Annotated in this window: 115 protein-coding genes, 4 tRNA genes, 4 pseudogenes and 1 riboswitch (2 of these 124 running past the window's edge); of the genes and pseudogenes, 78 read left to right on the top strand and 45 right to left on the bottom strand. The window is 65.5% G+C overall.

What is annotated here, in order from left to right; genetic code table 11:
* The 3 genes from QO058_RS04135 to QO058_RS04125 all read right to left on the bottom strand — a co-directional run.
* Positions 1-497 carry the 5' portion of a transglutaminase family protein gene (locus QO058_RS04135; RefSeq protein WP_284170514.1) on the bottom strand. 331 nt of this gene lie to the left of the window's left edge, so 497 of the gene's 828 nt are visible here — the first part of the coding sequence; its start codon is at positions 495-497; its stop codon lies off the left edge, out of view.
* A gap of 38 nt (positions 498-535) precedes the next feature.
* Positions 536-1,477, bottom strand: coding sequence for an alpha-E domain-containing protein (locus QO058_RS04130; protein ID WP_284170512.1), 942 nt, complete (start codon positions 1,475-1,477; stop codon positions 536-538).
* A gap of 85 nt (positions 1,478-1,562) precedes the next feature.
* The gene (locus QO058_RS04125; RefSeq protein WP_284170510.1) at positions 1,563-2,978 is read right to left on the bottom strand and encodes a circularly permuted type 2 ATP-grasp protein; all 1,416 of its coding nucleotides are present in this window, start codon (positions 2,976-2,978) and stop codon (positions 1,563-1,565) included.
* 210 nt (positions 2,979-3,188) lie between these two features.
* Between QO058_RS04125 and QO058_RS04120 the strand changes: the two genes are divergently transcribed.
* Positions 3,189-3,338 (top strand): hypothetical protein, encoded by a 150-nt coding sequence (locus QO058_RS04120; RefSeq protein WP_284170508.1) that lies wholly within the window; start codon positions 3,189-3,191, stop codon positions 3,336-3,338.
* A gap of 226 nt (positions 3,339-3,564) precedes the next feature.
* Here the strand turns inward: QO058_RS04120 and QO058_RS04115 are convergent, their stop codons facing one another.
* Complete coding sequence (locus tag QO058_RS04115) at positions 3,565-4,023, bottom strand: DUF3237 domain-containing protein (protein WP_284170507.1); 459 nt, start codon at positions 4,021-4,023, stop codon at positions 3,565-3,567.
* 91 nt (positions 4,024-4,114) lie between these two features.
* Between QO058_RS04115 and QO058_RS04110 the strand changes: the two genes are divergently transcribed.
* Entirely contained in the window at positions 4,115-5,008 is an 894-nt protein-coding gene (locus QO058_RS04110; RefSeq protein ID WP_284170505.1) for a LysR family transcriptional regulator, read from the top strand.
* A gap of 11 nt (positions 5,009-5,019) precedes the next feature.
* On the opposite strand, the gene radC is transcribed toward QO058_RS04110, so the two are convergent.
* Both radC and map read right to left on the bottom strand, forming a co-directional pair.
* Complete coding sequence (radC, locus tag QO058_RS04105; RefSeq protein ID WP_284170503.1) at positions 5,020-5,748, bottom strand: RadC family protein; 729 nt, start codon at positions 5,746-5,748, stop codon at positions 5,020-5,022.
* Positions 5,745-6,566, bottom strand: a complete 822-nt coding sequence (map, locus tag QO058_RS04100) for a type I methionyl aminopeptidase (RefSeq protein WP_284170502.1) — start codon at positions 6,564-6,566, stop codon at positions 5,745-5,747. Before map ends, radC begins: the two co-directional genes overlap by 4 nt.
* 302 nt (positions 6,567-6,868) lie before the next feature.
* Between map and QO058_RS04095 the strand changes: the two genes are divergently transcribed.
* The 6 genes from QO058_RS04095 to gpt all read left to right on the top strand — a co-directional run bounded on the left by QO058_RS04095 (position 6,869) and on the right by gpt (position 13,368).
* Complete coding sequence (locus tag QO058_RS04095; RefSeq protein WP_284170500.1) at positions 6,869-8,971, top strand: TonB-dependent siderophore receptor; 2,103 nt, start codon at positions 6,869-6,871, stop codon at positions 8,969-8,971.
* The gene (locus QO058_RS04090) at positions 8,965-10,206 is read left to right on the top strand and encodes an MFS transporter (protein ID WP_284172811.1); all 1,242 of its coding nucleotides are present in this window, start codon (positions 8,965-8,967) and stop codon (positions 10,204-10,206) included. Before QO058_RS04095 ends, QO058_RS04090 begins: the two co-directional genes overlap by 7 nt.
* The gene (gene fhuF / locus QO058_RS04085; RefSeq protein ID WP_284170498.1) at positions 10,203-10,946 is read left to right on the top strand and encodes a siderophore-iron reductase FhuF; all 744 of its coding nucleotides are present in this window, start codon (positions 10,203-10,205) and stop codon (positions 10,944-10,946) included. Before QO058_RS04090 ends, fhuF begins: the two co-directional genes overlap by 4 nt.
* A 73-nt stretch (positions 10,947-11,019) precedes the next feature.
* Positions 11,020-11,871 (top strand): FkbM family methyltransferase, encoded by an 852-nt coding sequence (locus tag QO058_RS04080; RefSeq protein ID WP_284170497.1) that lies wholly within the window; start codon positions 11,020-11,022, stop codon positions 11,869-11,871.
* A 127-nt stretch (positions 11,872-11,998) separates the two neighbouring features.
* Positions 11,999-12,763: a competence/damage-inducible protein A gene (locus tag QO058_RS04075; RefSeq protein WP_284170495.1), complete on the top strand. Its 765-nt coding sequence runs from the start codon at positions 11,999-12,001 to the stop codon at positions 12,761-12,763.
* A gap of 95 nt (positions 12,764-12,858) precedes the next feature.
* Positions 12,859-13,368, top strand: coding sequence for a xanthine phosphoribosyltransferase (gene gpt, locus QO058_RS04070; RefSeq protein ID WP_126110372.1), 510 nt, complete (start codon positions 12,859-12,861; stop codon positions 13,366-13,368).
* Between the two features lie 173 nt (positions 13,369-13,541).
* On the opposite strand, the gene QO058_RS04065 is transcribed toward gpt, so the two are convergent.
* From QO058_RS04065 to QO058_RS04035, 7 genes and pseudogenes are all read right to left on the bottom strand, one after another.
* Positions 13,542-14,444, bottom strand: coding sequence for a DMT family transporter (locus QO058_RS04065; protein ID WP_284170493.1), 903 nt, complete (start codon positions 14,442-14,444; stop codon positions 13,542-13,544).
* Between the two features lie 278 nt (positions 14,445-14,722).
* Positions 14,723-15,793: a serine hydrolase domain-containing protein gene (locus tag QO058_RS04060; RefSeq protein WP_284170492.1), complete on the bottom strand. Its 1,071-nt coding sequence runs from the start codon at positions 15,791-15,793 to the stop codon at positions 14,723-14,725.
* Between the two features lie 47 nt (positions 15,794-15,840).
* Positions 15,841-17,367 carry a hypothetical protein gene (locus tag QO058_RS04055; RefSeq protein WP_284170491.1) on the bottom strand — a complete coding sequence of 509 codons (1,527 nt, stop codon included), beginning with the start codon at positions 17,365-17,367 and terminating at the stop codon, positions 15,841-15,843.
* A gap of 265 nt (positions 17,368-17,632) precedes the next feature.
* A pseudogene (locus QO058_RS04050) lies at positions 17,633-18,381 on the bottom strand (AAA family ATPase).
* Between the two features lie 850 nt (positions 18,382-19,231).
* Complete coding sequence (locus QO058_RS04045; protein ID WP_284170490.1) at positions 19,232-20,125, bottom strand: cell wall hydrolase; 894 nt, start codon at positions 20,123-20,125, stop codon at positions 19,232-19,234.
* A 153-nt stretch (positions 20,126-20,278) separates the two neighbouring features.
* A complete protein-coding gene (locus QO058_RS04040) occupies positions 20,279-20,461 on the bottom strand; it encodes a hypothetical protein (RefSeq protein ID WP_284170489.1) in 183 nt (60 codons plus the stop codon).
* Positions 20,458-20,586, bottom strand: a complete 129-nt coding sequence (locus QO058_RS04035; protein WP_284170488.1) for a hypothetical protein — start codon at positions 20,584-20,586, stop codon at positions 20,458-20,460. The genes QO058_RS04040 and QO058_RS04035 overlap by 4 nt, the downstream gene beginning before the upstream one ends.
* A gap of 145 nt (positions 20,587-20,731) precedes the next feature.
* Between QO058_RS04035 and QO058_RS04030 the strand changes: the two genes are divergently transcribed.
* Positions 20,732-21,172 (top strand): SRPBCC family protein, encoded by a 441-nt coding sequence (locus QO058_RS04030; protein WP_284170487.1) that lies wholly within the window; start codon positions 20,732-20,734, stop codon positions 21,170-21,172.
* A gap of 157 nt (positions 21,173-21,329) precedes the next feature.
* Here the strand turns inward: QO058_RS04030 and QO058_RS04025 are convergent, their stop codons facing one another.
* The 3 genes from QO058_RS04025 to QO058_RS04015 form a co-directional block, all read right to left on the bottom strand.
* Entirely contained in the window at positions 21,330-21,557 is a 228-nt protein-coding gene (locus QO058_RS04025) for a DUF4167 domain-containing protein (protein WP_284170486.1), read from the bottom strand.
* A gap of 392 nt (positions 21,558-21,949) precedes the next feature.
* On the bottom strand, positions 21,950-22,228 hold the full coding sequence (locus QO058_RS04020; protein WP_284170485.1) for a hypothetical protein: 279 nt from the start codon (positions 22,226-22,228) through the stop codon (positions 21,950-21,952).
* Positions 22,229-22,315: 87 nt separating this feature from the next.
* Positions 22,316-22,651: a DUF1236 domain-containing protein gene (locus QO058_RS04015; RefSeq protein ID WP_284170484.1), complete on the bottom strand. Its 336-nt coding sequence runs from the start codon at positions 22,649-22,651 to the stop codon at positions 22,316-22,318.
* A gap of 339 nt (positions 22,652-22,990) precedes the next feature.
* On the opposite strand from QO058_RS04015, the gene QO058_RS04010 reads away from it, so the two are divergent.
* Positions 22,991-25,666: a phosphoenolpyruvate carboxylase gene (locus QO058_RS04010; RefSeq protein ID WP_284172810.1), complete on the top strand. Its 2,676-nt coding sequence runs from the start codon at positions 22,991-22,993 to the stop codon at positions 25,664-25,666.
* A gap of 304 nt (positions 25,667-25,970) precedes the next feature.
* On the opposite strand, the gene QO058_RS04005 is transcribed toward QO058_RS04010, so the two are convergent.
* From QO058_RS04005 to QO058_RS03985, 5 genes are all read right to left on the bottom strand, one after another.
* A complete protein-coding gene (locus QO058_RS04005; protein ID WP_284170483.1) occupies positions 25,971-26,261 on the bottom strand; it encodes a hypothetical protein in 291 nt (96 codons plus the stop codon).
* Between the two features lie 160 nt (positions 26,262-26,421).
* The gene (locus QO058_RS04000; protein ID WP_284170482.1) at positions 26,422-26,781 is read right to left on the bottom strand and encodes a hypothetical protein; all 360 of its coding nucleotides are present in this window, start codon (positions 26,779-26,781) and stop codon (positions 26,422-26,424) included.
* Positions 26,782-26,928: 147 nt separating this feature from the next.
* The gene (locus QO058_RS03995) at positions 26,929-27,459 is read right to left on the bottom strand and encodes a hypothetical protein (RefSeq protein ID WP_284170480.1); all 531 of its coding nucleotides are present in this window, start codon (positions 27,457-27,459) and stop codon (positions 26,929-26,931) included.
* A gap of 218 nt (positions 27,460-27,677) precedes the next feature.
* Complete coding sequence (locus QO058_RS03990) at positions 27,678-28,751, bottom strand: SGNH/GDSL hydrolase family protein (RefSeq protein WP_284170479.1); 1,074 nt, start codon at positions 28,749-28,751, stop codon at positions 27,678-27,680.
* Positions 28,732-29,628, bottom strand: a complete 897-nt coding sequence (locus QO058_RS03985) for a hypothetical protein (RefSeq protein WP_284170477.1) — start codon at positions 29,626-29,628, stop codon at positions 28,732-28,734. The genes QO058_RS03990 and QO058_RS03985 overlap by 20 nt, the downstream gene beginning before the upstream one ends.
* Before the next feature lie 134 nt (positions 29,629-29,762).
* Between QO058_RS03985 and QO058_RS03980 the strand changes: the two genes are divergently transcribed.
* The 3 genes from QO058_RS03980 to QO058_RS03970 all read left to right on the top strand — a co-directional run bounded on the left by QO058_RS03980 (position 29,763) and on the right by QO058_RS03970 (position 32,325).
* Complete coding sequence (locus QO058_RS03980; RefSeq protein WP_284170475.1) at positions 29,763-31,343, top strand: AMP-binding protein; 1,581 nt, start codon at positions 29,763-29,765, stop codon at positions 31,341-31,343.
* A 29-nt stretch (positions 31,344-31,372) separates the two neighbouring features.
* Complete coding sequence (locus QO058_RS03975) at positions 31,373-32,020, top strand: DUF1190 domain-containing protein (protein ID WP_284170473.1); 648 nt, start codon at positions 31,373-31,375, stop codon at positions 32,018-32,020.
* Between the two features lie 218 nt (positions 32,021-32,238).
* Positions 32,239-32,325, top strand: a tRNA-Leu gene (locus tag QO058_RS03970).
* Between the two features lie 463 nt (positions 32,326-32,788).
* On the opposite strand, the gene QO058_RS03965 is transcribed toward QO058_RS03970, so the two are convergent.
* From QO058_RS03965 to QO058_RS03920, 10 genes are all read right to left on the bottom strand, one after another.
* The gene (locus QO058_RS03965; RefSeq protein ID WP_284170472.1) at positions 32,789-33,133 is read right to left on the bottom strand and encodes a hypothetical protein; all 345 of its coding nucleotides are present in this window, start codon (positions 33,131-33,133) and stop codon (positions 32,789-32,791) included.
* 134 nt (positions 33,134-33,267) lie between these two features.
* Positions 33,268-33,792 carry a hypothetical protein gene (locus tag QO058_RS03960; protein ID WP_284170470.1) on the bottom strand — a complete coding sequence of 175 codons (525 nt, stop codon included), beginning with the start codon at positions 33,790-33,792 and terminating at the stop codon, positions 33,268-33,270.
* Between the two features lie 753 nt (positions 33,793-34,545).
* Positions 34,546-36,255, bottom strand: a complete 1,710-nt coding sequence (locus QO058_RS03955) for an MFS transporter (RefSeq protein WP_284170468.1) — start codon at positions 36,253-36,255, stop codon at positions 34,546-34,548.
* A 56-nt stretch (positions 36,256-36,311) separates the two neighbouring features.
* Positions 36,312-36,638, bottom strand: a complete 327-nt coding sequence (locus QO058_RS03950; RefSeq protein ID WP_284170466.1) for an NIPSNAP family protein — start codon at positions 36,636-36,638, stop codon at positions 36,312-36,314.
* 107 nt (positions 36,639-36,745) lie between these two features.
* A complete protein-coding gene (locus QO058_RS03945) occupies positions 36,746-37,960 on the bottom strand; it encodes an MFS transporter (protein ID WP_284170464.1) in 1,215 nt (404 codons plus the stop codon).
* Between the two features lie 174 nt (positions 37,961-38,134).
* Positions 38,135-39,094 carry an ABC transporter substrate-binding protein gene (locus tag QO058_RS03940; RefSeq protein WP_284170462.1) on the bottom strand — a complete coding sequence of 320 codons (960 nt, stop codon included), beginning with the start codon at positions 39,092-39,094 and terminating at the stop codon, positions 38,135-38,137.
* Positions 39,095-39,137: 43 nt separating this feature from the next.
* On the bottom strand, positions 39,138-39,881 hold the full coding sequence (locus QO058_RS03935; protein ID WP_284170461.1) for an ABC transporter permease: 744 nt from the start codon (positions 39,879-39,881) through the stop codon (positions 39,138-39,140).
* 95 nt (positions 39,882-39,976) lie between these two features.
* A riboswitch (TPP riboswitch) is annotated at positions 39,977-40,073 on the bottom strand.
* 59 nt (positions 40,074-40,132) lie between these two features.
* A complete protein-coding gene (locus tag QO058_RS03930) occupies positions 40,133-40,777 on the bottom strand; it encodes a TenA family protein (protein ID WP_284170460.1) in 645 nt (214 codons plus the stop codon).
* A 240-nt stretch (positions 40,778-41,017) separates the two neighbouring features.
* A complete protein-coding gene (locus QO058_RS03925) occupies positions 41,018-42,196 on the bottom strand; it encodes a hypothetical protein (RefSeq protein ID WP_284170459.1) in 1,179 nt (392 codons plus the stop codon).
* 104 nt (positions 42,197-42,300) lie between these two features.
* Complete coding sequence (locus QO058_RS03920; protein WP_284170458.1) at positions 42,301-43,566, bottom strand: AraC family transcriptional regulator; 1,266 nt, start codon at positions 43,564-43,566, stop codon at positions 42,301-42,303.
* Between the two features lie 414 nt (positions 43,567-43,980).
* On the opposite strand from QO058_RS03920, the gene QO058_RS03915 reads away from it, so the two are divergent.
* On the top strand, positions 43,981-46,011 hold the full coding sequence (locus QO058_RS03915; RefSeq protein WP_284170457.1) for a methyl-accepting chemotaxis protein: 2,031 nt from the start codon (positions 43,981-43,983) through the stop codon (positions 46,009-46,011).
* Between the two features lie 70 nt (positions 46,012-46,081).
* Here QO058_RS03915 and QO058_RS03910 read toward each other — a convergent pair whose 3' ends face one another.
* Positions 46,082-46,483 (bottom strand): VanZ family protein, encoded by a 402-nt coding sequence (locus QO058_RS03910; protein WP_284170455.1) that lies wholly within the window; start codon positions 46,481-46,483, stop codon positions 46,082-46,084.
* Between the two features lie 88 nt (positions 46,484-46,571).
* Positions 46,572-46,646 (bottom strand) — tRNA-Asn (locus tag QO058_RS03905).
* Positions 46,647-46,836: 190 nt separating this feature from the next.
* Here QO058_RS03905 and QO058_RS03900 point away from each other — a divergent pair.
* Positions 46,837-46,910 (top strand) — tRNA-Cys (locus QO058_RS03900).
* A gap of 74 nt (positions 46,911-46,984) precedes the next feature.
* Here QO058_RS03900 and QO058_RS31000 read toward each other — a convergent pair.
* Positions 46,985-47,182 carry a hypothetical protein gene (locus tag QO058_RS31000; protein WP_347975842.1) on the bottom strand — a complete coding sequence of 66 codons (198 nt, stop codon included), beginning with the start codon at positions 47,180-47,182 and terminating at the stop codon, positions 46,985-46,987.
* A gap of 453 nt (positions 47,183-47,635) precedes the next feature.
* On the opposite strand from QO058_RS31000, the gene QO058_RS03890 reads away from it, so the two are divergent.
* The gene (locus QO058_RS03890; RefSeq protein WP_284170453.1) at positions 47,636-48,763 is read left to right on the top strand and encodes a helix-turn-helix transcriptional regulator; all 1,128 of its coding nucleotides are present in this window, start codon (positions 47,636-47,638) and stop codon (positions 48,761-48,763) included.
* A 17-nt stretch (positions 48,764-48,780) separates the two neighbouring features.
* Here QO058_RS03890 and QO058_RS03885 read toward each other — a convergent pair whose 3' ends face one another.
* Complete coding sequence (locus QO058_RS03885) at positions 48,781-49,770, bottom strand: OmpA family protein (protein ID WP_284170451.1); 990 nt, start codon at positions 49,768-49,770, stop codon at positions 48,781-48,783.
* Positions 49,771-49,980: 210 nt separating this feature from the next.
* Between QO058_RS03885 and QO058_RS03880 the strand changes: the two genes are divergently transcribed.
* The 3 genes from QO058_RS03880 (at position 49,981) to QO058_RS03870 (ending at position 53,006) form a co-directional block, all read left to right on the top strand.
* Entirely contained in the window at positions 49,981-50,622 is a 642-nt protein-coding gene (locus QO058_RS03880; protein ID WP_284170448.1) for a protein-L-isoaspartate O-methyltransferase family protein, read from the top strand.
* A 239-nt stretch (positions 50,623-50,861) separates the two neighbouring features.
* The gene (locus QO058_RS03875; RefSeq protein ID WP_284170446.1) at positions 50,862-52,259 is read left to right on the top strand and encodes a TolC family outer membrane protein; all 1,398 of its coding nucleotides are present in this window, start codon (positions 50,862-50,864) and stop codon (positions 52,257-52,259) included.
* A 162-nt stretch (positions 52,260-52,421) separates the two neighbouring features.
* A complete protein-coding gene (locus QO058_RS03870; RefSeq protein WP_284170445.1) occupies positions 52,422-53,006 on the top strand; it encodes a PopZ family protein in 585 nt (194 codons plus the stop codon).
* A gap of 69 nt (positions 53,007-53,075) precedes the next feature.
* On the opposite strand, the gene QO058_RS03865 is transcribed toward QO058_RS03870, so the two are convergent.
* Positions 53,076-53,291: a hypothetical protein gene (locus QO058_RS03865; RefSeq protein WP_284170443.1), complete on the bottom strand. Its 216-nt coding sequence runs from the start codon at positions 53,289-53,291 to the stop codon at positions 53,076-53,078.
* A 16-nt stretch (positions 53,292-53,307) separates the two neighbouring features.
* Positions 53,308-53,793, bottom strand: a complete 486-nt coding sequence (locus QO058_RS03860) for a pyridoxamine 5'-phosphate oxidase family protein (protein WP_284170442.1) — start codon at positions 53,791-53,793, stop codon at positions 53,308-53,310.
* A 120-nt stretch (positions 53,794-53,913) separates the two neighbouring features.
* Between QO058_RS03860 and dps the strand changes: the two genes are divergently transcribed.
* The 5 genes from dps (at position 53,914) to QO058_RS03835 (ending at position 60,013) form a co-directional block, all read left to right on the top strand.
* Positions 53,914-54,393: a DNA starvation/stationary phase protection protein Dps gene (dps, locus tag QO058_RS03855; RefSeq protein WP_284170441.1), complete on the top strand. Its 480-nt coding sequence runs from the start codon at positions 53,914-53,916 to the stop codon at positions 54,391-54,393.
* A gap of 126 nt (positions 54,394-54,519) precedes the next feature.
* On the top strand, positions 54,520-57,348 hold the full coding sequence (locus QO058_RS03850; protein ID WP_284170440.1) for a valine--tRNA ligase: 2,829 nt from the start codon (positions 54,520-54,522) through the stop codon (positions 57,346-57,348).
* A 165-nt stretch (positions 57,349-57,513) separates the two neighbouring features.
* Positions 57,514-58,095: a YqaA family protein gene (locus QO058_RS03845; protein ID WP_284170438.1), complete on the top strand. Its 582-nt coding sequence runs from the start codon at positions 57,514-57,516 to the stop codon at positions 58,093-58,095.
* Positions 58,096-58,401: 306 nt separating this feature from the next.
* Complete coding sequence (locus QO058_RS03840) at positions 58,402-59,346, top strand: hypothetical protein (protein ID WP_284170437.1); 945 nt, start codon at positions 58,402-58,404, stop codon at positions 59,344-59,346.
* Entirely contained in the window at positions 59,333-60,013 is a 681-nt protein-coding gene (locus QO058_RS03835; protein ID WP_284170435.1) for an SH3 domain-containing protein, read from the top strand. Before QO058_RS03840 ends, QO058_RS03835 begins: the two co-directional genes overlap by 14 nt.
* A gap of 151 nt (positions 60,014-60,164) precedes the next feature.
* Here QO058_RS03835 and QO058_RS03830 read toward each other — a convergent pair whose 3' ends face one another.
* Complete coding sequence (locus QO058_RS03830; RefSeq protein WP_284170433.1) at positions 60,165-60,794, bottom strand: DUF938 domain-containing protein; 630 nt, start codon at positions 60,792-60,794, stop codon at positions 60,165-60,167.
* A gap of 93 nt (positions 60,795-60,887) precedes the next feature.
* Here QO058_RS03830 and QO058_RS03825 point away from each other — a divergent pair, with 93 nt between their 5' ends.
* The 5 genes from QO058_RS03825 (at position 60,888) to QO058_RS03805 (ending at position 65,822) form a co-directional block, all read left to right on the top strand.
* On the top strand, positions 60,888-62,165 hold the full coding sequence (locus QO058_RS03825) for a hemolysin family protein (RefSeq protein WP_284170432.1): 1,278 nt from the start codon (positions 60,888-60,890) through the stop codon (positions 62,163-62,165).
* Positions 62,166-62,212: 47 nt separating this feature from the next.
* Positions 62,213-62,629: a 2'-5' RNA ligase family protein gene (locus tag QO058_RS03820; RefSeq protein ID WP_284170430.1), complete on the top strand. Its 417-nt coding sequence runs from the start codon at positions 62,213-62,215 to the stop codon at positions 62,627-62,629.
* Between the two features lie 238 nt (positions 62,630-62,867).
* On the top strand, positions 62,868-63,686 hold the full coding sequence (locus QO058_RS03815; RefSeq protein WP_284170428.1) for a chromate resistance protein ChrB domain-containing protein: 819 nt from the start codon (positions 62,868-62,870) through the stop codon (positions 63,684-63,686).
* A gap of 9 nt (positions 63,687-63,695) precedes the next feature.
* A complete protein-coding gene (gene chrA, locus QO058_RS03810; RefSeq protein WP_284170426.1) occupies positions 63,696-65,093 on the top strand; it encodes a chromate efflux transporter in 1,398 nt (465 codons plus the stop codon).
* 96 nt (positions 65,094-65,189) lie between these two features.
* Positions 65,190-65,822 (top strand): pyridoxamine 5'-phosphate oxidase family protein, encoded by a 633-nt coding sequence (locus QO058_RS03805; RefSeq protein WP_284170425.1) that lies wholly within the window; start codon positions 65,190-65,192, stop codon positions 65,820-65,822.
* A gap of 3 nt (positions 65,823-65,825) precedes the next feature.
* On the opposite strand, the gene QO058_RS03800 is transcribed toward QO058_RS03805, so the two are convergent.
* From QO058_RS03800 to QO058_RS03785, 4 genes are all read right to left on the bottom strand, one after another.
* A complete protein-coding gene (locus QO058_RS03800) occupies positions 65,826-66,137 on the bottom strand; it encodes a hypothetical protein (RefSeq protein ID WP_284170423.1) in 312 nt (103 codons plus the stop codon).
* 90 nt (positions 66,138-66,227) lie between these two features.
* On the bottom strand, positions 66,228-67,424 hold the full coding sequence (locus tag QO058_RS03795) for an FAD-dependent monooxygenase (RefSeq protein ID WP_284170422.1): 1,197 nt from the start codon (positions 67,422-67,424) through the stop codon (positions 66,228-66,230).
* 36 nt (positions 67,425-67,460) lie between these two features.
* A complete protein-coding gene (locus tag QO058_RS03790) occupies positions 67,461-67,715 on the bottom strand; it encodes a zinc-finger domain-containing protein (RefSeq protein WP_057191132.1) in 255 nt (84 codons plus the stop codon).
* A gap of 122 nt (positions 67,716-67,837) precedes the next feature.
* The gene (locus tag QO058_RS03785) at positions 67,838-68,800 is read right to left on the bottom strand and encodes an acetyltransferase domain-containing protein (RefSeq protein ID WP_284170419.1); all 963 of its coding nucleotides are present in this window, start codon (positions 68,798-68,800) and stop codon (positions 67,838-67,840) included.
* Between the two features lie 274 nt (positions 68,801-69,074).
* On the opposite strand from QO058_RS03785, the gene QO058_RS03780 reads away from it, so the two are divergent.
* Positions 69,075-69,842 (top strand): alpha/beta fold hydrolase, encoded by a 768-nt coding sequence (locus QO058_RS03780; protein WP_284170417.1) that lies wholly within the window; start codon positions 69,075-69,077, stop codon positions 69,840-69,842.
* A 173-nt stretch (positions 69,843-70,015) separates the two neighbouring features.
* The gene (cysE, locus tag QO058_RS03775) at positions 70,016-70,864 is read left to right on the top strand and encodes a serine O-acetyltransferase (protein WP_284170415.1); all 849 of its coding nucleotides are present in this window, start codon (positions 70,016-70,018) and stop codon (positions 70,862-70,864) included.
* A 154-nt stretch (positions 70,865-71,018) separates the two neighbouring features.
* On the opposite strand, the gene QO058_RS03770 is transcribed toward cysE, so the two are convergent.
* Both QO058_RS03770 and QO058_RS03765 read right to left on the bottom strand, forming a co-directional pair.
* Entirely contained in the window at positions 71,019-71,330 is a 312-nt protein-coding gene (locus tag QO058_RS03770) for an Rdx family protein (protein WP_284170413.1), read from the bottom strand.
* Positions 71,331-71,332: 2 nt separating this feature from the next.
* Positions 71,333-71,599: a hypothetical protein gene (locus QO058_RS03765; protein ID WP_284173092.1), complete on the bottom strand. Its 267-nt coding sequence runs from the start codon at positions 71,597-71,599 to the stop codon at positions 71,333-71,335.
* Between QO058_RS03765 and tuf (QO058_RS03760) the strand changes: the two genes are divergently transcribed.
* The 47 genes and pseudogenes from tuf (QO058_RS03760) (at position 71,531) to QO058_RS03530 (ending at position 110,640) form a co-directional block, all read left to right on the top strand.
* Positions 71,531-72,721, top strand: a complete 1,191-nt coding sequence (tuf, locus tag QO058_RS03760; RefSeq protein WP_284170389.1) for an elongation factor Tu — start codon at positions 71,531-71,533, stop codon at positions 72,719-72,721. The two genes, QO058_RS03765 and tuf (QO058_RS03760), sit on opposite strands and share 69 nt — an antisense overlap.
* A 148-nt stretch (positions 72,722-72,869) precedes the next feature.
* On the top strand, positions 72,870-73,706 hold the full coding sequence (locus QO058_RS03755) for an isocitrate lyase/PEP mutase family protein (RefSeq protein ID WP_284170411.1): 837 nt from the start codon (positions 72,870-72,872) through the stop codon (positions 73,704-73,706).
* Positions 73,699-74,376, top strand: coding sequence for a GntR family transcriptional regulator (locus QO058_RS03750; protein WP_284170409.1), 678 nt, complete (start codon positions 73,699-73,701; stop codon positions 74,374-74,376). Before QO058_RS03755 ends, QO058_RS03750 begins: the two co-directional genes overlap by 8 nt.
* A 115-nt stretch (positions 74,377-74,491) precedes the next feature.
* A complete protein-coding gene (locus tag QO058_RS03745; RefSeq protein WP_284170408.1) occupies positions 74,492-75,619 on the top strand; it encodes an ABC transporter substrate-binding protein in 1,128 nt (375 codons plus the stop codon).
* A 225-nt stretch (positions 75,620-75,844) separates the two neighbouring features.
* Positions 75,845-75,920, top strand: a tRNA-Trp gene (locus QO058_RS03740).
* Positions 75,921-75,939: 19 nt separating this feature from the next.
* On the top strand, positions 75,940-76,671 hold the full coding sequence (locus tag QO058_RS03735) for a class I SAM-dependent methyltransferase (RefSeq protein WP_284170405.1): 732 nt from the start codon (positions 75,940-75,942) through the stop codon (positions 76,669-76,671).
* Between the two features lie 156 nt (positions 76,672-76,827).
* Positions 76,828-77,022, top strand: a complete 195-nt coding sequence (gene secE / locus QO058_RS03730) for a preprotein translocase subunit SecE (RefSeq protein ID WP_057189978.1) — start codon at positions 76,828-76,830, stop codon at positions 77,020-77,022.
* A gap of 15 nt (positions 77,023-77,037) precedes the next feature.
* A complete protein-coding gene (gene nusG, locus QO058_RS03725) occupies positions 77,038-77,571 on the top strand; it encodes a transcription termination/antitermination protein NusG (RefSeq protein WP_284170402.1) in 534 nt (177 codons plus the stop codon).
* Between the two features lie 125 nt (positions 77,572-77,696).
* Positions 77,697-79,292: a methyl-accepting chemotaxis protein gene (locus QO058_RS03720; RefSeq protein ID WP_284170401.1), complete on the top strand. Its 1,596-nt coding sequence runs from the start codon at positions 77,697-77,699 to the stop codon at positions 79,290-79,292.
* A complete protein-coding gene (locus QO058_RS03715) occupies positions 79,289-79,825 on the top strand; it encodes a cytochrome b (protein WP_284170400.1) in 537 nt (178 codons plus the stop codon). The genes QO058_RS03720 and QO058_RS03715 overlap by 4 nt, the downstream gene beginning before the upstream one ends.
* Positions 79,826-79,901: 76 nt before the next feature.
* Complete coding sequence (locus QO058_RS03710) at positions 79,902-80,504, top strand: DJ-1/PfpI family protein (protein WP_284170398.1); 603 nt, start codon at positions 79,902-79,904, stop codon at positions 80,502-80,504.
* A gap of 69 nt (positions 80,505-80,573) precedes the next feature.
* Entirely contained in the window at positions 80,574-80,990 is a 417-nt protein-coding gene (locus tag QO058_RS03705; protein WP_284170397.1) for a ribbon-helix-helix domain-containing protein, read from the top strand.
* A 155-nt stretch (positions 80,991-81,145) separates the two neighbouring features.
* Positions 81,146-81,577, top strand: coding sequence for a 50S ribosomal protein L11 (rplK, locus tag QO058_RS03700; protein WP_057189972.1), 432 nt, complete (start codon positions 81,146-81,148; stop codon positions 81,575-81,577).
* A gap of 13 nt (positions 81,578-81,590) precedes the next feature.
* The gene (gene rplA / locus QO058_RS03695) at positions 81,591-82,289 is read left to right on the top strand and encodes a 50S ribosomal protein L1 (protein ID WP_152013672.1); all 699 of its coding nucleotides are present in this window, start codon (positions 81,591-81,593) and stop codon (positions 82,287-82,289) included.
* Positions 82,290-82,793: 504 nt separating this feature from the next.
* The gene (gene rplJ / locus QO058_RS03690; RefSeq protein ID WP_284170395.1) at positions 82,794-83,309 is read left to right on the top strand and encodes a 50S ribosomal protein L10; all 516 of its coding nucleotides are present in this window, start codon (positions 82,794-82,796) and stop codon (positions 83,307-83,309) included.
* A 51-nt stretch (positions 83,310-83,360) separates the two neighbouring features.
* Complete coding sequence (gene rplL / locus QO058_RS03685; RefSeq protein WP_129155100.1) at positions 83,361-83,741, top strand: 50S ribosomal protein L7/L12; 381 nt, start codon at positions 83,361-83,363, stop codon at positions 83,739-83,741.
* 246 nt (positions 83,742-83,987) lie between these two features.
* A pseudogene (gene rpoB / locus QO058_RS03680) lies at positions 83,988-88,135 on the top strand (DNA-directed RNA polymerase subunit beta).
* Positions 88,136-88,264: 129 nt separating this feature from the next.
* Positions 88,265-92,449, top strand: a complete 4,185-nt coding sequence (gene rpoC / locus QO058_RS03675; RefSeq protein ID WP_284170393.1) for a DNA-directed RNA polymerase subunit beta' — start codon at positions 88,265-88,267, stop codon at positions 92,447-92,449.
* Between the two features lie 373 nt (positions 92,450-92,822).
* Entirely contained in the window at positions 92,823-93,911 is a 1,089-nt protein-coding gene (locus QO058_RS03670) for a helix-turn-helix transcriptional regulator (protein ID WP_284170392.1), read from the top strand.
* Between the two features lie 348 nt (positions 93,912-94,259).
* Positions 94,260-94,631 (top strand): 30S ribosomal protein S12, encoded by a 372-nt coding sequence (rpsL, locus tag QO058_RS03665; protein WP_057189964.1) that lies wholly within the window; start codon positions 94,260-94,262, stop codon positions 94,629-94,631.
* Between the two features lie 74 nt (positions 94,632-94,705).
* A complete protein-coding gene (gene rpsG, locus QO058_RS03660; protein ID WP_284170391.1) occupies positions 94,706-95,176 on the top strand; it encodes a 30S ribosomal protein S7 in 471 nt (156 codons plus the stop codon).
* Positions 95,177-95,212: 36 nt separating this feature from the next.
* Positions 95,213-97,289, top strand: a pseudogene (gene fusA, locus QO058_RS03655) (elongation factor G).
* 50 nt (positions 97,290-97,339) lie between these two features.
* Positions 97,340-98,530, top strand: coding sequence for an elongation factor Tu (tuf, locus tag QO058_RS03650; protein WP_284170389.1), 1,191 nt, complete (start codon positions 97,340-97,342; stop codon positions 98,528-98,530).
* Positions 98,531-98,595: 65 nt separating this feature from the next.
* The gene (gene rpsJ, locus QO058_RS03645; RefSeq protein WP_043237115.1) at positions 98,596-98,904 is read left to right on the top strand and encodes a 30S ribosomal protein S10; all 309 of its coding nucleotides are present in this window, start codon (positions 98,596-98,598) and stop codon (positions 98,902-98,904) included.
* A gap of 67 nt (positions 98,905-98,971) precedes the next feature.
* Positions 98,972-99,706 (top strand): 50S ribosomal protein L3, encoded by a 735-nt coding sequence (rplC, locus tag QO058_RS03640; RefSeq protein WP_284170381.1) that lies wholly within the window; start codon positions 98,972-98,974, stop codon positions 99,704-99,706.
* Complete coding sequence (rplD, locus tag QO058_RS03635; protein WP_110489251.1) at positions 99,706-100,326, top strand: 50S ribosomal protein L4; 621 nt, start codon at positions 99,706-99,708, stop codon at positions 100,324-100,326. The genes rplC and rplD overlap by 1 nt, the downstream gene beginning before the upstream one ends.
* Positions 100,323-100,631: a 50S ribosomal protein L23 gene (locus QO058_RS03630; RefSeq protein WP_114827649.1), complete on the top strand. Its 309-nt coding sequence runs from the start codon at positions 100,323-100,325 to the stop codon at positions 100,629-100,631. The genes rplD and QO058_RS03630 overlap by 4 nt, the downstream gene beginning before the upstream one ends.
* Before the next feature lie 16 nt (positions 100,632-100,647).
* On the top strand, positions 100,648-101,490 hold the full coding sequence (rplB, locus tag QO058_RS03625) for a 50S ribosomal protein L2 (protein WP_110489253.1): 843 nt from the start codon (positions 100,648-100,650) through the stop codon (positions 101,488-101,490).
* Positions 101,491-101,498: 8 nt separating this feature from the next.
* Positions 101,499-101,777 carry a 30S ribosomal protein S19 gene (gene rpsS / locus QO058_RS03620; RefSeq protein ID WP_091842265.1) on the top strand — a complete coding sequence of 93 codons (279 nt, stop codon included), beginning with the start codon at positions 101,499-101,501 and terminating at the stop codon, positions 101,775-101,777.
* A 3-nt stretch (positions 101,778-101,780) separates the two neighbouring features.
* Positions 101,781-102,163, top strand: a pseudogene (rplV, locus tag QO058_RS03615) (50S ribosomal protein L22).
* A 10-nt stretch (positions 102,164-102,173) separates the two neighbouring features.
* On the top strand, positions 102,174-102,890 hold the full coding sequence (rpsC, locus tag QO058_RS03610; RefSeq protein WP_284170376.1) for a 30S ribosomal protein S3: 717 nt from the start codon (positions 102,174-102,176) through the stop codon (positions 102,888-102,890).
* 18 nt (positions 102,891-102,908) lie between these two features.
* Complete coding sequence (gene rplP / locus QO058_RS03605; protein ID WP_057193262.1) at positions 102,909-103,322, top strand: 50S ribosomal protein L16; 414 nt, start codon at positions 102,909-102,911, stop codon at positions 103,320-103,322.
* Positions 103,323-103,332: 10 nt separating this feature from the next.
* Complete coding sequence (rpmC, locus tag QO058_RS03600) at positions 103,333-103,545, top strand: 50S ribosomal protein L29 (protein ID WP_284170374.1); 213 nt, start codon at positions 103,333-103,335, stop codon at positions 103,543-103,545.
* Positions 103,546-103,556: 11 nt separating this feature from the next.
* Positions 103,557-103,799: a 30S ribosomal protein S17 gene (gene rpsQ / locus QO058_RS03595; protein ID WP_091842255.1), complete on the top strand. Its 243-nt coding sequence runs from the start codon at positions 103,557-103,559 to the stop codon at positions 103,797-103,799.
* A gap of 113 nt (positions 103,800-103,912) precedes the next feature.
* Positions 103,913-104,281: a 50S ribosomal protein L14 gene (gene rplN / locus QO058_RS03590; protein WP_091842252.1), complete on the top strand. Its 369-nt coding sequence runs from the start codon at positions 103,913-103,915 to the stop codon at positions 104,279-104,281.
* Positions 104,281-104,598 carry a 50S ribosomal protein L24 gene (gene rplX, locus QO058_RS03585; RefSeq protein WP_057193254.1) on the top strand — a complete coding sequence of 106 codons (318 nt, stop codon included), beginning with the start codon at positions 104,281-104,283 and terminating at the stop codon, positions 104,596-104,598. Before rplN ends, rplX begins: the two co-directional genes overlap by 1 nt.
* Positions 104,591-105,157 (top strand): 50S ribosomal protein L5, encoded by a 567-nt coding sequence (gene rplE / locus QO058_RS03580; RefSeq protein WP_110489256.1) that lies wholly within the window; start codon positions 104,591-104,593, stop codon positions 105,155-105,157. Before rplX ends, rplE begins: the two co-directional genes overlap by 8 nt.
* Before the next feature lie 36 nt (positions 105,158-105,193).
* Positions 105,194-105,499 (top strand): 30S ribosomal protein S14, encoded by a 306-nt coding sequence (rpsN, locus tag QO058_RS03575; RefSeq protein ID WP_284170369.1) that lies wholly within the window; start codon positions 105,194-105,196, stop codon positions 105,497-105,499.
* 12 nt (positions 105,500-105,511) lie between these two features.
* Complete coding sequence (gene rpsH, locus QO058_RS03570) at positions 105,512-105,910, top strand: 30S ribosomal protein S8 (RefSeq protein ID WP_284170367.1); 399 nt, start codon at positions 105,512-105,514, stop codon at positions 105,908-105,910.
* Between the two features lie 29 nt (positions 105,911-105,939).
* Positions 105,940-106,473, top strand: coding sequence for a 50S ribosomal protein L6 (rplF, locus tag QO058_RS03565; protein ID WP_284170365.1), 534 nt, complete (start codon positions 105,940-105,942; stop codon positions 106,471-106,473).
* A gap of 11 nt (positions 106,474-106,484) precedes the next feature.
* The gene (gene rplR / locus QO058_RS03560) at positions 106,485-106,847 is read left to right on the top strand and encodes a 50S ribosomal protein L18 (RefSeq protein WP_284170364.1); all 363 of its coding nucleotides are present in this window, start codon (positions 106,485-106,487) and stop codon (positions 106,845-106,847) included.
* A 134-nt stretch (positions 106,848-106,981) separates the two neighbouring features.
* Positions 106,982-107,545 carry a 30S ribosomal protein S5 gene (rpsE, locus tag QO058_RS03555; RefSeq protein WP_284170363.1) on the top strand — a complete coding sequence of 188 codons (564 nt, stop codon included), beginning with the start codon at positions 106,982-106,984 and terminating at the stop codon, positions 107,543-107,545.
* A 10-nt stretch (positions 107,546-107,555) separates the two neighbouring features.
* Positions 107,556-107,753 carry a 50S ribosomal protein L30 gene (gene rpmD / locus QO058_RS03550; protein ID WP_057193241.1) on the top strand — a complete coding sequence of 66 codons (198 nt, stop codon included), beginning with the start codon at positions 107,556-107,558 and terminating at the stop codon, positions 107,751-107,753.
* Positions 107,754-107,765: 12 nt separating this feature from the next.
* Positions 107,766-108,245 carry a 50S ribosomal protein L15 gene (rplO, locus tag QO058_RS03545; protein ID WP_284170361.1) on the top strand — a complete coding sequence of 160 codons (480 nt, stop codon included), beginning with the start codon at positions 107,766-107,768 and terminating at the stop codon, positions 108,243-108,245.
* A gap of 92 nt (positions 108,246-108,337) precedes the next feature.
* Positions 108,338-109,675: a preprotein translocase subunit SecY gene (secY, locus tag QO058_RS03540; protein WP_284170360.1), complete on the top strand. Its 1,338-nt coding sequence runs from the start codon at positions 108,338-108,340 to the stop codon at positions 109,673-109,675.
* Complete coding sequence (locus QO058_RS03535; RefSeq protein WP_129155110.1) at positions 109,675-110,256, top strand: adenylate kinase; 582 nt, start codon at positions 109,675-109,677, stop codon at positions 110,254-110,256. Before secY ends, QO058_RS03535 begins: the two co-directional genes overlap by 1 nt.
* 75 nt (positions 110,257-110,331) lie before the next feature.
* The gene (locus tag QO058_RS03530; RefSeq protein WP_284170357.1) at positions 110,332-110,640 is read left to right on the top strand and encodes an alkylphosphonate utilization protein; all 309 of its coding nucleotides are present in this window, start codon (positions 110,332-110,334) and stop codon (positions 110,638-110,640) included.
* Between the two features lie 28 nt (positions 110,641-110,668).
* Here the strand turns inward: QO058_RS03530 and QO058_RS03525 are convergent, their stop codons facing one another.
* On the bottom strand, positions 110,669-110,876 hold the 3' portion of the coding sequence (locus tag QO058_RS03525; protein WP_284170355.1) for a type II toxin-antitoxin system VapC family toxin. It continues 194 nt past the right edge of the window; only the last 208 of its 402 coding nucleotides appear in the window; its start codon lies beyond the right edge, outside the window; it ends in the stop codon at positions 110,669-110,671.

The following is a 110,876-nucleotide window of genomic DNA, read 5'->3' as shown; positions in this document are numbered from 1 at the left end:
ATCCCTTCGCCGGCCTCTGCGCAGGCCGCGGCGCCGATGCCGAGATGGTCGGCCGTCGGCACGCAGCGGATCTCGGCGTGGATCGTCTCCAGCAGCGCGTGCAGCTTGCTCAGGTCGCTGCCGTCCCGGCCGGCGGCCTTGTCGGCAAGCGTGCGAAGCGGCTCGCTGCCTTGCGTCAGGCGGGTGTCGCGCATGAACACGTCCGGCGGAGCCTTCTCGGTCACGCCGCGGACCACGCCGGCGAGATCAACGGTCTCGACCAGTCCGTTGATCTCGATCGTGTAGCTCTCGATCGGTCCATCGGCGGTGAAGTCATGGACGATGTTGCCGAACGGGTCCTGCCCGGCATGCAGCCGCCCGTCGATGCTGGGCGCGACGCGCCACGACATGACGTGCTGGCCGTCATGGTCGCGCGGCGTCAGCCGCAGCACCTGCCGGAGCTGGCGTACCGGCTCGGCATAGGAATAGGCGATGCTGTGGGAAATCCGGATCCGCATGCGGCAAGCAATCCAAATTCGGGAGCGGAAGCGACGCCCTATTGCAGGTATTGTTCGACGATGACGTGTCCGAGACGGTTGTTCTCGGTGATGAAGTCCTCGATGAACTCGTGCAATCCGCGCTGGAACACCGCCTCGATCGGCGTATTGGCGAGATTGGTCAGGGTCTTGCGGGCCTGGCGTTGCGCTGGTCCGTGCCGATTGTAGGCGTCGCCGATCTGGTCCAGAAAGCGCGAGATGTTCTCGTAGCAGCTGGCCAGCGAGCGCGGCATGCGCCGGTTGAGGATCAGCAGGTCGGCGATCAGCACCGGCTTCACGGCCTGGCGATAGACCCAGTGATAGGCGGTCAGCGCCGAGACCTCGCGCAGCATCGTGGTCCACTGGAAGTAGTCGAGCGAGCCGCCGACCTGCTCGGTCTCGGGCAGCAGGACATGGTACTTCACGTCGAGGATGCGGGCGGTATTGTCGGCCCGCTCGACGTTCACGCCGAGCCGCGAGAACCAGTAGCCGTCGTCGCGCAGCATCGTCCGGTAGGCCGAGCCGTCGAAGGCCAGTGAGACGCTCTTCACCCAGTCGAGGAAACGCGCGAACTCCTCACGGTCCATGCGCTTGCGCTCGAAACGCTGCAGTTCGAGCCAGGCGCCGTTGAGCGCGTCCCACATCTCCGAGGTCAGCGCGGTGCGGACCGCGCGGGCGTTCGAGCGGGCGAGCGCGAAGCAGTTGCGGATCGAGGTGGGGTTGTCCGGATTGAAGCTGAGGAAATCGCAGACATTGCGCTCGTTCGCTTCGCCATAGGCCTTGGCGAAGGTTTCTTCGCAGCCGGCGGTGGCGACCGCGCTCTGCCATTCGGTGCCGGCTCCGCCATAGGCTGAGGGCAGGTTGGTCAGGCGCGTCGTGGCGTCGAGGATGCGGGCGAGATACTCGGCCCGCTCCACATAGCGCGAGACCCAATAGAGGCTGTCGGCGGTACGGGAAAGCATGATCAGGTCCGGTCTTCTGGCAAGATGCGGTTCGCGCTGGTGCTCGGACTGCGCACGGGGCTGGGTCGAAGGCGTTCCCGCAGGTTCATGCATCGAGCACCCAGGTGTCCTTGGTCCCCCCGCCCTGGCTGGAGTTGACCACCAGCGAGCCTTCCTTGAGCGCGACACGGGTCAGCCCGCCCGGCACGCAGGAGATGCCGTTGGCGCCGGAGAGCACATAGGGCCGCAGGTCGACATGGCGGGGTGCGACGCCGGAGGCGACGAAAGTCGGGCAGGTCGAGAGCGCCAGCGTCGGCTGGGCGATGAAGCCCTCGGGCTGCGCTTTCAACTTCTTGCGGAACGTGTCGATCTGCTGCTTGCTCGAGTGCGGGCCGACCAGCATGCCGTAGCCGCCGGAGCCGTTGACCTCCTTGACGACGAGCTTTTCGAGATTGTCGAGTACATAGGCGTTGGCCTCGCGCTCGCGGCAGCGATAGGTCGGCACGTTCTTCAGGATCGGCTCCTCGCCGGTGAAGAACTTCACGATCTCCGGCATGTAGCTGTAGACCGCCTTGTCGTCGGAGACGCCGGTGCCGACCGCGTTGGCCAGCGTGACATTGCCGGCCTTGTAGGCGCCGATGATGCCGGGCACGCCGAGCACGGAATCGCTCCGGAACACCAGCGGATCGATGAAATCGTCGTCGATACGTCGGTAGATCACGTCGACGCGCTTCGGCCCCTGCGTCGTGCGCATGTAGACGACGTCGTCCTTGACCAAGAGGTCCGAGCCTTCGACCAGCTCGACGCCGAGCTTGTCGGCGAGGAACGAGTGCTCGTAGAAGGCCGAGTTATACTGGCCGGGGGTCAGCAGGCAGATCGTCGGGTCGGAGGAGGCGGTGCGCGGCGCGACCGAGCGCAGCGTCGCCAGCAACTGGTCGGGATAGTTGTCGACCGGCGCGACGCGGTGGGTGGCGAAGAGCTCGGGGAAGAGCCGCAGCATCACCTCGCGGTTCTCCATCATGTAGGAGACGCCGGAGGGCGTGCGGGCATTGTCTTCCAGCACGTAGAAGGTGTCGGCGTCGACACGGACGATATCGATGCCGGCGATATGGCAGTAGATGCCGTGCGGCACCTGGAAATCGACCATCTGCATCTGGTAGCAGGCGTTGCGATAGACCAGGTCGGGCGGGATGATGCCGGCCTTGAGGCACTCCTTCGGCCCGTAGACATCGGCAAGGAACATGTTGAGCGCCGTGACGCGCTGGCGCAGCCCCTTCTCCAGCTTGGTCCATTCCGGTTTGGTCAGCACCCGCGGGATGATATCGAAGGGGATCAACCGCTCGGTCGATTCCTCGTCGCCATAGACAGCGAAGGTGATGCCGATGCGGCGGAAGAACAGCTCGGCCTGGCTGCGCCGCAGCGCCAGCATCTCGGGCGGCGCCTCCTTCAGCCAGCGGTCCAGTTCACCATAGGCCGCCCGCAGGCCGCCTTCCCCACCCGTCATCTCATCGAATGCGACCATGCAGGCGTCTTCCCCTATTTCAGGTAGCCTATGCGCATTCGCTCGCCTTCGGAAAGAGGTCTGTTGCCAAGCACTTTGGCTAGGCTTGCCTGTTTCTTGGGCAGGGTCAGCTCGCCGCCGTCGAGATCGGAGCGCGGATCGTCGCCGTGACCAGCGTCGCCAGCGTCGCCGCGGCCCGCCCTTCGTCGATATGGCCGCGCAATAATTCGCGTGCGGCGCGCGCCTTGCCAGCTCCATCCCGAGCTGCCGCTGGTGATCGCCGGTCGCGACACCGCCAAGGCTGAAGCCCTGGCTGCCGAACTGGGCCATGGCAGCCCGGCCTGCACCTGCCGGAGACGCTGGTCGACACCGGCCACCTGATGCGGCGGCTGGGGGAGTTCGGCATCGCGCTGCGGGAGGTGTGATCAAGCGCGTCATTCACGGGCGGCGCATTGCGCCGACCCGAGAATCTCGGGACGAGAAGGCCATCCGGAGCCTCCTCCGGCCTGAGATGGTCGGCTCAAGGCCGACCATGACGTCCGTGACGCCCTTGCGCCAGGGCGTCAGATCAGACCAGCTCGCAAGGCTCACGCGCGTGGTCGCCGTATTAGAGAATCTCAAAAACTTCGTATTCGACGCCGCCCGGACAGCGGCCTCCCTTGGCGACGGCGATGATGCCGTTGAGCCAGGCATGCGTCGGTGCGGAGGTTTCGAAAGAGGGCGTCGTGCGAAGATAGTACTCGGAGCTATCGACTGGCTCTCCACGGGCCAGACGCTCGTCAACGTCCCGCGAGGCTCGCCTGACGCCGCGATAGGTCATCAGGATCAAGCCCCCGTCGTCGGCGACAAGAAGAAGTCTGACGTCCTGTTGAAATGTCCCGTCGGCGCGGGCGAGCAGGAGATCGGAGCCGATCAGCGGCGACACCGTTCCCTTCAGGCGCTCTCCTTCGAAGTGGCCGCCAGACACAGCAAAAATACGTCGACCGCCGGCTGGCGTCTGCCCCAGATCCAGCGTTGGATGCAGCGAGAGCAAAAGTGTGAACAATGGGCGCGATTGCAGGGACAATACCTGTCTCCTCTGTGTCAGGCGACCGTAAGCAGGCGCGCTTTCGCCTCAAAACGCGCTTTGCTTGTCGTCATCACAAGAGAAACTGATCATGAGACCGTCGCTGGAATCTCTGCGCGTACTGGAAGCATGCGTCTCGGCTGGTAGTTTCGCTCGCGCTGCCGAACGCTTGTTCCTGACGCCCGCGGCGGTCAGCCTGCGCATTCGCACGCTGGAGGCCGAACTTGATCAGGCACTCTTCGTGCGCGCCGGTCGGCGGGTGGTCCCCACGGCGGCCGCATCGGTTCTGGCCGGCCGGATTCGCGAAGCGTTGGCGGGGATCGCGGCGGCGGTCGATGAGTTTCGATCCGCCGTCCCTCCGCTCAGACTCACGGCTCCCCCAACATTTGCATCGCGCTGGCTTGCGCCGCGGCTGGCGCGATACCCTGCGCCTGGCGCTGGCCAGGTCGAACTCGACGTTTCGTCGGAGATACGCGATCCGCACGCATTCGATGTTGCCATAAGGACAGGCCGCGGCGGGTGGGGCGGGCTTGAAGAATTTCCGCTCGTTCCCGTTGAAGTAACGCCGATGCTGGCGCCTTCGCTGCTTGGCGGGCGACTGCTGTCGGAGCCCGGAGAACTGGCGGATTTCGAACTTTTGCCCCACCCTGACTGGAAGCGCTGGTTTGCGGAAACTCAATGCGGAGCTTTGGAGCGTCTACGCTTTGCCGCAGTCGACTATCCAACACATGAGTTGGATGCCAATGCCGCATTGGCAGGTGCGGGTGTGGCGCTGTTATCACCTTCGTTGTTTCAACCGCTTCTGACCGAAGGCCGGCTGATCGCGCCGTTCTCATGCGTCCTGAGCGGGCCGGCATGGCACTTTGCACTGGTGCGCGCCGATGACTCTCGCCAGGCGCCGCGACATCTCTGCGCATGGCTTTGCGAGCAGGCACGCGCAAGCTCGGCATTGCCGGCGAGCGTCGGCGCGCTGCATTCCCGATAACGGCGCGTCGGTCAGATCAGCCCCAGCCCCTTGAAGCTGGCATGGCCATCGCGGCCGACGATGATGTGGTCGTGGATGGCGATGCCGAGGGGCTTGGCGATATCGACCAGCTCGCGGGTCATGCGCATGTCGGCGCCTGACGGCGTCGGGTCGCCCGATGGGTGGTTGTGGACCAGGATCAGCGCTGTGGCCGAGAGCTCCAGAGCCCGGCGCATCACCTCGCGCGGGTAGACCGGGGTGTGGTCGACCGTGCCGGTCTGCTGCACCTCGTCGGCGATCAGCGCATTCTTCTTGTCGAGGAAGAGAATGCGGAACTGCTCGCGCTCGGCGAAGGCCATGGCGAGGCGGCAATAGTCGATCACCGAGGACCAGGAGGAGAGCACGGGCTTCTTAGCGACCTGGCCCTTCATCGTGCGCTTCAGCGCCGCCTCGACGATCTTGAGGTCGAGCGCAACGCTCTCGCCGATGCCCTTGACCTCGGTCAGGCGCGAGACAGGCGCGCCGATCACCTCGGCAAAGGAGCCGAAATGCTGGATCAATTGCTTGGCGAGCGGCTTGACGTCGCGCTGCGGGATCGAGCGGAAGAGCAGGAGCTCGAGCAGTTCATAATCGGGCAGGGCGGCGTCGCCGCCGTCGAGGAAGCGCTGACGCAAACGGTCGCGATGGCCGAGATGGTGCGGCGGAGCATCGGCAGGGGCAGCGGCGATCGGGGCTGACTTGCCGTTGCCGCTGTTTTTCATGCGCGGGCGAGCGGGTTGTCGAGGCCGGCCGGGGAGAGCGTGAAGATCTCGCAGCCCGTGTCGGTCACGCCGATCGTGTGCTCGAACTGGGCCGAGAGCGAGCGGTCGCGCGTCACCGCCGTCCAGCCATCGGAGAGCACCTTCACGCTCGCCTTGCCGAGATTGATCATCGGCTCGATCGTGAAGAGCATGCCGGGCTTGAGCTCGACGCCTTCGCCGGGGCTACCATAGTGCAGGATGTTGGGCGCGTCGTGGAAGACCTGGCCGAGGCCGTGGCCGCAGAAATCGCGCACCACCGAGCAGCGCTCGCCCTCGGCATAGCGCTGGATGGCAAAGCCGATATCGCCGGTGGTCGCGCCGGGCCGCACGGCGCGGATGCCGCGCAGCAGGCTCTCATAGGTGATCTCGACCAGCCGCTCGGCCTTGCGCGGAATGTCGCCGACACCGAACATCCGGCTGGAATCGCCATGCCAGCCGTCGACGATCAGCGTGTAGTCGATATTGACGATGTCGCCCTCGCGCATCGGCTTGTCGTCGGGGATGCCATGGCAGACGACATGGTTGATCGAGGTGCAGATCGACTTGGTGTAGCCGCGATAGAACAGCGTTGCCGGATAGGCTGAATTGTCCATGGCGAACTGGAAGGCGAGATCGTCGAGGCGCTGGGTGGTCACGCCGGGCTTGACCTCGCCGGCGAGCATGTCGAGGCCGCGCGCCGTGAGCTGGCCGGCCTTGCGCATCGCCGCGAAGGCCTCGGGCCCATGCAGCTTGATGGCGGGGTCGCGGCGAGCGCGCGAGATCGATTCGTTCAGGGTCATTCCGGAGGCCGCTCCTTGATCTCCTTATTTATTGGGTTTGGGTTGCGGTGCAAGGCAGATGCGCAGAGCAGCGCAGGCATGGTCGTCCCGGTGGGAATCTGGACGGTCGCGCTGGAGGCCGTCGCAATTTGCCCGTGGCCAGAGCGGTGGGCAATAATGATACCGCGTCAAAATGTATTGCTCGATATCTGAAGTATAAATTCGATATGTTTATCTGTAATAATTCAAAACTATAATGTATTGACCTGAATAATCCTGATTGCTAGGCCGCGATCGTCGTTTTTCGTCGAGAGTCGTGTGCCGTGAATATTCGTTCTGCCCTGCTGGGCTCGTCCGCGCTGCTGTTTGCTCCCATCGCCGCTTTGGCGCAGGGGGCCGAAGGCCGGCAGATCCAGCTCGACACCATCGTGGTCGAAGGGCAGGGCAGCGGCGAGAAGGGTGTCTTCAGCGCCAACGGCTATGTCGCCACATCCGGCCGCAGCGCCAGCAAGACGGACACACCGCTGCTCGAGACGCCGATGTCGATCTCGACGGTGACGCAGACGCAGCTCGAGCAGCGCAAGCCGCAGAACCTGCTGGAGGCCCTAGCTTACACGCCTGGCGCGCGCATCGGCACCTATGGCTTCGATCCGCGCTACGACGCTTTCACCATCCGCGGCATCGACGTCACCCACAACGCCGTCTTCCGCGACGGCCTGCGCCAGATCGGCAGCCCGAACGGGCTGATGCGGCTCGAACCCTACGGGTTGGAAGGGATCAGCGTGCTGCGCGGCCCGGCTTCGGCGATCTACGGCGCCAGCACCAGCGCCGGCATCGTCGACCTGATCTCGAAGCGGCCGACCGAGACGCCGTTCCGCGAGATCGAGATCCAGGGCGGCTCCTTCGGCCGCAAGCAGTTCGCCTTCGACCTGTCCGGCCCGGCCAATCCGGAAGGGACGCTGCTCTACCGGCTGACCGGCGTCATCCGCGACGCCAAGAGCGACATCAGCGCGATCAAGGACGACCGCATCTTCATCGCGCCGGCGCTGACCTGGAAGCCGAACGAGGCGACCAAGCTCACCGTGCTCGGCGAGTACATGGATTCGACCACGGGTGGCACGGCGGCCTATCTCAACCAGTACGGCCCTTATGTCGATCGCCAGGGCAATGTGCTGTCCAAGACCCTGGGCGCGACCAAGCTCTATGTCGGCGACAAGCGCTACAATGATTTCCGCCAGCAGCAGGCCCGCATCGGCTACGAGTTCGAGCACAAGTTCGACGAGGTCTTCACGCTGCGCCAGCGGGCGCGGTACCAGCAGCTCGGCAACAACCAGCAATATGTCTATTTCGACCCCGGCCTGACGCGCGAGAACACCGCAGGCTTCTCGGTCGACACCTCGCTCGAGGCGAAGGTCCGGACCGGGGCGGTCGACCACACCCTGCTCGCCGGCGTCGATGTCAGCCGGCTGCACTACAAGAGCAAGGAAGCCTTCGGCGGCGTGCTGCTCGGCTACAATCCCGCCTTCCTGTGGCGGACCGAGCAGACGCTGACCACGACCGGCGTCTATCTGCAGGACCAGGTCAAATGGGGGAACTGGCGCCTCTCGGCCGGTGTTCGCCAGGACTGGGTCGACAGCAAGTTCGAGGCGGGCGCTGCCGGCGCCGTCCCAACCGAGAGCAAGCGCAATGACGGCAAGTTCACCGGCCGCGCCGCGCTGTCTTACGTCACCGATTTCGGGCTCGCGCCCTATGTCAGCTACGGCACCTCCTTCGTCCCCAATCCGGGCACGGTGCTGAATGGCGGCATCGCCCAACCGACGAGCGGCAAGCAGGCCGAGCTCGGCGTGAAATACGACCTGCCGGGCTACAACGCCTCGCTGCGCGCGGCTGTTTTCAGTATCCGCCAGGAGAACGGGGTGGTCTACGAGGTCGTCGACGGCCTCAACCGCCAGGTCCAGCTCGATCTGCGCTCGAGCGGCTTCGAGATCGAGGGCGTCGCCTCGCTGGCGAACGGGCTCAGCCTGCAGGCCTCTTATTCCTACAATGACGCGCGCATCAAGAAGCTGACCGCGGAGACGGTCGGCAACCCGCTGTCCAGCGTGCCCTACCACATGGCTTCGCTCTGGCTCGACTATACGGTCCAAAGCGGGCCGGTGCGCGGGCTCGGGATCGGCGGCGGCGTGCGCTATGTCGGCTCAAGCCTTGGCGACAATCTCGGCCGGCCGGTGATCGACAACAAGGCGCGCACCTTCGTCGACGGCTCGATCCGCTACGATCTCGAGAACCTCAGCCCTCAGCTCAAGGGCATGCGGCTGCAGGTCAACGCCACCAACCTGCTGAACGAGGTCAACCAGACCTGCACCGCCGGCTATTGCTATTTCGACGAGGGACGCAAGGTCATCGCCAGCCTGCGCTATCGCTGGTGAGGGCGCTGCTGCTGTCGCCGGCGGCGATCGTCCTCGCGATTGGCGGGCTCTATGTCGGCCAGAGCATCATCGGTGGGCTGACCTTCATCGCCCTGCCGAGCGTGCTGCGCGAGCGCGGGCTGCCGCTCGACCAGATCGGCCTGACCTATCTTGCCGTGCTGCCCTGGGCGCTGAAGTTTTTGTGGGCGCCGGCGATCGAGCGCTACCGGTTGCCCGATACCGGTCCGGCCCGCTCGCGGACGATCGTGCTGGCGACGACGCTGGTCTCGGCCGCGGGGCTGGTCGCCGTCGGCCTGATCGGCCCGATCGCCTTCGTCCCGTTGATCGCCGTCTTCGTGCTGATCGCGTTCTCCGCCTCGACCGGTGACATCGCCTGCGACGGGCATGCGGTCGAGACGCTGGCGCAGGCCCATCACGGCTGGGGCAATGCGGCCCAGGTCGGCGGGGCCTATCTCGGCTCGGCGCTCGGCTCCGGCCTGTTCCTCGTCCTCGTCGCACGGCTCGACTGGCAGCTCGCCACCTTCGCCATGGCTGGGCTGCTTCTGTTGCTGGCATTACCCTTTTTGCTCTCTCCGGCACCCGCCGCACCGGCACGGCGCACGCACCAGCCTTCGCTGAAGGAGGCGCTGCGGCGGCCGGAGATGCGCGCCGGCCTGCTGCTCGCCGCCATCTATGTGCCGGCGCAGAAATGGGGTGTTGCGATGCTCGGGCCCTATCTCGTCGACAGCGGGCTCGATCTCGCTTCGCTCGGCATCGTCAACGGCATTGGCGGCCTCGCGGTAGGCTTCGCCTGCGCGTTGCTTGGCGGCGCGCTAGTGCGGGGTCTCGGTGCGCGCAGTGTGCTGGTCCTGGCGCTGCTGCTGCAGGCGGCTTCGCTTGCGGGCCTCGCCTTCGCCGCCTGGCGCGGTCTGCCGCAGCCGGCCGTGCTTGCGCTGGCGCTGGCGAGCTCGTCCGGCATCATGGCGCTCGGCTTCGTCGCACTCTATGCCCGCTTCATGGCGCTGTCCGATCCGCGCCAGGCCGGCGTCGACTTCACCCTGCTGCAATGCATGGACGGGCTGGTCAGCATGGCCGGCGGCATCGGCGCCGGCTGGGTCGCGGAGCGCTGGGGCTATGGCATCTGCTTTGCCCTGGCGGCCGGGGCTGCCCTGGTCGCGGCACCGCTGATAGCCCTGCTGGGCCGGACGGCGACCGCGGTGCGGCCGGAGCTGCGGGAGCAGACGGCTCCCGGATGAACGAAGCGGCGCTGCCATCCTTCACCGCCAGCTTTCCGGAGGCGCTGGCCTGGTACAGGGACAAGCTCGTGCTGCCCGGCGGCGCCCGCGAAGCGATCTCGGGACCCAACCTGCTGACGGGCGCCGCCGACCGGCTGATGGCGCGTTTCGCCACGCTCTATCCGGACAGCGACCGACGCGCGCTCGTCTCGATGTGGACGCAATGGCATTTCGGCGCACTGCTCATCCCGGCGACGGCGGCAATCCTGCTGTGCAATCGCGATCTGCCATTGGAGCTAAACCGGATCGCGGTCGTGCCTCAGGAGGCCGGGCTGACGAGCGCAATCGTCATCCCCGACGAAGGCGGCCGACGCGTTGACGGCAGCGATCCCTTCGCGCGCCTGTTTGACGGCCATGTCGCGCCGCTGATCAGCCATTTTGCGGCGCAGTTCCGGGTGTCGCCGCGGCTGCTCTGGGCCAATGCGGCGGCGATCTTCGAATGGACGCTGCAGCAGCTGCCGGCCGAGCTCGCCGATACGGATGGGCTGGCCGCGGCGCGCCAGCGGCTGGAGCGCCGTCTCAAACCCTCCGGACAGCGCAACCCGATGTTCGAGGCGGTGCGTTACCCCGTCGAGCAGGGGGAGCCGGTTCGGCGCCGCAAGCTCTGCTGCCTGCGCTACCTGCTGGCCGGCGTCGCCGATTGCGGCAGCCTCTGTCCGCTGCACGCCGGCTGTGTTTCGGTGGTGACCGATGCGGCCTGACATTGCCTTGGCTCCGCGCCGGCGTCGATCAAGCCGCTGGCGCAGGCTGCGCCGGGGGTGTATCAGCCCGCCGATGGCATTCAACGAGATCAGATCGGCCGAGGATCAGCCTTTCGGCACCTTCGCCCCCCAGGGCGGCATCGCGCGCCTCATCGGCTGGACGCGCTGCGCCTCGGATTCCTTCCTCGGGCGCAAATTCGCCTATGCGCTGCGCCGCCTCGGGCTCAACCGGCTCAAAGGCCAGCCCGTCGACATCGAGGCGCTCGGCGCGCAGATGCGGCTCTACCCCCAAGGCAATGTCTGCGAGAAGCGGGTGCTGTTCACGCCGCAGTACTTCGACGCGCGGGAGCGCGAGCTTTTGGCCTCGCGCATCCGGGACGGCTTCTGCTTCATCGATATCGGCGCGAATATCGGCGCCTATTCGCTCTTCGTCGCGGCCCGCGCCGGCCGCGGCGCGCGTATCCTTGCAGTCGAGCCGCAGCCGGACATTTTCGCGCGGCTGACCTACAACATTGCCCAGAACCCGTTCGGCACGGTCAAAGCGGTGGCCTGCGCGCTCGCCGACAAGCCGGGCGAGCTGACGCTGTTCCTCGACCCTACGAACAAGGGCGAATCGAGCGTGCGCATCCTGCGTTCCAGCAATGCGAACTCGGTGCGCGTCCCGGCGACGACGCTGCTCGCGCTGATGCAGGGCGAGGGCTATGAGCGGCTCGACGCGGTCAAGCTCGATGTCGAGGGCGCCGAGGATCTGATCCTCGAGCCCTTCCTGCGCGATGCTCCGGAGGCGTTGTGGCCGGGCTTCATCATCGTCGAGGATTCGCGCGGGCGCTGGCAGAGCGACCTTCCGGCGCTGCTGGAGAGCAAGGGCTACAAGCTCATCGCCCAGACCCGGCTCAACCTCGTCTACGAGCGCACGACCTCGTGATGCGCCGCGCCGCGCGCGCATAGCGGCCCCGACTGGCGCGCCGCTTGAGAAACCGCGCGCAAGTGGCTTAGCTTGCTTGCAGTTCGGGCACGCATGCGGCGTTTTTTCGAACAGCAGGATCATGCCCATGACGGCAGCGCCATCGCCCGCCTTTCCGCCCGTCATCACCGCCGCGATCCTGGTGATCGGCGACGAGATCCTGTCCGGCCGGACCAAGGACAAGAATATCGGCTATATCGCCGAATACCTGACCAATATCGGTATCGAGCTGCGCGAGGTCCGGGTGGTGCCGGACCTGACCGACGAGATCGTCTCGGCGCTGAACGCGCTGCGTGCGCGCTACACCTATGTCTTCACCACCGGTGGCATCGGCCCAACCCATGACGACATCACGGCGGATGCGGTCGCGGCCGCCTTCGGGGTGCCGATCGACCATGATCCGCGTGCCGTCGCCATGCTGCTGGAGCGTTTCCCGCAGGATCAGCTCAACGAAGCGCGGATGCGGATGGCACGTATCCCGGCCGGCGCCGACCTCATCGCCAATTCGGTGTCGAAGGCACCGGGCTTCCGCATCGGCAACGTCCATGTCATGGCCGGCGTCCCGGCGATCATGCAGGCCATGCTCGACGTCGTGGCGCCGACGCTGAAGACCGGCGCCAAGATCCTGTCAGAGACGGTGAGGGCGGGCCTGAAGGAAGGTGATATCGGCACGCCGCTCGCCGAGATCGCCAAGGCCCATCCCGACTGCTCGATCGGCTCCTACCCGTTCTGGTCCGAGACCGGGCCGGACACCAATATCGTTATCCGCTCGCGCGACCCGGAGAAGCTGATGATGGCGACGTCGGCTGTGCAGGCGATGGTCGAGGTGGAGCGCAAGAAGCTCGCTGGGTGATCCCGAGCGGGGATTGTGGCCGTCAGGCTCTTGCCAGCCTGCGCCGAATGCGCTTTGCGGAAAGGCTCTTTCTTAAGTCTGCCGCAGGACCAGCCATGGCCGAACCGAGCGCCAACAAGGCCTTCCCCGTTTCCTGGGACCAGTTTCATCGCGACGCCCGGGCGCTCGCCTGGCGCCTGGCCGATGCCGGACCGTTCGAGGCGATGGTCTGCATCACCCGCGGCGGGCTGGTGCCGGCGGCGATCATCTGCCGCGAGCTCGGCCTGCGCATGATCGAGACGGTCTGCGTCGCGAGCTATCACGACTACAAGAACCAGACCGAGCTCAAGGTGATGAAGGAAATCGCCCCCTCGATCCGCGCCATCGGCGACGGCAAGGGCAAGGGCGTGCTCGTCGTCGACGACCTGACCGACACCGGCAAGACCGCCCGCGTCGTACGCGAGATGCTGCCGAACGCCCATTTCGCCACGGTCTATGCCAAGCCGGCCGGCGTGCCGGTGGTCGACACCTTTGTCACCGAGGTCAGCCAGGACACCTGGATCTATTTCCCCTGGGACATGGGGCTGTCCTATGTCGAGCCGATCGCCAAGGACCACAAGGGCTGAGCGGCCTCGTCTTTCCGGGGCTTCGCGAAGCGAAGAGCCCGGAACCCAGAACCGTTGCCGCTTATCGGCAAGGCGCTGCCGTGGCCGCGCGCTTCTTACAATCTCTCATCGGTTCTGGGTTCCGGGCTCAGGCCTGGCGGCCTGCCCCGGAATGACGGCGAGGCAAAGACAGCTCAGGCGTGGCTCGGCGCCTTCAGCGCCACCACCATGCCGAGGATGGCGAGCGCCATGCCGGCGATCTCCAGCGCCGAGGCGCGCTCGCCCAGAAGGGCGGCGCCCGACAGCGCCGTCACCACCGGCACCAGCGGCAGGAACAGCGCGGCGCGGCCGGCGCCCAGAATCGCGACGGCCTGGGTGTAGAGGAAGAGCGCGACCGCGCCGACGATGACGCCCTGGTAGAGCGCCTGCAGCACGATCGCCGAGAACGGCACCTGCAGCAGGTTGACCGGCTGCACCAGCGCGAGCAGCGGCAGCAGCGGCACCGAGAGCAGGCAGGTCGCCATGGTGACCTCGACCGCATCCGCGCCCCAGCGCCGCGCCAGCAGGCCGAACACCGACCAGAGCACGGCGATCAGGACGAAGAGCAGGTCGCCGATCCAGGCGCCTTCGCGCGTCGGCGTGTTCGCCATCGCCTCGAAGGAAAAGACCACGATCCCGGCGACGATGATTGACAGCCCGATCACCCTGAGCGGACTGATGCGCTCGCCGAGCACGAGGACGGCGAGCAGCGCGGTCGCGACCGGGATCAGCCCGGGCGAGATCACCGAGGAGTGCAAAGCCGGGGCGAAATGTGCCCCGCCGACCAGGATCAGGCTGTAGCTCGGGCCGACGATGGCGGTGAGGATCAGCGCCTTCTTCCAGCCGAGCCGGCCGACCGGGAACGGCTTCAGCCGCTTGAGCGCGAAGGGCAGCAGCACCAGCGAGGCGGCGAGGAAGCGCAGGATCGTGACGTCGCCGGCCGAGAGCCCGTCCGCCACCGATTGCCGCGAAATCACCGACTGCACGCCCCAGATCACGGCCGACAGGATGCCGCAGGCAAAGCCGATGGCGAGGCGAGGGGGAGCGGGTGGGGACACTGGCGAGGCCTTGCAGGAGCAGGGCGGCTTATGGGCTGAGGGAGAGGTGGCGGCAAGGGTGGCGGGCGAGGGTGGTTCTACGCGGAGCGCATGGGCGAGGACACGCGGGGAACCCTCTCCTGTAAGGAGAGGGGGCAGGGTGAGGTGTAGGCCGTTGGACCAGCTCCGTGAGCGCTCACGGCGCCGTCGGGTTCAGGCTAACGATCTCTCTCCCGAACACCTCACCCCTACCCCTCTCCTTACAGGAGAGGGGTTCTGCGTTGAGGTTCCCGCGCCCTTCACTCCACCGCCACGACCAGCCGCTCCAGGAAGCCGTCGATCGCAGCCTTGTCGATCCAGCGCAGCACCGCGACGAGCTCGTGCTCGGGGTCGATCCAGATCAGGTTGTTGCCGGCGCCCTGCGCGCTGAAGGCGCTCGCGGGGAGCTTGGGATTGGCGGCGGGGCCGCGGTTCAGCCACCAGAGGAAGCCGTAATTCGGCAGGGTCGGCGAGGGCACCAGCGATTGCGCGATCCAGGCCGAGGGCACCAGCTCGCGTCCCTCCCAGATGCCCTTCTGCGCGATCAATTGGCCGAAGCGGGCATGGTCGCGGGCGCTGATGAAGAGGCCGCCGCCCCAATGGCCGCCGCCGGGGACCGACTGCATGCGCTCACCGTCGATCTCGAGCCAGGAGGTCTCGTAGCCCTCCCAGCGCCAGCCCTGCGAGGCACCGACCTTGTCCATGATGCGCTCGCGCAGGACCTCGGGCAGCGGCCGGCGGAAGCGCCGCAGCAGCGCATAGCCGAGCGCGTTCACCCGGACGTCGTTGTATTCGTAGAGGCTGCCGGGCTCGCTGAGCTCGCGGCGCTGGCCTTTGCGGCTGTTGTCGGCGCCGATGCCGATCTGCCTGAAATGGTCGACCTGGTCGGACTTGCCGAAGATCTCGCCCTGCCATTCGCTGTTCATCTGCAGCAGATGCCGCCAGGTGATCTTCGCGTTGTGCGGGCTGGAGAAATGCGGGCCGTCGACGCTCCGTCCCACAGGCTCGTCGATATCGGCGATCAGGCCGTCGGCGACGGCAAGGCCCGCCAGCACCGAGAGATAGCTCTTGGCGATCGAGAAGGTCATGTCCGCCCGCTCGACATCGCCCCACTCTGCGACGACCTTGCCGCCCTGCAGCACGATCCCGGCCGGCCCGCCGCGCGGCTCGACCGGCCCGACGATCTCGGTCCAGGGACCTTTCTCGTCCCATTCGCGATTCCCGACATAGGCGCCGTCCGGATAGAACATGCTGCGCGGCCAGGGGGAATCATGCGCCTGCGCGAACGCGACGGCGGCCTGGAGGCGGGCGGGGGAGAGGGGGCTGGGCATATGAAAATCTACCGACTTCGGAGGTAACTATTTTCTAAGGAGAATCATCAGTCCAATCTACTTTGGTTTTGGCACTCTAGCAAAAACTTATGAATATTGCCTATGCCTATCGAATTTGCGATTCGCTCAGGGCTTTCCATATAATGTTTATAATCAAATTCTATTATTTGATTTTCGTCTTTGACGTACTTTATCGCATAACTTTCTAAATATATCTTATTTCTTGATGTTATTTGGCGTTTCCCGTCATTCAAGATCACATCTTCATCAACGAGATTTTCTACCAGTGCGCAAAAAGACACGTCGCCTGTGACCATGTTTGTCCAATATATTATCGAGGTGAGTGGTGAGGCGGGTGTCTCTGGCTGCGGCATAAACTCCAACCTTAATGAAGGTGCTTGTAACACTTCCGCTAGAGTCTTTAGCCCTGGTGTTGCGCATATATCGCTGAGGCTTAATTCTATATTGGGTGTGCCTGCGATTGTACGAAGAAGGTGCAATGCCGATGCGAGGGGTTTCCATTCCCATTCTGTTGTCAGGAGAAGGTTATTTAGTTCGTCGCTAACCGCCCGCTTGCCTTTGAACCAGATCTGTAAATCAACTGGGCCTTTTTCGCACCAATTCATCAAGGTTATAAAGGTTTCAATTGTCGCGATTTCATATTTTTTTGTAACACTTATATTTGCTCGAAAATCGGACCTGATTCCGTCACTCCAAATAAGATCAATAAAACTTGCAGAAAATCGCAGCAATTTCGTCCCAGGAGGTCCGGGGTATGCCTTGCCCTGCAGAATTATAGGCTGGTCATTTCCCGCATTTCGTAGACGAATTTCGATCTCGCCAAGAGAGTCTGGTTGAATATGGACGGTGCCAGACGACACTTCAATGGAAGGCTGTGATGCGGGAATTCCGAAGCGGCTTGGGGTAAAAACAAATTTGCTAATATGTAAGCCTTCGCCAAGTCCAAGAAAATTCTCTAATATCTCCTCTTCACTTTTTGCTTCCAGCGACATGAGGGCTTGGCCATAACCACCCTCATACCCGAGGGTTTTATTGGTATTGATTTTCTTTATTTCGTAACTATCCCCGACCTCTACAATAGTAGAGTGCATCCATTCTATTAATGTGTCGTTTTTTTCATCGTTTGGCCCAAATGTGAATGTTAACATGCTTTTATGCAGGGGCATTTTGTCAATTTCAGATTGGCGTGCGGCTTTCAAAATTCGCTCGATAAGAGGGCCCCACACATGAAGGGCGTATAATTTTGGATTTTTTCCTATTGAATCTGTTGTCAGGAGTAAAATAAACCATGGTTGCGATGATTGAGCTGCTCTGAGGGCGTTTGAGAGTTTCAGCTGGCATTTAAATTTACGATTTCTCGCTGATTTAACTTGTACATAAGCAACTGAGCGCGGTGGGCGCATATCTATTGCGCCGAGAAAGTTCATTTCTGGGAACTCGATTAGGCGATCCCAGCCGCTTTCATCCTCATCTACAGAGTGACAAAGTGCGCCACCTTCCGCACAAAGCCTTTGCAACTCAATCTCGGCATAGCGTGGCAACCGCTTAATCATGGCCGCGTTTGATTCTCACTAATCTCTATATCTTACTCATCGCACGCCCAAATTCGCCGGTCGATAGGAGCTTAAGACAGGGTTGGCGACGTCATCAGGTTTTGCCCATCGATCTGCCGCCCCTTACCGTCTGATCAACATCTCCTACCACCAACAGCACGATGCCGATCAGCAGGGGCAGACCGGCGCTGCCTTGAGCGAGCAGCCGATACGGCGACGGAAGCGCTCACTGCTAGGTAATGAGCAGGGGCGCGGCACTGGGCGCTCACTCCTCCATCATCGTCTCCACAAACGTTGCCGGATCGAGGCAGAACTCGCGGATGAGCCGGAAATGCTGGGTCTGCTCGATCGTCACCGGATCGAGTCCGTATTTGGTCAGGCCGAGCAGGCGGGCGCCGGGATAGGCCATCAGGATCGGGGCGTGGGTCGCCATGATCACCTGGCACTGGCCGAGCCGGTCCATGCGGGGCTTGAGGAACTCGATCTGGCGGGCTGGCGACAGCGCCGATTCCGGCTCGTCGAAGATGAAGGGGCGCTGGCAGCGCTCCTCGAAGAAGCGCAAAAAGCCCTCGCCATGCGAATGGGAGAGGAAGTCGGGCGGCCTGTAGCCGCCGTCCCGGGCGGCCTTGTCGAGATAGCGCGCCACCGAGAAGAAGCTCTCGGCCCGGAAGAACCAGCCATCGGTGACCTTTGGCAGCCAGCTCGCCTTGAGCGCGCTGGCGAGCTGGCCGCCCATGCCTCGACGGCCTCAGCATGGTCGACCGGGCGGTAGCCCTTGCCGCCGCCGGCCTCGTCATAGCCGGCGAGCGCGGCGATGCCTTCGAGCAGCGTCGATTTTCCCGTGCCGTTCTCGCCGACGATGATGGTGATCGACTTGTCGAAGGTGAGCTCGAATGTGTCGCGCAGGAAGGGCAGGCACCAGGGATAGGCCTCCGGGTCCGGCACCGCCGCGCGGTCGAGCCAGATGCGCCTGAGATAGGGCGCCGGCAGGCGGGTCGGGCTGCTTCGTCTCATGGCAGGCTCGCGGCAGTGAGGGGAAGCTAGAGTGTGCTTCCGCCGATGGGAACCACCGCCGTCTTTCCGGGGCAGGCCGCAGGCCTGAGCCCGGAATCCAGAGCCGATGCGATTTCCGGAACACACTCCGGTCGCAGCGCCATTGTGACGAACGGCATCGGTTCTGGGTTCCGGGCCCTTCGCTATCGCGAAGTCCCGGAAAGACGGCGTGGTTGCAGACAGCAGGATGCGCTCGCCGGCTTCCGCCGCGAGGTTCTAAGGGAAACGCCATCCGAGGGAGGCGCGGGGCTCAGGCGGCGTCGCAGTCGACGGCTGCGTGCCGAATGTCGATGTCGAATATCGAAGCAGCGCCACTGGCCACTGCCCGAACCCCGCGCGCGGTTTTCTTTTGAGCTTTCGCCGTGTGTTGCGTCCGGCTGGACCGGGGTGCCTGCCCCGAACGACGAAACCCCTCCGTGGTGGAAGGAGCCAACCGGTCGCAAAGTGGATCGCACTCTGCGCGGCCGAACTCGTTCGGGCTTGCGAAGCTCTTTCGCCACGGACACCGCTCTCCCGCCCGGCCTCTCGACGCCTCGCGAAGCCCCCTCGGTTCGGGCGGGACGGAGAGAAGCATACGTGAGGTTTTTGCAGCGGGGATTGATTGGGGAGTTGTCCCCGCTTGAGGCCGCTGCGCATGAAGCAAGGGCGCGGGGAACCCTCTCCTGGAAGGAGAGGGCAGGGTGAGTGTGGGAGATCGGACCAGTGCCGCGAGCGCTCACCGCGCGGTTGGGTTCAGGCGAACGTTTTCCGTCCGAATACCTCACCCCTGCCCCTCTCCTTCCAGGAGAGGGGTTCTGCGGCGTGGTTCCGCTCAGTTCTGCTGTAGGCTGCCGCGCAGGGGGCGGGAGGGCGGCATCAGCGCGGCGAGGCGGGCGTCGCTCTTCGGCGGCGCGATGAAGGCCTGGGCGGTCTTCCTGGACATGCCGAGATCATAAGGGCGGCTCGGCGGCAGCGTGGCATTGGCGACGAGCTGCAAGGCCGGGTTTGCCGGCGCGGCGGCGGCCGGGGTCTCGGGCGCGAAGGCGAGCGGCGCGCTGGCGAAGGAGGTCGATCGGGTCGAGGTGGTGGTGGCGAGCGGCGCCGGGGCGGTCACCGCGGCGAGCTGATAGCTCGGCTCCTCGATGCGGCGGCGCTCGGGGCGCTCGCCCTTGACGTAGAAGGCGTTGCCGCCGGCCACCGTCACGTAATGCATGTTGGCGTAGGAGAAGCGCAGGCCCGCCATGTGGAAGTGCTTGGCGTTTCCGACGGCCTCGTTGCGCTTGCCGGCGAGAATGGCTTCGGCGGCGGCTTCGGCCTTGGGCAGGTCGCGTGCGACCATCTGGCGGGTGAGGACGCCCGGCGCGAACTGACGCGGCGCACCGACGACGCCGCAGATCGTCTCAGGATAGCGCGGCGCTCCGACCCGGTTCATCACGACCGTGCCGACGCCGAGCAGCCCTGCATCGCTCGAGCGGTTCGATTCGAAATACATCGCGCGGACGAGGCATTCCTTCTCGCGCGGGTCGGCCTTGGCCAGCTCGATGGCGCGCTTGCGGGCCTCGTGCGGCTCCTTGGTGGCGGGCGCGGCCGTCGAGGCGGTCTGGATCGGCGAGACGCTGCAGGCGCCTAAAGCCGGCGCAGCCAGAGCAACCAGAAGCGGGATCGTCTTGCGGGGGCCCTTGCCGGTGAAACGGACGGCGTTCGCAGCGATCATGGTCCGCTTCATGCGGTCATCTCCTGATTACGGGGTCGGGCCTGCCCTGGGTGGCAGGCCGTCATCACCGGAAAGGAATCCCGAAGCTCTTACCAGAAAGTTAATTTCAAATGAAAGAGGCAAAGCTGCCTGACGGCCGATTGGCTCTCAGGCCGGCGAGGCTGGTCACCAGAAGCCGTAGCGGGACAGGAACGCGAACAGCGTGAGCGCCATCGCGGCTCCCGCCAGCAGGATCACGGCGCTGATCGCGAGAAGGCGCATGCGCAGCGCCGCTCCGGCCAGGGAGGCGGCGGCAAGGTAGGACACCAGGTTGAGAGCGTAGCCCGGGGTCTCGATCGCGAAGCTCAATCGCAGAGCGAGTGCACGGCAAGGCCGACGAGCATGCCTTTCCAGAACCGCGTTCCGGCGGCTTTTGCAGCAATCGCGCCGCCGAGCATGGCGGCGATGTATTCGGGAATGGCGAGGGGTTCCATCACGCGATAGCTGGCAGGGGATCAGGCTCGCTTGCAAGCAGCAGGGCGGCGCCACGGCTCGAGACGGCAGAGATCGGGTGTCGGCAGTGCGCCGTTCTGGCGCACTGTTGGCGTCGACAAAGCCCTCGAACGACAGGAGATCGCGGTGGCAAAAGCCTTTTTCAGCACTGTGATCGATCACTCCGCCGATGCGGTCTGGTCGGTCATCCGGCCATTCGGTCATTATGCATGGGCGGGAGTCCGGAGCGAAACCATCATCGAGGAGGGACGGGCGGGCGACCAGGTCGGCAGTGTCCGGCGCGTCGGCACGGGAGGCACCGCGCTGCGGCAGATCCTGCTCGCGCATTCCGACATGGACCGCTGCTACAGCTATGCCTTTGCCAGCCCTCCGCCGTTTCCGGTCGAGAATTACCTGGCCACGATCCGTGTGACACCGGTCGTGGAAACCGGGCAGGCCTTCATCGAGTGGTGGGCGACCTTCGACTGCTCAGGCGAGGACCGCGAGCGGATGACGGATCATTTCGAAAGGAAGGGGTTTGCGGTCTGGCTGGCTGCCCTTCGCGCGTTCATGGCAAAGTCCAGCTAGCTAGGGAGGCGGCCCTTGCCGGGGTGGCCTCAGCCTGCGGAGGAGGTAGCGCTCCGTTCCAGAAGCGCCATGATGCGCGCCGCTTGACCCGACCCAATGGAGGGATTGAGACAGGAATACCGCGGTGCGTTACCGGCGCCGCCTGCAAAGGACCCTGTCAGGCGGCCGTGCCGTTGATCAAGCGGTGATAGTGTTCGGCGTATTGATAATTGCGCTCGGCCTCGATCCTGTCGCCGGCGAGGGCCTGGGCTTTGGCCAGAGCGAGGTAGCGCTCATAGCTCGCCTGCGGGGTTGCCCCCCGCCTTGTCTGCGCAGCGTCGGCGCGTGGCCCCGATCGGGTCAAGCGATTGTCGAAAGCTGTGGTTCTGGATGGGTGTATGTTCATGTCAGCCTCCTCATCCCAGCATTTTCTTGACGATGCGACGCAGTTCCTGGCGGCTGAGGCCGCATGGTTGCGGCTTCCAATCGGGTGCGGATCTTGGCGGCATGGCGTTGGCGATCGCATCGGCGACGCGCTGGCTATCGGGTGACTTCAGTTGTGTTGATTCTTGCATTTATGTCCGTTTGCCGCCCGGCTTAAGGCCGCGCGGTCTTGTGAAGACATCGCGGGCACAAAGAGTGCGGCGATGGTGCTGCCATTGGCAGCAATCGGTTTTCGATGGGTAGGGTGGGAGGCTCGCCGCCGGTTCCTATGTCAAGGAACCAGCCGATCATTCTTCGCCTGCCTGCTATTTCTATCGAGGCAATGTGGCCAAATGAAGTTGTAGACGAGCTCTGCTATGTCGTGACTGCCGATATTCTAGGAGAATGACTTTCCGAAACAGTTACCGCGCGATGACGGCATGGTCCGTTGAGGTTTTTCTCGATGGCCGTCATGGCTGCATCCACCGACGGGAACGGCCCCTTTCGGATGTCGCTCAGGCGCGCGACCTGCTCCTGCGAGAGGATGATCCAGTAACTGCCGTGAAGATCGCGCGTGATCGAACAGATCGGACGCTCGAGCAGGTCGCAGACGCCCCAACCGCCGGCGAGGTTACGGCGCACGGTCGTGTCCATGGCTTCCTCCGGGTCTACCCCGATATGGCCATGGACACGGTAATTGTAAGGGCCGGACGCTGCGGCCGACCCCATCAGTTGGTCCGATCAGTTGATGACCTGGACGATGCGGCGGGTGCCGGGCTCGACCAGCACGGGCCGGTTGTTGACGACAGTGTAGCGGTAGTTGCTGCCGGCGCCGTATTCCTGCGGGACCGCATAATAGGTCACGCCGGTCGTGGGCAGGATGGCGCCGACGACGACGGGCTGGTCATAGCTGTAGGACATCTGGCGCTGGTCGACGACGTAGCGCTGGAAGCGCGGCGCCATCTCGCTGCTGATACCGGGGGGTTCCGGCAGGCCGTTGGGCTGGCCCTGATTCTGCGCCATCGCGGCGGTCGAGGCCAGGACAAGGCCGGCAGTCAATATCGCATGTTTGAGCATGGTCTGCTCCCGTCTGCTGTTCGGGGTGAGTGGACAGTGTCAGGCCAACACGGGGCGCACGCCGATGTTCCCCGGCCGGACCTTCATTTCGGGCGCTGCGCTCGCTGTTGCGCTGCCGCATCTCATTTCGCAGTTGCAGCAGAGTCGGAATCTTGCTCACCTGCGCCGAGCCATAAAACGATTGAAAAGCGGGAGAGCGGCGTGGCGGGTGTGGAGGAGTTGTCGCCGTCGGCGCTGGCGAGCGAATTGTCGGCGGCGATCGTGCAGGCGCGTTCGGATGCGCGCGAGGACCCGTTCGGCAATCCGGTGCTGCGCGCCACGCTCTGGCTGACCCGCAAGATGGATCGTGGCGACGTCACGCTCGAGGATGCGGCCGCGCTGATCCGCCAGTTCGGCCGCGCCGCGCTCGCCGACCGGGGGGCGCGCGTCGCGGCCTATGTCGGTCTGGAGTGTGACGAAGCCGAGGCCTATGCGGCGCTGGCGCGGCGTGTCGCCGAGGAGGCGAGTGGCGCGGTGCAGCCTTTCGAGGCCTATGGCGCGGCGCTCGGGCGCACGCGCTTTGCCGCGGTGTTCACCGCGCATCCGACCTTCGGCATGAGCCGGGTGGTGGCGCATGCGCTGGCGGAGCTCGCCTCGAACGAAGGCGAGGCCGCGGCGCTGAGGGCGGCCGACCTCTCCTTCCGGCCGGATACGACGATCACTCTTCAGGACGAGTTCGAGCAGGCGCGCTTTTCGGTGCGCAATGCCCGCGACGCGATCGACCGGCTGAACGGCGCCTTCCTGGTCGAGGCGCGGGCGCGCTGGCCGCAGCGCTGGCGCGAGCTCAGGCCGCGTGCGCTGCTGCTCGCCTCCTGGGTCGGCAGCGATACTGACGGGCGCACCGATATCGGCTGGTGGGACACGCTGCGCTACCGGCTGGAATCGAAGCGCGGCCAGTTCTTCCGCCTGCTGGAGAAGCTGCCGGACGCGCCGGCGACCGCCGAGGTGAGGGCGCTGATCGAAGGGGCGTTCGCCGCGGCCGAGCGGCAGCTTTCGCTCTGCCCGCCTCTGAACAGCAAGCCGGAGATCGGGGCGCTGCAGGCGTTTTCGCTGGCACTCGTCGGCGAGCGCGAGGCGGCCCTGCCGGAAGCATCGCGGCTGTTGGCCGCGCTCGACAAGGCGATCATGCTGGCAGGGGACGACGAGACCGCGAGCGCGCTGATCCTGGCGCGGGCCGGCGTGATCGCGCACGGCGTCTCGATCGCGCTGCCGCATTTCCGGCTCAACGCCTCGCAGCTCCACAATGCGATGCGCGGCGTGATCCCGCTCGACGAGGAGCCGGCCCAGCCGGCGCAGCGGCGCGCCTTCCTCGCGGCGGCGAACCAGGCCTTGGCCAAGGTCAGGCCGACCCCGGTCGATTTCGGCGCGCTCGCGGTCGAGCGTGCCTCGGCGGCCCGGATGATGATGATGGTCGCGCAGATCGTGAAGCATGTCGACGGCTCGCGGCCGGTGCGCTTCCTGATCGCCGAGACCGAGACGGGCTATACGCTGCTGTCGGCGCTCTACCTCGCCAGGCGCTTCGGTATCGCCGACCTGGTCGAGATCTCGCCGCTGTTCGAGACATCGGACGCGCTCGAACAGGGGCCGCGCATCATCGACGAGGCGCTGCGCAGCCCGCATTGGCGCGACTATCTCAAGCGCCATGGCCGGCTCTGCGTCCAGTTCGGCTATTCCGATTCCGGCCGCTATATCGGCCAGGTTGCGGCGACCTTCTGGGTCGAGCGGCTGAGGAGCCGCATCCTCGAACTGCTGCAACGCTATGGGCTGACCGAGATCGAGCTCGTGATCTTCGACACCCATGGCGAGTCGGCCGGACGCGGCGCCCATCCCGACAGCCTCGCCGACCGGTTGGCCTATCTCGATCCGGAATGGCCGCGACGCGCCTTCGCCAAGGCCGGCGTCAAGGTCACGCGCGAGACGAGCTTCCAGGGCAGCGACGGCTATCTGCTGTTCGGGACCAAGGGGCTGGCCGGCGCGACGGTGGCGCGCATCGCCGAGAGCGTCTTTGCCGATCCGGCCGCCGGCGCGGATGATCCGATCTATGCCGAACCGGACTTCTCGACCGAGTTCTTCCAGACCGTACGCGAGGAGATGACGCATCTCGTCGACGATCCCGGTTATGCGGCGCTGATCGGCACCTTTGGTCCGTCCCTGCTCGACAAGACCGGTTCGCGCCCGGCGGCGCGGCAGAGCGATGCCGGCGGGCCGACCGTGATCCGCCATCCGCGCGAGCTGCGCGCCATTCCGAACAACGCGATCCTGCAGCAGCTCGGCTGGCTGGCGAACAGCGTCCACGGCATTGGCCATGCAGCGGCGCGCGCGCCCGAACTGTTCATGAGCATGCGCGAGAGCTCGGAGCGCTTCGGCCGCGCCTACCGGCTCGCAGCTCATGCGATGGCGAACAGCGATCTCGACGTGCTGCGCGCCTATCTCGACACGCTCGACGCCGGCAGCTGGTTCGACCGGGCGCGGCGCACCGAGAAGGAGGGGCGGCGCGACGAACTGCTCGCGGTTGCAGAAGCGCTGGCGCAGCTCGATCTTGCGCCGGCGCTGCGGCGGCTGTTCTGGCGCTTCGCTTCGGACCGGCTCAAGCTGAAGGAGGCAGCAGGTGAGCCACCGGCGATGCCGGTCAGGTTGGTGGCGCTGCATACGCTGCGCCTCGCCTTGCTGCACCGGATCTGGCTGTCGGCGACCCATATCCCCGATTTCCGGCCGCATGCCGGGGTGACGCGCGAATTGCTGCTCGAGCGCATCCTGCGGCTCGACATGACCGGGGCGCTTGCCTTGCTCAGTGAGATCTTCCCGATCAATCCCGATCCGGCGCTGGGGCTCGATTTCGGCGAGCCTGCCGGTCCCCGCGAAGGCGGCGCCTATGCCGGCCTGCATCGCGACGTGATCGAGCCGATGCGAGCGTGCTTTGCGCTGCTGCGCGAGATTTCAGGCGCTATCCAGCACGAGATCGGCGCGTTCGGCTGAGGCTCGCCATTGGTCGTTGTGCTCGGGGAACCCTTCTCCCAGCCGGATTCCTCTGCGAAAAGCCGATCGCTTGGCTCCTCCCTTCCCCCTTGTGGGGAAGGGTATGGGGATGGGGGCGAACGACGGGATGATCGGTGGATTGTAGAGGCGAGTCGGCTCGATTTCCGCGGAATTCGCTTCGACTTTGCGCCCCCCACCCCTGCCCCTCCCCACAAGGGGGAGGGGGCCCCCGCGCCTCATCCGGTTCGCAGAGGAATCCAGCCGGGAGAGGGGAGAATCCGCATATATGAGCGATCTCTGCGCCCTACGCCGCCTTGTCGAGCGCGACCACGATGTCGGTGTACTCGGGCTCGTGCGGCGAGAGATTCTTTCGGCTCTCGTCGCTCCAGCGCGCGAGCTTGACCACACGCCCCATGCTCTCGGCTGCTCCATCGGTTTTCACCGGCTCGATGATGGCGAGCCCGCTGGTGTCGAGGAAGAAGGTGTGCTCGCCGAACAGCTCGCCGAGCTGGACCGTGGCGGGGTGGTTCTCCGGTATCGCCTGCGCCTCGAGCTGGTGGACAGCGCTGTCGATGCCTGCTTCGGTCAGTTTCATGATCAGTCCTTTCTTGCGAGTGAGAGACGGATTCACCGATCAGATTGTGCCAATCCGATCGGATCCGGCTCTCGCGGCGCTGCGCGGGAACGGGCAGGAGCGCCGAACTGCCCATGAAGCCTTCCGGCATTTCGGCCGGAATCTTGGGGCGACTGGCTTCTCAGATCGTCTCCTGCGCGATCAGAGTCAGATCGCCGTCCTCGTCGAAGCCCACCGCGATGATCGCGGCCGAGTTCATACTCTTGGCCTGGAGTGCCTTGGTGGCAGCCGGAATGGTGTCGATTGATTGCCTGAGTTGCTTCAGGTCGTCGGGGCTGGCTTGGGCCACAGCGCTGTCGACCTGCACCCGCAGTTGCGGCGGCAGCGAGCTGCGCTCGACCACGGTCGCATTGCGAACGGCACCGGGATTCTGGAGTCCGGGTTTATCCGGGATGGGGAGGGATGGACCCTGGGCCTGTGCCGCGGCGGCGCCGGCGAGCAATGCTAGGGAGAGGCTAGCGGTCCTGGCAAAATTACGCATCTCTGGCTCCTTTCCATCGCTGGAGGAGGGGCAAGCGCCCGATGCGAAGCGACCCTGGATGCGAAATCTGGTCAGCCTCTGTCGCTGGTCTGACCGTTCGAAGGTATCAATGCGATTGAAATGGGACGGCGCGGGCGAGACTGGGCCTCAGCGCGTGCGCTCCGAGAGCTCGGCCGAGGCGGCAACGTTGCGATCGCCGATCGCCTGGACGGGCTCCCAGACCGTGTAATTGTCCCGAGGCGTCGAGATCAGGTATTTGAGCTGGCTCTTGGCCTTGCTTGAGAGCAGCTTGCTGGTCTGGAAGCTGGCGAAGTTGGCATAGGCGCGCGCGCCGCCATCGAAGACGACGACGCGATCCCTCAGGACGATGATGTCGCCCTTCTTCAGTGTCTCGTCCTTGAGGTACCAGAACGGGTCGTTGGCGTATTCCATCGGCTTGACGAGCGGGGTCTTCGGCCCGTCCTTGACGTCCTTGGTAGCGCCGTCGAGCTTCGCCTTCTTGCGCGAGGGCCGAACAGTCATGTGCAGCGGATTGTCCGGCATGGGCGCGATGGCCGGCCGCTGCGGGACACCGAACAACGTCTCCCAGAAGCCCGCGGCGCTCGCGGGCGTGGCGATGACGGCGCAAGCCACTGCCAGCGCAGCGGCGGCTATCGGTTTTCTCGAAAAAGACGGCACGACTGCAATCCCCAGCTCCGCAACCGGAGATAGTGATAAGTATGCCCGATCTCAATGACGACAGCACGACGTGATGAACGGCTTCTTCGTCAAATTTCAGCGATTGGACCGCCGCCGTTTCGCGATCGTTGAACCCGAGCCGATTCCAGGGCGATTTTCGTTGCAATGCAACACACAAGTAGCCCACCGCGCATCCCGGCCATGCGCCGGCAAAGGGATCAAGGCTGTGGAAGCTTGAGCACCTCGCGCAGCACCGGAATGGTGGCGTCGGCGATCGCAGCATGGCCGCTGGCGTTGGGATGGAAGGAACCGCCGAGCGTCGCGGCGAAGAGCGGCTGCTCCGGGCTGAGCGGATCGGTGGTATCGGAGCCTTCGAGCCTGCCGACACGCATGTAATGCCCCGTCAGGAACGAGTCGTTGGGCGTGACGAACCAGCGTTGCCGCGGGCGATAGGCGCGCCAGGCGCTCGGGGCAAACGGCTCCCAGCGGCGCTGCGCGAAGTTCCAGCTCGGAAACTGCATCGCGCCGGAAACCGCGCGGTTCGGCGCATCGGCCGGGGCGCCGGCAGTGCACAGCGCATGGCCGGCAAAGCGCTCGGCATGGGCATCGACGAAGCGCCAGCGTCCTGCTTCGGGAAGGGCGGCGATGGCAGCTGCAATGCCGCGGTTGAGATAGGGAACGAAGGCCGCGCCCTCCCGGCCGGTGCTCTCCTTGCTGATCGCCAGGATGCGATGAACGTCCATGCCGGCGTCGCCCACCGCACAAGGGGTGCCGCCTTCACTGCGCATCATCTGCGGATAGGCGGTCTGGACGATGGCCGAGGCCGGGACATCGAGATGCTTCTCGAACGCGGTCGACAGTTCGCGGATGCGTGCCGGGATCACATTGTCGACGGCGGTCCGTGCCTCGGCGAAGGTCTTGGTCTCGATCTGGCTGAGCCAGAGCTTGTAGAGCAGCCCGACACGCAGTCCGAAGCGGCCGCGGCCGATCACCTCCTCGGCGATGACGTTCGAGAAGCCGATATCGTTGCCGCCGATGCTGAGTAGGACCGCGTCGGGCTTCATCGCGCGAGGCTGGCTGCAGCGTGGGAGATCACGCCGCCAATCGAAGCCGGCGCCCTCGTCGTCGAAGCGGTTGTAGCCGGTGAAATTGCGGCAATAGTCGCGCCAGTAGCGCATCAATTGGGGCGAGGCGTCGTAGACGGCATCGCCGACATCGTCGCGCGCTGCGTAGTAGCCGAGGAGCCCGGCGGTCACCTCCGCCCCGGTGCAGCTATAGGGCGTCAGCGTCACCGCGACATCGCGATGGGCAAGCGCCAGGGTGAGCGCCGCCCGAACATGCTGCGAATAGAGCGAGCGGTGGCATTGCGCGTTGAGCCAGATCGCCGCGGCTGCGCCGCCGAGCGCCCCGTCGGTCGCGCCGCGCCGGCGCGGATAGTTGCGATAACGAGGCGGGAAGCCGGGAAGAGGGGAGGATCTTTTTGTAAGTGTCGATGTTGTCATCGACCAGTTCGGCCGGCCGGTCGGGATTGCCTTCGCCGGACGAGAAGGAATCGCCGAAGCCGGCGATGGCGATATGGCGCAGCTTTACCGCCTTGGCTTCGGCAACCGGGGCACCGTCGACGCTGACCGCGATGTCGAATGGCTCTTCGAAGGCGCGGCGCGCCAGCCTGGCCTCCCCGGAGCAGGGCGCGACCACCGCAAGCTCGCCCGCCGTCCAGCGGCAGGTCTTTCCGGCGAGCGCCGGTGGCAGCTCGGCGATCCGGGCGACGACGTCGGCGACGCGGGGCTCCATGAACTGGTCGCCGGTGTCGAGCAGGCACTGCCAGTGGCCGCGATTGCCGTTCTGGAAGCAGGTCTTGCGTGTAACCGCCGAGGTCCAGCCCCAGCGGTCGACGCTCGCCGGATCGCCGAAGGCCGGCCCGAGCGTGCGCGCGGCTGCGGCGCGCTGCATCGCGTCCTCGAAGGCGAAGGCGGGCCGATCGCGCCGATCCGATACGGGTAGGGCGGCATAGATCTCCGCCAGCTTGCGGAATTGCGCCTCGTCGCGGAACAGACGGAAGCGGTTGGCGATTTCCCATTCGATGCGTGGCTGGGCGAGCGCGCCGCCAGCGGCGAGTTCGGCTGTCACAAAGAGCAGCAATGACAGGAGCAGGCGCAGCCGAGGCATGGCGGAAGCCTCCATTGGCGGCACAACCCTAGCGCGCTGGATGACGCTGGGGAAGTTGCCGCCGGCACATTGTATCGCCGCCCATTCGCCTTAGGTTGCGAGGCAAGAGGAACGACAAGGGGAGCACGAGCCGAATGGCCGCGATCGAACTGCCGGCACAGCCCTTCGACGTCGAAGGTGCGCGGACAACGCTGTTCCAGGCGCTGCTGGCGGCCGCCGGCAAGCACGGCAAGAGCCGCATCGCGCTGGAGGATCCGGAGCGCAAGCCGCTCAGCTATGGCAGTCTGGTGCTGGGCGCGCTCGTGCTCGGCCGCAAGCTTTCGGCGCTGACGAAGCCCGGCGAGACGGTCGGGCTGATGCTGCCGAACGTCCAGGGCATGGCGGTGACGCTGTTCGGGCTGTCAGCCTATGGCCGCGTGCCGGCCCTGCTCAATTTCACCGCGGGCCTGAAGAACCTCACCGCCGCCTGCGAGATCGGGCCGGTCTCGACCATCATTACCTCGCGCCGGTTCATCGACCAGGCCAAGCTCGACGACATCATCGAGGCGCTCGCGCCGGGGCGGCGGGTGATCTATCTCGAAGATGTCCGCAAGGAATTGACCAGCCTCGACAAGGCGATCGGCGCGCTGGCCTCGCTGGTGCCGGGAATGGTGCATGCGCGCCATCAGGCCAAGCCCGACGATCCGGCCGTCGTGCTCTTCACCTCCGGCACCGAGGGCAAGCCGAAGGGCGTGGTGCTGAGCCACGCCAATCTCGTCTCGAATGCCCGCCAGATCTTCGAGCTCGCCGCTGGCTTCCTCTCCGAGCGCGACGTGGTCATGAACCCGCTGCCGGCCTTTCATTCCTTCGGGCTCACGGCGGCGCTGCTGATGCCGTTGATCCATGGCATGAAGGTCGTGCTCTATCCGAGCCCGCTGCATTACAAGCAGGTGCCGAAGCTGATCGGCGAGACCGGCGCGACCTTCCTGTTCGCCACCGACACATTTTTGCAAGGTTACGCCCGCGCTGCCGACGAGGGCGACCTCAAGAGCGTGCGCTATGTCGTCGCCGGGGCCGAGCGGGTGAAGCCGGAGACGCGCCGGATGTGGGAGCCTTATGGCACCACCATCCTCGAAGGCTATGGCTGCACCGAATGCTCGCCGGTGCTGGCCTGCAACACGCCGGTCGCGACGAAGGATGGCAGCGTCGGGCGGCTGCTGCCCGGCATCACGGCGAAGCTCGAGCCGGTCGAGGGCATCAGCGAGGGCGGGCGGCTCTGCGTCAAGGGGCCGAATGTGATGCTCGGCTATCTCAACGCCGACCGGCCGGGCGCGATCGTACCGCCGGAGGGCGGCTGGCACGACTCCGGCGACATCGTTGCGATCGACGATGGCTTCATCACGATCAAGGGCAGGGCGCGGCGCTTCGCCAAGCTCGGCGGCGAGATGGTCTCGCTTGCGGCGGTCGAATCGATGATCTCGGGCCTGTGGCCCGGTCACAATCACGTGGTCGTGGCGCTGCCCGACGTTCGCAAGGGCGAGCAGCTCGTCCTCGTCACCGAAAAGCCCAACGCCGAGAAGAAGGCGCTGCAGGACGAGGCCAAGGCGCAGGGTTTCCCGGAATTGTGGCTGCCCAAGGCGATCCTGGTGACCGGCTCGATTCCGGTGCTCGGCAACGGCAAGATCGATTATGGTGGCACGCGCGAACTCGCCATCACGATGAGGCCGCTGCTGTGACGCCACAATCGCATGGTCAGGGAGGGCGCATGATCACGCTTCTTCCCCTCGTCTTCGTCCGCGCGGCGGCCTTCGCCGTCGCTGGCATAGCCCTGACGCCCGCGGACCTTGCCGCCCAGGCGGCCGGCCAGACCTATGTCCGCCGCGATGAATGCATCGAGGCCGGCAAGCTCTCGGCCGAGCAATGCGAGCACGCCTATCGCAACGCCCGCGCCGAATTCGAGCAGAAGGCGCCGCGCTACGGCTCGCGGGTAGCCTGCGAGCGCGCCCACAAGCGCTGCGGTGCGCAGGTCTCGACCACCGGTGGCTGGGACGCGCTGGCGCGTGGCGGCGGCGGGCAGTCTTACGTGCCGCGCTTCGTCGGCATCCGGGTGACCGGCGAGGGCTCCTCCAGCAAGGCCTTTCCGATCGTCGAGGGCACGGCGAAGGTCGCCTTCTCGGCCCGCCAGGTCGCGGCGCTCGACGACAAGGTCGCCGGCCGCCGGGCGGTGATGGGCGGCGGCAGTGGCGGCGGCCAGCACAGCCAGCAGGCAAGCGGCCCCTATATCCGCCGCGGCGACCGCGACGACACGGTGCGCGTGCCGATGCAGGAGAAGAAGATCGGCTCCGACGTCGCGCCGGGGCTCTATGTCGATCCGGACGGGGTCGAGTGGTACAAGCCGGCGCATAGGCGCTGAGAGGCTGACGGACATCTCCTGAGCCTCATCCTGAGGAGCCGCGAAGCGGCGTCTCGAAGGATGTTTCAGGAGTCTCAGGAACCAGCTGGAGCATCCTTCGAGACGGCCCTTTCGGGCCTTCTCAGGATGAGGGCTGTGAATTCCCGGGCGGGCGCTGAGCCATCACGCGCAACCGGCGCTTGTCGGAAAGGCTTTCCGTCGCTAACCAGTTTCGCGGCGCGGACGTGGCGAAACTGGTAGACGCAAGGCACTTAAAATGCCTCGCCGGAAACGGTATGCGGGTTCGACCCCCGCCGTCCGCACCAAGCCTGTGTTGAAGTTTGATACCGGCAGATGGAGTGGCCACTGAGAGCTCGAAGCAGACCTTACCGCTGCTTTAGAACCTCGCAGACAGCATTCCCGGGTGTGCCGCCATCTGCCGTCTATTCGCACACCGGCCATCAAGGGCGGCAACTCGCGGTTCTCTGTAAACCCGAGCTTGCGGCATGCCGCCAAGCACGCAGCGAGCTCTCGCTTCGCACTCTCCTCATCTGCAGTCGGAAACAGGTTTGGGGGCGAAAATGGCCCTACCGTGCAATCAGCCCGCGCGCCGTCTGATAATCGAGACATCGGCACATACGGTACCCGCTCTCCGCATCCAGAAAGCAGCACTGCGAGCGCTACTGCCGAAGTCAGGCGCATGGCGTGCGTCCTCAATGGATCAATTCGCTGCGTGGCAATTGCTCACAAGCCAAGGGTTGGCAATATCCGCTGCAAGCGGGGAGCTGCCTATGATGAGCGGCGCAGGCGATGCCTTCGCGTGGCGCGCGCCCGTCGCTTCAGTTCATCCATGATGTCCTTGATCTCGCAATCCAGAACATAAAGGTCGCCCAAAGAGCGTCCATTCAAAGGGCCACCGTACATGAGACCCATGACCCGATAAAAAATGCGGGCGTGCAAGGGACCTCTGCCGAAGGGCATCGCGGCGCCGGTCTTGTACAGCCATCGATTTGCACCATAGCCAGCGTGCGATCCAAGTCCTTCGCGGTCGGCGATGCATTTCTCTAAATACGAGGCTAACTCTTCATTGCTGAGCTTAGCGAGATCGCCGCGAAGATTGATGCCTAGCCTCACAGATTTACCCGCTGCGACATGTCCGTTCAGGGATCGGCCGATATCTTCGATATGCTAATTCCCGCTATGGTAGAAGTGGACCTCACGATATGAACGAAGCGGTTGCTGCGTGCGACCTTCCGGCCGCGGTCCACTTAACTTGAGAGGTCGCAAACCAGTTCGGTGGCTTCGCCGCGTCTGACAATCTCCGCACTTCCCCACGACATTGGCGTTGCACGCGCGAGGTCGGCGCCGAGAACGCCTTCTACTTCTGGCTTCGAAGCATCAAACAAAATCGAGACGATGCTTATGCCGTTCTCGATGCCCATGTCGAAGGCAATTCGTTGGGTGCGTAGGCCGCGATATGTTCCTGTGAGCGGGACAGTTATGCGTCGATAGCCCGCGCTGTCGCGGTTTTCTATTTTTGCCTTACCGAACGCCGTGGCGAAACGTGCTGGAAGGTTCACTTTGGCTAAGGGCTTCTGGTTCGGATAGGGCACGTACCGAAGCCGCAACTCCTTCCAAAGAGCCGACACGGCCTCAGAAGTTTTGCACGCATATTCGCCATCGGCCTTCTCGATTCCACCAATGAAATCATCGAGATTGACGAGGCTTGTTTCCGCTGTCGCGTAACCAGCATACATGCACATGGCAAAGGTTGCTGCGAGCGCGTTCGTCATCAAAATTCGCCTTTCTGTTTGGATCCGGCAGAACTTATTGCGTGGCCATCATGTACGGTGGTCTACCATGCTAGGCATTGTCAGCAACGGGTGTACTGCTGCCGCTGGCGTGTAATGTAAGATGCATGGTCCAGACGGAGGTTGGCCTTGGACCCGATTTCAGATGTCGAACGAGACGAAGCCGGTTGTCCTACAGATGCAGCTCTCAGAGGCGCCTACCATCTGCTTTGGGTTTGGGTTCAGTATGGAAGCTCTTTTCGAGACGACGCTGGCATTCTTCATCTTGAGCACTGCTGTTCGAGTGCCGGCGAGGCCGCGACGGCCCATCTCGCTTCGCTTGGCTTGGGTGCAGACCAAGGATGGACCTGCGTACTCTCAAGGCGCGGCCCCGCCCTAATGGGTTTATCCGGCCCAGCCAGCAGCAGGTTACACGGAGGCCCGTTGCGCGGCTGGGAAGAGGCTCATGCGAGCCCTAGAGAGGCTGGGCACGGAGTGTCACGGCGGCCTTAGAAGCAAACTCGATAGCCCAGTGAGGGCGCACTCCATAATATCCGCAAAGAGCCGAGAGCAGGCGCTTGGTTCTGGCGGGAAAACGTCCGCGGCCTTACGCTCCCCGATCTCGGCAGCAGCCTCTACCCCCGCCGACACTCCACCTTCGGCAGGAACCAGGCCACCAGCCCGATTGCCGGCAGGACGGCGCAGAGGCGGTAGACCGCCCCGATGCCGACCCAGCTCGCCGGGGATCGCCACCGCTCAGGGCGACGCCTGCGCCCGCTGGGTCGCGCGCAGCAGCTCGCGCGGCAGCGCGCCGGTCTGACGCTCGACCATGCGGTGCACGACCGGCGGCTCGGGCCCGATATGCAGATCCCTGACCCGGTCGCCGATTTCGGCGTCGGCCTGGGTGACGCGCTGGGCCTGGCGGACATATTCGACCCAGGTCGGGCTGTCGTAGCGCTCGATCCAAAGCTCGGCATCGGTGAGGTCGCGCAGCAGCGACCAGTGGCGGGCGCCGTCGCGGCGGCGGATGCGCCGGCGTTCCTCCATCGCCTTCAGGAACTCGACCACATCCTCCTGCCTGATCCGCCATTCGATGGTGACGAAGACCGGGCCGCTGCGCGGCTCGATATCGACCGCGACCTCGGGCTTTCGCCAGCGGCCGAGCGGATCGAGATTGAGCGCCTCGAGCGGGGGCAACGGATACCGCAGCCCGAGGGCTGCGCCGAAGACGAGGGCGACCGCCGCTGCGGTGAGGCCGCCGGTCGGGCCGGCATGGAGGGTGACCCAGCCCCAGGCCCAGCTACCCGCGGCCATGCCGCCGAAGGCCGCCATCTGGTAGAGCGCAAGCGCGCGCCCCACCACCCAGCGCGGCGCCGACAGCTGCACCGTCGAATTGAAGGTCGAGAGCGCCAGCACCCAGCAGGCGCCGCCGACTGCAAGCGCCGGCATGGTGAGCCATAGGGTCGGGCTCAGTCCCACCACCAGGGCCGCGGCCGCATAGGCCAGGAAGGTCAGGCGCACGAGCGTCTCGGTGCTGAAGCGACGACGCAGCCGGGCGCTGACGAAGGCTCCGGCGACCGCGCCGGCGCCGAAGGCTCCCAGCAGGATGCCGAATGTCAGCGGGCCGCCGCGCACCAAATCGCGTGCGACCAGGGGCATCAAAGCGAGACCGACGATGCCACCGAAGCCGAAGAGGAAGGCGCGCAGGATGACGGCGCGGATATTGGGCGACATCGCGACATAGCGGAGGCCGGCGCTCATCGCGATCAGGAAGGTCTCGCGCGGCAGCAGGCGCTCGACGCGCGGCGGCTGCCAGCGAGCCAGCACCACGAGCAGGCCGATATAGCTGAAGGCATTGACGATGAAGGCCGCGACCGCGCCGAAGGCGGCGACGATGGCGCCGCCGATCGCCGGGCCGACGCTGCGAGCGATGTTGAAGGCGACGCTGTTCAGCGTCACCGCCGCCGGCACTTCGGCTCGCGGCACCATGTCGCCGACCGAGGACTGCCAGGCCGGGTTGTTGAGCGCGTTGCCGCAACCGAGCAGGAAGGTGAAGGTCAGGAGCAGCCAGGGCGAGAGCAGCCCATACCAGGCGAAGACCGCCAGCATGACCGAAACGGCGAGCATGAAGCCCTGCGCCGTCAGCAGGATGCGGCGACGGTCGTAATTGTCCGCGATCGCGCCGGCGGCGAGCGAGAACAGCATCACCGGCAGCGCGGTCGATGCCTGGACGAGCGCGACCATGTCCGGCGAATCGGAGAGCGAGGTCATCAGCCAGGCAGCGCCGACCATCTGGACGAGGCCGCCGAAGTTCGAGGCAAGGCTAGCGATCCAGACCGCACGGAAGATCGGCTGGCGCAGCGGCGCAAAAGCCGAATAGCGCCCGTCATCAGGCTTCAGGCCCTCGGCGGCGAGGTCGGCTTCGGCGGTCTCGGCCGTGGTCTGCGTGGCGGGCTCATGCGGCATGTCTCAGTTAGAGCATGCCGGCGGGCGATGGGAAGCCGCGCTGCGTCGAAGGGCGGTTACTTTACCGCCGAGAAGGTCGTCGGCGCCAAAATCTGGCTCTCGATGTTGCCAACAATCTGGCCGTCCGCTTCACTCTTGGTGCGCGCCTCGGTCCACTCCGGATCGGTCGCAAACGCCGTCCATTTCTTCTCGCGCTCGGCGAGCGACTCCCAGGCCAGGAAATAGGTCAGGTCCTGACTGGACTCCCCGATCAGCGTGGTGAAGAACCCGGCTTGCCGGATGCCGTGCTTGTCCCACAGTTTCAGTGTGGCCTTGTCAAAGCGGTCGAGCAAAGCCGGAAGCCGGCCAGGCAAGCAGCGATACACGCGCATTTCGTAGATCATTGAAACTCACGTCCTGTTGTTGTTCTTGCGGCAAGCAATGTGCCGCAACGATGGCCTGTCCCGATTGAGTGATCCGATCTCGGTTCCGCCGGCGGCGGTAGCGCTGTCTACCCCCGCCGGTGCTCCACCTTCGGCAGGAACCAGGCGAGCAGGCCGATTGCCGGCAGGAAGGCGCAGATGCGATAGACCGCCTCGATGCCGATCCAGTCGGCGACTTCGCCGAGGATCGCCGCTGCGAGCCCGCCGAGGCCGAAGGACAGGCCGTAGAACAATCCGCCGATCAGGCCGATCCGGCCCGGCATCAGCTCCATCGCGTAGATCAGGATCGCGGCGAAGGAACTTGCCATGATCAGGTTGATCACCACCGTCAGCACGCCGGTCCAGAACAGGTCGGCGAAGGGCAGCATCAGCGAGAAGGGTAGGGCGCCGAGGATCGAGAACCAGAGGATGCGGTTGCGGCCGACCCTGTCGCCGATGATGCCGCCGGCGAGCGCCCCGACGGCCGCGGCCGCGAGGAACAGGAACAGCATCAGCTGCGACGCCTGCACCGAGACGCCGAATTTCCCGATCAGATAGAAGGTGTAATACGAGCTGAAGCTCGACGAGTAGGCGTTCTTCGAGAACAGCAGGATCACCAGGATGGTGATCGCGAAGGCGATCTGGCCCTTCGAGTGCGCGGGGGCAGGCGCGGCGGTCGCGATCTTCGTGGGCTTCGGAGCGGCGGCGGCAGCCTTACTCAGGGCGGCATAGCGGCGCGCCGTCCAGACCATCAGGATCATGGCGAGCAGGGCCGCGGCGGAGAACCAGGCGACGCTGGTCTGGCCGCGCGGCACGATGATGAAAGCGGCGAGCAGCGGGCCGAGCGCGCCGCCGCTCTGGCCGCCAACCTGGAAGATTCCTTGCGCCAATCCCTGCTGGCCGCCCGAGGCATTGCGGGCCATGCGGGTCGCCTCGGGGTGGAAGATCGAGGAGCCGAGACCGACGCAGGCGGCAGCCAGCAGCAGTAGCGGATAGCTGCCGGCATAGGCGAGGCCGATCAGCCCGGTCAGCGTGCAGCCCATGCCGACGACCATCGAATAGGGCATCGGGTTCTTGTCGGTGTAGTGGCCGACGACCGGTTGCAGCAGCGAGGCGGTGATCTGGAAGGTCAACGTGATCAGGCCGATCTGGCCGAAATCCAAAGCGTAAGCCGTCTTGATGATCGGGTAGATCGCCGGGATCAGCGACTGGATCATGTCGTTGAGCAGATGCGTCGCGCTGAGCGCGAACAGCACCGGCAGGTCGGCGCGGCGGGTGGAGGCGATCGGCTTACTGACGTTCATAGGATGACTTCGCCGGGCGCAGCTGCAAAAGCGGGCGAGGGCCCGCCGGATGGCCGCGAAGCCGGCTCATAGCATCGCGATCGGCTGGAAACCCAGAGCCACCAGCACAGGTCCGCTCTGATGTGAACGCGGGATGGGGAGGCGGCAGGTGGGCCTGCTGCCGCGTTCCGTTCGCTATTTCACCTCGCCCGCGATCTCGGCGAGCGCCGGGGCCTTCTGGATCAGGCCGCGCTCGACGAGGAAGGCGCCGAAGCGCTCGTAGCGGCGGGTATCGAGAGCGCGCGGGCGCTTTGCGAAGCGGGGCAGGGTGTCGATCCAGGCCTGGCGGTTGAGGGCGTCGTCGAGATCGGGATGGGCGGCGATGAAGAGCTTCCAGGCTTCCTGCGGATGGTTGGTCAAATAGAGCGCTGCCTTCTCGATCGCGTCGAGGAAGCGCGGCAGACGGCTGTCGGCGAGGGCGTCGCGGCGGGTGATCAGGATCAGCTCGTCATAGGCGGGAACGCCGTGCTCCTCGGGATAGAAGGCCATGCCGGGATGGCCTTCGAGCTTCAGCTGCGTCAGCTCGAAATTGCGGTAGCCGCCGATGGTGGCGTCGACCTTGCCGCCGATCAGGGCGGCCGAGAGCGCGAAGTTGACGTTGACCAGCTTGACGTCGTCGAGCTTGAGGCCGGCCTTGGCCAGCATCTGGCCGAGCAGGGTGGTCTCGGTGCCCGAGACGGCGTAGCCGATGGTCTTGCCCTTGAGGTCGGCGAGGCTCTTGATCGGCCCGTCGGCCTTGACGATGACGCTGTTGAGCGGGGTCTCGACCAGCGTGCCGAAGCGGACGATCGGGATGCCGGCGGCGTGGTCGAGATAGAGATTGGGCTGGTAGTGGATGCCGATATCGGCCTGGCCGGCGGCGACGAGGCGCGGCACGGCGGACGGGTCGGAGGGCGGCACCATCGTGACCTCGAGCCCGGCCTCTTTGAACAGGCCGAGCTGCTGCGCGACGACCAGGGGCGCATGGTCCGGATTGACGAACCATTCGAGCATCACGGTCAGCTTGTCGGCGGCGCGCGCCGGGCTGGCGAGGCCGGCGGCCAGGACCAGCCCGGTAGCGAGGAGAGCGCGTCGGGTGAGGGCGCATAGGGTCATAAGGCGAAGTCCTTCTGCGTGATCGGCTTGAAGCGGGGCGGCGTCATTGCTCGCTCGCCCAGGGAATGAGGCGCGGGCCGAGTGCGTCGACGAGATGGCGCAGGACGAGGCTGAGCACGGCGAGCACCGTCATCGCGGCGAAGACCGTGTCGGTCTGCATGCGAGCATTGGCCTGGACCATGACGAAGCCGAGCCCGGCGGAGGAGCCGACCCATTCGCCGATCACGGCGCCGAGCGGCGCGAGCGGAGCCGCGACCCGCAGACCCGTGAGGAGGCTCGGCATGGCCAAAGGCAGGCGGACATGGCGGAGCGTCTGCCAATGCGTCGCTGAGGTCAGCGCGGTGGCGTCGATCAATTCGGGATCGGTCCGGCGCAGGCCGTCGGTAAAGGCGGAGGCGACGGGGAAGAAGATGATGATCGTCGCCATGATCACCTTCGAGCCCATGCCGAAGCCGAACCAGACGACCAAGAGCGGTGCGATGACGAAGACCGGGAAGGATTGAAGCACGAGCAGCACCGGCCAGAGCAGGCGTCCGAGCCGCGGCAGCGCCACGATCGCGAGCGCCGTCAGCGCGCCGAAAGCTGAGCCGAGCACGAAGCCGAGCACGATCTCGGCCATGGTGGTCAGGCTGTGGCCGAAGAGGAAGCCGGGCTGGCGCTGGAAGGCGGCGGCGACGTCGAGCGGCGAGGGCAGGATGTAGCGCGGGGGCGCAAACAGCCAGATTGCGGCCTGCCAGGCCAGGAGCAGGACGAGAATCGTGCGCAGCGCAGCAGCGAGCGGGGCCATCATAGGCCTCGCGGAAGCCGAAATCCGCTCTGTCGCGTCCTGCGTCGTCAAGGCTCGCCTTTCCGGTGGAAGGCGGGCACGGGGAAACGCTGGCGAGGCTGCCCCGAGCGACTCCCTCCGCCAGCATGATCTGGTTCAGGTTCGAAGGGTGCTTCTCAGCTCGCCTTGCGGCGAACGCCCCCGTCTCTCGATTGTGCTTGTGGCAGAAAGGCTTGCGCCTGTCACGCCTGCCTCAGGCCACGGCGCGCGGCTCAGGCTTCGTCATAGGCCGAGTCGAAGAAGGCCTTCTCCAGCGCGACGGTACGCAGGAAGAAGTCCCGGCTGGTCTCGGCTTCGCCCGGGCCGACGCGGTCGAGTTCCGACCGCAGGAAGCCGACGAAGTCGCGGAAATCGGGGTTGTCGTGCAGGGTGACCCATTCGGCGTGGACGAAGTTCGCCGGCAGAGGCTGCGACGCGGTCTGCGCCCAGTCGAGATAGAGCCACTCGGCCACGACCAGCACGGAAAGGGCGGCGGCATAGGAGCGCGTCGCGGCCGCTTCGCGCATGATCGCCTTGAAGCCGGCGGTGGCCTTCGTGTCGGGCTGCTCGGCGCGCTCCTGCTCGCTGACGCCGAGGGCGGCGAAGGAGCGCAGGAAATAGGTGTTCTCCTCACCGCTGACCATGCCGATGAAGCGGCCGAAGCGGATGCGGGCCTCGAAGCTGTCGGCGCCGGCGAGCGCAGCGCCCAGCAAGGTCAGGAAGCTGTCAAGGAAGCGATGGTCCTGAATCAGGTAGCGGGCCATGACCGCGTCTGACACTGTGCCGCCCAGCAATTCGTGGACGAAGCGGTGGCCGACGGATTGCGACCAGCCGGGCTGGCTGGCCTGCCGGAGAGTCTCGGTAAAGCGCGCGGTCATGAGGTCGAGGCCTTTCGCTGATCGGCCTCTCCCTAGCAGGATCACTCCGCAAAAACAGGCTCATACGCGCGAACCCCTCCCCCTTGGGTGGAGGGGCAGGGGTGGGGGTCGCAAAGCCGGAGCGATCGGCAAGAGCATGATGGCGCTGTCGCTGCTGCCAAGCCCGTTTTGGAGACGATCGCCAAGCGGCACCACCCCCATCCCCAACCCTTCCCCACAAGGGGGAAGGGAGGCGCCTCACTATTTCAGCCGCGCCGCCACAATCTTCGCCAACTCGCCGACGCGCGCCTTCGCCTGATCGTGCAAGACCTGGTCGCGCTCGCCGCCGGAGACGCGGACGTCGACCGTCGTCAGGGCCTTGCGGATATGGATGCGGTTCATGATGTCGAGCGCCGCCTCGTCGCCGAGGCCTTCGACCGGCGTCTTGGCTTCGGAGACCTTGATCGCGCTCTGGAACCAGCGCTTCGACAGATCCTCGGTGGCGGCGACGTTGCGGACGCTGACCTGGATCTGGTTGAGTTCGACGGTGCGCTTGCCGTCCTTCTCGATCGTGCGCTTGGCGTCGAACTGGCAGCCGATCGGGTTCGGCAGGGCCTCGACCCGGTTCTCGCGGCTCTCATGGGTGATCTTGCCCATCAGCTTGCGCGGCTCACTCACAGTCATGTCGGGGAAGGCGGCCTTGACCTCGGCCGGCGTCAGCAGGGTGCAGGCGTCGGGCCATTGCGCGGCCGGCGCGACGGAGGAGGTGCGGGTGTCCTGCGGAACGGTCACGGCGCTGTTCGTCGCCAGCTGCGCCGGCGCATCGACCATGCCGGTTCCGCCCTGCCAGCGTGCAGCCGCTTGCTTCGCCAGAGCGAGCGCGTTCAGCGTGGTCTGCTCGGAATAGAGATCGAGCGAGACGGAGTAGATCAGGTCGTCCTTGCGGGCGCGGACCACGACGCTCGACGAATTGGTCTCCTGGAAGGCCTCGTCGCCGATGCCGGAGAGCGCTTCGAGCTTGAGCGCGAGCTTGGGATCGCTCGCAACCTTCTCCCGTGTCGTCTTGATCGAGGCGAAGGCCTGGCTGGGTGTCTCGCGGCCCTTGGCGATGCCGTCCCAGCGGATCACCGTGACCGAGGCGAAGCGGGCATGGTCCATCTTCGAGGTCGGGCTCGGCAGTTTCACCGAGTACATGCAGCTCTCGGCATATTGCGGGCCGCGGCTGATCGGGCTCAGCGTCGGGCCCTTGGCCGCGATCGGGCGCCCGGGGAAGAGCGCCTCAAGGTCGGCCTGCGGCAGCAGCCGGCAGGCGTCGGGCAACTTGCTTGCCGCAGTTGGCTCCGAGGCTACCGGAGCAGCCGTGGTCGTTGCGGTCTGGGCAAGGGCAGGGCCGGCAAGAATCAGCAGCAACGGCATTACGGGCGCGGAACGGGCTAGCATGCATTGGTCTCCAGCTACGGGCGCGTGTCGCGGCGCCGTTCGGGGACGGGTCAAGCTAGGCGCGATAGTGGCGTGATCGTGGCCCTGGGACAGGTCACGACAGGTCACGACAGAGAGTGCTGACAGAAGCTGTCAGCGAAAGCGCACCGCTGGCGGAGATGCCTAGATCTGGCAGCGACGCAACGTCGTTTGCGGCGATTCGCCGAAACGGGCGCGATAGCGCATGGCGAACCGGCCGAGATGGTAACGCCGCAGTCGAGCGCGATCCGGGTGACGCTGTCGCCCGGAGCGGCCGAGAGCAACCGGGCATGGGCTGCGTCGAGGCGGATCTCCTCGAGGATCTGGCGTGGCCCGGTCCCGCGATACTGGCGGAAGGCGAGCTGCAGCGATCGGGTGCTGACGCCGACCCTGGCGGCGAGCGCCGTGATCGAGAGCGCGTCGCTCGATCTTGCGCGCATGATCTCTTCGGCGAGCCGGACCTGGAGCATGCCGGCCGACCGAACGTGGGGTTCCGTGCCCGCCACCGCCGCCTGCCAGGCGGCGCCGAGCAGTTCGGTCAGCATCGCCGCCGCAGCATTGGCGGTGCCCCGTGCGGGGAGCAACGTGTCGGACTGGTCGAGCTCGGAAGCGAGATGGCGCAGATAGCGCCCGAGCGCCGCGCCTTCGCCGGCCGTGATACTCATCAACCCCGGCGCCTGGCCGTCCGGGCGCCAGCGGTCGTCCGGATTCAGCGCGGCCGCGCTGCGCAGCCGCGTCAGCGGGAGCTGGACCACCAGGCCGAGATAGCCCGCTTCGCAGACGGTCGTGCGCGGTCCCGGCGTCGGTACCAGCATCGAATCGGTGCGGGCCTCGATCTGGCGGCCGATGTCGTCGGTCCGGATCGTTCCGGTCCAGGGCAGCAGCAGGGTGACGTTCTCATCCTCGACCAGGCGGACACGATGGCCGCTGGTCTTCACGGCGCTGATCCGAACATCGTCGAGGAGAACGGAATTGATCGACATGCGAAAGGGTTCGTCCCGATCGAGCGGCTCCAGAAAATCCTGGCGCTCGAACAGGAAAGTCTGCCGGCAAGCGGCGACTGCATTGTCGGTTTCGAACAGATTATGACGCGCCAGCAAGTCATTGTGCTCGTCGTCGCCTTGGTAGTGCCCGCCCGCCCGCTGCGTCATGCAACCTTCACTGCTTCCATGCCGTACGGCGTGTACGGGCCAAATGTCGGGGCGAACGACTTTAGGCGTATCAGGGGTCGAACATGGCGATATCGGGGCGAGCGGAGATTTTAGCTGGTCATCGGCCGACCAAGAGAAATTTATTCTCTTTATAGAGCTGGGCAGCCGCGCTCTCAGTGGGATTTCGTTACGTTGCGGCACGCTGTCGGGACTTTTGGCCGTGGCAGAAGCCGAATCACATGATGCATTGGCGGCGGGCCGCGCTCTTATTGACGCGCCGCGACTGAAAAGGCGGACCGGCGCCCTCGTCGCAATCTTTCGCTTCGGCTTACCGCTCGTTTCGAGCCGCTATCAATGTAGCTTTCCCGCCATGACACGGCGGCCCCGATATAGAAAAAGATATCGGGTTTCGCTTTCCGGATATCGCAGCCGCACGCTTTCCACGATTCTTAATTCGGTAATCTGGAGCTACGCCCCTCTACGGCGTGGGCGACGCACGAGACGGGTGTGGCTCCAGATTACCAGCGAAGTACCTTATGTTTGACTGGCGCCCCGTCCCTCCCGCTGATCGCCAGTCATTCTGGTTTGTGAAGTGGTTGTTTGTAAGTTTTCGCTGTGACAGCAGCGAAGCTTCATAAGCTCATATCGATCCCGCCACGGATAACACTGCATGCATGGCGGGATTTTATATTAAATTTTGACAATTTTATTTTTGTTTACTTTGTGATGACTACGATTCAGCCATCATTCATGGGGCTGACAGTCATGGTGTTCTCCTCGTTCAGTTTGAGCAATACCCGAATCGGCGCGAAGATCGCCGGGGCCGTCACCCTCGTCGGCCTGATCGGCCTGGCGGCCTCATTCTTCATCAACCGGGAACTCGCCCGCGCCGAAGCGCTCTACAGCGAGATGCTCGATACGGCGCCGCCCGCGCTGTTCGAGACCGGCCGGGCGGCCCGGCGAGTCAACGATATGCTGGCGCAAGCCTATAAAGTCATCGCCTACCCCGCTGGTTCGAAGGGGCAGGAGGACGGCGTTTCCCAGATGAACGGCTCCTATCAGCGAGCGACGGCGCAATTGGCAGCGGCCGCCGCCAAGGAGCCGCATCTCAAGGCAGACTTCGACCGGCTGCTCGCCGGCGTGCAGGAGATCAAGAGTTCGCTCGACGAGGCGATTGCTCTGGGAGCTCGCGACGAGAACGCCAAGGCACTGGCGATCATGGACAGGGCCGATGCCAAGACCGCCGAGTTGGCGGAGGCAGTGGTGACAGTCAGCGGCGCCGTACTGAAAGAGGTCGACACCCAGTCCAGCATGATGAGGAGCGAGATCGCCTTCATCACCAAATTGATGCTGGGTCTAAGCCTCGCCGGCATCCTGCTCGGTATCGGGCTCGCGCTGCTGATGTCGGCGAAGACCATTACCGGCCCGCTGGCGCGCCTGCGCGGCGCCATGGACAAGCTCGCAGGCGGCGATTTCGATGCCGCTGTCGAGGGCAGCCGGCGCGGGGACGAGGTCGGGCTGATGGCCAAGACCGTGCTCGTCTTCAAGGAGAACGGGCTCGAGATGAAGCGCCTCGAGGCACAGGCGAGCGAGCAGGAGCGTATGACCGCCGCCGAGCGCGAGAAGAACGAAACGGAACGGCGCCGCGCCGAGATCGAGCGCGAAAAACTCGCGAAGGAGCAGCAGCAGGTCGTCACTTTGCTCGCCAACGGGCTCGACCTGCTGGCGCAGGGCGACCTGACCTATCGCATCGGCGATCAGGTCGCGGCCGATTACCAGAAGCTGCGCGACGACTTCAACCGCGCCGTCAACCGCCTGGCCGAGACGGTCAGGACAATCCAGACCACGGCTTCGGAGGTCGGTACCTCGGCGCGCGAGATCAATATGGGCGCCGACGACCTGTCGAAGCGCACCGAAGAGCAGGCTTCCTCGCTCGAGGAGACGGCGGCGACGACCGAGGAGCTGGCAGCCTCGGTCAAGGCGTCGGCGAATTCCTCGCGCCAGGCTGCGGCGCTCGCCAGCGAAGCGACGCAGATCGCGGTGCAGGGCGGCACGATCGTCGGCAGCGCGATCGAGGCGATGACGCAGATCGAGCAGGCCTCGCGCAAGATCTCCGACATCACCTCGGTCATCGACGAGATCGCCTTCCAGACCAATCTGCTGGCGCTCAACGCGGCGGTGGAGGCGGCCCGGGCCGGCGATGCCGGCAAGGGCTTCGCGGTCGTCGCCTCCGAAGTGCGCTCGCTCGCCCAGCGCTCCAGCGTGGCCGCCAAGGATATCACCGCCCTGATCGGCGAATCGGGTGCCAAGGTCGATCAGGGCGTCAGCCTGGTCCGAGAGGCCGGTGCAGTGCTCGATCGAATCGTCGAGGCGTCGAAGCGGGTCTCGGCGACGGTCTCCGACATCTCGACGGCCTCGGCCGAGCAGGCCAACGGCATCGACGAGATGAGCCAGACCGTCGCCCATATGGACGAAATGACCCAGCAGAACGCGGCCCTCGCCGAGGAAAGCGCCGCTTCGGCGACGTCGCTCTCGGATCAGATCAAGCGCCTCAACGGCCTGGTCTCGACCTTCAGGATCGGCGGCGAGCAGGGCTCCGCGCGCCTGAGCGTCGTGCGCCCCGAGCCGATGAGCCGCAGCGCCTGAACAGGGGCGGCTTCGTCGGCGTGCAGCCAACTGGTGGCATAGCGCGGCAGAACGGGAAGCGGCCGGTCGCTCAATCCGGCCGCTTGGCAAGCGCAAGGCCGGCGATTCGCTTCAACCAGAGGCGCTCGCACAGGGCTACGACTGCGAGACCGGTCAGGCCGCCCAGGATCTTGACGAGCGCATCCAAGGCACGGGCATGCCTGCTCGCCTCGAAATGCTGGGCGAGCTCGAGCCCGGCGGCGCCGGCGACGATGCACAGGAGAATCACGCCCTTGCGCGCCGGGTAGGCGGTGGCGAGAGCCGCGGCGGCGACCAGATAGGCGGCGAAACGCTCGATCTGCGGTCCCAAATGGGCAAGGTGGGGACGAGCACCGATCGGGGATAGCGTGGCGAACACGACGACGGCGACGGCGCCCCAGCCGATCAGGGCGGCGCAGCGGCGCAGGGAAAGCTCAAGCCCGAAGAGCCGCATCGCTGTCTGTCGCGCCTCCCGCTGCGCCAATCTGTATCCGGAAAGCAAAAAGGGCCCAAGCGGCCGCCGCTCAAGCCCTCGAAAATGCTGGCTCCCGGAGCAGGATTCGAACCTGCGACCAATCGATTAACAGTCGATTGCTCTACCGCTGAGCTATCCGGGATCGGTGGGCGGCGTATAGCGGCGGCGCCCACCGGGTGCAAGCCCTTTGCTGGCATCGAGCCCGAGAAAATCGTGAGCGCCGGGTCTGCCCCAGCGTCAATTCACATTGCCGAGAGAGTTTCGGTTGCGGCGCGCTGCGGCATGTGGTTAGACGCCCGCCGAGGAGCGCGCTTCGAGCGGCGCTCCGGGATGGCCTCGTGGCGGAGTGGTTACGCAGAGGACTGCAAATCCTTGCACCCCGGTTCGATTCCGGGCGAGGCCTCCAAATTCTTCCTGCACTGATATCTGGCGCTTCTCGGGATTACCCCGCAGTTTGACGTCCTCGCGAAGGCCCAGCGTTCAATCCGAGCGTCGACGCCTGAAGCGTTCAAGCAAACCAAGGCACCAGGTCGCGAAGCGCGCCATCGGCCGCCGCAGCGGCGGCACGTCGGCTGCCAGCAGCATCAGGCCCAGCGGAAGCATCCAGACACCGAGGATCGGCAGGAACGAGAACACGCCGCCGATGATGAGGGCGAGCCCCGCCGGGATTCTGATCAAACGCGAATCGCGATGCCGAAGCCAGCGCATCGCTCGGGCGAAGCGGGGTGGGAGCTCAGCTTCGATCCGCCTGAAGGCGGCCCTCAGCTCCTGTCTTCCTGATGGAAAGCGCATTTCGCCTCAACCGTTGCGATCCCGGTGAAACGCGCAGCTTGCCGGATCGTTCTCGCGCAGCGGAAATATCGTCGCGAGGATTGGCGGTGTCCGGCTCGACAAGGTCGACGACCGAGCGCCGCTTCGAGGCGACTGAAGCGAAGATTGCTAAGCTTTGACGGGTGACGCTGGGGAAAGATTCCGGGCAGTAAGGCGTCTTTTCAGGCTTTGCGTCACCGGATCATGAGGTTAGCCTGATTCTCCGGCTTGCATTCGCGGTCGGTGCCGACGCGGATGATGCCAGGCCGAGGGGGAAGGTCCGGTTGCGCTCGGCGGATGGACTGGCCGTTGAGGGGTGAGATGGCGCGGGCGAATCTTGACGGGCTCACGGGCACCATCGATGGCCTGTTGGATGCGGCACTGGATTTCGGGCGGATGCCCGGCGCGGTCGAGCAGATCCGCCAGTTGTTCAATGGCTCGAAATCCTGCCTTGCGTATTGCGAGCCCCACGGAGGTCTCAGCAACGCCATCACTACTAGCCGTGACCCCGATCTCGACGCGTTCTGTGCCGAGAACTTTCCCACCGAACTCGGCTTGTTCGTCTCCAAGGTCGCCAAGATTCCGATCGGCGAAGTCTACCAGGACCATGTCCTGTTCGGCTGGGAGCGGCTGAGAGGGAGCGACATCTGGCGTGAATGGATGGCGCCGCAGGACATGTATGGCGGCCTGGGCTGCCGTCTCCTGGATACCGGCTCGTCGTACTGGCTTTGCGATGTGCAGCGCGGGCGCCGGCAGGATCCGTTCGACGCCGCCGAGCTCGCGCTGTTCGAGCGGCTGATGCCGGTGATGCGGCGCGTGACACTGCTGCGCCAGCAGCTCGGTGGCCTCAGCATCGAGCGCGAGATGACGCGGCGGGCCCTCGACGAGCTTTCGCTCGCGATCATCATCGTCGACAGCGCGATGCAGCTCACCTATGCGAACGCCGCAGCCGATGAGCTGCTGGCTGTTCCCCAAGGCCTTCTCGCTGTGCGCGGCGGCAAGCTTTACGCCCACGCCTCCCGCGAACAGAACGGCCTGAAGGACCTCGTCGCAGGCGCGAGCGATCTTGCCGGTGCGCGGGGCCAGATGCTGCTGCGGGCGCGCAGTCCCGAGGCGGATGACGTTTCGGTCTGCGTGACGCCGCTTTCGGCGAGCTATGCCCTGTCCGGACGTTCGAGCGATGTGATGATCGTGGCGCGGGTGATCGCGCCCGCCAGAGGTCAGCTCGCCGCTGCACAGCAGCTCTTCGATCTGACCGAGGCCGAGGCGAGGCTGGCCGTGGGCCTGGCTTCCGGCCTGTCGCTGGCCGAGCTGGCGCAGCGCCAGGGCATCAAGATCACGACCGCGCGCACCCATCTGGCGCGCATCTTCTGGAAGACGGGGACACGCCAGCAGAGCCAGGTCGCGGCCTTGCTGCGCGCGGCGGAACTGCCGATGCGGAGCCGGTAGCGCGCCGCGCCGGCTCATCAGCGCCGGACCAGCTCGACGCGGCGGTTGCGCGCCCGGCCGGCCTCGTCGCCATTCGATGCGACCGGCTGTTCGAGGCCCTTGCCGAGCGCGTTGAGCCGGCTGCGTTCGATGCCGTAGCGGGTCGCCAGCTCGGCGACGACCGAGAAGGCGCGCATATCGGAGAGCTTGAGGTTGTAGGCGGCGCTGCCCTGGTTGTCGGTGTGCCCGACCACGTCCAGCCGCAAGGCCGGACTCTTGCTCAAAAGCTCGGCGATCGCCTTGAGCTGAGGCTGCGATTCCGGCCTGATGTCGGCCTTGTCGTAGTCGAACAGGATGCCATAGAGGTTGGCGCGGCCGTGCTGGTCGATCTCCCGGCCGAGCTGGCTGGCCTCGACCACCTGGATCTGGCCGGTCTGCATCGCACCCGCCTCGATGACACGCGCGATCACCGTCCGGCCCCGGCTTTCATCCTCGGAGAAGGCGAGGCTGACATGGACTGTGCCCGCCGGCCGGTTCAGCCTTGCGTAGAGATAGCGGCCATTGCCGTTGCCGAAGAAGTTGCGGACGAGATCGCCGAGCTGCAGTTTCGGCAGATCGGTCGTTCCGTCGAGCGCCAGGCCGAGGAACAGGCCGGGATATTTGCGCCCGTCGCTGAAGCAGCTTCCCGCCTCGGTCGAGCAAATGAAGGGAACCTCGAAGCCGGCGCCGGTCAGGCTCGCCTGGTAGTTGCGCAACGCCTCGAGGCCGGTGCGCCCGGGCGGCAGCTTGTAGTAGAGCGTGAAGACCTTGCCCTCGACGCTCTGCCAGCCGGCGCCGCTCTGCTCGCGCGAGCTGCGCTCGTCGATCGGGCCGGTGATGATGCGGGCCTCGTCGAAAGCCGCTTCCTTGAAGCCGACCTGCTGCGAGCCCTGAAAGCGGCCCAGCAGCGGATGGTCCTGGGCCAGGCCCGGCAGGCTGAGATGACATGCCAGCATCAGTGCCGACCAGAAGAGGGGCTTTGCTGTCATGGCTCATCACCCGCGGTGAAGGAAAATGGCACGCGGCGCCTATGCGCCGGCGTCGACGGCCGAACATTGCGGCGATGCCGGCTCGGCGGCGTCCTCCATTCGAACGAGCCCGCGCCATCTCCCGGCCTTGCCTTTTGCCGCAGCCTCGCCCAAAACCCGCGGGCAGGGGTCGAGGCGCCCGCCGGGGCGTCTTCCTTTGGAGATTTGAGCATGAGCAGCTTCGCCGAACTGCGGCGCGTGATGGTCGATTGCCAGTTGCGCACCTATGACGTAACCGATCGCGCCGTGCTCGCCGCGGCCGACGCGGTGCCGCGCGAGGCGTTCCTGCCGGGTGAATTGTCCCATCTGGCTTATCTCGACCGCCAGGAGCCGCTGCCAGGCACGAGCCGGGCGCTGCCTGAGCCGATGGTGTGTGCGCGCATGATCCAGATGCTGGATCTGCAGCCGGGCGAAGAGGTTCTCGAATATGGCGGCGGTTCGGGCTATGGCGCGGCTCTGATGGCGGCGATGGGCGCCAGGACGACGCTGCTCGAGCCGGACGAGGCTGCCCTGGCGCTGGCGCGTGCCGCTTTCGCCCAGCCGGGAGTTGCGGCTGCCGAGCTGGTCGCGAGCCTGCCGGAGCACCGACAGTTCGATGCCGTGCTGGTCAGCGGCGCTTGTGAGATTCAACCCGAGCCGTTGTTCCGCCATGTCCGCCAGGGCGGGCGCCTGATCGCGGTCGAGGGGCTGGGCCGTTCGGCGCGCGTCGTGCTCTATCGCAAGGCGGGCGAATCGTTTTCGGGGCGGCCGGTCTTCAATGCGGCGGCGCCTGCGCTACGTGAGTTCCGCAAGGCGGAGGTGTTCGCCCTGTGAGACGGGCCGCTCTCCGGGGCGGTTTTCCCCAGAATGGGTAGTCCGTCGGTACTAATCGCCGGCGGGAGTGTCGCATTTTTGCGGCAGTGCAGAAATGAAAGCCGGCCAGTTCCCCTCGCGACATTGGCGAGGCGAGCTGCGAAGCTTATGCTTTTAGACCGAGTGCCGAGGCTGGGGCGATGCCTGGGCGTGACTAGAGTCCGCACAAGAGGCGTCCAGTGATTATAACGCGACCGACTTTGAAGAAGACCGCGAGCCGTCTGGCGATCGTCGGCATGCTGGGAGCCCTGGCGGGCTCGCCGGTGCTGGCGCAGACGATGGACGCGGCGCTGGCGCGCGCCTATTCAGCCAATCCGACGCTGAATGCGCAGCGCGCCGCGGTGCGCGCCACGAACGAGAACGTACCGCAGGCGCTGTCCGGCTATCGCCCGCGCGTCACGGCCTCCGCCGATATCGGCGCCAGCATCACCGACGGCGACACTCCGTTCAATGCGCAAGGCACGGGCAGTCCGCATAACCGCAGCACCACGCGCCTCAATCCGCGCGGCGCCGGCGTCCAGGTCGATCAGAACATCTTCGACGGTGGCAAGACCCGCAGCTCCGTCAGCCAGGCCGAGTCGCAGGTGCTCGGCGCCCGCGCGACCCTGCAGAATACCGAGCAGAACGTCCTGCTCGACGCCGCCACCTCCTATATGAACGTGCTGCGCGATACGGCGATCCTCAATCTCAACCGCAACAACGTCGAGGTGCTGGAGGAGCAGCTGCGTCAGACAAAGGATCGATTTCAAGTCGGCGAGGTGACCCGCACCGACGTCGCGCAGGCCGAGGCGCGTCTCTCGCAGGCACAGTCGCAGGCGATCCTGGCCGAATCCAACCTGAAGACCTCGATCGCCCGCTTCCGCCAGAACATCGGCACCGAGCCGAAGCAGCTCGCGCCTGGCCGGCCGGTCGAGAACCTGCTGCCGAGATCCCTGCCGGCAGCGCTCAACGCCGCGTTGACAGCGCATCCGGCGATCATCGCGGCGCTGCACGGCGTCGATGCCGCGGAGCTGCAGGTCAAGGTCACCGAGGCGGATCTCTATCCGGTGCTCGGTGTGCGCGGCACCGTCCAGCAGCGCTACGACAACCAGTTCTTCGGCGACAACCGCACCTCGGCCAGCGCGGTCGCGACCCTGACGATCCCGCTCTATGAGGGCGGGCAAGTCTACTCGCGCACGCGACAGGCCAAGGAGACGGCGGGGCAGCGCCGGATCGAGGTCGACACCTCGCGCGACACGGTGCGCGCGGCGGTGGTGTCCGCCTGGGGCGGGCACGAGGCCGCCAAGGCTCAGATCACTGCGGCGCAGGCCCAGGTCCAGGCCGCCGAGACGGCTCTAGCTGGCGTTCGCGAGGAGGCCAAGGTCGGCCAGCGCACGACCCTTGACGTGCTCAATGCCCAGCAGGAACTGGTGATCGCCCGTTCGACGCTGGTGACGGCGCAGCGCGACCGCGTCGTCGCGTCCTATGCGGTGCTGTCGGCGACGGGGCGGCTTTCGTCCGACACGCTGAAGCTCAAAGCCGAGCGCTACGACTCCCGGAAGCACTATGATCAGGTCAAGGGCCTGCTCTGGGGCACACAGACGCCGGACGGGCGCTGAACAGGCACCCTGGCCGGCGCGTAGACGCGCCGGCGCAACACTCCGGATTTCTCCTGTGGGCGGCCCCGGCACGAGCTTGCCTGCTGGTTTCTCGGTGAAATACTCATGAGTGGGGCGCGCTGATTCCATGGGCGTCCCTTGAGTCGAGTGACCGGAATCAGCATGAGCGCGCAGCCCAAGGCCAGCGAACCCTCGATGGAGGAGATTCTCGCCTCCATCCGGCGGATCATCGCCGATGACGAGAAGCCTGCCGAGCCGCAACCGGAGCCTGCACCGGAACCGGCCGCGCTCGCTCCGCAGCCTGAACCGGAACCCGAGGCGGAACCGATCGAAGACGACGTGCTCGATCTCGGCGCCGAGGCCGAACGCATCGAGGAGGAGCCGACTGCGCCCGTCGAAGCATCAGCTGATGATGTCGACTTCATCGAGCCGCAAGCTTCGGTGCAACCGGCCCCCGAACCAGAGCCGCCGCAGCCTGTAGCCTTCGTGCCGCCTCCGGTTCAGCCGCAACCGGCGCCGATGGACATGGCGGCGCTGATTTCCGATCAGGCCGGCGCCGCTGTGCACAGCGCTTTCGGCGCGCTCGCCAACACCGTGCTCAGCAACAATGCGCGCACGCTCGAAGACCTGGTCAAGGACATGCTGAAGCCGATGCTCAAGACCTGGCTCGACGACAATTTGCCGGCCATGGTCGAGCGGCTGGTCCGGGCCGAGATCGAGCGCGTCGCCCGCGGCGGGCGACGCTGAATCCGTCTCTCACTTTTTGACGGAGCCGTTTTTCCGATCAGCTTGCGTACAAGCTGATCGGAGCGAACTCTAGCGGCGCCGCGACCGAGGCCGGGCTCGTAGCGAGTCGAAGGCTCCGCCTTCGTTCAGGCTCTGGATGGCATAGCCGGCGAGCGCCATCAGTGCGGTCTGTGGCCCGAGCCGAGAAACCAGGAGCTGCATGCCGAGCGACAAGGGGCGAGGATAGCGGCCGGAAGCGGCTTCCGAGGCGACCCAGGCGCCGACGAGGTGGACAAGAAGTCTCATCGTTTTACTCCCGATTTCAGAGCAGGACCTTGCGATTGCTGCCGAGCTCCGGCCGCGAGCCGGTGACGGCGGCGGCAGCCATCTTGACCGACGTCACGATCTTGCCGGGGCTGTCCCAGAATTCCGCCAGCGTGGGGCGCACCTTCAGGATGCGGATGTTCGGATCGTCCTTGCTGTCCCAGAAGGCACGCGCTGCCGTTGACCAGAGTTCGGCAACGCGGTTGCGATCATCGAGCAGGTTGGCCGTGCCGGTGACCGAAACATATTTATACGAGCCGTTGTCGCTAAAGCAGAGGCAGACGTTCTCGTTGATCTCGATCTCGTCGTCCTTGTGATTGCGTAGGTCGGTCAGGAAGTAGATCGCATCCTCGTCACGGCGGGGGTGGGCGCTCATCGGGCGGGCACGCAACTGGTCTTCATTGCCGTCATGGCTGACGAGCATGCACAGCCCGATCTCCTCGATCAGCTCCCAGGTCCTGTCCTGGTCGGTCTTGTGGGTCATCGCTCGGCTCCTTTGTGATCTCCACCCAACCGCCGAAGCGCGGTCGAGGTTCCGTTTCCGCCGGTCGTCGAATTGCCTGCTTTGCTGGTATGGTCGCCTTCCACGAGGCGCGAGGTTCCCATGGCCAAGCTCAAGTCCCGCAACGACCTGAAATCCAACACCAAGACGGCAATGATCGAATTGCTCAACGCCCGGCTGGCCGACGGCATCGATCTCGCGCTCATCACCAAGCAGGCGCACTGGAATCTGAAGGGGCCCGGCTTCATCGGCATCCACGAAATGCTCGACGGGTTCCGTGGCGAGCTCGACACCCATGTCGATACGGTGGCGGAGCGGGCGGTGCAGCTCGGCGGCATCGCGTTGGGGACGACGCAGATCGTCAACGGCGCGAGCAAGATCAAAGCCTATCCGACCGACATCATCGCGGTGAAGGACCATCTCGCCGAGCTGATCGAACGTTACGCTGAGGCTGCGAAGTCGGTTCGGGCGGCAATCGATGCGGCGGACGAGGCGGGCGATGCCGATACGGCCGACATCTTCACCGCCTATTCGCGGGCGCTCGACAAGGCGCTTTGGTTCCTTGAATCGAGTGCAGCTTGAATCGCCTGCCGTGACGAGCCCGTTGACGCGGGGCCGTCGCATGCGCTCTTAAGACCGCAGACCTTTTGGCTTTCGTTTTTCGCGGCCGGGGCAGGCTCCCCGGCCGTTTGGCGTTCGAGCAGAGCGATGATGGACAAGACATTCGAGCCGGCCTCCGTCGAGGCGCGCATCAACAAGGCCTGGGAGGAGGCGGATGCCTTCAAGGCGGGGCGTGGAGCCGCGCCCGGGGCCGAGCCCTATTGCATCGTGATTCCGCCGCCGAACGTCACCGGCTCGCTGCATATGGGCCATGCGCTCAACAACACGCTGCAGGACCTGCTCTGCCGCTTCGAGCGCTTGCGCGGCAAGGACGTGCTCTGGCAGCCCGGCACCGACCATGCCGGCATCGCGACGCAGATGGTGGTCGAGCGCAAGCTCGCTGCCGAGAACAAGACCGATCGCCGGACGATGGGCCGCGAGGCCTTCCTGGCCGAGGTCTGGAAGTGGAAGGAAGAGTCCGGCGGGACGATCGTCAACCAGCTCAAGCGTCTCGGCGCCTCCTGCGACTGGTCGCGCGAGCGCTTCACCATGGACGAGGGCCTCTCGGCCGCGGTGCTCAAGGTCTTTGTCGGCCTGCACAAGCAGGGGCTGATCTACCGCGCCAAGCGGTTGGTGAACTGGGATCCGAAGTTCCAGACCGCGATCTCCGACATCGAGGTGCTGCAGATCGAGAAGACCGGCTCGTTCAAATGGCATGGTGGCGGCGAGGAGGCGTTCGACGCCGGCAAGCTGGAGAAGGCGCTGGCCAAGGACCCGAACGGGCATCTCTATTATTTCGACTACCCGATCGAGGGCGTCGCCTACGATCCGGAGGACGCCGCGACCTACATCACCGTCGCGACGACCCGGCCGGAGACGATGCTGGGCGACACCGGCGTCGCGGTGCATCCCGAGAACGACAAACTCAAGGAGCTGATCGGCAAAAGCGCCGTCCTGCCGCTGGTCAACCGCGTCATCCCGATCTTCGGCGACGACTATGCCGATCCGGAGAAGGGCACCGGCGCGGTCAAGATCACCCCGGCGCACGACTTCAACGACTTCGACGTCGGCAAGCGCAATTCACTGAGAGTCGTCAACATCCTGGACGGTGAAGCTCGCATCCTGATTCAGGACAATGCCGATTTCCTGGAAGGCGCTGCGCCCGAGCGCGAGACGCTGGCGCTGCACGGCCTCGACCGGTTCGCGGCGCGCAAGGCCGTGGTCGGCCTGATGGCGGGGCGCGGTCTCCTGCGCAAGGTCGAGCCGAACACCCACACCGTGCCGCATGGCGACCGCTCGGACGTGGTGATCGAGCCCTGGTTGACCGACCAATGGTATGTCGACGTCCAACCGCTGGCGCAGCGCGCGCTCGCGGCGGTCAAGGACGGCAAGACCAGGATCACGCCGGAAAGGTGGACCAAGACCTATAATGACTGGCTCGAGAACATCGAGCCCTGGTGCGTCTCGCGCCAGCTTTGGTGGGGTCACCAGATCCCTGCCTGGTACGGGCCGGATGGCGAATGCTTCGTCGCCGAGTCGGAAGCCGGCGCGCAGGCGCTGGCGCTCGGCCATTATGGCGGGCCGGTCGAGCTCAGGCGCGACGAGGACGTGCTCGACACCTGGTTCTCGTCCGCCCTGTGGCCGTTCTCGACGCTGGGCTGGCCGGAAGAGACGGCCGAGCTCAAGCGCTACTATCCGACCGCGACGCTGGTCACCGGCTTCGACATCATCTTCTTCTGGGTCGCCCGAATGATGATGATGGGCCTCAACTTCATGGACGAGGTGCCGTTCCGCGACGTCTATCTCCACGCGATGGTTCGCGACGAGAAGGGCGCGAAGATGTCGAAGTCGAAAGGCAACGTCATCGACCCGCTGGTGCTCATCGACACCTATGGGGCGGACGCGCTGCGCTTCACCTTCGCGGCGATGGCGGCGCAGGGGCGCGACATCAAGCTCGCGACCTCGCGCGTCGAGGGTTACCGCAACTTCGCGACCAAGATCTGGAACGCGGCGCGTTTCGCCGAGATCAATGGCTGCCTGCGGGCCGAGGGCTTCGATCCGGCTGCGGTCAAGCTGCCGCTCAACCGCTGGATTCTAAGCGAGGCGGCGCGCACGGCCGATGCCGTCACTGCCGGCATCGAGAGCTTCAAGTTCAACGAGGCGGCGGATTCAGCCTATCGCTTCGTCTGGGGCCAGTTCTGCGACTGGTATCTGGAACTGTCGAAGCCGGTGCTGCAGGCCGAGGAACTCGACGCTGCCGGTACCGCGGCGCGGGCGGAGACGCAGGCGACGGTGGCCCATGTCATCGACCTGATCTGCCAGTTGCTGCATCCGTTCATGCCGTTCCTGACCGAGGAGCTCTGGGCGCAGAAAGCCAATGCCGGCGCGGCCCGCATGGTGCCGGCCGGGGAGGCGGGTCTCGTCTGCCTGACGCGCTGGCCGGAGCTGTCGGCGCTTGTCGACGAGGCGGCCGAGGCCGAGATCGGCTTCGTCGTCGATCTCATCTCCGACATCCGCTCGATCCGCTCGGAGACCAATGTGCCGGGCGGAACGCAGGTGCCGCTGGTGCTGGTCAAGGCGAGCGCGGCGACGAAGGCCGCAGTCGAGGCCTGGGCGCCGATGATCGAACGGCTGGCGCGGCTCTCCGCGATCGAGTTCGCCGGGGAGGCGCCCGGCCAGTCGGCGCAGATCATCGTGCGCGGCGAGGTCGCGGCGCTGCCGCTCGCCGGCATCATCGATCTCGACGCCGAGCGCGCGCGCCTCAACAAGGAGCTCGCCAAGCTCGACCAGGACATCGTCGCGGTCGAGCGCAAGCTCGGCAATCCCGACTTCATGGTGCGCGCGCCGGAGGAGATCGTCGAGGAGAATCGCGAGCGCAAGGCAGCCGCCGAAGCCCGCAAGCTCAAGATCGCCGAGGCGCTGGAGCGGCTCGCATGAGCTGCTCCCGCAATCTCGTCACGAAAGCGTCGCGCTGTTGACGCCCATTTGCGCAATTGACTCTAGCCCAAGAGATAACTGGCCTGACCGCGCCAGATAGATTAATGCATGGGACGCAGGGCAGCCCTGCAACCGGCGCGAGAACCCAGGAACGGTTTCCCCTTCATGCTCAAGCGTGCTTACGACTGGTGCGTTTCCTATGCGTCGCATCCCGGAGCCCCCTGGCTGCTCTTCGCCATCACCTTCGTCGAAAGCTCCATCAGCCCGCTGCCGCCGATCCCGCTGCTGATTCCGATGTGCATCGCGCGGCCTGACCGGGCTTGGTTCTATGCCGGCGTCTGCTCGCTCGGCGCCGTCACCGGCGGCTATCTCGGCTATGCGATCGGCGCGCTCCTCTATGAATCGGTCGGCGCCTGGCTGATCGGCATCTACGGCCTGCAGGAGAAAGCGGCGCATCTGATCCACACCTCGCAGGACTACTGGTTCTGGGTGCTGCTGACCAAGGGGCTGACGCCGATCCCGTTCAAGATCGTCACGATCATGTCCGGCTTCCTGCATTTCGACATCTGGAAGTTCACGCTCGGCATGGTGATCTCGCGCGTCACCTTCTTCGCGATGATCGCGGTGGCGCTGCGCTATTATGGCGACGACATCCGCATCTTCATCGAGAAGCACCTGCCGATGACGGCACTGGCGCTGGCGGTGGTCGTCATCGGCGGCTTCTTCGTGCTGCCGATGGTGCTCTGAGAGCTTTTCTGAGGCTTCCCTCAGCCCTCATCCTGAGGAGCCGCGTTAGCGGCGTCTCGAAGGATGCTCCAGATGGTTCCAGAGCCTCCTGGTCCATCCTTCGAGACGCGCCTGCGGCGCTCCTCAGGATGAGGGCTGTAAGTTTTTGAACCGGTTCTGAGCAGGCGAAAAGCCCTCAGACCTTCGCAAGCTGCTGACGGACCGGTTGCTCGCCGCCTGACCTTTGGGCGGCGTTGCCTTATGGTCGCCCGAGGATGCAGCGGCGGAGAGTTCGATGCGCTCACTCCAACGATCGCGTGGCGGCAGATGAGCGGCCGTCGCCCCGATCTCGCCGACCTCGATTTCGGCAATTTCGCCCGGCAGTTCGACCGCTGCCTGCGCCAGGATCGCGTCATCGCCTTCTCGCGCTGGCGTGACATCGTCGCGGCGGTGCCGCCCGGCCTGCAGGACTTCTTCTGGCGCGTCGTCGAGGTCAACCTCAGTCCCGCTGCCGAGACGCGGCTGCGCGCCTTGCGGGAATGGAGCGCCTTCTACGGCGAAATCCTCGACGCCCGCTTCCGCCGCCCCTCAGCCGACCGGCCGCAGTTTCGCACGACGAAGCAGGCCTTCGATTCCTATTCGGCGATCTTCTGGCGTTTCGGTTCGACCGATGCGCGCTTCGACCTCCGATTCGGGCGCCTCGTCCTGCTGGCGCTGCGCAAGGAAAGCAGCACGATCGCCAATCACGGCAAGGGCTCCTATGACGATCTCGTCGTGGTGATGCGCCGCACAGGCCGGTTTCGCGAGCTTTCGAGCTTCCCGATCTGCACCGAGCCGGGCGCGCAGTATTCGCAACGCGCCGGCAGCGGCGATAAGCGCTACAAGGGCGTCGGGTTCAAGAAGGCCGACGGCGTCGACATCAACAAGGACGGTATCAAGGACGCCGGCCGCCTGACCGAGGGCACCTATCAGTATTTCGAGAAGAAGGGCGGTTTCCTCGGTGACCGCGCTTTCCAGGTGAAGACCACGCAGATCGCCGAGCGCGACACCGATGGCGACGGTCGCTTCACTCAGGATGACAAGAGCCGGATCGACCCGAAAGGGGCGGGAACCAGCATGTACATCCACCGCGGCGGGGCGGACAATGTGCTGGAACCCAACACTTGGTCGGCCGGCTGCCAGACCGTTCCGAAGAACCGCTACCCGATCTTCCTCAAGGCGGTCGGGACCCCGGGCGCCTTCTACTATGTGCTGGTCAATGCCGCGTCCTGAAGCCCTTGCCACTGGGCTAGTGGTGGCTCTGCTGCTGGCTGCTCCGGTAGCCCGCGCGCAGTCTGAAGCCGTCGCGCCTGTGCCGGCCGGGCAGGTCGCCTGCTCCTTCGGCGCCTTCGTCAGCGAGACCGATCCGGAGGGGCTGAACGTCCGCGCCGGCCCGGGCACCAGCAACAAGGTGGTCGGGACGCTGCCGCCGGTGAAGCTCAGCAGCGACGATCCGCCGGTGCGCGCCATGGTCGAGGTCGAGGTCAGCGCAGGCGCCAATGGCTGGTTCCGCATCGCCAAAGCCCGTGACAACGAGGCGCTGACGGATGCTGCGCCGCGGCCGATGTTCAAGGGCTCGGGTTGGGTGAGCGGGCGCAAGCTGACGGTGAAGTCGCAAGCCAATGCCGGCCGTCAGCGACCCGATGCGAAGGCGCCGACCGTGCTGACCGGCCAGGACGGGGCGGGCTTCGACGGCGACGCCTTCGTCCAGAACGGACGCCTCGTCGGCTGCAGCGGCAAATGGGTGTTGGTCGAGTACGGCCCGTTCCCGGACGGCAGCGAGGCCCTCTCAGGTGTCGAGATCAAGCCGGCCGCCAAAGCGGGGGCGGAGGCCGGCCGCGTCCGCGCCTGGGTCGACCGCATCTGCGCGACGCAGGAAACCAGCTGCGACGGGGGATAGGGCGATTGTTCTAGCCCTCATCCTGAGGAGTCATTCCAACAGGGATGGCGTCTCGAAGGATGCTCCAGTAGGCTCCTGAACCATCTGGAGCATCCTTCGAGACGCGCCTGCGGCGCTCCTCAGGATGAGGGCTGTGAGTTGAGACGGGAGCTCAGCCAGAATTTTTACGGAAGACCACGCTGAGATTATTCGCCGGCATCGCCGTCACCTGCGGCTCGGCGAAGCCGGCGTCCCTGGCTAGCTCGGCGACGGCGTCGAGTTCGCGCAGGCCCCATTTCGGGTTGCGCCGGCGCAGGCTGTCGTCGAACACGGCATTGCTTGGCGCCAGGGGCACGTCGCTCTGGCGATAGGGGCCATAGAGATAGAGCGGCCCGCTTGCCGGGAGGATCTGCGCCGCCTGCCGGATCAGCCCTTCAGTCGCCGCCCAGGGCGAGATGTGGATCATGTTGATGCACAGGATCGCGTCGGCTTGTGTGATGGGCCAGCGCGGCGCGCTTGCATCGAGACGAATGGCCGGGAGCAGATTGGGCAGGGCGCTCTCGCCTGCCCAGGCGTCGATGCTGGCGAGCGCGGCCGGATCGGGATCGCTCGGCTGGAAAACCAGGCTCTGAAAGGCGGCGGCGAAATGGACGGCGTGCTCGCCGGAGCCACTGGCGACCTCGAGCACGCGACCCCGCGCCGGCAGAACCTCGCGCAGCACGGCGAGGATCGGTTCGCGATTGCGCTGCGTCGCCGGAGCGAGCTGGCGAGGATCGTCTTGATGGAGATCGTCCTGGGGCATCGTCTTCTCCCATCGCGTTCGGCCGTCAATGCGTTATAAGCGGCTCAGAAGCAGACCGATACAGAGCGCGGCCCTGCAGTTCCCGAGCCGGTTTTGTTAACCGAGATATTGATCGTCGTCGTCCTCACCGTCATCAACGGTGTGCTCGCCATGTCGGAACTCGCGGTCGTCTCATCCCGGCCGGCACGGCTCAAAGTCCTCAGCGATCAAGGCAGCAAAGGCGCCGCGAAGGCGATCAAGCTCGCTGAGAATCCGGGCCGCTTCCTCTCGACCGTACAGATCGGCATCACGCTGGTTGGCGTGCTCTCCGGCGCCTTCTCGGGCGCGACGCTCGGTGCGCGCCTGTCGGAATGGCTCTCCGGGCAAGGGCTGTCGAATGCCGCCGCCGACGCGCTCGGCGTCGGTACCGTCGTCGTCCTCATCACCTATCTCTCGCTGATCATCGGCGAACTGGTGCCCAAGCAGATCGCGCTGCGCGATGCCGAGCGCGTCGCCGCGCGCGTTGCCCCGGCCATGGTAGTGCTGGCCAAGGTCGCTTCGCCGCTGGTCTGGCTGCTCGACGCTTCGGGTAAGCTCGTGCTGGCGCTGCTCGGCCAGAAGGGCGAGCCGGAGGAGACGGTCACCGAGGAAGAAGTCCGCACCATCATCGCTGAGGCCGAGAACGCCGGCGTGCTGGAGCGCGACGAGCGCGAGATGATCTCCGGGGTGATGCGCTTCGCCGACCGCTCGGCGAGGGCGCTGATGACGCCGCGGCGCGAGGTCGAGGTCATCGATCTCACCGACTTGACCGAAGAGATCAAGATGCAGGTCCGCGCCACCAAGCGCTCGCGCCTGCCGGTGCAGGACGGCGAGGCCGACGCCATCATCGGCGTGGTCACCGTCAAGGACATGTTCGACGCGCTCTCGGACGGCGACGGCAGAGACCTGCGCAGCCTCGTGCACGAGGCCCCTGTGGTGCTCGACACGAGCGGGGCGCTCGACGTGCTGCGCGCCATCCGCGCTTCCAACGTCCATCTCGCGCTGGTCTTCGACGAGTACGGTCATTTCGAGGGCATCATCACCTCGAGCGACGTGCTCGAGGCGATCACCGGCGCCTTCCAGGAGGACGAGGCCGACGAGCCGCCGATCGTGACGCGTGCCGACGGCTCCTTCCTGGTCGCCGGCTGGATGCAGGTCGACGAGTTCTCGCACGAACTCGGCATCCATGTGCCGCGCGATGCCGACTACCAGACCGTGGCGGGCTTCATCCTGGCCGAGATGAACCGGCTGCCCAATGTCGGCGAGAGCTTCGTGAAGGGCCATTGGCGCTTCGAGGTGGTCGATCTCGACGGCCGGCGAATCGACAAGATCCTGGTCAGCCGGCTCGATTGAGTCAGGCTGCCGCCGTCCGACTGGAAGGCTGATGCGAGGGGAGTGCCATGCTGGGCATCACCTTGAGTACGAGCTCTGCTGCCCAGCTCTTCTGGGAGCATGTCGATGAGGCTGCTGCCTTGGAAGACGTGCCGTCGATCCGAGCGCTCGGCTATCGGCCCCATCTCACGCCAACGCGATGTGCCGCGATCGAGCCCTCCAGGCTCCAGAGAGCCATGGAGGTGTTCCACGGTGAAGCCGCGATCTCGCTCTCCTTCGAGCGGGTGGATTTCTTCGATACCGACCCGCTCGTGCTCTGGCTGGCGCCACGGCACGATCAGCGCCTACTCGATTTGCATGGCAAGCTGCATGCGGCTCTGGACGCGGCGTCCTCGTCTTGTGATGCCAACTATGGTCCCGGGGGTGGCGACCTCATCTCACCATTGCGCTGGCGATCGATGCCGCGCGCCGGACCAGCGTTCTGAACTATGTTTCGCGATCGTTCGAGGCGTTCGAGCTGACATTCGACAGCGTGGATTGCGTCTCCTGGCCGCCTGTGCAGGTCCTGAACAGGCTGACATTGGCCGGAAGGGACGCCGAGCCGGCCGTTGACGGCGCCAATCCTCGGTGATCTAAACTCTTAGCAGGGGCTTATCGCGACCGCCCCGTGAGGCGTCAGCCCAAGGATCGCGTCCACTCTCCTTAGCTCAAGGATGGACGCTCATGTCTTCCAACATCCAGATCACGCCTGCGCAATTGTCCCGGCTCGTCGGCCTGCCCGATGTGCCTGTCCTGATCGATGTCCGGATCGACGACGATGTCGCCGCCGATCCGCGCCTGCTGCCGGCCTCGGAACGCCGCAGCCATCGCGACGTCGCCGGTTGGGCCGGCGCCTATGCCGGCCGCAAGGTCGTCGTCATCTGCCAGAGGGGGCAGAAACTCAGCGAGGGCACCGCCGCCTGGCTGCGGCATGAAGGTGTCGAGGCGGAAAACCTCACCGGCGGCTTCGAGGCCTGGCGTGAGGCCGGCGGGCTCCTGATCGAGACGGGCAAGCTGCCGAAGCGCGATGCCGCCGGGCGCACGCTCTGGGTGACGCGGGCGCGGCCCAAGGTCGATCGCATCGCCTGTCCCTGGCTGATCCGCCGCTTTGTCGACCCAAATGCCGTCTTCCTCTTCGTCTCGGCCTCGGAGGTGGCTGATGTCGCCGACCGCTTCGGGGCGACGCCGTTCGACATCGACGGCGTGTTCTGGAGCCATCGCGGCGAGCGCTGCAGCTTCGACACGATGATCGAGGAATTCGGGCTGTCGTCGCCGGCGCTCGACCAGCTTGCGACTATCGTCAGGGCGGCCGATACGTCGCGGCTCGACCTCGTGCCGCAGGCGGCCGGCTTCCTTGCCGCCTCGCTCGGCCTGTCACGGATGTATCGCGAGGACCTGGCACAGCTCGAAGCCGGCATGCTGCTCTACGACGCCTTCTATCGCTGGTGCCGGGACGCGACCGAGGAAACCCATAACTGGCCGTCCGTGCCGGTGAAGAGCTGAGGACGGGCGATGACGACCGTGACGAATGAAGGGGCGGCGATGGCCGCCCCCGCCACGCCGACCCTCGCCGAGGCGACGCGGGTTTGGCTGAAGATCGGCCTGCTCTCCTTTGGCGGGCCGGCCGGGCAGATCGCGCTGATGCACAAGGAGCTGGTCGACGAGCGCCGCTGGATTGGCGAGCGCCGTTTCCTGCATGCGCTGAACTATTGCATGCTGCTGCCCGGCCCCGAGGCGCAGCAGCTCGCCACCTATATCGGCTGGCTTATGCACCGGACGATCGGCGGACTGATCGCCGGCCTGCTCTTCATCCTGCCCGGCGCGCTGGTGATGTGGGGCTTGAGCCTGCTCTACGTGCTCTATCGCCAGGTCCCGCTGGTCGATGCGATCTTCTTCGGCGTCAAGGCGGCAGTGCTCGCCGTCGTGATCGAGGCGGGCCTCAGGATCAGCCGGCGGGCTCTGAAGAACCGGGCGATGGTCGCGATCGCGATTGCGGCCTTCCTCGCGCTCTTCCTGCTCAAGGCGCCGTTCCCGCTGGTGATCCTCTGCGCTGGACTGATCGGCTGGCTCGGCAACCGCTGGGCGCCGGCTCTGTTCGGCGGCGGCGGCCACGCCGGCAAGGACGGCGCGCCCGAGTTCAAGGGCGTCGTCGACCTGATGTTCGAGCGCGGCGAGCTTAGCCATGCCGAACCATCGTTGGGGAGGGCGCTCAAGGTGATGGCGGTCTGGCTGCCGCTCTGGCTCGGGCCGGTGCTGCTGCTCTGGGCCCTGCTCGGCAGCGGCAACGTCTTCACCCAGATCGGCGGCTTCTTCAGCGCCATGGCGGTCGTCACCTTCGGCGGCGCCTATGCCGTGCTGGCCTATGTCGCGCAGGCGGCGGTCGAGACCTATGGCTGGCTCGTTGCCGGCGAGATGGTCGACGGCCTCGGCCTCGCCGAGACGACGCCCGGGCCGCTGATCCTGGTGCTGCAGTTCGTCGGCTTCCTCGCCGCCTGGCGGGCGCCTGGCGGGCTCGATCCGCTCGTCGCCGGCAGCTTAGGGGGCCTGCTGACGGTCTGGGTCACCTTCGCGCCTTGCTTCCTCTGGATCTTCCTCGGCGCGCCCTACATCGAGGCGCTACGCGGCAACAAGGCGCTGTCGGCGGCGCTGACCGCGATCACCGCTGCGGTCGTCGGCGTCATCGCCAATCTCGCGCTCTGGTTCGGGCTGCATGTGCTGTTCAAGGCGGTGCGGCCGATCGTCCTCGGCCCGCTAGCGCCTGACCTGCCGGTGCTCACGTCATTGGATTGGCGAGCAGCATTGCTGGCGGCTGCGGCGATGATCGCGCTGCTGCGCTTCAAGCTCGGCATGGTCCCGGTGCTCGCTGCCTGTGCGGCGGCGGGCGTTCTGCTGGTGCGGTTGACGGCGTGATAACGATTGTTGCGGTGACTGGAATTCTGAACTGCCGACCGCAGTGATTGCGGCTTGACGGTGAAATGGCCATCTCGTCGGGCGGAGGCCCATGAGATGACCCACCGTTTCCTCGAGATCGCAACCACCCCGGCCGTGAAGGCGGCGCAGGAGGCGCAAGGCAGCCGGCGCGCCTATGCCAGGCAGGAGGAGGGCGAGCCGCACAATGACCGTCTCGGCGAGGCCGAGGCCGGCTTCATCGCGGCGCGCGATTCCTTCTATCTGGCGAGCGTGTCGGAGACCGGCTGGCCCTATCTGCAGCATCGCGGCGGGCCGGCCGGCTTCTTGTGCGTGCTCGACGAGACGACGCTCGGCTTCGCCGATCTGCGCGGCAACCGGCAATATCTCAGCCTCGGCAATCTTACCGTGGACGACCGGCTCTGCCTGTTCCTGATGGACTACGGCCATCGGGCGCGTTTGAAGATCTACGGCCGGGCGCGCTTCCATGATCTCGCCGCCGAGCCGGAGTTGGCGCGTCGCCTGATCGTCCCTGGCTACCGCGCCGTGCCGGAGCGTGGCGTCACCATCAAGGTCGAGGCCTTCGACTGGAACTGCCCGCAGCACATCACGCCGCGCTTCAGCGAGGCCGAGCTGGCGCCGGCACTCGCACCGGTGCGCCAGCGGCTTGAGGAGCTCGAGGGGGAGAACGCCCGGCTGCGAGCCGAATTGGCGGCGCGCGCCAACGCCTGAGGGCTAGCGCCGCTCGCTGGGCTCGATCACCCGGTACTCGGCGTCGACGATCTCGCCGCGCGCGGTATCGGGCTGCCTGCGCTCAAAGGGGTTCTGCGGGTCGATGCCTGCGGCGCGCATGCGGCGGCGCAACTGCCAGGTGGCGAAGGCGGCGCCGGCGATGACCAGCGGCACGAGGATCAGCGCCAGGCTCGCCGCGACCAGGAAAATCAGCACCCCGACGGCGAAGGCACCGGCCATGACCAGCCAGCTCGCCCAGCGGGGCAAGCGGCCCAGACGGGCACCGGCGGCGTTGTTGAGGTCGATGCGGATCATGGCTCGTTTCGTTTCGTGTCACCCGCGGATAATCTAGGAAGCGAATGCGGCGTTGACGAGATCGGTCGAGCCGAAGGGATGACGATTTCGTCAGGATGGCGCGCGCCAGTCATAGATCCAGGCATGGCGCTGGCGCATGCCGCCCGGACCCATGCGGCGCATGGCGAAGTCGCGGGCATAGCTCCACGGCCGGCCGAGATGATAGGCCTCGCCGTTCTTGCGGCTGGCCTGCTGGACGCGCGCGGCCCGTTCGGTACGTGCCTTGGCATAGGCTGCAAGCGCCGCCGGCACGGCCGCTGTCCCATCGGTCGCCAGCCGCGAGGCGAGCTCGTGCGCCAGCACCGCAGCGTCCTCGATGGCAAGCGCGGCACCCTGGGCCAGGAAGGGCAGGATCGGATGGGCGGCGTCGCCGAGCAGGGCGATGCGGCCCTTCGCCATCCGGGCGGGCGCGCGGTCGTAGAGCGACCAGATCCGCCAGCTCGGCGCGCGCTCGATCAATTCGCGCAGGCCGGGGCCGGCATTGCCGGCGATCTCGGTCAACTGCGACGCCTCGCCCTCGCGCGACCAGCCGGGGCGTGCCTCGCGCGCGGCGCGGATCAGGACGAGGTTGATCTCCTTGCCGCCAGAGACGGGGTAATGCACCGCATGGCGGGCTGAGCCGAGATGCAGCGCCACCGCCGGGCGACGCAGGGCCTCCGGCAACCCTTCCGCCGGGATCAGCGAGCGCCAGGCCTCCCAGCCGGTGAAGCCAGGTTCGCCGGCATCTCCGACGAGGGCACGGGCGCGCGACCAGAGGCCGTCGGCGCCGATCAGGCCCATCGCCTCGACCGTCTCGGTCCCACCGCTGTCGGTGCCGAGCGTGACCGTGATGCTGCCCTCGTTCTCGTGCGCATCGATGAGGCCGCGGCCGATGATCCAGCGGATGTTCGGCAAGGTCCGGGCCGAATCGAGCAGGAGCTGGTGCAGGTCGGCGCGCTTCAGCGAACGCGACGGCGTCGCGCCCTCGACCGGCGGGGCGAAGGGCATGGCGAGCAGCGGCTTGCCGCCGCCCCAATGGCCGATCGCCAGCGCTTCGGGCCGGATCGCGGCGCGACGCAAGGCCAGGCCGAGATCGAGCGATTCGAGCACCCGCCCGGCATTGGGCGAGACCTGGATGCCGGCGCCGGCCTCGTCGAAGCGCGTGCGCTTCTCGGCGATGGCGACGGGAACGCCGCGGCGGGCGAGCGCGATCGCGGCGGTCAAGCCGCCGATACCGGCGCCCGCGATGAGGATCGGGAGATTGGCCATCTGGTTATTCCCGCCGCGCCCCCGGCGGGATGTGCCTCACGCCGCTTTGGCGGCGGTGTCGTGGTATTCGCACTCGGCCGGCTTGCAATGGCCGTGGCCGACCGACGGCTCGTATTTGAACAGCGTCGAGCAATAGGGGCAGACGATCTCGTCGTCCGAGCCCATGTCGAGGAAGACATGCGGGTGGTCGAAGGGCGGCTTGGCGCCGATGCACATGAACTCGCGCGCGCCGACATGGATCACGGCGACACCGGGATCATTGTGGAAATGCGGGGTGCCGTGATCGGCCATGGCTGGTCTCGTCCTTGCGATTTGGGCGGCACCATAATCGTTCGCCGCAGCCCGCGCCAGCGCGCGTGAAGCAGACCAACATCGATGCTGCCGTGACCTGTCGCCGCTGCGCGACGAGCCGATCAGGGTTGGCGGGCGCAGGTCTGGCCGATCCCGCGAGCCTGCTCGGTTTCCGCCGGGCTGAGCGCGTCGGCAAGCGCCTTGACCCAGAGATTGGCCTGCTTGAGCCCGTCCATGGAGCAGCCGCAGACGCGCTCGCAGATCTCCTTCGGCGTGCCTGTCGCGGTGCAGGAGCGCTGGCAGGAGGTGAGGAAGGTGACCGCTTCCGCGTCGGGCAGCTTCGGGCCGGTTGCCTGCATGAACAGGAACAGCGCTCCGATGAAGAGCGGCTGGTGGACGAGATAGACGAACAAGCTGTTGCGACCGCCGAGGACAACGAGCCTGGCCGGAGCGGATGTTGCTCGCCAGCGGCCCCAGCTGCTCTCCTGCGCTTTCGGGAGAGCGATCCGCGCCAGCGCCATGCCGGCGAGCACGCAGCCGAGCCAGGGGAAGACCGGCACGAAATCGGCGGTGAGCGGCCAGGGGCCAAAGCCGAGGAAGGAGAGCCAGTCCTGCGTGAAGAGGTCGTGCCCCAGGATGAAGGGCAGGGCGAAGACCACGACGGCCGCGAGCGCGATGACGGCGGTCGGCAGGAACAGGAAGGGCAGGGCCAGCACGCTCGCCAGCGCGATATGGTGGAGGATGCCGAAGAAGATGAAGATGTCCGGCAGGGCGAACCAGGTCGCGGAAGTGACCAGGACCGCAGCGCAGGCGACCAGAGCGAGACGGCGCAGATAGTTGCCGCGATCAAAGCCGTTGCGCGTCGCCAGCACCAGGCTGAAGCCGACGATCGCCAGGAAGGAGCCGGCGATCAGCCGGGCGAAGGCGCGCCAGCCGGGATCGCTGACGACATCGACGCTGATCAGCCGGAAGTAGGAGAGGTCGTAGGCGAAGTGGTAGACGAACATCGCCAGGAGCGCGATGCCGCGGGCCAGATCGACCAGTTCGATACGGCCGCCGGCCGAAGATTGCGCTTGCTCGCTCATGGCTTCGTCATAAGCGGCGCGCGGCGTTGCGGAAAGGGGCGTCGGGCTTCTCCCAGCCCTCATCCTGAGGAGCGCTCCGCAGGAGCGCGTCTCGAAGGATGTTCCAGCTGGTTCCGGAACCTCCTGGAGTATCCTTCGAGACGCGCCTACGGCGCTCCTCAGGATGAGGGCTCGATAAATTCAAGCCGCTTCTCTGCGCTGACTGCAGCTACCCAAAGCCACGCCGCCATGGCAGACCAGCCTACAGATCAAAAAGCAGCTGGCGGCAGGGTAGATGCAGACATTCGATTCCGATGGCGTTGCGATCGCCTATCTCGACCTCGCCCCGACCGGTGAGGGCGCCGGCGACCCGATCGTGCTGATCCATGGCTTCGGCTCGAGCCATGCGGTGAACTGGGTCAACACGCAGTGGACCAAGACGCTGACCCATGCCGGCCGGCGCGTCGTGCTCTACGACAATCGCGGCCATGGCCGCAGCCAGAAGCTCTACGACCCGGAAGCCTATCACTCGAACATCATGGCCGAGGATGCGCGGCGGCTGATGGACCATCTCTCGATCGAACGCGCCGACATCATGGGCTATTCGATGGGCGCGCGGATCTCGTCGCACCTGACGCTCGCCCACCCTAAGCGCGTGCGCTCGCTCCTGCTCGGCGGGCTCGGCATCCATCTGGTCGAGGGCGTCGGCCTGCCGCTCGGCATCGCCGACGCGATGGAAGCGCCTTCGCTCGCCGACCTGACCGATCCGATGCAGCGCATGTTCCGCGCCTTCGCCGAGAACACCGGCAGCGACCTCGGAGCACTCGCGGCGTGCATTCGCGGTACGCGCCAGACGCTGAGCAAGGAGGAGGTCGGCCGGATCGCGGTGCCGACCCTGGTCAGTGTCGGCACCAAGGACGACGTCTCCGGTTCCGGCCCGGAGCTGGCGGCTTTGATCCCCGGCGCGCAAAGCTTCGCCATCGAAGGGCGCGATCACAATCTCGCGGTCGGCGATCGCACGCACAAGCAGGCAGTCGTCGAGTTTCTGGCGCAGCGGTCGTAGAATAATAATCTCCTCAGGTAGAATATTATTCTACGACAATGGCTTGCGACTATTGCCTCGCAAATCGATTCTTGTTCTTCGCCGCTTGATTCAGCTAGAAGGCGAAGCCATGTGCTCTGGCGCGACCTTCCCGTGCTAGATTCAACTACGAGCGAACCGCAGCGGAGAACGCCATGCCATCCGGGCGCCCGAATATCGATATCCGCGATCCCGCGACCGGCCTCGACCGCGTCGACCCGGTCTGGTCGCGGCTGCGCAACGAGGCGGAGCTGGCGATCGCGAGCGAGCCGGCGATGGCGAGCTTCATCCTGGCGACGATCGCGAACCAGCCGAGCTTCGAGGCTGCAGTGGGCCATCGCGTCGCGGCGCGCCTCGGCCATGGCGCCGTGCCGGCGGAACTGATCGCGCAGGCTTTCGACGAGGCGATCGAGGCCGATGCCGAGATCGGCCAGGGCATCCGCGCCGATGTCGTCGCCGTGCTCGACCGCGATCCCGCCTGCTACCGGCTGATCGAGCCGGTGCTCTATTTCAAGGGCTTCCACGCGCTGCAGACGCACCGCCTGGCGAACTGGCTGTGGCGGCAGGACCGGCGCGACTTCGCGCTCTATCTGCAGAGCCGCTCGTCGGAGGTGTTCCAGACCGACATCAATCCGGCTGCGAAGATCGGCAAGGGCATCTTCCTCGACCACGCCACGGGCCTCGTTGTCGGCGAGACCACGGTGATCGAGGACAATGTCTCGATGCTGCAGGACGTGACTTTGGGCGGCACCGGCAAGCAGGGCGGTGACCGTCATCCGAAGATCCGCAAGGGCGTGCTGATCGGCGCCGGCGCCAAGATCCTCGGGAATATCGAAGTCGGGCAATGCGCCCGCGTCGCGGCCGGCTCGGTCGTGCTCGCGGCGGTGCCGCGCAACACTACGGTCGCCGGTGTGCCGGCCAAGGTGGTTGGCGAGGCCGGCTGCGCCGAGCCGTCGCGCTCGATGGACCAGATCCTTGCCGGCGATTGCGGCGGCGGCATCTGAGAAGCCTGTCGCAACTCCTACAGCCCTCATCCTGAGGAGCGGACGCTAGTCCGCGTCTCGAAGGATGGTTCAGCTGTCTCTGGAACCTCCTGAAGCATCCTTCGAGACGCCGCTGCGCGCGGCTCCTCAGGATGAGGGCTGGGGGTAGGGCAACTCAGCCCTGCACGAGCTTCTTCTTGTGGTCGTCGAGATGGCCGAGATCGCGCTCGGGATCGAGCCGGTCGCGCACGCGCTGCTTGAGCTGCTTCACGTCGGGGAAGCCGCCATCGACAGTGCGGTCCCAGATCAGCTCGCCATCGTAGTGGATCTGGAAGATGCCGCCGGTGCGCGGGATCAGCACGACCTCGCCGAGATCCTGGCCGAAGGTCTGCAGCAGCTCCTGCGCCATCCAGGCGGAGCGGAGCAGCCAGTTGCACATGCTGCAATAGGTGATGGCGATGCGCGGGCCGGGCTTGGGTTCGGTCATGGTCAGCTCCAAAGCGAGGCCAGCCGGGGGGCTGGCGGATTCGAAAATGGTTCTGCCGTCATGATGTTGCGGCGGCAAGTGGCCTGCGCGCAGCGTGCTCTGGCGCGAAACTTTGCCTGCAACTTGCGCTTCGTCCCAAAACCCCCTAATGCGACCGCGTTTTTCCGGCCCTGCGCGGGCATCGTCAGGAACAAGGTGTCATGGCCAAAGAGAAGTTTGCTCGGACGAAGCCGCACTGCAACATTGGTACGATTGGTCACGTCGACCATGGCAAGACGTCGTTGACGGCTGCGATCACGAAGGTTCTGGCGGAGTCGGGTGGCGCGTCGTTCACGGCGTATGACCAGATCGACAAGGCGCCGGAAGAGAAGGCGCGCGGCATCACGATCTCGACGGCCCATGTCGAGTACGAGACGGCGGCCCGCCACTATGCGCATGTCGACTGCCCCGGCCACGCCGACTATGTGAAGAACATGATCACCGGCGCGGCGCAGATGGACGGCGCGATCCTGGTTGTGTCGGCGGCCGATGGCCCGATGCCGCAGACCCGCGAGCACATCCTGCTGGCGCGCCAGGTCGGCGTTCCCGCGCTGGTGGTGTTCATGAACAAGGTCGATCTCGTCGACGACGCCGAGCTGCTCGAGCTGGTCGAGATGGAGATCCGCGAGCTTCTGTCGAAGTACGACTTCCCGGGCGACGACATCCCGATCACCAAGGGCTCGGCCAAGGCGGCGCTCGACGGCGTCACCCCGGCGATCGGCCATGACGCGGTGATCGCGCTGATGAAGACAGTCGACGACTACATCCCGCAGCCGGCGCGTCCGCTGGACCTGCCGTTCCTGATGCCGGTCGAGGACGTGTTCTCGATCTCGGGCCGCGGCACGGTGGTGACCGGCCGCGTCGAGCGCGGCATCGTCAAGGTCGGCGAGGAAATCGAGATCGTCGGCCTGAAGGACACGGTGAAGACGACCGTGACCGGCGTCGAGATGTTCCGCAAGCTGCTCGACCAGGGCCAGGCCGGCGACAACATCGGGGCGCTGCTGCGCGGCACCAAGCGCGAGGACGTCGAGCGCGGCCAGATCCTGTGCAAGCCCGGTTCGGTCAAGCCGCACACCAAGTTCAAGGCCGAGGCCTACATCCTGACCAAGGAGGAGGGCGGTCGCCACACCCCGTTCTTCACCAACTACCGCCCGCAGTTCTACTTCCGCACGACGGACGTGACCGGCGTGGTGCACCTGCCCGAGGGCACCGAGATGGTGATGCCTGGTGACAACATCACCATGGAAGTGCACCTGATCGTGCCGATCGCGATGGAAGAGAAGCTGCGCTTCGCCATCCGCGAAGGCGGACGCACCGTCGGCGCCGGCGTCGTCGCTTCGATCATCGCCTGATCGACACCTAGAGCGATTTGGGAAAGGGCGGCGGCAACGCCGCCCTTTTTGATTCTGGCGCTAACCAATTGGCGGAGGCGTTCGGGACTGGCGTCCCGGTGCGCGCCGTGCCAGCTTCCTGTATCTTGCATACGGACTGGAGATCGCGATGAGTCCCCGCCATTCGCTTGCCGACAGGCTGCGCCAGCCCGGCCTCGTGGTCGCGCCCGGCTGCCATGACGCCATCGGCGCGCGGGCGCTCGAGCAGGCCGGGTTCGAGGCGGTCTACATGACCGGCAACGGCCTGTCCGCCAGTCTGATCGGTGCGCCGGACATTGGCCTCCTGACCATGACCGAGATGGTGGCGCGCGGCCGGGCGCTGGCTGCCGCGATCAAGGTGCCGCTGATCGCCGATGCCGATACCGGCTATGGCAATCTCAACAACGTCGCCCGGACGGTCGCCGAATACGAGGCGGCCGGCGTCGCTGCGATCCATCTCGAGGACCAGGTCACGCCGAAGCGCTGCGGCGCCATGGCGGGGCTCGCGCTGGTCACGCGCGAGGAACAGGCCGAGAAGATCCGCATCGCGGTGGCGACCCGGCGCGATCCCGATTTCCTGATCATCGGCCGCTCGGATGCACGGCTGCCGCTCGGGCTCGACGAGGCGATCGCCCGCGGCAAGGCCTATGCGCAGGCCGGCGCCGATCTCGTGCTGCTCGAGATGCTGCAATCCGAGGACGAAATGAAGCGAGCGCTGCGCGAGATCGAGGCGCCGCTGATGTTCAACTATGTCGAGGGCAGGGTCCCGCCGCTGACCGCCGAGGATTTCGGGCGCCTCGGCTTCAAGGTGCTGAGCTATCCGGTGTCGTCGACGCTGGCCTATGCCCACATGATGGCAGCCTTCGCGCGCGAGCTGAAGCGCTCCGGTACGACGCGCGCGCTGGAGCCGAGCATGCTCGACCTGACGAGTTACGAGGCCTTCCTGGGACGGGAACACTATGCCTGATCTCAAAGTGGAGCAGCCGAAGTCCCTGGTCACGATCGTCGAGGAACGGTTGCGCACGGCGATCGTCGACGCCGAGATGGGCTTCGGCGAGAGCCTGTCGGAGGAGGCGCTGAGCGAGGCCCTGGGCGTCAGCCGCACGCCGGTGCGTGAGGCGCTGGCGCGATTGCAGCTGCAGGGGTTGGTGACGATCGTGCCGAAGAAGGGCACCTTCGTCTTCGCGCCGAGCGAGGAGGACGTCGCCGAGCTCTGCGTCTTCCGCTTCATGCTGGAAACGCAGGCCCTGCGCGAATGCCTGGCCAAGGCGCGCGTGGCAGCGCTCGCCGCAATGAACGATGCGCTCGCGGCGATGGAGGTGGTGCAGGCGGGTGGCAGCCGCCGCGACTATGCCCGGGCCGATACCGTGTTCCACGAGGTCTTCTTCCAGCATTGCGGCAACCGCTATCTCGGCAACGCCTATCGGGGCGTCTCTGGCCGCGTCGCGGCACTGCGCACGCATCTCTCGGTGCCGCTGGAGGGCGAGCAGGAGCGCTCCATGGCCGAGCATCGCCTGATGGTCGAAACCTTCGCCGCCGGCCGCCTGGCCGATCTCGACGCCATTCTTTACCGACACATCATGCGGGCGTGGGACGCCTATGCCGACGTGCTGCGCCGTGGCGGCGTTCCGGCCTGACGGGACGCTGCGACGGAGCGCTTCCAGGAGTCAAATGATCTTGCATACAGTGTCCTAGAGATTATGCTCCGGACGAGAGCCGCAAACGGCCCATCGAACCTCGGGAGGAGGCGTCATGAAAAATGCTCTTAAAGCCGCGGCTCTGGCGCTCGCGCTGGCTGCGACGCCGGTGGCGGCACAGGACAAGGTGAAGCTCGTCACCATCGCCGAGCTCTCCGGGCCAGGGGCGACCGCCGGCACCAACTGGAAGAGCGGCATCGAGCTGGCGATCGAGGAGATCAACGCCAAGGGTGGCATCCTCGGCCGCAAGATCGACTTCGTCGCCTATGACACGCAGACGAACCCGGCCAATGCCCGCGCCGCCGTGCAGCGCGCGATCGACGAGGGCACCCACGCCGTGCTGGGCCCGGTCTATACCGGCTCGATCATGGCCTCGATGCAGATCGCGCAGCGGGCCGAGATCGCCCAGCTCGCGGCCGGCGACGGCACGTCCTACACGGCCCAGGGCAACCCTTTCATCTTCCGGACCTCGCTGAGCCAGTCGGCAGCGATGCCGAAGATCGCCGCCTATCTCAAGGACGAGGTCAAGGCGAAGTCGGTCGCGGTGGTCTGGGTCAACAACGACTTCGGCAAGGGTGGGCACGAAGCCATCCTGAAGGAACTGAAGAGCCGCGGCATCGCGGTCTCGGTCGATCTCTCGACCGAGCAGGGCCAGGCCGATTTCGCTGCCGACGCGATCAAGATCAAGAACGCCAATGCCGATGCCGTCTTCGTCTATCTGAACGAGGAGGAGAGCGCCCGGCTGCTGGTGGCGATGCGCGACCAGAACGTCGGCAAGCCGGTGATCGGCGAGACCACGATCCTGAGCCAGAAGGTGATCGAGCTCGCCGGCAAGGCGGCGGAAGGCGTGCGCGGCCATGTCGGCCAGACCATCGATGCGCCGATCCCCGCTCTGCAGGAGTTCGGCAAGCGCTTCGAGGCGCGCTTCAAATTCGTGCCCGACCATAACGGCATCAAGGGCTACATGGCCGTTCACGCGGTGAAATGGGCGACTGAGAAGCTCGGCAAGTTCGAGCCGACCAAGATCGCCGCGACGCTGCACGGCGCCACGATCAAGCCGGAGGAGGAGCCCGGTATCCTGATGGAAACGACCTTCGATGAGAAGGGCGATGTCCAGCGCGAGAGCTTCCTCGCGGAGGTCGTCGACGGCCGGCAGAAGATCATCGGCCGGCTGCCGAAGTAAGCGACCAACCGGGGTCATTGTTCGCAAGGGCGGCGGTAGCGCCGCCCTTTTATCGTTCTGCGGCCGCTTCCAGGGGCAACTCTTTCGTGATCTGCCTTCGGCGAAATATGCTGAATCTGCCTGGCTTTGCCGTGATCGGCTGAGGATATGAGTCAACTTCGAACGAGACGGTTGCGATTTCGACTTGAAAATGCCGTGAGGTTCGGGCTAAGCAACCGACGCTACAGGGGTGTAGCTCAGTTGGTAGAGTACCGGTCTCCAAAACCGGTTGTCGTAGGTTCGAGCCCTACCGCCCCTGCCAGCCGTCCGTCAGTGCCGCGATGACACAGAACATCTACGACGACGCCGGCTTCTTCCAGAACTACAGCCAGCTACCACGCTCGCTCCGCGGGCTCGACGGCGCGCCTGAATGGCAGGCGCTGCGCGCGCTGCTGCCGCCGCTCGCGGGGGCGAGTGTGCTCGATCTCGGCTGCGGATTCGGCTGGTTCTGCCGTTTTGCGGCCAGTGAGGGGGCGGCGGAGGTCGTCGGCGTCGATGTCTCCGAGCGCATGCTGGCGCGGGCAAAGGCCGAGACCAGCGCGGCGAGCGTCCGCTATGAGCAGGCCGATCTGGAGACTTACGAGCCGCCGGCCGGGCACTTCGACCTTATCTATTCCTCGCTGGCCTTCCATTACCTCGCCGAGTTGCCTGCCGTCTTCGCCCGCGTGCAAAGGGCCCTGAAGCCGGGCGGGTGCTTCGTCTTCTCGGTCGAGCATCCGATCATGACGGCGCCGCGCCACCAGGGCTGGTCGCAGGATGAATCGGGCCTGCCGGTCTGGCCGGTCGGCGCCTATCTCGACGAGGGCCGGCGCGTCACCGACTGGCTGGCTGACGGCGTGGTGAAGCAGCACCGCACGCTCGCGACCTATCTCAACCTGCTGGTCGGGCTCGGCCTGTACCTGCGCCATGTCGAGGAATGGGGGCCGACACCAGAGCAGATCGCGGCCGAGCCGGATTGGGCCAGGGAACGCGAGCGCCCGGCCTTCCTGTTGATCGCGGCAGAGCGGGCTTGACCCGAGCGGTTTTAAAACCGCTTGGCGAGCGGGCAATCGCGTTGTAAGAAGCCCTTAACGACGGCGCGCGGCTCCCTGGGCCCCGCGCCGCGAATCTTTCAGGACCGCCGAATCGCCGCCTTTTCGCGATGATCCGGAACCGAGGTGACGAGCCCGATGGCGAAGACGAATCCCTTCCAGTTCCTGCAGGAGGTGCGCAGCGAAGCCGCCAAGGTGACCTGGCCCTCGCGCCGCGAGACGTTGATTACCACCGGCCTGGTTTTGCTGATGGTGCTGATGTCCAGCCTGTTCTTCCTCTTCACCGACACGGTGATCCGCTGGGGTCTCGGCCTCATCCTCGGCGCTCGTTGAACGGAAGCTAATAACGTGAGCACCCGCTGGTACATCGTCCACGCCTATTCCAACTTCGAGAACAAGGTCGCGCAGTCGATCAAGGATCAGGCGGCGCAGCGCCACCTCGCCGACAAGTTCGAGGAAGTGCTGGTTCCGACCGAGAAGGTCGTCGAGGTCCGCCGCGGCCGTAAGGTCGACACCGAGCGCAAGTTCTTCCCGGGCTATGTCCTGGTGAAGTGCGAGATGACGGACGAGGTCTACCATCTCATCAAGAATACGCCCAAGGTCACCGGCTTCCTCGGCGCCGACAAGGCCAGGCCGATGCCGATCCCCGAGAACGAGGCGATGCGGATCAAGGGCCAGGTCGCCGAGGGCATCGAGCGGCCGAAGCCGACGATCGTGTTCGAGGTCGGCGAGCAGGTGAAGGTCGCCGACGGCCCGTTCGCCTCGTTCAATGGCGTCGTCGAGGATGTCGACCACGCCCGCGCCCGCCTGAAGGTCGCGGTCTCGATCTTCGGCCGTGCCACGCCCGTCGAGCTCGAATACAGCCAGGTCGAGAAGCTCTGACGCCTGGACGCTCCGACAGCTTGCTGAAGGGTGCCGGAGACGGCACCCTTTTTGCGTGATTTCGTAGTTAACGCCTCCTTCAGGCGTGTATGGCAATGTCCCGCCGGCTTTTGGTGCGGGCGGGCATGTTTCTCAGGACATTCAAGGCGACGGTCGGGCAGCGCCTGGCGCTGTGGGGCGTGCTCCTCGGCGCGCTGTCATGCCTTTATGTCGCGACCGAGCTGATCGGCTCGCGCAAGCTCCACGGCTTCACGCAAGCCCTGGAGGCGCAGAGCGATCTCGCCCGCCGCCTCGAAGCGACGACCATGGTCTTCGAGCGCATCAGCATTGCGATCTTCTCGGGCAACCGCGCGGAACCCTCCGATCTCGAAGTGCTCGCGATCGCGGCCGAGGACATCGCCACCCGGCTCGAGGACAGGCTGCAGGCCGATACGCAGGAGGTCGCGGCGCGTGCCAACGCCATGCGCGAGGCTGCCGACACGGCCACGGCCCGGGCCGAGCTCAGGGTGATCGCGGACAAGCGCTCGGCCTTGCGGCGCGGGCTCGGCGAGGAGATCGGCCGGCTGAGCGCGAGCCTGTCGCACCATGTCGAGAGCGCCCATCAGAACAAGGTCCTGCTCTCGCTGCTCGGGCTGTTCAGCCTCGTCTTCATCGTGGTGCTCGAGCATAACTGGCTGGTCCGCCCGATCTCCGGCATGGCGCGCGCCCTGGCCGAGAATCGGCAAGAGGGACGGGGGCTCGACAAGCTCGCCATGCGGCGCGACGAGATCGGCATGCTCGGCCGTGCCTTGCTGGCGCATCGGCGCGGGCTGCAGGCCGAGCAGGACGCCGCCCAGGCGCGACTGGACGCGCTTTCGGGCGAAGTCGCGCGCCAGGAAGCCGCCCAGGCCCGCAATGCAGTTTTCCAGGAACGGATCGCCGCGATCGCCCAGGCGCTGGAGCAGCATGCAGCCCGGCTGTCGCAGGCCGCCGGAGAATTTGCGCAGCTCTCAGGTGTCGTCGACGAGCGGGCCGGCGCGGCCACGCAGTCGACGCAGCGTGTCTCTGAGCATGTCGATCATGTCGCCGGCGCGATCGCGGAAGTGTCCACGCTGCTGGCGACGGCGGCAGGCGAGGCCTGGCGGACCTCCGAGGTCGCCGATGCCGCAAAGGCGCTGGTCGATCAAGCGACGGCTGATACGGTCGAATTGAGCGATGCGGTAGGCAAGATCGTGCAGGTCATCGACATCATCGGAACCGTCGCCAGCCAGACCAATCTGCTGGCGTTGAACGCCACCATCGAGGCGGCGCGGGCCGGCGAAGCGGGCAGGGGCTTTGCGGTCGTCGCCGGCGAGGTCAAGCAGCTCGCGCACCGCACGGCCGAGGCGACCGACGATGTCCGCACAGGGTTGAACCAGATCACCGTCGCGGCGCAGCGCATCACCTTGCGCATCGGCGCCCTGGTGACTTCGGTCGAGAAGGTCGACAAGGCGGCGCTCTCGATCGCCGAAGTGACCGCTCGCCAGGATGTCGGCTCGCGCTCGATCAGCGAGACGACGTCGCGAACCGCCGGCGATGTCAGGCTCGTCGCCGAGCAGGTGGAGCAACTCGCCGGCACGCTGGCGAGCTGGCGTCAGACCGCCGGCTCGGTCACGGCGGCCTCCGCCGATCTCGACCGGCAGGCGGCGGAGCTGCGGCAGGCTGTCGAGGGCTTCATCACGCGCAAGGACTTGGCCGCATGAGCATGGCGATCTCCGAGGCGGACGCGAGCGCCGCGGCGCGGCCACCATTGCCGATCATCGCGCAGGCGCTGCACTGGTTGACGGCGGCCCTGGTGCTGGCGCTGTTCGCCAGCGGCGTGATGATGAAACAGATCGGCGAGGGGCCGACCGCCGACACGCTCTATCTCTGCCACAAGACCACGGGCGCCTTGCTGCTCGGCCTCGTGCTGATCCGGATCGCCTATCGCCTGTTCGCGCAGCTCACAGCGCGCTGGCGCAAGGGAGCGGCGAGCCGGCCGGTCCATGCGCTGCTGTATCTTGCGCTGCTGGTCGTACCACTGCTGGGCTGGGCCGGCGCTTCCGCGTTCGGCGCACGGCAGCTGCTGTTCGGCCTTTCGCTCCCGGTGATCTGGCCGGAGGAGATGGGTCATGCCGCTCTCTTGTTGACGAGCCACGCCTGGCTCGCCTTCGGGCTGATCGCCCTCGTCGTCATCCATATCGGGGTGGCGCTCGGCGATTACCTGACGCGGGAGGCCAAGGCCGGCCTGCGTTAACCGGTTAACACCCGCGCTGTCCCGGCCGCGACTATGCTCCCCCACCACCCGAGAGCGGGTGGAAGGGAGGACAATGATGACCGGCAAGCGCATTTTGATGATCGTCGGCGATTTCGGCGAGGACTATGAGATCATGGTGCCGTTCCAGGCCCTGCTCGCGGTCGGCCACAAGGTCGATGCGGTCTGCCCCGACAAAACGAAGGGCGACAGCGTCGCGACCTCGATCCATGATTTCGAGGGCCAGCAGACCTATTCGGAGAAGCGTGGCCACAATTTCGCGCTCAACGCCAGCTTCGCCGATGTCGACGCCGCGAGCTACGACGCGCTGGTGCTGCCGGGCGGGCGGGCGCCGGAGTATCTGCGCCTGAACAAGCAGGTGATCGCGATCGTCAGGCACTTCTTCGAGACGAACAAGCCGGTTGCAGCGATCTGCCATGGCGCGCAGATTCTTGCCGCTGCCGGTGTTCTGCAAGGGCGCAGCTGCTCGGCCTATCCGGCCTGCAGCCCGGAGGTCGAGCTCGCCGGTGGCCGCTATGCCGACATCGCCATCGACGCGGCGACGACCGACGGCAACCTGGTGACTGCGCCCGCTTGGCCGGCGCACCCGGCCTGGCTCGCCCAGTTCCTTACGGTGCTCGGAACGCAGATCAGCCACCGCGCGCTGCGGCAGGCCGCCTGATCAGGGCAGGCCTCGCTTCGCTCCGCCGTCGCTGTATGATGCGTGGCAATCGCGCGCGGGGAGGGCGCCATGTGCAAGCTCTTCATCAATGCCGATGCCGATCTCTGGCGGACACGCCTGAAATCGGTACGGCTCAACGGCTTCTCGACCAGTGTACGGCTCGAGAACCTGTACTGGCGCGTGCTCGAGGAAATTGCCGCACGCGACGGGATGAGCCTCGGTCAGCTGCTGGCCAAGCTCCATGGCGAGCTGATCGAGACCCATGGCGATGGCGAGAACTTTGCCTCCTTCCTGCGCGTCTGCTGCGGCCGCTACCTGATGCTGCAGCTCACCGGGGACGTGCCGCGCGAGCTCGACCGGCCGATCCGCGAGCTCGACGCCGACAGCATCCTGGCGCGCGAGGCGCAGCGGCTTTCGCCTGCGACGCGCCGTCCGCAGCGCCCAAGTCCTTCCGGGGCTTCCCTTTCGGTGCGCCCTGTGCCATAGGGCGGCCCTCACATGCGTGGGAGGCGTGCCGGTCAGCCAACCGGAGGTTCACGCCGCACCACGCCCTGCAACACCCCGATCCGGAGCGATAGCAGCTCACGGGCGGGGCGTCGTCGTCCCGGTAGGCACCGGTGCGAGCGACAGGAGCAGCCATCATGGCTAAGAAGATCACGGGTTACGTGAAGCTTCAGGTTCCGGCGGGCGCGGCCAATCCGTCGCCGCCGATCGGTCCCGCGCTGGGTCAGCGCGGCCTCAACATCATGGAATTCTGCAAGGCCTTCAATGCGAAGACCGCGCAGATGGAAAAGGGCATGCCGATCCCGGTGATCATCACCGCGTATCAGGATCGCTCCTTCACCTTCGAGATGAAGCAGCCGCCGGTCTCGTACTGGCTGAAGAAGGCTGCCGGCCTGACCTCGGGTTCGAAGACCCCGGGCAAGGGCGGCAATGTCGGCAAGGTCACGTCGGCTCAGCTCAAGGAGATCGCCGAGAAGAAGATGGCCGATCTCAACTGCGACAACGTCGATTCGGCGGTGGCGATGATCCGTGGCTCGGCCCGTTCCATGGGCCTGGAAGTCGTGGGCTGAGGGGGAACTGACAATGGCACATGTCGGAAAGCGCGTCGTCAAAGGCCGTGAAGGCGTTGACCGCATCAAGCTCTACCCGCTCGCCGAGGCCGTCGCGATGGTCAAGGCCCGCGCGAACGCCAAGTTCGACGAGACCGTCGAGATCGCGATGAATCTCGGTGTCGATCCGCGCCACGCCGACCAGATGGTCCGCGGCGTCTGCAACCTGCCGAACGGCTCGGGCCGCACGCTGCGCGTCGCCGTCTTCGCCCGCGGCGCCAAGGCCGAGGAGGCCAAGAAGGCCGGTGCGGACATCGTCGGCGCCGAGGAACTGGTCGAGATCGTGTCGAAAGGCACGATCGAGTTCGACCGCTGCATCGCGACCCCGGACATGATGGGCCTGGTCGGCCGCCTCGGTAAGGTGCTGGGCCCGCGTGGCCTGATGCCGAACCCGCGCGTCGGCACGGTGACCATGGACCTGACCGCCGCCGTCGCCGCCTCGAAGGGCGGTTCGGTCGAGTTCCGCGTCGAGAAGGCGGGCATCGTCCACGCCGCCGTCGGCAAGGCCTCGTTCGATGCCGCCAAGCTCGGCGAGAACATCAAGGCGTTCGTCGATTCTGTCTCGAAGGCGAAGCCGGCCGGCGCCAAGGGCACCTATATCCAGCGCGTCGCGATCTCCTCGACCATGGGTCCGGGCGTCAAAATCGAGCCGAACACCGTCCTCGGCGGCTGATAGCGCGTCGCGGCCGCTTCTATCGCGGCCGCAGCCCCGCCTTGCGCTTCAGCGCAGGGATTACCACTTGGCAGAAGTCGGGGGAGGGTCTATAGCCTCCTCCGTGTTTCCATAAGTGACGGGGCTTCCGCGTGCTTGGCACGAGGAGGTCCATTTCGCGTTTTTGGCGGTTCGCCGCCGAAAAAGGGTGTTTCGGTTCGAAGGGGAGCGATCTCCAGAGACCGGGCATCCAAGTCCTGTCTGAGACTGCAGGTGCGCCTTTGGCTCCGGCCAGAGGGCATAATTTCGCCAAGAGGCCTGCATAGACGGTGCAAGAACTCTTCCGGTGCCGAAGGGCGCCGAACGAGGTTCGAACCATCTCGCCCGATCACGGCTTCGGCCATGGCAGGGGACAGGGCACTGAGCGTCGCTCCGGCGAGGGGTCGGTGTCAACCGGTCACTTTCTGAGCGACACGTGCAACTGGCGGCGGGCCTTAAAACCTGTCGCCTACCGGAGAGAGCCCAGTGGATAAAGCGGCAAAATCTGATGCCGTCGCGACGCTGAACGATGTCTTCTCGAAGACGTCGGTCGTTGTCGTGGCCCACTATGCGGGTTTGACGGTGGCCCAGTTCCAGAAGCTTCGTCGCGAGATGAAGGCCAATGGCGCCATCGTGAAGGTCGCAAAGAACCGGCTGGCCAAGATCGCTCTTGAAGGCACCGACGTCGCATCCATCAGCTCCCTGCTGACGGGTCCCACCCTGATCGCCTATTCCAGCGATCCGGTCGCGGCGCCGAAGGTCGCCGTCGCATTCGCCAAGGAGAACGACAAGCTCGTCATCCTCGGCGGCGCGATGGGCACGACCGCCCTGAACCCCGACGGTGTCAAGGCTTTGGCCACGATGCCCTCGCTCGACGAACTGCGCGCCAAGTTGCTCGGCCTCCTGCAGGCCCCTGCGACCAAGATCGCCCAGCTCTCGACCGCGCCTGCCGCAAAGCTCGCGCGCGTGTTCCAGGCATATGCCGACAAGGACGCTGCCTGAGCAGCCGACAACCCTTAATCGTTCGAACCTCTTACATCAGGAACTTAAACTATGGCCGATCTCGCCAAGCTCGTCGACGAACTCTCGTCGCTCACCGTTCTCGAGGCTGCTGACCTCGCCAAGTTGCTCGAAGAGAAGTGGGGCGTTTCGGCTGCCGCCGCCGTCGCCGTCTCCGCCGGCCCGGCTGCTGGTGGCGCTGCCGCCGCTGCTGTCGAAGAGCAGACCGAGTTCACCGTCGTTCTTGCCGCCGTTGGCGACAAGAAGATCGAGGTGATCAAGGAAGTCCGCGCCATCACCGGCCTCGGCCTCAAGGAGGCCAAGGACCTGGTCGAGGCCGCTCCGAAGCCGGTCAAGGAAGCCGTTGGCAAGGACGAGGCCGAGAAGCTCAAGAAGCAGCTCGAGGCCGTCGGCGCCAAGGTCGAGCTCAAGTGAGTCCGGGCCGGCTGATGCCGGTCCGTCTCTAGTCGACAAGCACAGTCCCGGGGCGGTTCGCCGCCTCCGGGGCTGTTGCGTCGTTTCCGGAAGGGACGGCGCGTACTCAAAGACCTCCCGCACATGCGGTGCAGGTCGATCCAGTTTGAACGTCGGCGCGACATGATGCGCCGAGCGGCTCACCCGGCGGCCCGACCGCCTATACCCCGGACCGCCGGGTGAGCCGTCCGAGATGCGAGGAACATGATGGTAACTTCCCTCCAGGGTCGCAGGCGCGTCCGCAAGTTCTTCGGCAAGCTCAAGGAAGTGGCGGAGATGCCGAACCTCATCGAGGTTCAGAAGGCGTCCTACGACCAGTTCCTGATGGTCGAAGAGCCCAAGGGCGGCCGCGGCGATGAAGGCCTGCAGTCGGTCTTCAAGTCGGTGTTCCCGATCGGCGACTTCTCGGGCTCGTCGCTGCTGGAGTTCGTCAAGTACACCTTCGAGCCGCCGAAATACGACGTCGACGAGTGCCGCCAGCGCGGCATGACCTTCTCGGCGCCGCTCAAGGTGACGCTGCGCCTGATCGTGTTCGATATCGATCCGGACACCCAGGCCAAATCGGTCAAGGACATCAAGGAGCAGGACGTCTACATGGGCGAGATGCCGCTCATGACGGACAACGGCACCTTCATCGTCAACGGCACCGAGCGCGTCATCGTCTCGCAGATGCACCGTTCGCCGGGCGTGTTCTTCGACCACGACAAGGGCAAGACCCATTCCTCGGGCAAGCTGCTCTTCGCCGCCCGCATCATCCCCTATCGCGGCTCCTGGCTCGACATCGAGTTCGACGCCAAGGACATCGTCTACGCCCGTATCGACCGCAAGCGTAAGATTCCGGTCACCTCGCTGCTGTTCGCCCTCGGCATGGACGGCGAGGAGATTCTCAAGCGCTTCTACAACCGCGTCGACTATGTCCGCGACGACAAGGGCTGGCGCGTTCCCTACGACGCCGAGCGTATGAAGGGCTTCAAGGCGAGCGTCGACATGATCGACGCCGACACCGGCGAAGTCGTGATCGAGGCCGGCAAGAAGCTGGTCGCGCGCACCGCCCGCCAACTCGCCGACAAGGGCCTGAAGTTCCTGCGCGCCACGAACGAGGATCTCGTCGGCCAGTACGTTGCCGAGGACCTCGTCGATCCCAGCACCGGCGAAGTTCATGCCGAGGCCGGCGAAGAACTGAATATGGCCGCAGACCCGAAGACCGGCGAGATCAAGGGCAACCTGGTCGACCTGATCAACAAGGGCTACACCGAGATTCCGGTGCTGGACATCGATCACATCACGATCGGTCCCTATATCCGCAACACGCTCCAGGTCGACAAGAACTCGCGCCGCGAAGAGGCGCTGTTCGACATCTACCGCGTGATGCGTCCCGGCGAGCCGCCGACGCTCGAGACCGCCGAGAACATGTTCCAGTCGCTGTTCTTCGACTCGGAGCGCTACGACCTCTCGGCCGTCGGCCGCGTCAAGATGAACATGCGCCTCGATCTCGACGCCGAGGACACCGTGCGCATCCTGCGCAAGGAAGACATCTTCGCGGTCGTCAAGGCGCTGGTCGACCTGCGCGACGGCAAGGGCGAGATCGACGACATCGACCATCTCGGCAACCGGCGCGTGCGCTCGGTCGGCGAGCTGATGGAGAACCAGTATCGCCTGGGCCTCCTGCGCATGGAGCGCGCCATCAAGGAGCGCATGTCCTCGGTCGATATCGACACGGTGATGCCCCAGGACCTGATCAACGCCAAGCCGGCGGCTGCCGCGGTGCGCGAGTTCTTCGGCTCGTCGCAGCTCTCGCAGTTCATGGACCAGACCAACCCGCTCTCGGAGGTCACCCATAAGCGCCGTCTCTCGGCGCTCGGCCCGGGCGGTCTGACCCGTGAGCGTGCCGGCTTCGAGGTGCGCGACGTGCACACCACGCATTATGGCCGCATCTGCCCGATCGAGACGCCGGAAGGCCCGAACATCGGCCTGATCAACTCGCTCGCCACCTTCGCGCGCGTCAACAAGTACGGCTTCATCGAGAGCCCGTACCGGCGCATCCGCGACGGCAAGCAGACCGACGAGATCATCTATCTCTCGGCGATGGAGGAGGCGAAGTACAACGTCGCCCAGGCCAACGCCGTCGTCGACAAGGAAGGCCGTCTGACCGACGACCTGATCGTCTGCCGCCGCGCCGGTGAAGTGATCGTCGTGCCGGTCGACAAGGTCGACTTCATGGACGTCTCGCCCAAGCAGGTCGTCTCCGTCGCTGCGGCGCTGATCCCGTTCCTCGAGAACGACGACGCCAACCGCGCGCTGATGGGCTCGAACATGCAGCGCCAGGCGGTGCCGCTGGTTCGCGCCGACGCGCCGTTCGTCGGTACCGGCATGGAGGCTGCGGTCGCCCGGGACTCCGGCGCCGCCATCGCGGCCCGCCGCGCCGGCGTCGTCGACCAGGTCGATGCGACCCGTATCGTCATCCGTGCTTCGGACGAGATGGACCCGACCAAGCCGGGCGTCGACATCTACCGTCTGCAGAAGTTCCAGCGCTCGAACCAGTCGACCTGCATCACGCAGCGTCCGCTGGTGCGCGTCGGCGATATCGTCAAGAAGGGCGACATCGTCGCGGACGGCCCGTCGACCGAGTTCGGTGAGCTCGCGCTCGGCCGCAACGTGCTGGTCGCGTTCATGCCGTGGAACGGCTACAACTTCGAGGACTCGATCCTGCTCTCGGAGAAGATCGTCTCGGACGACATCTTCACCTCGATCCATATCGAGGAATTCGAGGTCATGGCCCGCGACACCAAGCTGGGCCCTGAGGAAATCACGCGCGACATTCCGAACGTCTCGGAAGAGGCGCTGAAGAACCTCGACGAAGCCGGCATCGTCTATATCGGCGCGGAAGTGGCGGCTGGCGACATCCTCGTCGGCAAGATCACGCCGAAGGGCGAAAGCCCGATGACGCCGGAAGAGAAGCTGCTGCGCGCCATCTTCGGCGAGAAGGCTTCGGACGTCCGTGACACCTCGCTGCGTGTCCCGCCGGGCGTGCAGGGCACGATCGTCGAGGTCCGGGTGTTCAACCGCCACGGCGTCGACAAGGACGAGCGCGCCCAGGCGATCGAGCGCGAGGAGATCGAGCGTCTCGCCAAGGACCGCGACGACGAGCAGGCGATCCTGGACCGCAACACCTTCGCGCGTCTGGCCGAGATCCTGACCGGCAAGACCGGCCTCGCCGGTCCGAAGGGCTTCAAGAAGGACACGGTCATCACCCGCGAAGTGATGAGCGAGTTCCCGCGTTCGCAGTGGTGGCTGTTCGCCACGGCGGACGACGCCCTGATGACCGAAATCGAGGCGATGCGGAAGCAGTACGACGAGTCGAAGAAGCGCCTCGAGCAGCGCTTCCTCGACAAGGTCGAGAAGCTGCAGCGCGGCGACGAGCTGCCGCCCGGCGTGATGAAGATGGTCAAGGTCTTCGTCGCGGTGAAGCGCAAGATCCAGCCCGGCGACAAGATGGCGGGCCGCCACGGCAACAAGGGCGTGGTCTCGCGCATCGTGCCGGCGGAGGACATGCCGTTCCTCGAGGACGGCACCCATGCCGACATCGTGCTGAACCCGCTCGGCGTGCCCTCGCGCATGAACGTCGGGCAGATCCTGAGACCCATCTGGGCTGGGCTGCCGCCGGTCTCGGCAAGCAGATCGGCCTGGCGCTCGACGCCTATCGCAAGGCGCATGATTCCAAGGCGTTGCGCGACAGCTTCGAGGCGGTCTACCAGGACAACGAGATCATCGCCTCGATGGACGACGCCGAGCTGGTCGAGATGGGCCAGAATCTGCGCCGCGGCGTGCCGATCGCGACCCCGGTCTTCAACGGCGCCAAGGAGTCGGACATCGAGGCCCTGCTGGAGCAGGCGGGCCTCAACAAGTCCGGCCAGGTGACGCTCTATGACGGGCGTACGGGCGAGCCGTTCGACCGCAAGGTCACCGTCGGCTACATCTACATGCTGAAGCTGCACCACCTCGTGGACGACAAGATCCACGCCCGCTCGATCGGTCCCTACTCGCTGGTCACCCAGCAGCCGCTCGGTGGCAAGGCGCAGTTCGGCGGCCAGCGCTTCGGCGAGATGGAGGTCTGGGCGCTCGAAGCGTACGGCGCCGCCTACACGCTGCAGGAGATGCTGACGGTGAAGTCGGACGACGTCGCGGGCCGCACCAAGGTCTACGAGTCGATCGTGCGCGGCGAGGACAACTTCGAAGCGGGCATCCCGGAGAGCTTCAACGTGCTCGTCAAGGAAATGCGCTCGCTGGGCCTCAACGTCGAGCTCATCAACAACAAGCCGAAGCCGGGCGACGTGCCGGCCGAGGCAGCCGAGTAAGGCGCGACGCCCGCAGGGGCGGAACGTCGTTCGTTACTCATGCCGGCGGCACTTTCGCCGCCGGCCGATGGATTAAAGGTCGGGCAGGGCGGTTTTCCCTAAAACCCCACCGGCCACAGGAGACAGGCTATGAAGCAAGAGGTCATGAACCTTTTCGGCCAGCAGCCGGTGCAGCAGGCGTTCGACGCGATCAAGATTTCGATCGCCAGCCCTGAAAAGATTGCATCCTGGTCGTTCGGCGAGATCAAGAAGCCCGAGACGATCAACTATCGTACGTTCAAGCCCGAGCGCGACGGCCTGTTCTGCGCCCGCATCTTCGGGCCGATCAAGGACTACGAGTGCCTGTGCGGCAAGTACAAGCGCATGAAGTTCAAGGGCGTGATCTGCGAGAAATGCGGCGTCGAGGTGACGCTCGCCCGCGTCCGGCGCGAGCGCATGGGCCATATCGAGCTCGCCGCTCCCGTCGCGCATATCTGGTTCCTGAAGTCGCTGCCGTCGCGCATCGGCCTCCTGATGGACATGCCGCTCAAGGAGCTCGAGCGCATCCTCTATTTCGAGTCGTATGTGGTGCTCGAGCCGGGCCTGACCCCGCTCAAGGATCGCCAGCTGCTGACCGAAGAAGAGTACGTCCGCGCCCAGGAAGAGTACGGCGCCGACACTTTCACGGCGATGATCGGCGCGGAAGCGATCCGCGAGATGCTGCGCGCGCTCGATCTCGACCAGATCAACGCTGACCTGAAGCATGAGATCGCGACGACGACGTCGGAGCTCAAGCCGAAGAAGCTGATGAAGCGCCTCAAGATCATCGAGGCCTTCCAGGAGTCGGGCAACAAGCCGGAATGGATGGTGATGACCATCATCCCGGTGATCCCGCCCGATCTGCGTCCGCTCGTGCCGCTCGATGGCGGCCGTTTCGCGACCTCGGACCTGAACGACCTCTATCGCCGCGTCATCAACCGCAACAACCGCCTGAAGCGGCTGATCGAGCTGCGCGCGCCGGACATCATCATTCGCAACGAGAAGCGGATGCTGCAGGAATCGGTCGACGCCCTGTTCGACAACGGCCGCCGCGGCCGCGTCATCACCGGCGCCAACAAGCGCCCGTTGAAGTCGCTCGCCGACATGCTGAAGGGCAAGCAGGGCCGCTTCCGGCAGAACCTGCTCGGCAAGCGCGTCGACTATTCCGGTCGCTCGGTCATCGTGGTCGGCCCGGAGATGAAGCTGCACCAGTGCGGGCTGCCGAAGAAGATGGCGCTCGAGCTGTTCAAGCCGTTCATCTACGCCCGCCTCGATGCCAAGGGCTACTCGACCACGGTCAAGCAGGCCAAGAAGCTGGTCGAGAAGGAGAAGCCTGAGGTCTGGGACATCCTGGACGAGGTCATCCGCGAGCATCCGGTGCTGCTGAACCGCGCTCCGACGCTGCACCGCCTCGGCATCCAGGCCTTCGAGCCGGTGCTGATCGAGGGCAAGGCGATCCAGCTGCACCCGCTGGTCTGCGCCGCGTTCAACGCCGACTTCGACGGCGACCAGATGGCCGTGCACATCCCGCTGTCGCTCGAGGCGCAGCTGGAAGCGCGCGTCCTGATGATGTCGACCAACAACATCCTGCACCCGGCGAACGGCATGCCGATCATCGTGCCGTCGCAGGACATCGTGCTCGGCCTGTACTACCTCTCGATCATCTCGGATGGCGAGCCGGGCCAGGGCAAGGTCTTCGGCGATTTCGGCGAGCTCGAATACGCGCTGCACGAGAAGGTCGTGACGCTGCATTCGAAGATCAAATACCGCTGGACCGGCGTCGGCAAGGACGGCAAGCCCTACACCAAGATCTATGACACCACGCCCGGCCGTGTCATCCTTTCGACCGCGTTGCCGGAGCATCCGGCCATGTCCTTCGACGTCAGCAACCGCCTGATGACGAAGAAGGAAATCTCCGGGATGATCGACGCCGTCTATCGCGGCTGCGGTCAGAAGGAATCGGTGATCTTCTGCGACCGCGTCATGGGGCTTGGCTTCAAGCACGCCTTCAAGGCCGGCATCTCCTTCGGCAAGGACGACATGGTCGTGCCGGAGAACAAGTGGGAGATCGTCGACGCGACCCGCACGCTCGCCAAGGATTACGAGCAGCAGTACCAGGACGGCCTGATCACCCAGGGCGAGAAGTACAACAAGGTCGTCGACGCCTGGGCGAAGTGCTCCGACAAGCTCGCCCAGGAGATGATGGCCCGCATCTCGACCGTGAAAAAGGACGAGAACGGCCGCGATAAGCCGATCAACTCGATCTACATGATGAGCCATTCGGGCGCCCGTGGTTCGCCGGCGCAGATGAAGCAGCTCGCGGCGATGCGCGGCCTGATGGCCAAGCCGTCGGGCGAGATCATCGAGTCGCCGATCATCTCGAACTTCAAGGAAGGCCTCGACGTTCTCGAGTACTTCAACTCGACCCACGGCGCCCGCAAGGGCCTCGCCGACACCGCGCTCAAGACGGCGAATTCGGGTTATCTCACCCGCCGTCTCGTCGACGTGGCGCAGGACGCGATCATCTCCGAGGTCGATTGCGGCTCCGACAACGGCATCAAGATGCGCGCCATCATCGATGCCGGCCAGGTCGTGGCTTCGCTCGGCATGCGCATCCTGGGCCGTTCGGCAGCCGTGGAGGTTACCGACCTCGAGGGTAACGTCCTGGTCGCCAAGGGCGCGGTGATCGAAGAGAGCCACATCGCCAAGATCAACGCTGCCGGCGTCCAGGAGGTGAAGATCCGCTCGGTCTTGACCTGCGAGACCAAGAACGGCGTCTGCGCGACCTGCTATGGGCGCGATCTTGCCCGCGGCACGCCCGTCAATATGGGCGAGGCCGTCGGCGTCATCGCCGCGCAGTCGATCGGCGAGCCGGGCACGCAGCTCACCATGCGTACCTTCCACATCGGCGGCGCCGCGACGATCGCCGACCAGTCCTTCGTCGAGTCGAACTTCGAGGGCACGGTCAAGATCCGCAACCGCAATGCGGCGCGCAACTCGGACGGCGACCTGATCGCGATGGCGCGCAATCTCGCCATCGTCATCACCGGCCCCGACGGTGCCGAGCGCGCGGTTCACCGCGTCCAGTTCGGCTCGAAGCTGCGTGTCGACGACGGCGACAAGGTCAAGCGCGGCCAGCGCCTGATCGAGTGGGATCCCTATTCCCGCCCGATCCTGGCGGAGGTCGACGGCAAGGTCGGCTACGAGGACCTGGTCGACGGCATGTCGATCACGGAAACGACCGACGAGGCGACCGGGATCAGCAAGCGCGTCGTCATCGACTGGCGCGGTTCGGCCCGTACCTCGGACCTCAAGCCGGCGCTCACCGTGCACGGGCCGGATGGCAAGATCGCCAAGCTCGCGCGCGGCGGTGACGCCCGCTACATCCTGCCTGTCGACGGCATCATCTCGATGGAGCCTGGCTCGTCGGTGAAGGCCGGCGACGTGCTGGCGCGTGTCTCGACCGACTCGGCCAAGACCCGCGACATCACCGGCGGTCTGCCGCGCGTCGCCGAACTCTTCGAGGCGCGTCGTCCGAAGGATGCGGCGATCATCGCCGAGAAGGCCGGCGTCATCGGCTTCGGACGCGACTACAAGAACAAGCGTCGCGTCACGCTGACTCCGCATGACGGCACGGATGGCGTCGAGTACCTGATCCCGAAGGGCAAGCACATCCACCTGCAGGATGGCGACGTCGTCGAGATCGGGGACTACATCCTCGATGGCAACCCGGCACCGCACGACATCCTGGCGATCAAGGGCGTCGAGGAGCTGGCAGCTTATCTGGTCAACGAGATCCAGGAGGTCTATCGCCTCCAGGGCGTGACCATCAACGACAAGCACATCGAGGTCATCGTCCGGCAGATGCTGCAGAAGGTCGAGATCACCGAATCCGGCGATAGCGACATTCTCACTGGCGACCAGATCGACCGGATCGAGCTCGAGGAGGTCAACTCCAAGCTGCGCGAGGAGGGCAAGAAGCCGGCTTCCGGCGTTCCGGTCCTGCTCGGCATCACCAAGGCCTCGCTGCAGACCCGCTCGTTCATCTCGGCCGCCTCCTTCCAGGAGACGACCCGCGTCCTCACCGAGGCTGCGGTCAACGGCAAGATGGACATGCTGGAAGGCCTCAAGGAGAACGTCATCGTCGGTTCGCTGATTCCGGCCGGCACTGGCGCGCAGGTTGCCCGCATCAAGCAGGTGGCGACGCGCCGCGACGACCTCATCGTCGGCCAGAAGGCGGATGCGGCGGCCAAGGCCGCGGCTGCTGCCGCGGCAGCTCTGCCCGCCGCCGAATAGAGCCCGTTCCGATCAGCTTGCCCCGCAAGCTGATCGGAAAAACGGTCTCTAAACTCAAAGTGAGAGACGGATTCACCGGTCAGACCGATTCAGTCTGACCGGATCTGGCTCCAGGACCGGCAAGTTCTACTGGCTTTGTGGAACGGCCGCCTTCGGGCGGCCGTTTTCGTTTTAGCTCCCTTGACCTTTTCCAAGACAGGCGGCCTAAGCTTACCTTGCGAAATCTGTCGGGGGGCAGCGATGCGCCAGCGCGCCGCTCGTCGGTCGGTCGGAAGCGACCGAACGACGAGCGGCATGCTGAGACACCATGCGGGGGCGTGGTCGGCGGAGGAGTTTCTCGTCCTGCGGACCAGGCCTGGGTGCGGCCGGGATCATGGACGAGCAGTTTCTCGACAGTCTTTACGAAGCGGCAGTGGTGCCGGAACTGTGGCCGCAGGTGCTGCGCCGCTTCCAGGAGATCGCGCGCGGCGCCGGCGCGGTGCTGGTTGCGGTAACGCCAACCTCCAACCGCTGGATTTCGTCCTCGGCAGAGTTCGATCAGCTCGTCGCGACGCACTTCAACCGTTTCCCCGGCAATGAGCGCACCCGTCGCCTGATTGAATGCCGCCATGCCGGTTTCCTGCGCGACATCGACATCCTCTCCGAGGCCGAGATGGCGGACGAGCCGGTCTACCGTGATTTCCTGCTGCCGCAGGGGTTCGGCATCGGTGTTGCGACCTTGGTCGCTTCGCCGACCGGAGAAGCCTTCATCCTGCATGCCGAGCGCGAGCGCGAGGAGGGCCATGTCGAGGGTGACCTGATCGCTCGCTTTGATAGAATGCGGCCCCATCTCGCCCGTGCCATGCTGCTTTCGGCCCGGCTCGAATTCGAGCGGGTGCGGGGGGCCGCCCAGGCGCTCGAGGCGATCGGCCTGCCGGCGGCGGTGCTCGATCGCAATGGCCGCGCGCTTGCGCTCAATCCCAGCTTCGAGGCGTTGGTGCCGGCGGTGGCGGTCGACCGTCCGTCGCGGCTCGGGCTCGTCGATATAGCGGCAGACGGCCTGCTCGCCTCAGCCTTGCAGGCGACGGGCCGGGCAGCCAGTGTCACGGTGCGTTCGATCCCGGTGGCGCGCCGTGAGAATCAACCGCCGTTGATCCTGCACCTGACGCCGATTCGCGGTGCCGCCCACGACATCTTCTCGCGCGCGGCGAGCATCCTGGTGGTGACGCCGGTGGTGGTGAAGGACGTGCCGACCGCCGATGTCGTCCAGGGCCTGTTCGACCTGACGCCGGCCGAGGCCAGGCTCGCCGCGCTGATTGCAGCGGGGCACCGCCCACGCGAGGCGGCGGCAGCGCTGGGCATCATGGAGGAAACCGCGCGCTCGACCTTGAAGCGGGTGATGGCCAAGACCGGGCTGCATCGCCAGGCTGACCTGATCGGGCTGTTGCGCGGGGCGGGGGTCGCGGCAGGCGCGGCCGATTGAGCGGTATCTGAATGCTCGCCGCGAGATTGCGTTAACTCCCGGCAAATCCGGGGTTGACGCGAATCTCCGACTGAGTCATAAGCGCGCCACTATCGACGGCTGTCGGACACGTTTGTCGCTTGCCTTTGTTGCGAGCGAGGTTCGCGACCGAAACTCCGTCGGAATTCCAGCGTCTAACGACGACATGGCAGGACGCATGAACGCGGGTTCCGTGTTCCTCTGCATCGCGAACGCGCCTGAGGCCCCGGAAATGGGCGCCGATGGCGCGGCTTCGTTTGGTCATGGCCTCGCAAGGCGCCGGAATGAACATCGAATTCATCTAGCGCTCAAGGGAGCGAGAGGCCTTAAATGCCGACAATCAGCCAGCTGATCCGCAAGCCCCGTTCGCCAGTCAAGGCGCGTAACACCGCTCCGGCGCTCGAGAATTGCCCGCAGAAGCGCGGCGTCTGCACGCGTGTCTACACGACGACCCCGAAGAAGCCGAACTCGGCGCTCCGCAAGGTCGCCAAGGTGCGCCTGACCAACGGCTTCGAAGTGATCGGCTACATTCCGGGCGAAGGCCACAACCTTCAAGAGCACTCGGTCGTCATGATCCGCGGCGGCCGCGTCAAGGACCTTCCCGGCGTGCGCTACCACATCCTGCGCGGCGTGCTCGACACGCAGGGCGTCAAGAACCGCAAGCAGCGCCGTTCGAAGTACGGCGCCAAGCGTCCGAAGTAATTTTCCTGCCCGATTGGCGGGGCAAGATGCCCCAGCCGGTTCGCAGCTTTTGAGATTTGACCGGAGACTAGACGATGTCCCGCCGCCACAGTGCCGAAAAGCGCGAGATCATCCCGGACGCCAAGTTCGGCGACGTGATCGTGACCAAGTTCATGAACTCGGTCATGTACGAGGGCAAGAAGTCGACTGCCGAAGGCATCGTCTACGGCGCCTTCGACATCATCGAGAGCAAGCTGAAGGGCGACCCGCTCGCCGTCTTCAAGACCGCGCTCGAGAACGTCGCCCCGGCGATCGAGGTTCGTTCCCGCCGCGTCGGTGGCGCGACCTATCAGGTTCCTGTCGAGGTTCGCACCGAGCGCCGTCAGGCTCTCGCGATCCGCTGGCTGATCGCCGCCGCCCGTGGCCGCAACGACCGCACCATGGTCGAGCGCCTCTCGGCTGAGCTGATGGACGCCGCGAACAACCGTGGCAACGCCGTCAAGAAGCGCGAAGACACGCACCGGATGGCGGAAGCCAACCGCGCCTTCTCGCACTACCGCTGGTAATTCGGCGTCACGGACCCGGAAAGACAGAGCATTCCAATGCCTCGTTCTCATCCCATCGATCGCTATCGTAACTTCGGCATCATGGCCCACATTGATGCGGGCAAGACGACGACGACCGAGCGTATCCTGTTCTATACTGGCAAGAGCCATAAGATCGGCGAAGTCCATGACGGCGCCGCCACCATGGACTGGATGACGCAGGAGCAGGAGCGTGGCATCACGATCACCTCCGCCGCGACGACCTGCCTGTGGCGCGATCATCGCCTGAACATCATCGACACCCCCCGGCCACGTCGACTTCACCATCGAGGTCGAGCGTTCGCTGCGCGTGCTCGATGGCGCCGTCTGCGTGCTCGACGGCAACCAGGGTGTCGAGCCTCAGACCGAGACCGTTTGGCGCCAGGCCGACAAGTACGACGTTCCGCGCGTCGTGTTCGTCAACAAGATGGACAAGATCGGCGCCGATTTCTATCGCTGCGTCCAGGACATCATCGACCGCGTCGCCGGCAAGCCCGTCTGCCTGCAGATACCGATCGGTTCGGAGTCGAACTTCGCCGGCGTCATCGACCTTATCAAGATGAAGGCGATCGTCTGGAACGGCGAGGCGCTCGGCGCCACCTTCGACGAGAAGGAAATCCCGGCCGATCTCGCCGACAAGGCCGCCGAATACCGTCACAAGCTGCTCGAAGCCGCCGTCGAAATGGACGATGCGGCGATGGAAGCCTATCTCGAAGGCAACGAGCCGGACGCCGAAACCCTGCGCCGCCTGGTGCGGACCGCCGTGCAGCGCCGCGCCTTCCACCCGGTGCTCTGCGGCTCGGCCTTCAAGAACAAGGGCGTGCAGCCGCTGCTCGACGCCGTCGTCGAGTTCCTGCCGTCGCCGGTCGATCGCGGCGACATCAAGGGCATCGACTTCAAGACCGAGGAAGAGACCGTTCGTCACCCGACGGACGAGGATCCCTTCTCCATGCTCGCCTTCAAGATCATGGACGACCCCTTCGTCGGTACCATCACCTTCTGCCGCGTCTATTCGGGCAAGGTCGAGACCAGCCAGGGCGTCATCAACTCGACGCGCGACAAGAAAGAGCGCGTCGGCCGCATGCTGCTGATGCACGCGAACAACCGCGAGGACATCAAGGAGGCTTTCGCCGGCGACATCGTCGCCCTGGCCGGCCTCAAGGACGTCCGCACCGGCGACACGCTGTGCGACCCGGTCAATGCGGTGATCCTCGAGCGCATGGAATTCCCCGAGCCGGTCATCACGATCGCGATCGAGCCGAAGTCCAAGGCCGACCAGGAGAAGCTGGGCCTGGCCCTGTCGAAGCTCGCGAACGAGGATCCGTCCTTCCGCGTCTCGACCGACCAGGAGAGCGGCCAGACCATCCTCAAGGGGATGGGCGAGCTGCACCTCGACATCAAGGTCGACATCCTGCGCCGGACCTACAAAGTCGACGCCAATATCGGCGCGCCTCAGGTTGCCTATCGCGAGACGCTGACCAAGAAGGCCGAGATCGACTACACCCACAAGAAGCAGACCGGCGGTACGGGCCAGTTCGCCCGCGTCAAGCTCATCATCGAGCCGAACGAGACAGGCAAGGGCTTCGAGTTCGAGTCGAAGGTCGTCGGCGGTTCGGTGCCGAAGGAGTATATCCCCGGCGTCGAGAAGGGCCTCAACTCGGTCATCGGTTCGGGCGTGCTCGCCGGCTTCCCGGTCGTCGACGTCAAGGTCACGCTGATCGACGGTGCCTTCCACGAGGTCGACTCGTCGGCTCTCGCCTTCGAGATCGCCTCCCGCGCTGCTCTGCGCGAGGGTCTGCAGAAGGGCGGCTCAGTGCTGCTCGAGCCGATCATGAAGGTCGAGGTGGTGACACCTGAAGACTACACCGGCTCGGTCATCGGAGACCTGAACTCCCGGCGCGGCCAGATCCAGGGCCAGGACATGCGCGGCAACGCCGTCGTCGTCAACGCGATGGTGCCGCTGGCCAACATGTTCGGCTATGTGAACCAGCTGCGTTCGTTCAGCCAGGGTCGCGCTAACTACACGATGCAGTTCGATCACTACGAGCAGGTGCCGTCCGCGGTCGCTGCCGAGGTCCAGGCCAAATACGCCTGATCGCACAACGCATTAAACGGAACACTTGAGAAGATCTGACGGAGGCTGACATGGCCAAAGAGAAGTTTGCTCGGACGAAGCCGCACTGCAACATTGGTACGATTGGTCACGTCGACCATGGCAAGACGTCGTTGACGGCTGCGATCACGAAGGTTCTGGCGGAGTCGGGTGGCGCGTCGTTCACGGCGTATGACCAGATCGACAAGGCGCCGGAAGAGAAGGCGCGCGGCATCACGATCTCGACGGCGCATGTCGAGTACGAGACGGCGGCCCGCCACTATGCGCATGTCGACTGCCCCGGCCACGCCGACTATGTGAAGAACATGATCACCGGCGCGGCGCAGATGGACGGCGCGATCCTGGTTGTGTCGGCGGCCGACGGCCCGATGCCGCAGACCCGCGAGCACATCCTGCTGGCGCGCCAGGTCGGCGTTCCCGCGCTGGTGGTGTTCATGAACAAGGTCGATCTCGTCGACGATGCCGAGCTGCTCGAGCTGGTCGAGATGGAGATCCGCGAGCTTCTGTCGAAGTACGACTTCCCGGGCGACGACATCCCGATCACCAAGGGCTCGGCCAAGGCGGCGCTCGACGGCGTCACCCCGGCGATCGGCCATGACGCGGTGATCGCGCTGATGAAGACGGTCGACGACTACATCCCGCAGCCGGCGCGTCCGCTGGACCTGCCGTTCCTGATGCCGGTCGAGGACGTGTTCTCGATCTCGGGCCGTGGCACGGTGGTGACCGGCCGCGTCGAGCGCGGCATCGTCAAGGTCGGCGAGGAAATCGAGATCGTCGGCCTGAAGGACACGGTGAAGACGACCGTCACCGGCGTCGAGATGTTCCGCAAGCTGCTCGACCAGGGCCAGGCTGGCGACAACATCGGGGCGCTGCTGCGCGGCACCAAGCGCGAGGACGTCGAGCGCGGGCAGATCCTGTGCAAGCCGGGCTCGGTCAAGCCGCACACCAAGTTCAAGGCCGAGGCCTACATCCTGACCAAGGAGGAGGGCGGTCGCCACACCCCGTTCTTCACCAACTACCGCCCGCAGTTCTACTTCCGCACGACGGACGTGACCGGCGTGGTGCACCTGCCCGAGGGCACCGAGATGGTGATGCCTGGTGACAACATCACCATGGAAGTGCACCTGATCGTGCCGATCGCGATGGAAGAGAAGCTGCGCTTCGCCATCCGCGAGGGCGGACGCACCGTCGGCGCCGGCGTCGTCGCTTCGATCATCGCGTAACGGCTGATCTGAGGGCGGAAGCCCTTCGGGGCTTTCGTCTTTTCACGTACGGAGATAACACGACCATGAACGGTCAGAATATCCGGATCCGCCTCAAGGCGTTCGACCATCGCATCCTCGATGCGTCGACGCGCGAGATCGTCTCGACGGCGAAGCGCACCGGCGCTCAGGTTCGCGGCCCGATTCCGCTGCCGACGCTGATTGAGAAGTTCACCGTCAACCGCTCGCCGCACATCGACAAGAAGTCGCGCGAGCAGTTCGAGATGCGGACCCACAAGCGGGTTCTCGATATCGTCGATCCGACACCCCAGACGGTCGACGCCCTCATGAAGCTTGACCTCGCCGCCGGCGTCGACGTCGAAATCAAGCTCTGATCCATCATCGGGTCCTCTGTTTCCGGGTTTCCCGGATGGACATGACCCCAAGGGAAGGTATGCACCGATGCGTTCCGGTGTGATTGCACAGAAAGTCGGGATGACCCGCATCTTCACCGATGCCGGCGAGCATATCCCGGTCACCGTGCTGAAGCTCGACAACTGCCAGGTCGTCGCGCATCGCACGATCGAGAAGAACGGCTATGTCGCCGTGCAGCTCGGGTCGGGCTTGGCCAAGGTCAAGAACGTCTCGAAGGCGCAGCGCGGCCACTTCGCCGTCGCCAAGGTCGAGCCGAAGCAGAAGATCGTCGAGTTCCGCGTCAGCGATGACGCGCTGATCCCGGTCGGCGCAGAGCTCACCGCCGATCACTTCGTCGTCGGCCAGTTCGTCGACGTCTCCGGCACGACCACCGGCAAGGGCTTCGCCGGCGGCATGAAGCGCTGGAACTTCCGCGGTCTGCGCGCCACTCACGGCGTCTCGGTCTCGCATCGTTCGATCGGTTCGACCGGTGGCCGTCAGGACCCGGGCAAGACCTTCAAGAACAAGAAGATGCCGGGCCATCTCGGTGTCGAGCGCGTCACCACGCAGAACCTGCGCGTCGTCCAGACGGACGCCGAGCGCGGCCTGATCCTGGTCGAGGGCGCCGTCCCCGGCGTCGCCGGTGGCTGGATCCATGTCCGCGACGCGGTCAAGCGCTCCCTGCCGAAGGACGCCCCTCTGCCGGGCAAGTTCAAGGTCTCCGGCGAGGGCAAGGCCGACATTGTCGAGGCTCCTGCGGCGCAGGCTGAGGAGAACGTGTGATGAAACTCGATATCGTCACTCTTGACGGCGGCAAGGCCGGTTCGGTCGAGCTTTCGGACGCGATCTTCGGCCTCGAGCCGCGCGCCGACTTGCTCGCCCGCATGGTGCGCTACCAGCTCGCCAAGCGCCGCGCCGGCACGCACAAGACCAAGGGCCGTTCGGAAGTCGACCGCACCCGCAAGAAGATCTACAAGCAGAAGGGTACCGGCGGCGCTCGTCACGGTGCAGCTTCGGCTCCGCAGTTCCGCGGCGGCGGCAAGGCCTTCGGTCCGGTCGTGCGTGACCACGCCCATGACCTGCCCAAGAAGGTCAAGGCGCTGGCGCTGCGCCATGCGCTTTCGGCCAAGGCCAAGGACGCGGGTCTGATCATCATCGACGACGTCAAGCTCGCCGAGCCGAAGACCAAGGTGCTTCTGGGTCATTTCGGCAAGCTCGACCTGTCGAGCGCGCTGGTGATCGGCGGCGCCGAGATCGATGTGAACTTCGGCCTGGCGGCGCGTTCGATCCCGAACGTCGACGTGCTGCCGATCCAGGGCATCAACGTCTATGACATCCTGCGTCGCGACAAGCTCGTGCTGACGCGCTCGGCTGTCGATGCGCTGGAGGCGCGCTTCAAATGAGCCAGTCCAAGAATCTGGATCCGCGCCACTACGACGTCATCCGTGGCCCGGTGATCACCGAGAAGGCGACCATGCTCTCCGAGCACAACAAGGTCGTCTTCAAGGTCGCGAAGACCGCGACCAAGCCGCAGATCAAGGCGGCGATCGAGAAGTTGTTCGATGTCAAGGTGAAGAGCGTCAACACGCTCGTCACCGAGGGCAAGGTCAAGGTCTTCCGGGGGCGGCTCGGCCAGCGCTCGGACGTCAAGAAGGCCGTCGTGACCCTCGAAGAGGGCCACTCGATCGACGTGACCACTGGCCTCTGAGGGAAGGATCGTCATCATGGCTTTGAAGAGTTTCAAGCCGATCACGCCGAGCCTTCGCCAGCTCGTGATCGTCGACCGCAGCGAGCTCTATAAGGGCAAGCCGGTCAAGGCGCTGACCGAGGGCAAGTCGTCCTCGGGCGGCCGCAACAATCTCGGTCGCATCACCGTCCGCTTCCGCGGCGGTGGCCACAAGCGCACCCTGCGCCTGATCGATTTCAAGCGCCGCGGCAAGGCCGGCGTGCCGGCGACCGTGGAGCGGATCGAATATGATCCGAACCGCTCCGCCTTCATCGCGCTGATCAAGTATCAGGACGGCGAGCTGGCCTACATCCTGGCGCCGCAGCGCCTGGCCGTCGGCGACAGCGTCGTCGCCGGCGACAGTGTCGACGTGAAGCCCGGCAACGCCGCCCCGATGGGTTCGCTGCCGATCGGCACGATCGTCCACAATGTCGAGCTCAAGATCGGCAAGGGTGGGGCGCTGGCACGTTCGGCGGGCAACTACGCCCAGATCGTCGGCCGCGACCAGGGTTATGTCATTGTCCGCCTGAACTCGGGCGAGCAGCGCCTGATCAGCGGCCTGTGCTACGCCACCGTGGGCGCGGTCTCGAACCCCGACCACATGAACCGGAATGACGGCAAGGCCGGGCGCTCGCGCTGGCTGGGTCGTCGTCCGCATAACCGTGGTGTCTCGATGAACCCGGTCGACCATCCGCACGGCGGCGGCGAAGGCCGCACTTCGGGCGGCCGTCATCCGGTCACGCCCTGGGGTCTGCCGACCAAGGGCAAGAAGACTCGCTCGAACAAGCGGACCGATACGTTCATCGTGTCGAGCCGTCACGCCCGCAAGAAGAAGAACTGAGGTCCGTCATGGCGCGTTCGCTTTGGAAAGGTCCGTTTGTCGACGGATACCTCCTGAAGAAGGCCGAGGTCGCCCGTTCGGCGAGCCGGTCTGAAGTCATCAAGATCTGGAGCCGCCGCTCCACGATCCTGCCGCAGTTCGTCGGTCTGACGTTCGGCGTCTACAACGGCCACAAGCATGTGCCGGTGAACGTCTCCGAGGAAATGGTGGGCCACAAGTTCGGCGAGTTCTCGCCGACGCGCACCTTCCCCGGCCACGCGGCCGACAAGAAGGCGAAGAGGAAGTAAGCCATGGGTAAGCCCTCCGCCCCCGTGCGCTGCCCGAGAACGAGGCCAAGGCGGTCGCGCGCAACCTGCGCGTTTCCCCGCAGAAGCTGAACCTTCTCGCCCAGCTCATCCGCGGCAAGAAGGTCTCGACCGCGCTCTCCGACCTCGAGTTTTCGCGCAAGCGGATCTCGACCGATGTGCGCAAGTGCCTGCAGAGCGCGATCGCCAACGCCGAGAACAACCATGATCTCGACGTCGACGACCTCGTCGTGTCCCAGGCTTTCGTCGGCAAGGCGCTCGTCATGAAGCGCTTCCATGCCCGCGCCCGCGGCCGTGGCGCCCGCATCATGAAGCCCTTCGCCAACATCACGATCGTGGTGCGCGAAGTTCAGGCGGCGAAGGCCTGAGGAGAGAACGATGGGTCAGAAAATCAATCCGATCGGCCTTCGTCTCGGCATCAACCGGACCTGGGATTCGCGCTGGTTCGCCCAGAAGGGCGAGTACGGCAAGCTGCTTCATGAGGACATGGCGATCCGCGCCGCCCTGATGAAGCTGCTGAAGCAGGCCGCCGTCTCGAAGATCATCATCGAGCGTCCGCACAAGAAGTGCCGCGTCACCATCCACTCGGCTCGTCCGGGCGTGGTGATCGGCAAGAAGGGTGCCGACATCGAGAAGCTGCGCAAGGCCGTGTCGAAGCTGACGTCAGCCGACGTCACCATCAACATCCTCGAGGTGCGCAAGCCGGAGATCGACGCGACCCTGGTCGCCGATTCGATCGCCCAGCAGCTCGAGCGCCGCGTCGCTTTCCGCCGCGCCATGAAGCGCGCCGTTCAGTCAGCGATGCGTCTGGGTGCCGAGGGCATCCGCATCAACTGCGCGGGCCGTCTTGGTGGCGCTGAAATCGCGCGCCTCGAATGGTATCGCGAAGGCCGGGTGCCGCTGCACACGCTGCGCGCCGACGTCGACTACGGCGTCGCTACTGCCTTCACGACCTATGGCACGTGCGGGATCAAGGTCTGGATCTTCAAGGGCGAGATCCTCGAACACGACCCGATGGCCCAGGACAAGCGCCTCTCGGACGAGGGCGGCCGCTCGGGTGGTGAGCGTCGCGAACGTCGCGAGCAGGCTGCGTAAGGCTGATCGAGAAGAGCCATGCTGCAACCAAAGCGCACTAAGTTCCGTAAGCAGTTCAAGGGACGCATTTCCGGCGTCGCCAAGGGCGGTACGGATCTCAACTTCGGCCAGTTCGGCCTGAAGGCCCAGGAGCCGGAGCGCGTGACGGCCCGCCAGATCGAGGCGGCCCGTCGTGCCATCACCCGCGCCATGAAGCGCGCGGGCCGGGTCTGGATCCGCATCTTCCCGGACGTGCCGGTTTCCAAGAAGCCGACCGAAGTCCGCATGGGTAAGGGCAAGGGATCGCCCGAGTTCTGGGCGGCCAAGGTCAAGCCGGGCCGGATCATGTTCGAGCTCGACGGCGTGCCGGAGGATATCGCCCGCGAGGCGCTCCGTCTCGGTGCCGCCAAGCTGCCGATCAAGACCCGTTTCATCCAACGCATCGCCGAGTAAGGAGGGCGACATGAAAGCTACGCAACGCCTGTCCGACATCAAGGTGATGAGCACGGACCAGCTCCAGGACGAGCTTCTCAAGCTCAAGAAGGAGCAGTTCAACCTGCGTTTCCAGCGCGCGACCGGCCAGCTCGAGAATACCGCTCGGGTCACCGAAGTGCGCAAGGATATCGCCCGCATCAAGACACTGCAGCGGTCCAAGACCGCGGCAGTGAGCGCCTGAGGAGTAGGACAATGCCGAAGCGCGTGCTGCAGGGCGTCGTCGTCAGCGACAAGCAGAACAAAACTGTTGTGGTTAAGGTCGAGCGGCGCTATACGCACCCGCTCCTCAAGAAGACGGTGCGCCGTTCGAAGAACTATCACGCCCATGACGAGGCGGGGTCGTTCAAGGTCGGTGACTCGGTTTGGATCGAGGAGTCGAAGCCCATTTCCAAGCTGAAAAGCTGGGTTGTGCTCGACAACGCTCCCAAGGCGTAAGTCAATCATTGAGGCCAGGGGGCGAAGCGACCCCCGTCAGTCGTAGTCCGGGCTCAGGCACTCACGCCTTTGTCCGGAAACCGCGCTGATACACAGATGGAAGGATCAAGGCCATGATCCAGGTGCAGACCAATCTCGAGGTCGCCGACAATTCCGGTGCCCGCCGCGTGATGTGCATCAAGGTTCTCGGCGGCTCGAAGCGGCGCTATGCCCGCATCGGCGACATCATTGTGGTTTCCATCAAGGAAGCCATCCCGCGCGGCCGCGTGAAGAAGGGCGACGTCATGAAGGCGATCGTCGTGCGCACCGCAAAGGACATCAAGCGCGCCGATGGTTCGGTGATTCGCTTCGACCGCAATGCGGCCGTGCTGATCAACAACCAGAAGGAGCCTGTGGGCACCCGTATCTTCGGACCGGTTCCGCGCGAGCTGCGCGCCAAGAACCACATGAAGATCATTTCGCTCGCTCCCGAGGTGTTGTGATGGCTGCGAAAATCAAAAAAGGCGACAAGGTCGTCGTGCTCGCCGGCCGTGACAAGGGCAAGAACGGCGAAGTGCTCCAGGTCCTGCCGAAGGACGCCCGTGCCGTGGTGCGTGGCGTAAACCTGGTCAAGAAGCACACCAAGGCGACTGCCCAGTCCGAGGGCGGCATCATCAGCAAGGAGGCCACGATCGACTTGTCGAACCTGGCCGTCGCCGATCCGAAGGACGGCAAGCCGACCCGCGTCGGCTTCAAGGTGCTCGATGATGGCCGCAAGGTCCGTTTCGCCAAGCGTTCGGGGGATCTGATCGATGGCTGAGAATCAGCAGGCGGCTCTCTCGCCGCGTATGAAGAAGCATTACGAGGACGTCGTCCGTCCCGCGATGATCGCCGAGTTCGGCTACAAGAACGTCATGGAAGTGCCGACCCTTGAGAAGGTCGTCATCAACATGGGCGTTGGCGAAGCGACTGCCGACCGCAAGAAGGTCGACAACGCCGCTGGCGACCTCGCCATGATCGCCGGTCAGAAGCCGGTCATCACCAAGTCCCGCCTCGCCATCGCCGGCTTCAAGCTGCGTGAGAACATGGCGGTCGGCTGCAAGGTCACGCTGCGCAAGACCAAGATGTTCGAGTTCGTCGATCGGCTCGTCACCATCGCCTTGCCGCGTGTGCGCGACTTCCGTGGTCTCAACCCGAAGTCGTTCGACGGGCGCGGCAATTTCGCGCTCGGGATCAAGGAGCACATCGTGTTTCCTGAGATCAACTACGACAAGGTCGACCAGGTCTGGGGTATGGACGTGATCGTCTGCACGACCGCCAAGTCGGATGACGAGGCCCGTGCCCTGCTCAAGCACTTCAACTTCCCGTTCCGGCAGTGAGCCTTCGGGCTCATACGCGGAAACCAGGAGATATCGATGGCTAAGAAAAGCTCCGTCGAGAACAACAATCGCCGCAAGGCGCTCGTGAAGAAATTCGCGGGCCGTCGTGCGCGTCTTCTCGCGATCGCTAATGACGAAACCCAGTCCATGGACGAGCGTTTCCTCGCTCGCCTGAAGCTGGCCGAACTGCCGCGCAATTCTGCCGGCATCCGCGTGCGCAACCGCTGCGAAGTCACCGGCCGCCCGCGCGCTTTCTATCGCAAGTTGAAGATGTCGCGCGTTGCTCTGCGCGAGCTCGGCAACAAGGGGCTGGTTCCCGGCCTCGTCAAGTCGAGCTGGTGAGGAGGTAGCATCATGGCGATCATCGATCCGCTTGGCGATATGCTGACCCGTATTCGCAATGCACAGATGCGGCGCAAGTCGCGTGTCTCGACCCCGGGCTCGAAGCTGCGCGCCCGCGTTCTGGACGTGCTGCAGTCGGAAGGCTACATCCGCGGCTATTCGACCACTGAGTTCGGCAACGGCCGTACCGAGTTCGACATCGAGCTGAAATACCACGAGGGACAGCCGGTCATCCGGTCGATCTCGCGCGTGTCGAAGCCCGGCCGTCGCGTCTACTCCTCGGTCGAGACCATGCCGCGCGTGGCCGACGGCCTCGGCGTCACCATCGTCTCCACGCCCAAGGGCGTGATGTCCGATCATCTTGCCCGCGAGCAGAACGTGGGTGGCGAAGTGCTCTGCAAGGTCTTCTGACCTTCAGGCCGCTGCTCAGGAGAGATTCAATGTCTCGTATCGGTAAGAAACCTGTTTCGGTCCCGGCTGGCGTCACCGCCGACGTCTCGGGCCAGCTGGTCAAGATCAAGGGCTCGAAGGGCGAACTGTCCTTCGAGGTTCCCGTCGAGGTTTCGGTCGCACTGGAGAACGGCGCCATCGCCGTCCAGCCGCGCTCGCAGACCAAACGCGCCCGCGCGCTTTGGGGCACCTCGCGTGCTCGCATCAACAACCTGGTCGTCGGCACGACGGCCGGCTTCGAGAAGAAGCTCGAGATCAACGGCGTCGGCTACAAGGCCGCTGTCAACGGCAAGATCCTCAAGCTCTCGCTCGGCTACAGCCACGACATCGACTACGAAATCCCGACCGGGGTGACGATCACGACGCCGAAGCCGACGGAAATCGTCGTCGTCGGCATCGACAAGCAGGTCGTCGGCCAGACTGCCGCGGAAATCCGCGACTATCGCGGACCCGAACCCTACAAGGGCAAGGGCGTCAAGTACGCCGGCGAGTTCATCTTCCGCAAGGAAGGGAAGAAGAAGTAAGGACGCCAGCCATGAGCAAGCAGACAGAAAACACTGCGCGCCGCCGGGCTCGTGTCCGCCGCGCGATCAAGGCAGTCGCCAATGGCCGCGCCCGCCTGTCGGTGCATCGCACCGGCAAGCAGATCTATGCGCAGGTCATCGACGATACGAAGGGGCTGACGCTCGCTTCGGCCTCGTCGCTCGACAAGGCCATCCGCGCCGACATCAAGTCTGGCGCGAATGTCGAGGCCGCGGCCACGATCGGCAAGATCCTTGCCGAGCGCGCCATCAAGGCCGGCGTCAAGGAGGTCGTGTTCGACCGTGGCGCCTATATGTACCATGGCCGCGTCAAGGCGCTGGCGGAAGCGGCTCGCGAAGGCGGGCTGAGCTTCTGATTGGTTGAAGACCGCGGGATGCGGGAGGCCTTACCGGCTTCCCGCATATCGCATTTGGAAAGTCGCTCCATTCCGGAGCGCTCGAGCGAGCGGCGGGCCATGATCGGCACTGTCCGCGCAAGTAAGAGGAAGACATGGCGAGAGAATCTCGTGACCGTCAGGTTCGCGAAGAGCGCGATTCTGAATTTGTGGACCGCCTGGTCCACATCAACCGCGTCGCCAAGGTGGTGAAGGGCGGCCGTCGCTTCGGCTTCGCTGCCCTCGTCGTCGTCGGCGACCAGAAGGGCCGCGTCGGCTTCGGCCATGGCAAGGCCCGCGAAGTGCCCGAGGCGATCCGCAAGGCGACGGAAGCCGCCAAGCGCGGCCTCGTCCGCATCCCGCTGCGCGAAGGCCGCACCCTGCATCATGACGTCCAGGGCCGTCATGGCGCCGGCAAGGTCATCCTGCGCGCTGCGCCTGCCGGTACCGGCATCATCGCCGGCGGCCCGATGCGCGCCGTCTTCGAGGCGGTCGGCATGCAGGACGTCGTGTCGAAGTCGCTCGGCTCGTCGAACCCCTACAACCTCGTGCGCGCCACCTTCGACGCGTTGAAGAACGAGGATAGCCCGCGCGGCGTCGCCGCGCGCCGCTCGCTCAAGGTCTCGGCCCTGCAGACGCGTCGTCGCGATGCCGGCACCGATGCCGCGGCCGAAGTGTGAGGGTGGCATCATGGCAAAGGCTAAGAGCACCACCGTCGTCGTCGAGCAGATCGGTAGCCCGATCCGCCGCGAGGCTTCGCAGCGCCAGACCCTGATCGGTCTCGGCCTCAACAAACTCCGCCGGCAGTCGACCCTGGTCGATACGCCGGCCGTACGGGGCATGATCGACAAGGTCAGGCATCTCGTACGCGTCGTCGACGGCAAGTGAGGGGATCGTCTGATGAAACTCACAGAGATCCGTGACAACGAAGGCGCGACCAAGTCGCGCATGCGTGTCGGCCGTGGCATCGGCTCCGGCAAGGGCAAGACCGCTGGACGCGGCGTCAAGGGCCAGAAGGCTCGCGCCGGCGTGGCGGTCAAGGGCTTCGAAGGCGGCCAGATGCCGCTCTATCGGCGCCTGCCGAAGCGCGGCTTCCACAACCTGTTCTCCAAGGATCTGAACGAGGTCAACCTCGGGCGCATCCAGCAGGCGATCGAAGCCGGCAAGCTCGACGCCAAGGGCGCGGTGACGATCGAGGCGCTGGTCGCCGCCGGCGTCATCACCCGGCAGGCCAAGGACGGCGTCAAGATCCTCGGCGTCGGCGAGCTCAAGACCAAGCTCGCCTTCGAGGTCTATGGCGCGTCGAAGTCGGCGGTCGAGGCGATCGAAAAGGCGGGCGGCACTGTGAAGATCCTGGCGGCTGCCGCTTCACAGGCGTGATTTCCGCGCTTACATGACTTGCGCGAACGGCGGCCGGGCCAGAAGCCTTGGCCGCCGTTCGACTGTCTGACCATTACCCAAGGACCGGACGCATGGCATCGGCGGCTGAACAGCTTGCTTCAAACCTGAACTTCAGCGCCTTCGCCAAGGCGGACGAGCTGAAGAAGCGGATCTGGTTCACGCTTGGGGCGCTGATCGTCTACCGACTCGGCACCTATATCCCGCTGCCCGGCATGAACCCGGAGGCGGTCGCCGACCTGTTCAAGCAGAGCCAGACGGGCGTGCTCGGCCTGTTCAACATGTTCTCGGGCGGCGCGGTCGGCCGGCTCGCGATCTTCGCGCTGGCGATCATGCCGTATATTTCGGCCTCGATCATCGTCCAGCTTCTCTCCAGCGTCGTGCCGACCTTCGAGGCGTTGAAGAAGGAAGGCGAGGCGGGCCGCAAGATCCTCAACCAGTACACGCGCTATCTGACGCTGGTTCTGGCGCTGTTCCAGGCCTGGGGCATTGGCGTCGGCTTGCAGGGCTCGGGCAATCTGGTGCTGGAGCCGGGGCCGTTCTTCCTGGTCTCGACCACGATCACCCTGGTCGGCGGCACCATGTTCCTGCTCTGGCTCGGCGAGCAGATCACCAGCCGCGGCATCGGCAACGGCACCTCGATGATCATCTTCGCGGGCATCATCGCCGAGTTCCCGGCGCAGCTGGCACAGACGCTTGAGCTCGGCCGCCAGGGCGCGGTCTCGACCGGCCTGCTGCTGCTGGTGCTGATCATGGCGGTCTGCGTCATCGCCTTCGTCGTATTCGTCGAGCGGGCCCAGCGACGCCTGCTGATCAACTATCCCAAGCGCCAGGTCGGCAACCGCATGTATGAGGGCCAGACCTCGTTCCTGCCGCTGAAGCTCAACACCGCCGGCGTGATCCCGCCGATCTTCGCCTCGTCGCTGCTGCTGCTGCCGACGACGATCGCGAGCTTCAGCCAGGCCTCGGGCGGCACCGGCATCCTGTCGACGCTCGCGACCTACCTCGCGCATGGCCGGCCGCTGTTCATGTTCCTTTATGCGGCGCTGATCATCTTCTTCTGCTTCTTCTACACCGCGATCGTGTTCAACCCGGTCGAGACGGCGGACAACCTCAAGAAGCATGGCGGCTTCATGCCCGGCATCCGCCCGGGCGAGCGCACCGCCGAACATATCGACCGGGTGCTGACCCGCATCACCGTGCTCGGCGCCGCCTATTTGACTATCGTCTGCTTGATCCCCGAGTTCATGATCACCTATGCCCAGATTCCGATCATCCTGCTCGGCGGCACCTCGCTGCTGATCGTGGTGACGACGACGATGGACACCGTGGCTCAAGTCCACGGCCATCTCCTGGCCCATCAGTATGAGGGCCTGGTCAAGAAGGCGAAGTTGAGGGGGGCAAGGCGCTGATGAGGCTGATTTTCCTGGGGCCGCCGGGGGCGGGGAAGGGCACTCAGGCGACACGGATCGTCGCGAAACACGGCATTCCGCAACTTTCGACCGGCGACATGTTGCGCGCGGCGGTAGCCGCCGGCACCCCGGTCGGCCTCAAGGCGAAGGCGGTGATGGATGCCGGCGGGCTGGTCTCGGACGAGATCGTCATCGGCATCGTCGCCGACCGCATCGAAGAAGCCGATGCGAAGAACGGCTTCATTCTCGATGGCTTCCCGCGCACCTTGGCGCAGGCCGAGGCGCTCGACGCTATGCTCGCTGAGAAGGGGCTGAAGCTCGACAAGGTGCTCGAGCTGAAGGTCGACCAGAGCAAGCTCGTCGACCGGATCGTGCGCCGCGCCGAGGAGGCCAAGGCCGCCGGCCAGCCGGTGCGCAAGGACGATGACCCGGAGGTCTTCAAGACCCGGCTCGATGCTTATAATCGCGACACCGCGATCGTCGCACCCTATTACGACAAGCGCGGCCAGCTCACGCCGATCGACGGCATGCAGCCGATCGACCGGGTCACTGGGGCGATCGAGCAGGCGCTCGCGGGCTGAAGCCCCTGTGTTGATTTGAGTTCGGACGCCGCGCGGTTCTCGCCGCGCGGCTTTTTCTTGCGGCGGAGCAGGCACATGGCCGACGGCAACGACGACTACGTCTATGACGAGGCGACCGGCGAATGGCGCCCGGCCACGGAGATGGCGGCTGCGGCTGCAACGGTACTCAAGCCCGAGGTTCGCGATGCAGCAGGCAATATCCTTGCCGATGGCGACTCGGTCGCTCTCGTCAAGGACCTCAAGGTCAAGGGCGCCAACCAGACCCTGAAGCAGGGCACGGTGATCCGGTCGATCCGGCTGACGGACAACCCCGAAGAGATCGACTGTCGCTTCGAGGGCATCAAGGGCCTGGTCCTGCGCACTGAGTTCGTGCGGAAGCGCTGAGGCGACACGGAAGCCGAGATCGAAGCCCTCAACCCAGCCAGTTCTCTATCGCGAGCCCGTCGACGCGTGCGAACTCGTTTACGTTAGCTGTGACCATGACGCAGCCGAGCGCCAGAGCCTGCGCGGCGATGAGCATGTCGTTGCCGCCGATGGGCTGGCCCTTGGCTTCGAGGGCCGTACGCAGATCAGCGTAAGCGCGAGAGGCTGCTTCGTCGAAAGGAATGGTCTCGATCTCG

This window comes from Bosea vestrisii (assembly GCF_030144325.1).
Classification (GTDB): Bacteria; Pseudomonadota; Alphaproteobacteria; order Rhizobiales; family Beijerinckiaceae; genus Allobosea; species Allobosea vestrisii_A.
This window is presented reverse-complemented; position numbering and strand designations above follow the sequence as displayed.

Excerpts from the sequence above, each read along its gene's own strand:
- QO058_RS04130 (WP_284170512.1), bottom strand. The coding sequence starts at position 1,477 with ATGCTTTCCCGTACCGCCGACAGCCTCTATTGGGTCTCGCGCTATGTG.
- QO058_RS04125 (WP_284170510.1), bottom strand. The coding sequence starts at position 2,978 with ATGGTCGCATTCGATGAGATGACGGGTGGGGAAGGCGGCCTGCGGGCG.
- QO058_RS04110 (WP_284170505.1), top strand. The coding sequence starts at position 4,115 with ATGAGACCGTCGCTGGAATCTCTGCGCGTACTGGAAGCATGCGTCTCG.
- radC (WP_284170503.1), bottom strand. The coding sequence starts at position 5,748 with ATGAAAAACAGCGGCAACGGCAAGTCAGCCCCGATCGCCGCTGCCCCT.
- map (WP_284170502.1), bottom strand. The coding sequence starts at position 6,566 with ATGACCCTGAACGAATCGATCTCGCGCGCTCGCCGCGACCCCGCCATC.
- fhuF (WP_284170498.1), top strand. The coding sequence starts at position 10,203 with ATGAACGAAGCGGCGCTGCCATCCTTCACCGCCAGCTTTCCGGAGGCG.
- QO058_RS04080 (WP_284170497.1), top strand. The coding sequence starts at position 11,020 with ATGGCATTCAACGAGATCAGATCGGCCGAGGATCAGCCTTTCGGCACC.
- QO058_RS04075 (WP_284170495.1), top strand. The coding sequence starts at position 11,999 with ATGACGGCAGCGCCATCGCCCGCCTTTCCGCCCGTCATCACCGCCGCG.
- gpt (WP_126110372.1), top strand. The coding sequence starts at position 12,859 with ATGGCCGAACCGAGCGCCAACAAGGCCTTCCCCGTTTCCTGGGACCAG.
- QO058_RS04060 (WP_284170492.1), bottom strand. The coding sequence starts at position 15,793 with ATGCCCAGCCCCCTCTCCCCCGCCCGCCTCCAGGCCGCCGTCGCGTTC.
- QO058_RS04055 (WP_284170491.1), bottom strand. The coding sequence starts at position 17,367 with ATGATTAAGCGGTTGCCACGCTATGCCGAGATTGAGTTGCAAAGGCTT.
- QO058_RS04045 (WP_284170490.1), bottom strand. The coding sequence starts at position 20,125 with ATGAAGCGGACCATGATCGCTGCGAACGCCGTCCGTTTCACCGGCAAG.
- QO058_RS04035 (WP_284170488.1), bottom strand. The coding sequence starts at position 20,586 with ATGGAACCCCTCGCCATTCCCGAATACATCGCCGCCATGCTCGGCGGC.
- QO058_RS04025 (WP_284170486.1), bottom strand. The coding sequence starts at position 21,557 with ATGAACATACACCCATCCAGAACCACAGCTTTCGACAATCGCTTGACC.
- QO058_RS04020 (WP_284170485.1), bottom strand. The coding sequence starts at position 22,228 with ATGGACACGACCGTGCGCCGTAACCTCGCCGGCGGTTGGGGCGTCTGC.
- QO058_RS04015 (WP_284170484.1), bottom strand. The coding sequence starts at position 22,651 with ATGCTCAAACATGCGATATTGACTGCCGGCCTTGTCCTGGCCTCGACC.
- QO058_RS04010 (WP_284172810.1), top strand. The coding sequence starts at position 22,991 with ATGGATCGTGGCGACGTCACGCTCGAGGATGCGGCCGCGCTGATCCGC.
- QO058_RS04005 (WP_284170483.1), bottom strand. The coding sequence starts at position 26,261 with ATGAAACTGACCGAAGCAGGCATCGACAGCGCTGTCCACCAGCTCGAG.
- QO058_RS04000 (WP_284170482.1), bottom strand. The coding sequence starts at position 26,781 with ATGCGTAATTTTGCCAGGACCGCTAGCCTCTCCCTAGCATTGCTCGCC.
- QO058_RS03985 (WP_284170477.1), bottom strand. The coding sequence starts at position 29,628 with ATGCCTCGGCTGCGCCTGCTCCTGTCATTGCTGCTCTTTGTGACAGCC.
- QO058_RS03980 (WP_284170475.1), top strand. The coding sequence starts at position 29,763 with ATGGCCGCGATCGAACTGCCGGCACAGCCCTTCGACGTCGAAGGTGCG.
- QO058_RS03975 (WP_284170473.1), top strand. The coding sequence starts at position 31,373 with ATGATCACGCTTCTTCCCCTCGTCTTCGTCCGCGCGGCGGCCTTCGCC.
- QO058_RS03960 (WP_284170470.1), bottom strand. The coding sequence starts at position 33,792 with ATGACGAACGCGCTCGCAGCAACCTTTGCCATGTGCATGTATGCTGGT.
- QO058_RS03955 (WP_284170468.1), bottom strand. The coding sequence starts at position 36,255 with ATGCCGCATGAGCCCGCCACGCAGACCACGGCCGAGACCGCCGAAGCC.
- QO058_RS03950 (WP_284170466.1), bottom strand. The coding sequence starts at position 36,638 with ATGATCTACGAAATGCGCGTGTATCGCTGCTTGCCTGGCCGGCTTCCG.
- QO058_RS03945 (WP_284170464.1), bottom strand. The coding sequence starts at position 37,960 with ATGAACGTCAGTAAGCCGATCGCCTCCACCCGCCGCGCCGACCTGCCG.
- QO058_RS03940 (WP_284170462.1), bottom strand. The coding sequence starts at position 39,094 with ATGACCCTATGCGCCCTCACCCGACGCGCTCTCCTCGCTACCGGGCTG.
- QO058_RS03935 (WP_284170461.1), bottom strand. The coding sequence starts at position 39,881 with ATGGCCCCGCTCGCTGCTGCGCTGCGCACGATTCTCGTCCTGCTCCTG.
- QO058_RS03930 (WP_284170460.1), bottom strand. The coding sequence starts at position 40,777 with ATGACCGCGCGCTTTACCGAGACTCTCCGGCAGGCCAGCCAGCCCGGC.
- QO058_RS03925 (WP_284170459.1), bottom strand. The coding sequence starts at position 42,196 with ATGCTAGCCCGTTCCGCGCCCGTAATGCCGTTGCTGCTGATTCTTGCC.
- QO058_RS03910 (WP_284170455.1), bottom strand. The coding sequence starts at position 46,483 with ATGCGGCTCTTCGGGCTTGAGCTTTCCCTGCGCCGCTGCGCCGCCCTG.
- QO058_RS03890 (WP_284170453.1), top strand. The coding sequence starts at position 47,636 with ATGGCGCGGGCGAATCTTGACGGGCTCACGGGCACCATCGATGGCCTG.
- QO058_RS03885 (WP_284170451.1), bottom strand. The coding sequence starts at position 49,770 with ATGACAGCAAAGCCCCTCTTCTGGTCGGCACTGATGCTGGCATGTCAT.
- QO058_RS03880 (WP_284170448.1), top strand. The coding sequence starts at position 49,981 with ATGAGCAGCTTCGCCGAACTGCGGCGCGTGATGGTCGATTGCCAGTTG.
- QO058_RS03870 (WP_284170445.1), top strand. The coding sequence starts at position 52,422 with ATGAGCGCGCAGCCCAAGGCCAGCGAACCCTCGATGGAGGAGATTCTC.
- QO058_RS03865 (WP_284170443.1), bottom strand. The coding sequence starts at position 53,291 with ATGAGACTTCTTGTCCACCTCGTCGGCGCCTGGGTCGCCTCGGAAGCC.
- QO058_RS03860 (WP_284170442.1), bottom strand. The coding sequence starts at position 53,793 with ATGACCCACAAGACCGACCAGGACAGGACCTGGGAGCTGATCGAGGAG.
- dps (WP_284170441.1), top strand. The coding sequence starts at position 53,914 with ATGGCCAAGCTCAAGTCCCGCAACGACCTGAAATCCAACACCAAGACG.
- QO058_RS03850 (WP_284170440.1), top strand. The coding sequence starts at position 54,520 with ATGATGGACAAGACATTCGAGCCGGCCTCCGTCGAGGCGCGCATCAAC.
- QO058_RS03845 (WP_284170438.1), top strand. The coding sequence starts at position 57,514 with ATGCTCAAGCGTGCTTACGACTGGTGCGTTTCCTATGCGTCGCATCCC.
- QO058_RS03840 (WP_284170437.1), top strand. The coding sequence starts at position 58,402 with ATGAGCGGCCGTCGCCCCGATCTCGCCGACCTCGATTTCGGCAATTTC.
- QO058_RS03835 (WP_284170435.1), top strand. The coding sequence starts at position 59,333 with ATGCCGCGTCCTGAAGCCCTTGCCACTGGGCTAGTGGTGGCTCTGCTG.
- QO058_RS03830 (WP_284170433.1), bottom strand. The coding sequence starts at position 60,794 with ATGCCCCAGGACGATCTCCATCAAGACGATCCTCGCCAGCTCGCTCCG.
- QO058_RS03820 (WP_284170430.1), top strand. The coding sequence starts at position 62,213 with ATGCTGGGCATCACCTTGAGTACGAGCTCTGCTGCCCAGCTCTTCTGG.
- QO058_RS03815 (WP_284170428.1), top strand. The coding sequence starts at position 62,868 with ATGTCTTCCAACATCCAGATCACGCCTGCGCAATTGTCCCGGCTCGTC.
- chrA (WP_284170426.1), top strand. The coding sequence starts at position 63,696 with ATGACGACCGTGACGAATGAAGGGGCGGCGATGGCCGCCCCCGCCACG.
- QO058_RS03805 (WP_284170425.1), top strand. The coding sequence starts at position 65,190 with ATGACCCACCGTTTCCTCGAGATCGCAACCACCCCGGCCGTGAAGGCG.
- QO058_RS03800 (WP_284170423.1), bottom strand. The coding sequence starts at position 66,137 with ATGATCCGCATCGACCTCAACAACGCCGCCGGTGCCCGTCTGGGCCGC.
- QO058_RS03795 (WP_284170422.1), bottom strand. The coding sequence starts at position 67,424 with ATGGCCAATCTCCCGATCCTCATCGCGGGCGCCGGTATCGGCGGCTTG.
- QO058_RS03790 (WP_057191132.1), bottom strand. The coding sequence starts at position 67,715 with ATGGCCGATCACGGCACCCCGCATTTCCACAATGATCCCGGTGTCGCC.
- QO058_RS03785 (WP_284170419.1), bottom strand. The coding sequence starts at position 68,800 with ATGAGCGAGCAAGCGCAATCTTCGGCCGGCGGCCGTATCGAACTGGTC.
- QO058_RS03780 (WP_284170417.1), top strand. The coding sequence starts at position 69,075 with ATGCAGACATTCGATTCCGATGGCGTTGCGATCGCCTATCTCGACCTC.
- cysE (WP_284170415.1), top strand. The coding sequence starts at position 70,016 with ATGCCATCCGGGCGCCCGAATATCGATATCCGCGATCCCGCGACCGGC.
- QO058_RS03770 (WP_284170413.1), bottom strand. The coding sequence starts at position 71,330 with ATGACCGAACCCAAGCCCGGCCCGCGCATCGCCATCACCTATTGCAGC.
- tuf (WP_284170389.1), top strand. The coding sequence starts at position 71,531 with ATGGCCAAAGAGAAGTTTGCTCGGACGAAGCCGCACTGCAACATTGGT.
- QO058_RS03765 (WP_284173092.1), bottom strand. The coding sequence starts at position 71,599 with ATGGTCGACGTGACCAATCGTACCAATGTTGCAGTGCGGCTTCGTCCG.
- QO058_RS03755 (WP_284170411.1), top strand. The coding sequence starts at position 72,870 with ATGAGTCCCCGCCATTCGCTTGCCGACAGGCTGCGCCAGCCCGGCCTC.
- QO058_RS03750 (WP_284170409.1), top strand. The coding sequence starts at position 73,699 with ATGCCTGATCTCAAAGTGGAGCAGCCGAAGTCCCTGGTCACGATCGTC.
- QO058_RS03745 (WP_284170408.1), top strand. The coding sequence starts at position 74,492 with ATGAAAAATGCTCTTAAAGCCGCGGCTCTGGCGCTCGCGCTGGCTGCG.
- QO058_RS03735 (WP_284170405.1), top strand. The coding sequence starts at position 75,940 with ATGACACAGAACATCTACGACGACGCCGGCTTCTTCCAGAACTACAGC.
- secE (WP_057189978.1), top strand. The coding sequence starts at position 76,828 with ATGGCGAAGACGAATCCCTTCCAGTTCCTGCAGGAGGTGCGCAGCGAA.
- QO058_RS03720 (WP_284170401.1), top strand. The coding sequence starts at position 77,697 with ATGTTTCTCAGGACATTCAAGGCGACGGTCGGGCAGCGCCTGGCGCTG.
- QO058_RS03715 (WP_284170400.1), top strand. The coding sequence starts at position 79,289 with ATGAGCATGGCGATCTCCGAGGCGGACGCGAGCGCCGCGGCGCGGCCA.
- QO058_RS03710 (WP_284170398.1), top strand. The coding sequence starts at position 79,902 with ATGACCGGCAAGCGCATTTTGATGATCGTCGGCGATTTCGGCGAGGAC.
- QO058_RS03705 (WP_284170397.1), top strand. The coding sequence starts at position 80,574 with ATGTGCAAGCTCTTCATCAATGCCGATGCCGATCTCTGGCGGACACGC.
- rplK (WP_057189972.1), top strand. The coding sequence starts at position 81,146 with ATGGCTAAGAAGATCACGGGTTACGTGAAGCTTCAGGTTCCGGCGGGC.
- rplA (WP_152013672.1), top strand. The coding sequence starts at position 81,591 with ATGGCACATGTCGGAAAGCGCGTCGTCAAAGGCCGTGAAGGCGTTGAC.
- rplL (WP_129155100.1), top strand. The coding sequence starts at position 83,361 with ATGGCCGATCTCGCCAAGCTCGTCGACGAACTCTCGTCGCTCACCGTT.
- rpoC (WP_284170393.1), top strand. The coding sequence starts at position 88,265 with ATGAAGCAAGAGGTCATGAACCTTTTCGGCCAGCAGCCGGTGCAGCAG.
- QO058_RS03670 (WP_284170392.1), top strand. The coding sequence starts at position 92,823 with ATGGACGAGCAGTTTCTCGACAGTCTTTACGAAGCGGCAGTGGTGCCG.
- rpsL (WP_057189964.1), top strand. The coding sequence starts at position 94,260 with ATGCCGACAATCAGCCAGCTGATCCGCAAGCCCCGTTCGCCAGTCAAG.
- rpsG (WP_284170391.1), top strand. The coding sequence starts at position 94,706 with ATGTCCCGCCGCCACAGTGCCGAAAAGCGCGAGATCATCCCGGACGCC.
- tuf (WP_284170389.1), top strand. The coding sequence starts at position 97,340 with ATGGCCAAAGAGAAGTTTGCTCGGACGAAGCCGCACTGCAACATTGGT.
- rpsJ (WP_043237115.1), top strand. The coding sequence starts at position 98,596 with ATGAACGGTCAGAATATCCGGATCCGCCTCAAGGCGTTCGACCATCGC.
- rplC (WP_284170381.1), top strand. The coding sequence starts at position 98,972 with ATGCGTTCCGGTGTGATTGCACAGAAAGTCGGGATGACCCGCATCTTC.
- rplD (WP_110489251.1), top strand. The coding sequence starts at position 99,706 with ATGAAACTCGATATCGTCACTCTTGACGGCGGCAAGGCCGGTTCGGTC.
- QO058_RS03630 (WP_114827649.1), top strand. The coding sequence starts at position 100,323 with ATGAGCCAGTCCAAGAATCTGGATCCGCGCCACTACGACGTCATCCGT.
- rplB (WP_110489253.1), top strand. The coding sequence starts at position 100,648 with ATGGCTTTGAAGAGTTTCAAGCCGATCACGCCGAGCCTTCGCCAGCTC.
- rpsS (WP_091842265.1), top strand. The coding sequence starts at position 101,499 with ATGGCGCGTTCGCTTTGGAAAGGTCCGTTTGTCGACGGATACCTCCTG.
- rpsC (WP_284170376.1), top strand. The coding sequence starts at position 102,174 with ATGGGTCAGAAAATCAATCCGATCGGCCTTCGTCTCGGCATCAACCGG.
- rplP (WP_057193262.1), top strand. The coding sequence starts at position 102,909 with ATGCTGCAACCAAAGCGCACTAAGTTCCGTAAGCAGTTCAAGGGACGC.
- rpmC (WP_284170374.1), top strand. The coding sequence starts at position 103,333 with ATGAAAGCTACGCAACGCCTGTCCGACATCAAGGTGATGAGCACGGAC.
- rpsQ (WP_091842255.1), top strand. The coding sequence starts at position 103,557 with ATGCCGAAGCGCGTGCTGCAGGGCGTCGTCGTCAGCGACAAGCAGAAC.
- rplN (WP_091842252.1), top strand. The coding sequence starts at position 103,913 with ATGATCCAGGTGCAGACCAATCTCGAGGTCGCCGACAATTCCGGTGCC.
- rplX (WP_057193254.1), top strand. The coding sequence starts at position 104,281 with ATGGCTGCGAAAATCAAAAAAGGCGACAAGGTCGTCGTGCTCGCCGGC.
- rplE (WP_110489256.1), top strand. The coding sequence starts at position 104,591 with ATGGCTGAGAATCAGCAGGCGGCTCTCTCGCCGCGTATGAAGAAGCAT.
- rpsN (WP_284170369.1), top strand. The coding sequence starts at position 105,194 with ATGGCTAAGAAAAGCTCCGTCGAGAACAACAATCGCCGCAAGGCGCTC.
- rpsH (WP_284170367.1), top strand. The coding sequence starts at position 105,512 with ATGGCGATCATCGATCCGCTTGGCGATATGCTGACCCGTATTCGCAAT.
- rplF (WP_284170365.1), top strand. The coding sequence starts at position 105,940 with ATGTCTCGTATCGGTAAGAAACCTGTTTCGGTCCCGGCTGGCGTCACC.
- rplR (WP_284170364.1), top strand. The coding sequence starts at position 106,485 with ATGAGCAAGCAGACAGAAAACACTGCGCGCCGCCGGGCTCGTGTCCGC.
- rpsE (WP_284170363.1), top strand. The coding sequence starts at position 106,982 with ATGGCGAGAGAATCTCGTGACCGTCAGGTTCGCGAAGAGCGCGATTCT.
- rpmD (WP_057193241.1), top strand. The coding sequence starts at position 107,556 with ATGGCAAAGGCTAAGAGCACCACCGTCGTCGTCGAGCAGATCGGTAGC.
- rplO (WP_284170361.1), top strand. The coding sequence starts at position 107,766 with ATGAAACTCACAGAGATCCGTGACAACGAAGGCGCGACCAAGTCGCGC.
- secY (WP_284170360.1), top strand. The coding sequence starts at position 108,338 with ATGGCATCGGCGGCTGAACAGCTTGCTTCAAACCTGAACTTCAGCGCC.
- QO058_RS03535 (WP_129155110.1), top strand. The coding sequence starts at position 109,675 with ATGAGGCTGATTTTCCTGGGGCCGCCGGGGGCGGGGAAGGGCACTCAG.
- QO058_RS03530 (WP_284170357.1), top strand. The coding sequence starts at position 110,332 with ATGGCCGACGGCAACGACGACTACGTCTATGACGAGGCGACCGGCGAA.